Here is a 115,343-nt window from a genome sequence, read left to right as displayed (position 1 = left end):
CCCATCGGATCCTGGAAGACGATCTGCAGGTCGCGGCGGACAGTCCTGATCTCACGTTTGTTCAGGCCCGTCACGCTGTGACCGTCGATCTGGATGTCGCTCCCGTGCTGGGGCGCCAACTCCATGATCTCCAAGAGGGTGGTCGTCTTGCCGCAACCAGACTCCCCGACGATCGCCATCGTCTCCCCTTCGCGAATGTCGAACGAGATGCCGCTGACCGCATAGACCGTCCCGATGCGTCGCTTGAGAACTGCGCCCTTCAACAGCGGGAATTCTTTGACGAGGTTGTCGACCGCCAGCACCGGTTTCCGCTCACCGCGCGGAACCTGTGCCAGATCACTTGCGGCGATCTCGGGGACCGGGAAGATCGGCCGACCTTTGATCGTGCCACCGTCTTCGATCTCGGCGGCACGGACACATGCAACCTGGTGCTCGGAGTCTCGATCATGCCCGCCGCCGTCGTCGTCGTCGTTCGAGGCGTTCAGGACCGCCTCGAGCTGGGGAACATCGTCTCGGCAGGCATCGATCGCGATCGGGCAGCGGTCTGCGAACTGGCACTGGTCGGGCAGGTTGATCAGGATCGGAGGGTTACCTTGGATCGGCACCAGAGGCTGCGCGTCACGTCGATCGGCTCGCGGAATCGCGGCCAGCAGCCCGATCGTGTAAGGCATCCTCGGCTTGGCGAAGACGTCGTAGACCGAGGCGTGCTCGACCGGTCGGCCGGCGTACATCACGACGACGTCATCCGCGACGCTCGCCACCACGCCCATGTCGTGAGTGATCATGATCACTGCAGCACCCGTCTCCTCCTGGGCGCGCTTCAGCACCTGCAGGATCTGGGCCTGAATGGTTACATCGAGAGCCGTCGTCGGCTCGTCGGCGATGATCACCTGCGGGTTGTTCGCGATCGCGATCGCGATCACGACCCGCTGCCGCATGCCGCCGGAGAATTCGTGGGGGAAGGACTTCAAGCGGCTCTCAGGTCGCGGGATCCCCACCAGCCGAAGCAGCTCGACGGCCCGCTCGGCTGCCTGACGTCTGCCCATGGTGCCGTGGATCGTCAGAGCCTCGACCAACTGGTCGCCAATGGTGAATACCGGGGTCAATGTGGACAGCGGATCCTGGAAGACCATCGAGATGTCCTTGCCACGGATCCTCGACATGGCGCGGTCATCCAGCCCGAGCAGTTCACGGCCGCCGAGCCTGATCGATCCGTGCACCGAAGCGGCATCGTCCAGCAGTCCCATGATCGCCAGCGAGGTCACCGACTTACCCGAACCGGACTCGCCGACGATGCCTAGCGTACGACCGGGTTGCAGGTCGAACGAGACTCCGGCAACGGCGTCCACCCGGCCGGCTTCGGACGGGAAACTGACCCGTAGGTCCCGAACTGCCAGCAGCGCATCGGAGTGACCGGACTGCGGCAGGCCGACAATCTTCGTCACGGTCATGCCCGGCCCCCCGCCGCGGAGGTGGGATCGAAGGCATCGCGTAGGCCGTCGGAGACCAATGCCATCGATACCGTCAACAAGGTCAGAGCTGCTGCTGGGAAGTAGAACAGCCAGGGCGCACTCGACACGGTGTCCGCGCCGCTGCCGATCAGGGCCCCCAGCGAGACATCGGGCGGCTTGACACCGAATCCGATGAACGACAGCCCGGTCTCCGACAGCACCGCGCCGACAACTCCCAGAGTGAACTGAATAATGAGCAGCGAGCCGATATTCGGGATTATGTGGCGAACGACGATGCGCAATCCAGATACTCCCATATAGCGCGACGCGCTGACATAATCGCGTTCGCGAATAGACAATGACAACGTCCAGACGACGCGGGCGGGCCAGAACCAATTGACCAGTAACATGATGACGGCGATCACGATCCAGCTCCCACCGGAACGGTTCGAGAAAAGGGCCAGGATCAAGAAGGTCGGAACAACCATGAGGAAGTGGATGACGCCCAGCACCACACGCTCGAAAGAGCCCCCGAAGTACGCTGCCGCGGCACCGACCACCGCAGAAATCACCGTCGTACCGGTCGAGACGATCAGCGCGATGATCAACGAGCGCTGCAAACCGTGAACCGTTTCTGCATACAAGTCGTTTCCAGCATTGTTCGTGCCGAACCAATGATCGGCGGATGGCGCCGCCGAGAGGTTCAGGAAATCGGTCTCCAAATAGCTGTGCTTGGCAGGCAATCCTCCGAAGATCGAAAACAGGACGATCATGACGAAGATGATCAAGCCCGCCACCGCCGGACGGTTCCGCAGAAACCGGCGGGTATAGAGTTCCCGGCGCGACAACCGCTTCCGTCTACTCATCGCCGCCGCGCCGGTCGAGTCCCCTCGCTCCAGCGCACTCGCTGCCAGCTGGTCCCGGACGTCATTGACACTCACCTCAATGCACCCGCACTCTCGGATCCAGGACGACCACGGCGATATCGGCGAGGACTGCGCCGATCGCCGTCATCAGGGCGCCGAAGGCGGCGACCGCGACCACTCCGTTGATGTTCATCTTGTTCAGCGTGTCGATGAAGTACTGGCCCATGCCCTGCCAGTTGAAGATCGTCTCGGTCAGGACCGCGCCGGTGAATAGCCCAGGAATCGAGAAGGCCACCTGGGTGGCGACCGGAATCAACGATGTCCGTAACGCGTGCTTGCGAATCGCTTGCGCCTTGGTCAATCCCTTGGCGCGTGCCATTCGTACATAGTCGGCGGATATGGTGTCCAACAGCAACGATCGTTGCAGCATCTGGGTACCTGCGTAACTGATGATCACCAGTGAGATCGTCGGCAGGGTCAAATGCTGCAGCAGGTCGACGATCTTGCCGAACCCGTGGGCATCGGCCGACGACGAACCGGTCACGTAGAACATTCGGATGCCGACCTTCTGGTTGAACCCGATTGCGGCCAGCACGATCGCCAGCGACATCACCACGACCGGGATGTTCAAGGTGATGATCGAGGTCGCCTGGACGATGCGGTCCGACACCTTGTACTGCCGGGATGCGCTGTAGATACCCAGGCTGATGCCGATGATCGTGTAGAGCACAAATGCACCCAGCAGCAACTCGGCGCTCACCCCGATCCGGAAGGCGATTTCGCCATTCACCGGATCGCCAGTAGGGCTGTTTCCCCAGTCCCAGTGCAGAACGATGTCCTTCGCCCACGTCCACCACCGCAGGAAGATGCTCTCGTGACTATTCAGGTTGTTCGCCTGCAGCAAAGTGTCGACTTGCTGCTCTGTCAGCGGTGGCCGCCGACCGACGAACAGTGTGCGCGGATCAAGAAACGCATTGGCCAAGAAGTATGTGATGTTGGTTGCCACGACAACCATCAGTAACCAACCGCCAATTCGGCGAGCCAAGTATTTAACCACTTAGGCAACTCCCATAGGGCATCGCTGTCTGCCTTCACTGCCGAACAGCGGTGAGTCGTTAGCGGCAGCTGAATTACTCGGCTTGCGAACTGGACCGGTCACCCAGCGCCGCTGGCTTCTCTCTCAGGACTTACGGATGCTGTAGCTTGGTGGCTCGTGCCCGGCCAGGTGCCGGACAAAGTAGTCCCACCGGCGCCTGATCACGTACGGCTCCGAACCGCAGGCGTGAGACCGGTTCGGCAGGATCAGCAGGTCGAAGTCCTTGTCCGCGGCTATCAACGCGTCGGCCAGCGACAGCGTCGAGGCGACCGGCACGTTCTCATCGGCCTCACCGTGAATCAACAGCAACTTGCCCTGCAGCCTGCCGGCGAGCGTCCGGTTGGCCTGCTCGATGTAGTGATCGCCGACAGGCCAGCCCTGGTAGCGCTCGATCCACCAGGCCTTGTCGGTCCGGTGATCATGGTTGCCGGCACCCGACACACAGACTTTGTAGAACTCCGGATGTGCCAGGATCGCGTGCGTCGAGGCGTACCCACCAGCCGAGTGCCCGAAGATTCCGACCCGATCGAGATCAAGATTCGGGTACCGGACCTTCAGGTCCCGCATCGCGCTGATGTGATCCGGCAGGCCGGCATCGCCGAGGTTGCGATAGGAGACGTCACGGAATTCCTTCGACCGGTACGGCATGCCCAAACCGTCGATCAGCACGACGACAAACCCGAGTTCAGCGATCGCCTGTGCTGTCCAGATCCGCGCCGCTTCGGTCAGCCCAACCGGAGCCTGGTTCATCTGCGGCCCGCCGTAGACCGAATCGATCACCGGATAACTCTTGTCCGGGTCGAAGTTGGTCGGTCGGACGATCACGCCGTACACCCGGGTCCTGCCGTCCCGGGAAGGAGCCGAGAAGCGTTCCGGGAACTGCCAACCGGACTCGGTCAGCGCAGAAAGGTCCACTTCAGCGATGACGCCGACGCTCTCCCCCGAGGAACGGACCAGCTCTGCCACCGGAGCCCTGTCGACCTTCGACCACGTACTGATGAAGTAGCCACCGTCCGGCGCGAAGCTGACCTCGTGGCTGCCATCCTGCGGGGTCAGCAACTCCGGTCCAGCTGACGACCCGTCCAGCCGTACCCGATACAACCGCCGGAGGTACGGATCCTCACTCACGTCCTTGCCCACTGCAGTGAAGTAGGCGTATCCCTCGCCGACATGCAGTACATCCGCGACCGCCCACTCGCCCGAGGTCAGTTGATCAAGCAGCGTCCCGGTTGAGGTGCGGTATGTGTACAGATGGCCCCAGCCGTCACGCTGCGAGTACCAGAGCGTCAGGTCCTGATCGTCAATGGTCCGGTGGTTCACCGGACCCGACGTCGACAGGTTGGAGTCGACCGGCGTCTCCGCCTCCTCGTCCACGATGACACGACTTGAACCGTCGGCACCGATCTCATACAGGGTCGCATGCCGATCGCCGCGGAACAGGCGCAACAGGTAAAGCGACGACCCGTCCTGCCGCCACCACATACTGCGCGAACTGCTGTCAGGACCGGGGATCGGGCTGCCGTAGTAGTAGAGCTCCAGCGGTGCGATATCAACCGGAGTGATGTCGCCAGATGCGAGGTCGATGATGACCAAAGTCGCCGTCGGCAGCGGATCATCGCCCGGCAACGGATAGAAGTACTCCACCGCTTCTGGTCGAATGCTGCCAGATCGCGGCGTCGACAGGCTCATGGTGATGGTCCCGGCACCCGCGGTGTCGACCCGATGGGTCAGTAGCCGGCTGCTATCCGGCGACCAAAGGACTTTGGTGTCCTTCCACGGCTGCCCGGCTCCGGGCAGGCCGGCGGCACGCAGCGGCGACGGCAGAACTGCGCCGTAGAACGATGCCTCCTTGCCGCCGCGGGTCAGACGGCGCTCGATGCCTGTCGCCACCTCGCGGACCCACAAGTCGTGGTCACGATTGAAGGCGATCTTGGTGCCGTCCGGGGAACGTACCCCGAATTGATCTTCCTCATTGAACTGCCGCAGGTCGCTGCCGTCCCAGCGCCACCGGGCATCGTTGAAATCGAACTCAAGATCATCGGCTCCCCGGTAGTCGATCCGCGTCGGTTTGAGGCGACTGGGATCAACCTTTTCGCCGGTTGCTTCGACCAGCGCAGCAGCCAGGCCTTCATGGTCGAACGCATCCCGGTGTTCGGTGCTGGCCGACGCAACGGCGATGCGGTAACGCCAGCCCTCCTGCGTACTCAGCTTGAACCGATACCGGGCTGAGCCCGGCATCCATGCGATCTCGGTGACCTCTCCAGGTACCCGAGTCTCCATCTGCCAAGGAAGGAACGATTCCGCCCGGGCGTAGTCCTCGACGCTGTAGATGACGTCCTCCTGGTGCAACTCAGGCGGTCTTGGCCATGGCCTCCGTTGGACACGTCGTGCGGCGTGAAGTCGACCTTGCGATCGCCATTGCTGCACACCGCGCGGCTTAGATCGTGCCACTGTAATGTGATATTGCACTAGAGACAATGGATTCTGGCTCCGCCTTTTCGGGCCAGGGGGCTGCCCCCGCCTCAATCCGAACCGACGACCTCGACCCACCGGGTGACCGCAGCCCTAGCCGCTCGGCTGGTGGTGGACGCTTTCGAGGACGACTCCCAGCGATGATCGCCGCCCTCCCCCGACGCGTCGGCATCCTCGGCCCCCGGCTTCCAGGACCACGACTTCCGCAGTGGGGCGACTCCACCCGAGCGCCGCGACGGAGCCACTGCACCTGGGGGACGACCATCGTCCGTGGGGAGGAAACGTCTGCTGGAAGACACAAAGACCATCAGCCACGCCGCATCGAACTCGAGTACTACACCCGGGAGAGCTTCGACCGACTCTGGAGAAGTACTACGCCCACCTGGAGTCGCCAGGCGTGGCAACCGATCCCGACGGCGCTCGCCGTAGCCGAGGCGATCAGTGACCCGTCATTCTCTCGTCTGGCCCCTCCGGGTGCCCAGCGGTACGACATCGTTCGCCGCGTCAGATGAGGGCGGCCAGCCACCCCGGCAGGAATGCGATCGGTACGTCGACCTCGATCGCGCACGCGCGGCCGTCAACGCCCGAACCAGGACCCGCGAGGTAGCTGCGGAGGCCCGGATCGGGTGCGCGGCCTTGCCTGCGAACTCGGGGTCGGCGAGGAAGCCGCGCACCCGCCGGTCATCGATACTCCTCCGCCGCGACAAGGGCGGCCGGGCAGCCAGGTCGCAATGCGAGTGCAGCGTGTTCATACGAAAGGTGTGTCGGCCTCGTCCCGCGGCTGTTGCCCGGCCCTGACGTCACGCTGTTCCGGGCCGATGACCGCGTCTTTGAGGCGATGGTCGACGGCTGGCGCCCGCAGATGCTCGCTCGTCGGCTGGCGGTGGACACGATCGAGACCCGGACGAGAGTGGCCGAGCGGTTCCAGTTGGTCAGCGGGGGCTACCCCCTGGTCCTGGAGTCCGGTCGACATCGAGGATTTACCTCGCCGAGCTGCGGTCGCGCGAGCGGCCGCCGCCGAGTCGTACCCACCACGCGTTCAGTCTTCGCAGTCGGGTCGCCGTCCCGGCCCGGGGCGTTCTTGTTCGACCGTTCCGGTCGGCGTAACCACGGGGCAGTCGCACGCGAGCGTAGCGAGCGCAACGCCGCGGCAGCTGCAGGTCGCCGGCGGAGCCGGCTGGCTCGGCGAGCCGGAAAGGATGCCCCGGGCGATAGGCCCGTGGGTGGGTGGGCTTCTCACTTACCTGATTCGCATGTCGGAGATGGCTCGGGCTATTACCAGGCGTTGGACTTCGGAGGTGCCTCGAAGACGGTGTAGATCTGTTCTCCCGATGTCTCCAACTGACGCCGACAGGCGAAATTGACCTGTGACCTGCAGCTTCCTTTCTCGACAACGCTCGAAAGTTGCCGAGGTCTGCCGACGTCTCACGGAGCTGTGACGGAACAGGTTATTGCTTAGGGCAACTATGGAGCCGGCTTCCTGGCTTGTGTTGGCGACGACGTCGAGGGCGCGGTGCCTGCCAGCAGGTCTCCCTGCACGCCCGTGAGACCTCGCGGTTGCGGCCGTTCGGGAGACCCGGAGTTCCTGTGCACCGCAGCCTCACCGTCGGCCCGGAAGACGACGATCCGCACACTCCCGGACGGCCGCCGGACGCGGATTTCCTGACAGACTATGCGGATGCAGGATCCGGTTCAGCGGAGGAGGAGAGCGCCGCGACGGCTTCGAGATACTTCGCGACATCATCACGCGTCACCGCAGAGGCTGGGCTGGACGCTACCTGGACGAATATCTCCAACAGCGCTGGACTAGCGAACTCTCCCGAATCTTCCTAGAGATCCATCGGACCATCGCAGTCAAGGGGAAGCCTCCGACCTTCAAACAGTTCGCACGCTTCGCTGCCACAGCCGCCACGCACTGGTTCGGCGGAGATCTCGCCGGACTCTCCACCGCCATCGGAGAGAAGGCACCCCCGAGCTCGCAACGGGTCCGCCTGTTCTCGATGCCGACACACGAGCTCATCGATGCCGTCTACGTCGCATTAGGAGGCGAGCCATACGAGGAGAACCTGAGGATCACCGACTTTCCGAAGGCCGACGGCTACCGACAAAGATCTCGCCTCGCGACCGCCAGCGTGAGGTACCTGCAGCTCATGGAGGCTCTCGGCAGACCGCCCGAGCAGACCGAATTTGGAGCCAAACGCTACGAGTGGGAATGGGCTGGCGATCTGGACGGAGGATGGCCCGAATACAAGAGGGCGGTCGAAGGCACACTGAACGGCGCATCCCTCTCACACGGTGCCTGACTGCGGGACTCCCGATGCTTTCAGTATCGCGCTAGCCATACGGTTCCAGGCTGCGTGGCGACGCCTTGACAAGGCTCCACGGGTGGGTGGCGCTGCAGCCAGCAGAGGTGGTGCTGCGGGACGTTGAGGGGCTCCTACGCTGCCAAAGAATGACACCGAGCGGGGTTCCGATCGATAGCTATGATGCTGCCCACATCGAGGCCGTGAAGCCGCGGCCATATGAGCTGCGGGTGGGGAGAGGTCGACGGTATGCCGCACAGGGTGGAGCTTCTCTTCAAGCACATCGGTGCTCGGACGTGCGACAAGTTGATCTGGACGCCGGCGACCAAGGGATTAGAAGTCCGGGTTTCGATGGAGTTAGCGGGTCCTGGAGCTTACGAGCTGGCTGCGACCCGCGGTTGAACCAGGCGCTGAACTCCTCCGCGAGATGGGCGAGGCGCTCAATGATCCACTCGTAGTTCACCGCGGCAGGGTATGGCCATCCGAGCAGTGAAGTTATCGGCGTGCCGAGGTGGGCCGCGTCCTCGCTCTCCAAGACGTTGCGTCGGCGTGGCGACGAGGAGAGGAGACGTGAGCAAAGAGTGGCTCTAGTCCTCTGCTTCTAGCTCGTCGGGTGATGACTCCTGCTCGACGTGGCTGACGGTCAAGCCGAGACTGAGTCGGTCCTTGCCGACGACGTTTTCGAGGATGTCGTAGAGGTCGGGGCGGAGGAGCAGGTGGGCTCCATGGATGGCGGGTTCGAGTGGACTGTAGCTGCCGTCGTGGACTAGGAAGCCGCGCCATTGCCGGCCGACGAGCGCCGGGCCGTTGTCGTCGATCAGGACGTGCCGTAGTGCCGGTGTCTCGGGGCGGAGCCCGAGGAGCGCGATGACGTCGAGCCTGGGCACAAGCGCGAACGGCTGCAGCCCAGCGCCGCGGTCTCGGGCGGGGGCACCTCGCTGCCCTCCATAGTCGATGAGGGCGGCGACCGGACCTGGGGCCGTCTCAAGGGCAGTTTGGGCGTGTTCGGCGTCAAGTCCCGGCACCAAGCCGTCGGAGGTGACAGCCCAGGCATTCGGTGGTGCGCAGGACAACGGCGTGCTGTTGGGGGGTGGTGGGCCGTCGCAGGTTTCGAGTCCCGCCACGCGTCCGCTGTAGGCACCTGCGCTCTACGTAGCGAGCCGCCAGCTCGAGACGCAGGAACACGCAGAGCTCATCAAGTTGATTGTCGACGAATGATCCCTGGGTAGCACAACCTCACGGACGCCGACGTCAAAACCCCTGACAAGCAGGTCGTCCACGTCGCAGCGAAGGTTGTTGCATACGGCGACGATGACCCTCGGTGAGATGAAGACCAGCTAGGCCGCAGGGCCTACCTGGGCAGCTCCGACTAGAGGACTGCGCCCGCCTGGATGACAGTGCGGTCGCCGGCGGTCCAGAGCGGGGACGGGTCGTGGAGCGGGTTGCCGTCGAGGATGAGGAGGTCGGCGACGCAGCCCTCACGGACCCGGCCGAGGTCCGGGCGGCCGAGAAGGTCAGCGTTGACAGAGGTGGCGGAGCGGAGGGCAGTTGCCGGGCCGTCGACTTCGATCTGCAGGCGCAGCCCGTTGAGTTGCTCGTCCTCCAGAACACCCATCAGGTCAGTGCCGAAGCCGACCCGGACGCCGGCCGCACGGGCAAGCTCGACGGCGGTGCGGCCGGCTTCCAGGACCTCGCGGTTCTTCTCCCGGGACACCGGCGCCATCCCGAGCTCGGCGCCCCGGCGGTCCATTGCGTCGTACGCCGCGAGCGTCGGCACGAGGAACGCACCGGCCGCGGCCATGGCCTCGGCGGTCTCGGCGTCGAGCAGGTTCCCGTGCTCAATGCTGCGGACCCCGTTGTCGATCGCGTGCCGGATCGCCTCCGCGGAATATGCGTGCGCGACGACGTAGCTCCCGCGGCGGGTCGCCTCGTCGGTGACGGCCCGGATCTCGTCAGCGGAGTACTGCGGGATGCGGATCGGATCGGTCAACGAGACGACGCCACCGGACGCCATGATCTTGATCGCGTGCGCGCCGCGGCGGAACCGGTCGCGGACGGCTCGCCGGAGCGGATCGACGCCGTCGACCACCTCGACCGAGTGCGACGAACAACCGCAGAGATCGCTGTCTGCAGCCCGTACATCACCGTGGCCACCGGTTTGGCTGAGCGCCGGCCCGGTCCAGAGATACCGGGGCGAAGGCAACAATCCCTCGGCGATCGCCCGCGCGAGTCCAGCATCTCCCCCGCTCGGGTCCCGCACGGTCGTGAACCCCCGCGCCAGCGCTCCGGCCAGCCGCCGGGCGGCAACCAGCGCCACGTAACTGAGCGGAGCGGACTCCAGCTTCAGCAGGTCCAAGTCGATGCCGTAGGCGTGACAGTGGGCATCGATCAAGCCGGGAAGGACCGTGCGGCCACGGGCATCGAGCACCCGGTCGGCTGGTTCGGATGTCCCTCCGACGGCCGCAATCCGGTCGTCCACGACGTGCACCGATCCTTCGATCAGCTCGTCCGAGACGCCGTCGAAGATGGTGGCGTTGATGATCGACAGAGAATTGCTCATGCCGCATCCTTCCGCAGCCGGGCGGTAGCGGCCTCGTCGATCTCGAACGTCGACGAGTCGACCACGACACCGTACTCCCGCTCAGCCGCTCCCACCGACACGAACCCGTTGCGTACGTCGGTCGCCACCCGCCCGGGATCACGCTTGAGCGGATCACCGTAGCCCCCTCCGCCGCCGGTGTTGTTCACCAGCACCTCGCCGGCCTCGAGCCGGTTGTAGCTGCCGCCCTGCACCACTTCGCGATCGGTACCGGGGTTGAGGATGATGTGGTTGTTGTCGCCTTCGTGCCCGCCGTCGATCGCCCACGGCTTGGTCTTCGTCTTGTAAACAAGGCAGATCCCGGTCGCCGGAGCGGTGAATCGGTAGGCACGCCCGACTCCTACTCCCCCGCGGTGCCGACCGGCTCCGCCCGTGTCCGGCCGGTAACCGTAGGACTCGATGAACATCGGGGACTTCGTCTCCAGCACCTCGACCGGGTTGCTCCGGCAGCCAGGCTCGGTCAGATGCATGATGCCGTCCGCGCCGTCATCACCGGCGTGCCCGCCGAAGCCGACCGCCTCGTTGGTTGCCTCCAGCCACTGTTCGCCGTTGCGCGGGTTGATCCCGAGCCCCATCATCGAGCAGACGTCACCACCCGAGCACGCCGGAACCCGATCCGGCATCCCCTGCGCCAACGCCTTCAAGACCACTTCGCCACCGAGCAACCCGGTCCAGAGCGTGAAGGTCGGCATCGGCGGCACGGCATGCACCACCGAGCCGGGTTCGGTGACGATCCGCAGCGGCCGGAAGTTGCCTGCGACAACTGGCGTGTCCGGCGTGGTGACCGCCTTGAACACCAGACTGCAGAACGCCGCTGTCTGGCCGACCGGCAGATTGATCGGGCCACGGACATCGCGATCGGTGCCGGTCCAGTCGATGACCATCTCTTCATCGGTGACGGTCACGGTGACATTGAGCTTCACCATCCGGTCGAGGTCCACACCGTCGGAGTCGACGAAGTCGTACGCGGTCCACGTCCCCTTCGTCAGCTTCGCCAGCGCGATCCGGGCCAGCCGTTCGCCGTGGTCGTTGATCGCATCCATCGCACCGGTCAGCGCCGGTACACCATACTTCGCCGCGATCGCCTGCGTGCGACGTACCCCGGTCACACACGCGGACACCTGGGCCTGCAGATCGCCGATCGTCCGTTCCGGCAGGCGGCTGTTGAAGCGGATCACGTTGAAGATGTCCTCGTTGGCCTCACCCTCGCGATACAGCTTGGTGGCCGGGAAGAACAGGCCCTCCTGGTACATGTCCGTCGAGTCGAGGACGTACCCGGGGTCCTTCTGCTTCAGGTCGAGCACGTGCACGCGACACGAGGCGAATCCGATCAGCTCACCGCCGACGTGGATGGGCGCGAAGACCAGCGGGTCGAGCGTGTGCGCGGACGACCAGTACGGGTAGTTCAGCAGGAACACGTCACCGGGCAGCATCGCGTCCACACCCACAAACTCTTTCGCCGCCTTGATGCCGTGATCGTTGCCGCGCGTGAACACCGCGATGCCCGGAGCGTCGGCCACCACGTCGCCCGCCGCGTCGTGGATGCCGATGCCGTAGTCGTGGATCTCGTAGACGACAGTGTTGTACGCCGTCCGGCACAGGTTGCGGGCCATCTCCTCGGCAGCGGCCAGCAGACCGTGCCGGATGACCTCGATGGTGATCGAGTCGTTCATCAGACTCCTTCGACAGTGATGATCAGCTCGCCGTGATCGCCGACCCAGAGCAGGTCGCCGGCGTGGATCACGGTGGTCGCGGTGTGCTCGGCGATGACGGCCGGGCCGGCCAGCTCATCACCGGCGAGCAGGTCCTCGCGCGAGTACAGCGCGTACGACTCCTGCGGACGCTCCGCGGACACGTACACGGATCTGGTTGCGTTCGGCAACGGTTCCCCGGAGGTACGGCGAGGCAGCCGGGGCAGCGTCGGTTTCGCGACCATGCCGGTGGCCCGCATCCGGAGTGTGGTGATCTCGATCGGATCGGTCATCGTGTGGCCGTACTGCCGCTCGTGCAGCTCAGCGAACGCTCGCTCGACGGAACCCACCCGGCCGTCCTCCGGCACCGGCACGGTCACACTGTGTTCCTGTCCCGAATAGCGGACGTCGACGCTGCGAACCAGCACCTGTGCCGCGGGCTCGACCCCGTCCGCGGCCAAGGCGGACGCAGCCTCCTCGGCCATCGCGTCGTACGCCGCGGCCAGCCGGGTCTCGTCCAGATCGGCGAGTGGCATCACCGAGGTCTGCGCGAAGTCGTGCTGAACATCGGCGAACAACATCCCGAAAGCCGAGAACGCACCCTGGCCCGGCGGCACGATCACCGTCGGGATCGACAATTCACGCGCGACATCGACCGCCACCAGTCCGCCGCCCCCTCCGAACGACAGCAGCGCGAAGTCCTTCGGATCCCGGCCGACCTCGACGGTGATCGCCCGTACGGCGCCGGTGATCTTCGCCGTCGAGATGCGGATGATGCCGCGGGCCAGCGCGGCCGGGCTGAGCTCGAGCTGGCCGGCGAGCGGTTTCAGTGCCGCCCTGGCGAGCGCGTCGTCGAGCACGAGCCGGCCGCCCAGCGGCGTGGCCGCCCCGAGATAGCCGACGATCAGTGCCGCGTCGGTGAACGTCGGCGCAGTCCCGCCGCGACCGTACGACGCCGGACCGGGATCCGCACCGGCGCTCTGCGGACCTACCTGCAGGACCCCCGCATCATCGAGCCAGGCAATCGAGCCACCACCCGCGCCGATGGTGTGGATGTAGAGCGAGGGCGTGTTGATCGGCAACTGCTCGAACTCGGCGCCCTGATGCAGCACGGGTTCGCCGTCGATCACCAGCGACGCGTCCAGGCTGGTCCCGCCCATGTCGATGGTGATCAGGTTCGGCTCGCCGATCAGCGTGCTGAATGCGCTCGCACCGATCACCCCGCCGGCCGGTCCGGACAGGATCAGGCTGACCGGCTGTTCCCGGGCCACGCTCGCGGTCATCGCGCCGCCACCGGACCGAGTCATCAGGAACCGGCCCTCGAACCCGCCGCCCCGCAGTTCACCTTCCAGCCGCTCGAGATAGCGCCGCACGATCGGCTTCACATACGCGTCAAGGACCGCCGTACTGGTCCGTTCGTACTCGCGGTACTCGCGGGACAGCTCGTGCGACAACGTCACCGCGACGTCAGGAGCCACCTCGGCCAGGATCCCCCGCATCCGCAGCTCGTGCGCCGGGTTGGCGTAGGCGTGCAGGAAGGCAACCGCCACCGAGTCGTAGCCGCGCTCTGCGATCGTGGCGGCGACCGCTCGCGCCGCGTCGACGTCGAGCGGCCGATGGACCGATCCGTCGAACAGGCTGCGTTCGGGCACTTCGAAGGTGTCGTAGCGCTCCAGCAGCGCGGGCGGCGGGCGGTAGGTGATGTCGTAGTTGGTCCGGCGATCGGTTCGGCCGAGCAGGTAGACGTCCCGGAAGCCAGCTGTGCCTATCACGGCGGTCCGTGCACCGGTGCGAGTCAGCAGGGCGTTCAGGCCAAGCGTCGTACCGTGGGTGAACATCGCCACCTCCGGCAGCGCGGTCCGCGTGGTACCGAACGCGTTCAGCACGGCATCGGTGGGCTGGGCCGGCGTCGTTGGCACCTTGTCGAACCGGATCTCACCGGTGGCCGGCAGCAGTTCGACGACATCGGTGAACGTACCGCCGACGTCGATGGCGACACGGCTGGTGCTGGTCATGGGTTTGGCCTTTCGACTCATCCGCGGGGCGCGGGCACGTCGCATCGGGATCGCCGCAGGCACAGCGGAGATCCGGGTACGGCGGTTGAGGCGGCTGACGCACAGCGCCCGGTGTCCCTTCCGGGCGACGGTCAGCCGGGTGATCCTCGCCGGTTGGCACGGCGGAGGACACGAACGTGACATAGCCGAATTCGCAGTGTCAACCGGTCCCCTTGCCCGGATCCGGCGGCAAACGCCCGCGTGCACAGCGGTCACGCGGGCCGATGTGCTCGGCGCACATCGGCGTACCGGCGGCCGACGACAGCATTTGCCCACTCGACCACCCCGGACCCACCGGAGGCCCAGATGATCCGCAGTGTGCTCACTCTCCGTGCCGCCGACACCGGCGCGCTCGAAGATCTCTACACCGAGCACGGGATTCTGGCACGCGCCCGGCGGTTCCCTGGATGCCGGGACGCGTTGCTGCTGCGATCCGTCGACGGCGGCCCGGCCACCCACCTGGTCATCGCTGACTGGGACACGGCCGCGGACTACCAGCACTGGGTCGAGGATCCCTGGCGCGTTGCCCTGTCCCGGCAACTCGCCGCCGTACTCGACACCACATCGGGCGAGCCGATCGTTGGCGCACTCTTCGAGCTCGTACCAGACCAATCCCCCGCTGAATCCCCTGTGAGTTCCGCCCCCATCACGCCCGAGGAGCACCCGTGATACGAGCTGCCCGACTCGCGGCGGTCGGTGTGACCGTCGCACTCGCGATGAGCATCGCGGCCTGCAGCAAACCCGCGACCAGCACCGCCGGCGGAACCCCGACCTCGGTCGCCGCGGACAAACAGCTGAAGATCGGATTCTTCGGCTTCGCCAAAGCCAACTCGTTCGCCCAGGCGGCCTGGGCGGGCGTCCAGTCGTACGCCGAGAAGAACAACGCAACGGCCACCTTCCTGGACTCCAACTTCGACGGCCCGACCCAGGTCAACCAACTGCAGGACGCGGTCACCTCCAAGCGGTACGACGTCGTGATCGTGCAGGCCAACGACGGGGTCGCGATGGTCAACCCGATCAAGCAGGCAATCGCCGCCGGCATTGTCGTCGTGGTCGAGTTCACCCCGGTCGGCGGCAAGTTCGACACCGCCGAACCCCAGGTCCCCGGCACGATCAACATCATCGACCCACCAACGGTCAACGGTGTGGGCCTGGCCAAGCTCGGCCTGGAAGCCTGCAAGACGGTGGCGAGCGGCGCCTGCAAAGTCGCCTATCTGCAGGGCTTTGCGAACTACCCACTCGACACCGCGCGGACCGACGCGGCCGTCAACGCTCTCAAGTCCGGCGGTGCAACCGTCGTCTCCAACTTCGTCGGCGGATACACCCCGGACACCGGCCGGGCCGCCATGCAGAACCTGTTGCAGTCCCACCCGGACGTCAACGTCGTGATCGGCTCGTCGCAGGCACTCGAAGGCGCCACACCGCTTGCCAAGGGCAAGAAAATCGGGTTCGTCGGCAACGGCGGCTCAACGCAGGCCTTCGGGTTCGTCAACGACGGCACCTGGTACGGCGTGTACGACGTACCGGAGAAGTCCGAAGGGACCAAGGCCGCGGAACTGGGACTCGCCAAGGCAAGAGGCAAGGACGTGCCCGCCTCGACCGTCGCCTGCACCACGCTGACGACCTTCGAGTGCCTCGGCACGAAGGAAACGCTGAAAGGCCTCACCGCCGACTACTCGGATTGAGTCATGAGCACAACAGCGCCCAGCATCTCGGTTCGTGGCGTCGGGAAGAGCTACAGCGGTGTCACCGTCCTGCGCGATGTCGACCTCGACATCGCGCCGGGCGAGGTGCACGGCCTGGTCGGCGAGAACGGCGCCGGGAAGAGCACGCTGCTCAAGATCCTCGGTGGAGTGGTCCGGGCCGACCACGGCACGCTCAGCTTCGACGGCGAGCAGGTGACGTTCGCGCGGCCACGGGACGCGATCGCCCAGGGCGTCAGCCTGATCTCCCAGGAGGGCGCGCTCGTTCCGGCGCTGACCGTGCTCGAGAACGTCTTCCTGGGTCGCTGGGCGCAGACCGCCGGCGTCCGCCGCGCCGGGCACGACCGGAAGCGGTTCGACGAACTGATCGAGCTGACCGGCTTCGAGGTGGACCCACGCGCACGGGTCGACCTGCTGCCGACCGGCGTACAGCAGCAGGTCGAGATCCTGCGGTCCCTGGCCCGCGGCGCGCGCGTGCTCGCGATGGACGAGCCGACCGCCGTACTCAGCGAGCACGAGAAGGACAACCTGATCGCGCTCATCCGCCGCCTCGCCGACAGCGGTACGACGATCCTGCTCGTCTCACACTTCCTCGACGAGGTCCTCGCGGTCGCCGACCGGATCACCGTGCTGCGCGACGGGGCGCTGGTCACGACCGACGACGCCGCCACCCAGACGCCGCGAACCCTGGTCCGGCAAATGGTCGGTCGCGAGATCGACATGCTGTACAGCACGCCGGACCCGATCCCGGACGACGCTCCAACGGTGCTCTCAGCCCGCGGTCTGCGGCGCGGTCCGGTGCAGGGCGTCGATCTCGAGGTACGAGCCGGAGAGATCCTCGGCCTCGCCGGTCTGGTCGGCAGTGGACGCTCCGAGACGCTGCGGTTGCTCTTCGGCGCGGACCACGCCACCGAGGGCACTGTCGACGTCGACGGCGCCACACTCACCCGGCTGTCACCGCGGCGGGCGATGGCCGCAGGCATCGCGTTCGTGCCGGAGTCACGCAAGGAACAGGGCCTGGTGATGGCACGCTCTGTCAGCGAGAACGTCGCGCTGTCATCGTTGCCCCGTCGCCGCGTCGGTCCCGTCGTACGACGCTCCGCCGAGCGAACCGCGGTCGACACCGTGTCGCGCCTGGTCGACATCCGCGCGGCGGCCAAGGACGCGCCGGTCGAAACGCTGTCAGGTGGCAATCAGCAGAAGGCGCTGTTCGCCAAGTGGCTGCTGTGCTCGCCCCGCATCCTGCTCGTCGACGAGCCCACCCGCGGGGTGGACATCGCCGCGAAGAGCCATATCCATCACCTGATCACCGAACTGGCCCGGGACGGCATGGCCGTCGTGTGCGTCTCGTCGGAGATCGAGGAGCTGCTCGCCCTCTCCCACCGGGTCCTCGTCCTCCGGCACGGGCGCCCGGTCGGCGAGTTCCCGCGCGGGACGGCCAAGGAGGTCGTCATCGCCGCCGCATTCGGAGACGAAGGAGAGCCGACGTGACCGTCGACGCAGCCACCCCCGCCGAACCGCCCGCCCAGTTGCCCCCTGCCACAGGGTCCACCGGGTCGCGGCGGGCGGTCCGGTTCCGCGATTACGGCATCCTGGTCGCACTGATCGCGATCGTGATCGCGTTGTCGCTCAGCACCGACACCTTCCTCACCAGATCGAACATGATCAACCTGCTCGACCAGTGCACGGTGGTCGGGCTGCTGGCTGCCGGCGCGACGGTGTGCATCCTGAGCGGGGTGTTCGACCTGACCGCGAGCGCCACGCTCGCGGTGTCGGCGATCGTCGGTGTCGAGATCATGCGGGTGACCAACGTTCCCGTCGGCTTCGGCGCGGCCGTGGTGGCCGGCGCGTTGCTCGGATTCGTGACCGGGATGATCGTCGTCCGCAGCGGGATCAACTCGTTCATCGCGACGCTGGCGACCAGCATCATCTACCGCGGCGTGGCCGTCGTGGTGACCGCGGGTGCGATCGTCTATCCACTCGGCTCCCAGACCGAGAACTTCGGCGCCCTGACCTGGCCGTCGCTGTTCGGGCTGACGTCGGCCACCGTCATGTTCGTGATCGTCGTGGTGGCGATCGGTCTGCTGATCTCGACGACCACGTTCGGTCGCCGGGTGTACGCCGTCGGCGGCAACCTGGAGGCCGCCCAGCTGTCCGGCATCCGGGTCGGGTCGATCCATGTCGCGGCGTACGTCATCAGTGGCGTCTGCTCGGCGCTGGCAGGGCTGATCCTCGCGTCCCGCGCGGGCTCGGCCCAGTCGACGATGGCCACCGGCGCGGAGCTGACCGCGATCGCGGCGGCGGTGATCGGCGGCACCAGCATCCTCGGCGGCGAGGGCGCGATCTGGCGCGGCGTGGTCGGAGCGTTCCTGCTGACCCTGATCGGCAACGGGTTCAACCTGCTCGGCTGGGACACCATCTACCAGCAGGTGCTGCAGGGCTGCCTGATCCTGTTCGCCGTCACGACGGATCGCTGGCTCCGCAGACGGTCCCGGTAGCGCCCGACCAGCGGCTGTACTCTGTGCTCGTGTCTCGCACTGGCGAGTTCGCACACGTCGGCGTGAGCCTGCACCCGGAGCGCTCGTACGCGGTCGTGGTGCATGGCGCGGCCGTTCTCCCGGTCGAGCCGGCTCGGGCCGACCTCGACGGGACGATCGCTTCCGCCGTCCGGACAGCCATCGGTGAGTTCCCGGACGGGCCGTTCGCGGTGACCGTCGACCTCGCTCCGATGTTGCTCGACGCCATCACCCGTGCAGACAGCGCATTGCCCCGGGTTGCGGTGATCCGCGTCGTACCGCGGCCCGCCACGGACCCCGCGCTGGCACGGTCTCCGGCCGCGCTGGTCGAGCGCCGGGTCGCGCGACGGTTCACAGTTGCCGGCGGCCACGACCTGCTCGGCAACGAACTCTGTCCGCTGGACCACGGACGACTCGACGAGGTCTGCGCCGAGCTCGACGCCGGCTCGATCCGGCATGTGGCGATCGTTGCCGCCGGCTCCCAAGCGCGGCCTGGCCACGAGCGCGGAGTCGCCGACGCGATCCAGACCGCGATGCCGGGGGCCCGGATCTCGGCCGCGAGCGAGTACGGCGGCCACGGGCTCGTCGCGCGGGAAGCAACCGTTGTGCTCGACTGCGCACTCTCCGGCGTCGCCGAGCAGCTGGTCGACCGGTGCGAGCGGGTGCTGAGTCGGCTACCCGGTGAGTTCCAGCTGCGAGTGGCCCGCGGCGACGGCGGCTACACCACCGCGTCGCGGATCCGGACCATGCCAGTGGTTGCCTTCGGCGCGACCGACGCGCTGGAGGTCTGCGGTGCGGCCTATCTCGAAGGGCTGGCCGATTGCCGGGTCCTGCTGTCCCGTGACGGAGCACAGGTGGCCGGCGAGGTCCGGCACGGCCTGGCCCAGGTGAGCCTGGCCGAGTCCGCGGGCATCGGCACCGAACTCGTCGTACCGACCGCGGTGCTGACGCCGGAACGGGACGTCACCCCGAGCGGAGTCCCCGGCCGGATGCCCGACGTGCCTGTTGTCCGGGCCCGTCATGCGCCGGAGCTGCTGGCCTGCGTCGGCGCGGCCGTCAGTTCCCCGACTTCCTGGCTGGACGAGGTGGCCTTCATCGAGTCCGCCGACGAGCTCAGGTCGGTACGCCGCGACGCGGAGGAGCGCGCGACCGCCTTCGTCACGGCCAACGGCGCCGCGCCCGGTACGGCGTTCTTCGCCGAGGTCTCGACTGTCGCCGTGCCGTACAGCCCAGCCGGAACAGTCCGCATCCGCGTTCGTGTTGCCGGTACGCCGGACATCGGCCTGACGCAGCCCCTGCTGGAAACGCCATGAGTGGTGCAGCCACCTGGATCAGCGCGGCGGACGTGCCGGCGTTGTACGAGGGCGCCAAGTTCTACGCGCCGGCTGTCGGGGATGCCGGCCGGTCCTCGTTGACGTCGTGGTTGACCGGGCTGCTCGAACGCGAAGGACCGGTGGCGCTGCATCGTGTGGAGACGATGGCCCCGGAGACGCCGTGCGTGTCGTTGTGTGTTCTCGGGTCCGGGTCGGCGCTGGCCGACCTGCCTCCGGCCGGTGACGAGTTCGTGGCCGCGATCCGCCAGATCGAGCAGTTGCAAGGCGTCCGCTTCGGCGCCGTCTATCCGCTCGCCGCAGCCACGGTCAGCGCTCTGGTCCCGGTGGCTGCCGCGGCCCAGCTCGGCGTACCACTGCTGGACGCCGACGGCATGGGGCGTGCGTTCGCGCTCATCCATCACACCGCGATGTACCTGGCCGGAATCTCGCCGACGCCGCTCGTCGCCTTCGGACCGACAGGCGACAGCGTGCTGGTGGACGCGCGGACAGGAGCTCGTGCGGACCGACTGCTCCGGGCCAGTCTCGACACCCTGGGTGGCTGGGCAGCCCTGGCCTCGTACCCGACCACGGCCGGCGCGCTGCGTCGCGGCGCCCTGCCCGGGACGATCTCCCGGATCGCCAATGTCGGCCGGGTCCTGCTGCAACAAACCGACCCGGATCTGCTGATCAGCCGGCTCGCCGCGATCACCGGCTGCCGAAGGCTGGGCCGGGGACGAATCTCCGAGCTCGAGCAGCTGAGCCGGCCCAGCGACGGCAGCATCCCGGCACACCCGTCCAGCGTCGTGATCGACGAGACCGACGGTCAGCGGCGACAGCTGCGTATCGAGCTCCGCAGCGAGATCGTTGCCGTCTTCGCCAACGGCGAGCTGATCGCGGGTGCTCCCGACCTGCTGTGTCTGGTCGATGCCACCCGTGGCACGCTGGCGACCCTCGACAACCTCGAACGCGGCGACCTGGTCGACGTACTGGTGACCCCGGGCGACGCGGTCTGGTACTCCGACGAAGGCATGGCGATGGTCGGCCTGAGCTTCCATGGCATCCCGCTCGACCATCCCCGGCGACTGCGAGGAGAACCGTGAGCCAACGCCCCTCGACGTTACCGATCACTCTGGGCGGCCTCGTCCGCATCCAGCCGCTGGCGAGAGCGAGCCGGTTGCACTTCGCCGACCCGTTGCGACAGGTCGAGCAGGTCGTGCTGGCGCAGACGTTCGAACGGCTGCGGCGGTGCGCTCCGCACGTTCTCGTCGTACTGCACGACACGGCCGCCGCCGGTGGCTGGTCGTTGGCAGCCGCGCTGCATCTGGCCTGGGAGCGCAATGTCTCGGCGGTAGTGGTGTCTGGCGCCGTCGCCGGGTCGGCCGGCGCCGCCCTGGCCGAGCGACTGAACATGACGCTGCTGGCCATCGACTCCGATCCGGTCGATGTCGCACTACAGCTGGCCGGTCAGGTCAGCGCGCCGGCGGCCGCCCGCGCGCTGGGGCAGGCCTTGTGTGCGGAACGACTCGCCGAGCAGACTCACGTCCGCGGCGTTCTCGGTGTCCTCAACAGCGAGCTGCAGAACGCACCAGTCGCCCTGGTGATCGGCGAGACCGCCGTGGCCGGCCGGGTCGCCGCATTGCAGGACAAGACGAATGCCCGGCGGGTCGAGGTCGAAGTACAAGGACCGGACGAGCAGCCGTGGGCCCGGCTGGTTGCGGCTGTTCCAGTGAACGGCCCGATGGCCGTCGAGCAGGTCGAATCGCTGCTCAGGCTGGCACGTCCTTCTCTGCAGGCAGCGTGGGCTCAGACCAGGCTGGACTCGACCGTTCACTCCGCCCATGAGCAGGCGGCGTTCGGACTGCTGCGACGGCTGGCCGCCGAACCACCACCCGATGCCCCTGCAGGCCCGGTCGAGATCGAGACACCACCCTGGAGCAGCGAGCTGGGCTGGCAGATCGACGGCGTCAACCGAGCGGTGTGGCTGACGCCGCTGCGACCGTCCGGAGCGCCGTCCGAGGAGGTCACCCACTTGGTCCGCGCGGCATGGCAGCGTGGACGTACGCACTGGCCCTTGGTTGTCGACGGCGACAGTTGGATCTCGTGGCACAGCAGTGAGGATGCCGACGACGTCGGACCGCTACGCAGGGCGGTGACGGCGTTCCGTGACTCGGCCGCAGCGCATCGACTGGTGATCGGCGTCGGTCAGGCCCATCCTGGCGTCGCCGGGCTGATGCGTTCGGTCGCCGAGGCGCGTCTGGCGGCATATGTTGCGCGCAAGCAGGGCCCGGCCGGCGTGCAGTGGTTCGACCAGGTCGGCGCGTCCGCTGCACTGGCCTGGTTGCCGACCACCGAGATCGCACAGGTCGCCGACCTGTGCCTCGCCGAGCTGATGGACGCCCGCGACCGGATGGCGCTCGTGCAGACCGTGCTGGCCGTGCTGGACTGCGGTGGCTCGCTGAGCCAGGCTTCCCAGCGCCTCGGCGTACACCGGAACACTGTGCTGGCAAGACTGACCCGGGCCCGGCAGCTCGGGCTCGCGTACGACGAACCCGAGCAGCGGCTGGCCCTGCACGTACTGTGTTACGCGCTGGCGTCGCTCTGGACGCAGTCCGGCACCGACGAGTAGAGCTTCTAGATTCCGTAACGGGTCATCGCCGCCTCGGCACTGATGTTGCCGTCGCTGACGTCGGCCCGTACGTCGTCGGCCGATCGCTCGACCGGGTCGCCGTACCCACCGCCGCCACCGGTCGAGCAGCGGACCACGTCACCCGCCTTCAGGTCGAGACCGTTCACCTTCAGCAGACGCCGTTCATCCGGACGACCGGGGTTGACGACGACCTCGGGGCCGACCGCATCCTCACCGCCGAACAGTCCCCAGGCCGGCTGCCGCGAACGCTCGAACCACAGCGACACCGACAGATCCGTCTGCGCCTCGTACTCACGGATCACCCCGTTGCCACCACGCCATCGCCCGGCGCCGCCGGAGTCCTCACGGATCCGATACTCCGTGATTCGCCATGGGTACCGCGTCTCGTGGACCTCGATCGGGATGTCCTTCAGCGATCCGTTGACGTTGTTGATCAACGCGCTCTCGCCGTCCGATCCTTGCCAGGCACCCCAGCCGCCGACTGTGGCCTCCAGGCTGACGAACTCGCGGCCGACCCGAGGATCGACTCCGGCCGTCAGGATGATCATCGAGTCGCCGTGGCTCGCTCCGGCCACACTATCCGGCAACGCCGGTGCCAGCGCCCGGGCGACCATGTCGATCAGCAGTCCTAGGTGGGAGAAGTACCACTGGCAGGCCGCCGGAGAACGGGCCCCGAGCACCGATCCTTCCCGCACCTGGGTCGTCATCGAGCGGAACGAACCGCCGTTGCCCGGCAGATCGGGACTGACCAGCAACTTGTAGCCCACCCGCAATGCCGACACCGCCTGGGCGACACCGCAGTTGACCGGTCCAACAGTCTGGTCGGCCGACTCGGTCACGTCGAGGTCGATCGTGTCCCCCGACACCGTGATCCGGAGCCTGATCGGGATCGGTGTGTTCAGATCGATGCCATCGTTGTCGAGCACACCCTCGGCGTCGTACACCCCGTCGGGGATGGCCTCGATCACCGCGCGTTCGAGCAGCTCGGTCTGCCGGAAGATCTCGTCCCGCGCGGCCTCGACCGTATCGAGGCCGAACCTGCGAACGATCTCCTGCAGCCGCTTCTCCCCCATCGTGATGCAGGCGATCATCGCGTTCATGTCGCCGGTGGTGGGATACGGGAATCGGACGTTGGTGCCGATCGTGTCGATGACGCCGTGCACCGGCTCACCACCGTCGACCAGCTTCTGCGGACCGAGCCGCAGCCCCTCCTGGAAGATCGTCACCGAGTCCATCGAGCCACCCGGATCCTTCGAGCCGACGTCGATCCAGTGCGCCCGCGACGCGGTGAAGCCGATCAGCGTGCCGTCGTCGAACACTGGGCCGAAGATCGTCACGTCGTTCAGATGGGTGCCACCCAGGTAGCTGTCGTTGAGGATCCAGACGTCGCCGGGTTGCCAGACCTCACGCCCGAAGCGCTCCTCGGTGGCCAGCGTGCAGGTCTCCAGATTGCCAAGGAAGATCGGCAGGCCCGCCGACTGACCGAGCACTTGGTGATCGGCATCCAGCAACGCGACCACGCAGTCGCCGCATTCGTAGATGATCGGGGTGTACGCCGAGCGGATCAGTGTGGCGTTCATGTCGTCGGCCGCGGAGGTGAGCGCGTTGCGGATGATCTCGACCGTCACCGGGTCGATGTCGACGCGGTCCAGAGTGGTTGTCACTTGGTGTCCTTCCGCCGGATGAGCAGGGAGCCGATGTCGTCGACGCCGACGGTGTGGTCCGGCGGTACGACGGTGGTCGCGGTGTCCTCGACGACGATCGCGGGACCGGCGAATGTGTGGCCGACGTACAGGTCGTCACGGCGTACGACGACCGACTCGTGTGGCTCACCGTCGAACACCACGGTGCAGAGCTGATGCGGAAACTCCGCGGACGTTGCGGCCGGCCACGGCTGCGGAGCTGGGCGCGCCACCTGGCCGATCGCGGCGGTGCGCAAGGTGACCAGCTCGATCGGAGCGCCGAGGTTGGCGTGTCCGTACCGGGCCTCGTGCAGAGCGGCGAACCGTTCCGCCAGCGTCGTCAGGAAGCCCGGCCGGGACGGTTCTTCCGCGTCGGTCAGCGGGACAGTCAGCGTGTATTCCTGCGCCTCGTAGCGGACGTCGACGGAATGGTTCGCCGTACGCTGGTCCTCGGCGACGCCCTCACTGGACAGCGAGTCGACCCCTGTCTTCTCCATCCGAGCCAGGGTGGCCGCCATGTCCGCGCCGTCCAGATCCTCGTCCAGGAAGAAGTACGGCTCGGTGTAGTCCTGCCGGATCTGCGTCTGCAGCATGCCCCAGGCCGAGAAGGCGCCCGGGAACCGTGGCACCACAGTCTCGGCGATACCCAGCTCGCGGGCCAGGAACGCCGCGTGCATCGGTCCCGCACCGCCGAAGGCGACCAGCGCCGAATCGCGCGGTTCGATGCCTCGGGCAACGGTGATCGTCCGGATCGCCTGCGCCATCTTGGCGTTGGCGATATCGCAGATGCCTTCGGCCATCGCCGTCGTGGTGAGCCCGAATTGCTCGGCGAGACCTTCGACGGCGTCCGCGGCCAGCGTGGTGTCGAGGGTCAGCTGACCGCCGGCGAACCCGTCCGGGTCGATCCGGCCGAGGACCAGGTTGGCATCGGTCACCGTCGGCTCGTCGCCGCCCCGGCCGTAACAGGCCGGTCCAGGTCGCGCACCGGCCGAACGCGGCCCGACCCTGAGACCCCCCGCCTCGACCCAGGCGACCGAGCCACCGCCGGCGCCGACGGTGTGGATGTTGACGACGCTCATCAGCATCGGCAGCCCTTCGAGCTGCGCCTCGGCAGAGACGTCCGGCTCGCCGTCGACGATCAGCGACACGTCGAACGACGTACCGCCCATGTCGATCCCGATGAGATTCGGACGCCCGGTGTGGCCGGACAGCTCCGCGCACGCGATCGCTCCACCGACCGGGCCGGAAAGCAACGTCTGCAGCGGCCGGCGGCGCGCCGAATCCGCGGTGAGGATGCCACCCGAGGACTGCATCACATGCAGCGGTACGGCGACGCCGCGATCGGTCAGGCGCTGCTCAAGGTCGACCAGATACCGCCGTACGATCGGGCCGGTGTAGGCGTCGACGACCGCCGACGAGGTTCGCTCGTACTCGCGCCACTCCTTGGCTGCTTCATGCGACAGCGACACCGTGACATCCGCACCCAGCTCATCGAGCAGGATCTCGCGAGTGCGCAGCTCGTGTGCGGGGTTCTTGTAGCTGAACAGGAACGCGACCGCGATCGCGCCGTACCCGTTGTCGGCCGCCCCCCGGGCCGCCTTGCGCACCGCCTCCTCGTCCAGCGGAGTCAGCTCCGAACCGTCCGCGGCGATCCGCCCGCCGATGCCGACGATGTCGCGGCGCGGGACCAGCGGAACCGGCTTGCGGTAGTGCAGGTCGTACAAGCGCGTCCGCGGCCCGCGGGCGATGTGATAGCTGTCCTCGACGCCGGCGGTCCCGAGCAGCAGCACCGGAACTCCTCGACGCTCGAGAAACGCGTTCAGGCCCTGCGTCGTGCCATGCACCAGGAAGGCGATGTCGGCCGGCCGCTCGACCACCGCGTCGACCCCGACCAGCACTCCCTCACTGAGGTTCCCCGGCGTCGTCGACGCCTTGGACGCCGCGAACACCCCGTCCTGCCGGTCGTACGTGACCACATCCGTGAATGTTCCACCGATGTCCATCGCGACTCGATACCGCCCGCTCATACACACTCCTCCAGCCCGTCGGAACGTGCTCGAACCGTAGGTCGCGCGACCACCACCGCACTGTGCGCCCGGCCCACCCAAACCACCCCAACGAGTGCCACGCGCACGATCGCCCCACTACCCGACCCGGCCACCACCGCTTTCACGGGGGATGGAGTTGCGCATAGCCTCGGCAACCACCGTCTGACCCGTCAGCGGTTCACCCGGCCTCTCGTCCACATCTAACTCGACCTCACCTCCAACGCCGAGGCCCTGCGCACCGCAGCCATCGCGGTGGAGGCCGAAGCCGATTAGATCGAGGTCTGGACCCCACTCGTGCTCGCCGAGGGTTCCATGCAGTACGCGCGCTGCGCGAGGAATTCCCGGACCATCTGCTGATCGCCGACCGGAGACCATGGACGGCACCTATCTCGAAGCGGAGATGATGGGCGATGCTGGCGCGGACGCTGTCATCGTCATGGGCCGCGCTCACGACGCCACCATCGAACGGCTCGGCACCGAGTTCGGGATGCTCGTGATGGGGTGACGACGCCGCCGTCTCGGTACCGGAACGGGCCGTCGGCGGCCTGAGCATCGAGCAAGCCATCAGCTGCCCTGCCCTAGTGCCTCGCTCGTCGTCTTCGGCGCGCCTTGCGATCGACGGCCAGGCATTCAGCGCGGCCGGCGGCGACCTGCTGAGCGTTCTCAGCGAGGCCGGCCGCGCACAGTTGTGCCGGTGATCATGTGGTCGGCGACGCGCAACGCGTTGGCGAAGATGGTGAGCACCGGGTTGACGCCACCGTTGGTGACGTGCAGCCCGCCGTCGGCAACGCGCACGTTGGAGTGACCCCAGACCCGGCCGAAGGGATCGGTGACCGAGGCCGCCGGAGAGTCACCCATCCGAGTCGTACCGGCCTGATGCTGGCCTCCGCTCGGCCCGGACGGCCGGGGTGCAGCCATCGGGACCACGGTGGTGGCTCCGGATGCCATCAGCCACTCGGCGGACCGATCGGACAGGAATGCCTGGCCGCGATGGTCCTCTGGATGCAGGTCGCCACTCAGCCGCACCACCGGGATACCGAACCTGTCCCCGACAGCTGGATCGACGCGGACCCGCGCCGAAGCCGTGGTGACCTCCTGGATCGGACCCATCACACGCATCATCCGTGGAGCCAGCGTGCGCATGCCGTGTTTGGCGGCAAGCCCGTGCAGGCCGATCAGCCCGGCTCCCGACAGATAGCGGAACGTGTTCGCGGGCGTGGGCACGAACTCCTTGGCGAGGATGCCGCCACCGATGACGAACTCGTTGTCATGCCGAAATCCGGCTATCGCCACCGAAGGTCCGGGGCCGATCAGATCCTCGATGGGATCGTCGAAGATGCCCAAGGCACCGCCGTACGAGTGCCCTTGCAGGTACCGCCCGACCTGGTCAGTGGTGTTGCCGAGCCCGGACGGCTCTCGGTCGTGCGCGGAGTTCAGCAACAGCCGGGCCGACTCGATCGCTCCAGCGGCCAGCACGAACTCGCTCGCGGCGACATCGCGCGTCCACTGCCGACAGTGACGCTCTCCGACGAGCGACACGCTCTCGACCCGGCCCGCCCTGCCGACGACCAGACGCCGGGCCCACGTCTCGGTCAGCAGGTGGCAGCGGCCGGTCGCCAGCGCGCGCACGAGCATCGTGTTCTGACTGCCGTTCTTCGCGTCGACCGGACACGCGAAACCGACGCACATCGAGCACTGCCGGCAGGCAGGCCGGCCGAGGTAGGCCGTCGAATTGACCAGGAGAGGAACGGTCACCGTGTCCCAGCCGAGCTCGGCGGCGCCGGCGACGAGTGTCTCGTGTGCCGGGCCGGTGGGCAGCGGCGGCATCGGCAGTGGTCGCCTGCGGACGCCCGCGTAAGGGCTGTTGTCAATGCCGCCGCTGACACCGACCTCCCATTCGGCCTGTTCGTAGTACGGCTCCAGTTCGTCGTAGCCGAACGGCCAGTCCGCCAGAGCACTCGACTTCGGAACGCCGTAGTGCGAGGCCATCGCGAAGTCGAGGGGGCCGAAGCGCCAGGCCTGCGCACCGTACACACGAGTGCCCCCGCCGACGGTGAACGCGTTGTTGCTCCATTGCGGATCCGAGGGGCGCAGCACGACCGAGCCGGTGCCGTCGTCGAATACACGCGGGTGACCGTCTGCCGCCGGCCCGCTGTGAGCGGTCAGGCCCCAGTTCATCCGAGGACTCCGTAGATGGTCACCGGAGAGGTCCGGCGTCTGCGGCCAGCCGCCGGCCTCGACGAGGAGCACGGATCGGCCGGCCTCGGCCAGGTGGCAAGCGACAGTACTGCCGCCCGCGCCAGATCCGATGACGACCACGTCATAGCGATCCTCCACCGCATCCGGTGTGATGAGGCGGCGGGGAGCCGGCGTGTGCGGTGGTGGCCAGCCTGGCGGTCCAGTGCGCCAGCCGAGCATCGACCACGACGCCTGGCGGTGGTTGCCCCCGTTGCCGTCGTCGGCGAAGTAGCCGCCCCAGATCAGCTGCGCCAGCCAGACATAGTCGGAGTCGTCTGTCAGCCGATCGAGCACCGCGGTCCGCGCCGAGGGGTCGATGTCACCGAAGACACCGCCGTACGAGGCGAGTGCCTCGTCATCGACCAACCGCAGCACTCTGTCGATACGCAGGATCCAGTCCGGCCGCTCGCCGAGCACGGCACGGACGAAGTCCTCACCACCGGCGTCGGCGGCGGAGGGGTACTCGTCGCTGGGAACGATGGCGTCGAGCAGCACCCGAAGCTGGACGGCGCTGGTCTCGGACAATCGACCTGACACGCATTCACCGACCGCGGATCGAGAGCCGGAGTGTGCAGATTTCGAAGGGTTGTAACGCCAGACGGACGCCATTGTCCGTGGTGTCGACCTTGGCGATGGGCCGCTCGAGCAGGTCGACCAGGTGCGCCGCCTCCAGCGGAAAGCTGCTGCGCACATCGGTCTGAGCCTGGCCACCGAGCGACTCATAGATCCGCACGACGAGATCGCCCGAGCGATCGTCCGCGAATTTGACCGCCTCCACCACGATGGCCGGATTGTCCACTATCACCAGTGGTTCAAAAGCACCTACCGCGTCGACCAGCCGCAACGGCAGGGTGAGCGCGTACCCTTCGGCCACCGCGTCCGCGACGCTCGCGCCGGGGACCACGGCGTACACGAACCGGTGGACGCCCTGGTCTGCGGTGGGGTCAGGGTTGCGCGTGGCCCGCAACAGGGTCAATCGTACGGTCGTCGTGGTGGCTCCACTCTCGCGGCCGCTGCGCTCGATGTCGTGGCCGTACGTCGACCCGGTGACCACCGCGATGCCGTATCCGGCCTCGTCGAGGTGCACCCACCGGTGCGCATACAGCTCGAAGCGGGCAGCATCCCAACTGGTATTGGTGTGGATCTGTCGGCGCAGATGACCGAACTGAATCTCCGCAGACTCTTCGGTGGCGTGCAGCCGGAGGGGAAGGGCAATCTTGAGCACCTTCTCTGCTTCGTGCCAGTCGACCTCGGTCGCTACCTCGAGGCGGCGGCTTCCGGCGCGCAGCACGAGCGTCTGGATCACTGTCGACGTGCCGAACGATCGCCGCGCCTGAAGTGCCCCGAGCAACGGTCCCTCGTCGAGGATCTCGACGGCGTCGGCCTTGACGAGGTCGACATGACTGTGCCGATAGTGCCCATCGAGGTTCCAGGCGTCCCAGCTCGCGGGATGGTCCGGGTGCACCTGCAGCAGATTGGCGGCACCGCCCGCGGCGATGGTCTCCCGCGAGTTCAGGTGATCGTAGATCGACGTGATCAGCCCGTTCTCGTCGACGGACACGCGGATCAGGCCGTTGTCGAGGACCAGGTCGTCGACGGTCACCGGCATCAGGTCCGCGGGTGCGCCGGATGTCGTGGTGCCGGCACCGAGTGCGGGCGCCACCGCCCAGGTTGCGCTCCGGCCATCAGATAATTCCTGCCTCGTCCCCGCGCCGGCCGCCGCCTCGGGCAGCACCGCGATGACCTCTGCCCGCTCGTGCGGCGCGGCATTGAGCAGGTTGCGACCGGTGCCGGCCAGCTGCAACGCAGTGGCCGCTTCCGCGATGATGCTCTCCAGCTCAGTCTGTACCTTCTCGTATGCCGCACGCGCCTCTCGATGCACCCACGCGATCGAGGTGCCCGGCAGGATGTCGTGGAACTGGTGCAGCAGAACGGTCTTCCACAACTGATCAAGCTGGTCGTACGGATAGGAGAAGGTGCCGTTGGCAGCGGCTGTCGCCGCCCACAGCTCCGCCTCACGGAGGAGACGCTCGCACAACTGGTTGCCGGCCTTCATCGTCGCCTGCGTGGTGTAGGTCCCCCGGTGCAACTCGAGGTAGAGCTCACCCGACCACACCGGGGCGTCGGGGTACTCGTCCATCGCCTTGTCGAAGAAGTTGCCGGCCGATTCGACCGCGACGCTGGGCGATCCTTCCAGACTGCGCAGCCGTCGTGCCTTTTCCAGCATCTCCCGTGTCGGGCCACCACCGCCGTCGCCGTATCCGAACATGGCCAAAGACCTGGTGGCGACGCCCTTCTCCGCGTACGTGCTCGCCGCATGAGCCAGCTCGCCCGCGGTGAGCGCCGAGGCGTAGGTGTCGATCGGCGGGTGGTGGGTGAAGACCCGGGTCCCATCGATCCCTTCCCACCAGAAGGTGTTGTGCGGGAACTTGTTCGTGTCGTTCCATCTGAGCTTCAGCAGCAAGCACCAGCGCGCGCCGGCAAGTTTGGCCAGCTGCGGAAGCGCAGCGGTGTATCCGAAGGAATCAGGCAGCCAGATGCCGTCCGTCTCGACACCGAACTCGTCGGCGAAGAACCTCGCACCATGGACGAGTTGTCTCGCGAGCGCCTCACCGCCGGGGAGATAGGTGTCGGACTCTACCCACATGCCACCGACCGGCTCCCAGGCGCCAGAGCGAACCGCGGACTTGATCCGGGCATACAGCTCCGGCTGGCTCGCCTTGATCCACGCGTACTGCTGGGCCTGTGAACAGGCAAACCTCAGTTCCGGATAGTCGCGCGCGAGGTCCACGACGTTGGAAAAGGTGCGGCTGCACTTCCGGATGGTCTCCCGCAGAGGCCACATCCAGGCCGTGTCGATATGTGCGTGGCCGACGGCGGAGATCCGGTGGGCGCTTGCGTGAGCCGGGCGCGCGAGGACCTCGGCGAGTTCCTGCCGCGCTCGGCCCGCCGAAGCCGGGATGTCCTGCATGTCAAGGACGTCCAGCATCCGCTCCAGCGCACGGAGGATCTCGTGCCGGCGTGCGTCATGGATAGGCAACTCGCGCATCAGTTCCCACAGCACCTCGGCATCGAGGTTCAGGTGCCAGACGTCCTCGTCCAGCACTGCGAGGTCGGCTCGGGCCAGGCGGTACAGCGGTTCGTTGTCCGAGGTCAGTACGTCGCCCCTCGGGCTTCCGATTCCGCTCATCGCCGACAGCCAGGGATTGGCCGCCGCCTCGACGTAGAGCAGCACCTCCTCCGTGCCCGTGGCCGGTGCGGCGATGGGGACATGGCTCGTCCGGGGTGCAAGCCCCTTGACGGGTCGACCGCCGGCGTCGTACACCAATCCCTCCGCCTGCCGTCCCGGCTCGGGGTGGGTGAAGCCGAGATCGATGACCGCCTCGACACGCCGCCCTGACCAGCTCTGCGGGACCCGTCCGCGGACCCGGAACCACGTGCTTGCCCATGCCGGTCCCCACATCGAGCCCACAGCGAAGGGGCTGTAGCTTGCCGCCAGCGCGTCGGCGACCGGGACGGGCTCACCCGAGGGTTGCCAGAAGTCGACTTGCAGGCCGAGCGAGTGGGTGTAGATGCCCGGCCGCAGCCGATGGATGAGCACCTGTTCCACGCGGTCCTCGACGACTGAGCGGTTCTCATGCACGGTGTTGCCCTCCGGTGTTGGTCGGCTGCCGGTCACGGCACCGACCAGGGCAGCCGGTTTCACCGCGGCCGCCCTGGTCGTACCCACCGGCGCAGGGGATCGCCGACGTCTGTGCGGTCACGCTTACGGATAGACGGTGGGGTTGTAATACCGGATTTCGATCTTGGGGACGGTTGACGGCCCGTTGGGGTTCGCCGCGACCAACTCGATCCGGTTCGGCCGGCCGTAGTCGATCTTGCTGGTGATGTTCACCAGCAGCGTGTCGCCCACCTTGGTGGCCGGATACAGGTCACCGATGAAGGTCCCGTTGATCAGGATCCCGTTGATGGACGCACCGGTGCGGTGGATGTAGACGACCGCCTGGGATCCCTTGTGGGCGGGATCGATCGTCACGTCGCGGGCGGCGTAAGAGCCCGTGAAGGTGCCCGGCAGGGTGGCCTCGCCGCCGTCGTGGATGCTGTCCAGTCCGGTGACCGTCCAGGTGCCGGTCAGATCCTGGCGGGCGTCAGGTTCCGGGATGCGGTAGGCCCAGGCGCTGGCGGTCACACCAGTGCCCACGGTCGCGCCCTTGATCTCCAAGGCGATGACATGCTCACCCGGGGGCAGCAGCGTGTTCGCCGGCACCCCGGCCAGCCCGCCGCTACTGAAGTCGTTGAGCATGACTCCGTCCAGGTAGATCCGCCCGGAGTCATGGAAGATCGTGTTCTCCCGGTCCATCCACAGCCACAGCTGGATCTCGCCGGTGGACCAGCCTGCCGGGATCGTGAATCGTTTGCGCATCACCGCGTGGCGCACGTCAGGGTGGTTCGGGAGGGTGAAGATGCCGAGGTCGTGCCGCTCCCATCCGGAATCATCCGCATCCGCGGCGACCAGCGCCGCGATCTGTTCCGGTGTCGAGTTGTCCACAGGCAAGAAGGCCCAGTCGTTGGTGATGTCCACGGCGTTGCGCTGCAGTTGTGCCTTGGTCGGCAACACATTCGGCTCTGGCTCGGTCGTTCCGGCCCACCAGTCCCGTTGGACCGTGAGCCACTCCAGCGGCGACGCGGCTACGTCCGCGCGCGCACTGACGAACATCCTGGTCTCGTGCGCGCCAAGGGTGATGCCATACACCCCGGGAATGCCGGACTTCTTGGTCACCGCAGTGGTCGCGGAGGAGTTCAGCTCGCTCAACACAGTCGGCGCGGCGGGCGTGGTGAACACGAGGTCTGTGGTGACCGGGTCGGCGGTGTCGTTGTACAGGACCCAGAAATCGTGCAGGCCGGTGTTCGAGATGTAGTGCCGGAAGATTGCGTTCGCCGCCCGCGCGGGCACCCGGGCCACCTTCAGGTAGTCCATCACCTGGCCCAGGAACGTGGTGGTGTCAGGAGCGGGGTTGCGGTCCATGATCTCTTCGAAGTGGCAGCCCAGGTGGATGATCTGACCCTGGCCCAGCTTGCGCATCCCGGCCGCCACCGTGCCGTCGTCCTCCCACAGCAGCAGATCCTGGGCGTCAGGAGCGATCCGGCGCAGCCTCAGTCCACTGCCCTGTGCACCGGCGAGCCAGTTCGTGTCGGTGAACACCTGCTGGCCGGGGGCCGCCCGGAGCGGATGCTTCGCGTCCGCGGAGAAGGACTGCTGGCCGAGAGCCGGCGGGTGGACGGTATAGGTGTCCATGCCCTCGACCTGGTATCCGGTCAGCCGATTGATCGGCCAGGCATTCGCATCCGTGCTGGTGTGCCGCCCCGTCTGCATGTAGGTGACAAAGGTGCCACCGTTGCGAACCCACGCCTCGATCTGGTCGACCAGTTCCTCGTCCATGAACGGTGAGTTGGCGTCGACGATGACCCGGTACTTGTCCACCGTGCCGTCGCCGAAATCCAGGTAACTGACTCCGTCGCGCGGGCAGACCGGCAAGAGGGCGAAGCCGCTGTTGCTGGCGTAGTAGCCGCCGGGAAGCCAGGTGTTGGGTTCCGGGTTCCACGGGAAGCCGCCGTGTCCGACAAAGCGCAAGTCGTAGAGAACGGCGACCTCGGCCGCCGGTACGTGATACTTGCCGATGGCCTCGTACATGGCTTTGTTGGCCTGGAAGGTCTCCAGTACGTCGGGCCTGGACATGATCTCCTGCTGATTCTGGAAGTAGTGCACCCCGTTCAGCCCCTCGGTGAGCCAGCGACCCCAGAACGACTTGAACTGATCAGCGTTCGGCGCACCGTTACCCGGCTCGGCCGTGGACGGCCGCCCCGCGCTCCGGGCCAGCAAGGTGTGGAACTCGGCCCAGAACCCCGCCATGTAGCCGGTGTTGTGGAAGTTCGCTCCGTACGCGGCCGCGACCTGCTTCAGCAGATCCGCGTAGGGATCCGGCGACATCAAGATCACCGGCCGCTCCGGATCCTCCTGCCGGATCATCTCCACCCCACGCCGCACCGCCTGCTGCCGTGTCCACCGGCTCCAGTCCTGGAAGTCGACCCACTGCGCGTTGCGCAGCGGACCCAGACTCGGGTACTGGACCGGCTCGTCCCCGGTCAGGTAGCACCGGTAGCCGAGGAACCCGTTCGGCAGGGTCACAGTGATCAGGTTCGGCCCGGCGGTCAGCAGGTCGGTCACCTCTACTCCTCCGAAATGCTGGAGGATCGTCGCTGGGACCCCGGCTGTGTGGTGACCGTTCACCGACACGGCGAGCGGGGCGTTGGCGACGTTGTTGTTCAGGTCGAAAAGGTAGAGCCAGACCCTCGGATGCTTGGTCAGCCAGTCCGTGCCCACCTCGACAGTGCGGCGCGCAAGCATGCTCGCCCGCGCGGTGAATTCCACCCGGTCGCTGCCCGGCATCACGAGGCTGCCCCAGGAGCTGTCGTCGAATCCCGGCTGATCCCAACCGTCCGGAGGCGCAGCAGCGCCCGGATACGACACCCGCCACGAACCCCCGATGTCCAGCGCGTCCGGTCCCCAACCCAGGAAGCTCGCCACTTCCGGCACGTGCACGTCGTCCCAGGACCTGATCCTGCCCGGATCGGCGTACCACGCCTTTCCCAGCGCGGACAACGACGAATAGCGGTCCTTCAGGAAGGTGCGGAACGTGGCGTCGGCGACTGGACCGAAGTCGGTCAGCAGCACCGACCCCGGGGCGCCGCCCAGCTCTCCGTGCGGCTCCAGCCAACCCACCACGTTGTCCGACGGCGCGTACGTACGGACCGTCTCCTGCAGCAGGCCCAGCTCCGCGTCCAGGGCTGTGGTCGCGCTGTAGGACGTCTGGCCCACCGCGTAGGTGTAGTTCGCGGCCGTCCCGGTCCAGCCGGAGTACTGCGGCATCTTGGCGTTCATCTGCTCGCGGTACCGGTTCGTCATCCACATGCCCTCGTACAGCTGAGGGTTGAGGTGGACCGGCGTCCCGCGTTTGGTGAACTCCTCCATCGCCCAGGCCCAGTCCTGCACTCGCGCCATGCCCTCGGCCGTGTTCAGCATCAATTCCTGGTCCCACAGGACTGCGCCGGCGCCGTTCTGGTCGATGAAGTCGAAATCCAGCCGGTAGTCGTACGGCTTGCTCTTGTCCCAGCCGAGCGGCTGGGCGAACGGCTGGAAGTAGAGCAGGAGACCGTACTTGTCGTAGCGATCCAGGTACATCGGAACCGTCGTTCGGGCCGCAAAGTCCGACGTCCTCGAACCCTTCGGTATGCCCCGAGCCGCCTGCGACCGGAAGGCATCCCGACCGTTCGCGGCGATCACGACAACGGAGTCGTCCGCGATGACTGCGGCGACTACCCCGGCCGAGGTCTCGTACGCCGGGATTCGCAACCCGCCGACGGCGACCGTGGTTGGGACCACTCCCGGCAGCAGGACAAGATCAGACAGGTACTTGGCATGAACCAGCTCGGCCGCGTTCGCGCTGGCACATTGGATCCGCAGCAGCGAGATGCCGGCGGCCAGGCGGACCGAGTCGGCCGACAACGTCCCGAACCCGCGCAGTGCCTTCGCCGGTAGGTGCATTGTGGCTTGCCCGCCGGTCGCCGACGCGGCGACCGCCGCGGCCTTGCCACCGGGCAGCGAAGAACTCACACCGGCGGCCGCCACTCCAGCAGCCCCGATCAACAGACTCCGACGCGACAACTCCATCATCAATTCCTTCCCAGGACGGGGTGATTCACGGGTAGACGGTTGGGTCGTAGTAGCGGATTTCGACGGTGGGGATAGCGGCCGCCCCGGTCGGACCGGAGCTGAGTAGCTCGATCCGGTTGGTCTGCCCGAAAGCGACCTTGGTGGTGATGTTGACCAGCAGGGTGTCGCCCACCTTGGTCGCCGGGTAGATGTCGCCGATGAACGTCCCGTTGATCATGATTCCGTTCAGGCACGCGCCGGTGCGCTGGACGTAGAGCACGACGGCGGATCCGTTGTGTCCGGCGTCGATCACCACGTCGCGGGCGGCGAGGAAGCCGGTGAACGAGCCCGGCAAGGTGGCCTGGCCGGCGTCGTGGAGGCCGTCCGCGGCGGTAACCGCCCAGGTGCCGGCCATGTCCTGGCGGGCGCTGGGCTCCGGGATGCGGTACGCCCACGCGTTGGCCGTGACGCCGGTCGCCACGCCACTGCCTTCGACCTCCAACGCGATGAGGTGGTTGCCAGGGGCAAGCAGCGTGGTGGCCGGCAGCCCAGCCAGTCCCCCGGCGTTGAAGTCCCGGATCAGCACACCATCCAGATAGATTCGCCCGGTGTCGTGGAACGTCTGGCTTTCCTTGTCGACCAGCAGCCAGAGCTGGAGCTCGCCGGTCGACCAACCGGCCGGCACTGTGAACGTCTTGCGCAGTACGGCGTGGTGCACGTCTGGATGCTCGGGCATGGTCCAGACGCCGAGATCCCGGCGCTCCCACGCAGAGTCGTTCACACCCGGCAGGACCAGCGCCGCAATCTGGGCCGGCGTGGAATTGTCCACCGGCAGGAACGCCCAGTCGTCGGTGAGGTCCACGGTGTTGCGCTGCATTTGTGCCTTGGTCGGCAGCGGATCGGGATCCGGCGCGGTCGTACCGGCCCACCAGTTGCGCTGCAGGGTCAGCCATTCCAACGGCGATTGCGGTACGTCGGTCCGCGGGCTGAGGAAGAGTCGCGTCTCCCACGCGGGCAAGGTGATGCCGTACACGCCGGCAACCCCGTTCTGCACAGTGACCGGAGTCGTCGCTGTCGTGGTGAGCTCGCTCAACACCGTCGGCGGGGCAGCCGTGGTGAACACCAGATCAGTGGTGACCGAATTGGCTGAGTCGTTGTACAGCACCCAAACGTCATGCAGGCCGCTGTTCGAGATGTAATGCCGAAACACCACAGTGGCCGCCCGAGCAGGCACCGGCGCCACGTCGAGGTAATCCATGATTTGGCCGAGCAAAGTGGTCGCGTTCCCGCCGCTCACGTGCCAACCGAGCTGGATGATCCGACCGTTGCCGAGCGGCCGCATCCCCGCGGCCACCGTGCCGTTGTCCCACAGCAGTACATCCTGGGCGTCGCTGGCGACCTTGCCGAGAGACAGACCCCCGCCGCGTTGGTTGGCCAGCCACGAGGTGTCGGGGAGCAGTGTTTGGCCCGGCGCCGCGGAGATCGCATGCGAGGTCAGCGGCTGGTACGACCCGTTCTGGTTGTACGGGTCGATGCTGAGTACGTCGTACCCGGTAAGGCGACTGATCGGCCACGCGTTCATATCGGTGGTGGTGTGGCGCCCGGTCTGGATATAGGTGACGAAGGTGCCCCCGGCACGCACCCATGCCTCGATCTGGTCGACCAGGGCGTCATCCATGAACGGAGTGTTCGAATCGACGATGATCCGGTACTTGTCGACTGTGCCGTCGGCGAAGTCCAGCTCGGTGACTGCGTCCCGCGGGCACCGCGCCATCAGATAGCTGGCTGCGTTGGTCTTCCAGTAGCCGCCGGGAACCCACACGTCGGCGTCCGGCGTCCACGGCCAGGTGCCGTTGCCGTTGACCCGGAAGCCGTTGAGTACAGCGACCTCGGCCTCGGGCACGTGGTACTTCCCGATGCTCTCGTACAGCGCCCGGTTGTTCTGGAACACCTGCAGGACATCGGGCTTGGACATGATGTCTTGCTGGGACGCGAAGTAGTGCACCCCGTTGAGCCCTTCGGTGAGCCATCGGCCCCAGAACGACTTGAACTGATCAGCGTTCGGCGCACCGTTGCCGGGCTCGGCAGTGGACGGCCGCCCCGCACTCCGGGCCAGCAACGTGTGCAACTCGGCCCAGAACCCCGCCATGTAGCCGGTGTTGTGGAAGTTCCCGCCGTACTGCGCCGTCACCTGTTTGAGCAGGTCCGCATACGGATCCGGAGACATCAGATTCACCGGACGGTCAGCATCCTCCTGACGAATCATCTCCACTCCACGCCGCACCGCCTGCTGACGCGTCCACCGGCTCCAGTCCTGGAAATCGACCCACTGCGCATTGCGCTGCGGGCCCAGGGCGGGGTACTGCACCGGCTCAGCTCCGGACAGGTAAACCCGGTATCCGATGAAACCGTTCGGCAGCGTGACCGCGAGAAGGTTGGATCCGGCCTGGATCAGGTCGGTCACCTCGATGGCACCCCAGTGCTGGCCGCCCATGATCGCCGCGCCCGGGATGCCTGCGGTCGCGTGCCCGTTGACGGTCGCCGGGATCAACACCTGGTTGTTGAGGTCGAACAGGTACAGCCACACTCGTGGGTGGGCGGCCAGCCACGCCGCGCTCACCTCGACCGTACGGCGAGCAAGCATGCTCGCCCGCGCCATGAACTCGATCCGGTCATTACCGGGCATCACCAAAGTGCCCCAAGAACTCTCGTCGAACCCCGGCTGGTCCCAACCCGACGGCGGCGCAGCAGTGCCCGGATACAGCACCCGCCAGGCACCGGCAACATCAACCGCCTGTGCATCCCAGCCCAGGAACGACGCGACCTCCGGGACGTGGACATCGGTCCACGCCGCGACGGCGCCCGCGTTGCCGTACCAGGCCTGCCCCAGCGCCGCCGTCGTGGCGTAACGGCCCTGCAGGAACGTACGGAACGAGGCATCCGCCACCGGCCCGTACTCCACCAGGAGCACCGAACCCGCACCGCCGCCGACTTCACCATGCGGCTCCAGCCAGCCCACCACGTTGTCTGCCGGCGCGAACTCGCGGACCGTCTCCTGCAGGACACCCAGTTCGGCGTCCATCCCCGTGGTCGCGCTGTACGACGTCTCTCCGACCGCGTAGGTGTAATTCGCGGGATTCCCGTGGAAACCGGAGTACTGCGGCATCTTCTGCATCGTCTGGTCCCGATACCGGTTCGCCAGCCACATGCCGTCGGCGAACTGGGTGTTCAGATGCACCGGAATACCGCGGGCGTCGCACTCGTTCATCACCCACTTCCAGTCGGGCACCCGGGCCAGGCCCTCACCGAAGTTGAGCTGCTGCTCGTTGTCCCACAGGGCGATGCCCAGACCGTTCTGCTCGGCGAAGTCGAAATCGAGCGAGTAGTCGTACGGCTGGGTCCGGTCCCAGCCTGGTGGCAACGCGAACGGCACGAAGTACACCAGGAACCCGTTGCGGTCGAAGCGGTCCAGGTACATCGGGACCGTTGCCTGGGGCACGAAGTCTGCGGTCGTGGTGCCGGCCGGGATGGCCGGCCCGGCCGACGCGGTGAACGCCGCGTCGCTGTCGAAGGCCAGCACTGACACCGCATCGTCATCGATCAGCGCCGCGACCACACCGGCCGGGGTCTCGTGCACGGGGACCGACAGTCCGTTGACGGTCAGCGTCGCCGGGGCCACACCGGGCAACCGGGTCAGATCGGACAGGTACTTCGCATGGGTAAGCTTCGCCAGACTCGCATTCTGGCACTGGATCCGCAGCAGCGAGCCGTTCGCACCGAGTCCGGTCAGCTCGCCGGACACCGACCCGAAGCCGCGCAATCCCTTCGCCGGCAGGCTGACGGGGGTGACCGTGACCTGCCCGGAAACCGCCTGGGCGCGTCCCGGCGAGAACGACGAGCCGGCCACGGCGACCGCAGCTCCGGTCGCCACGGTCAAGAAGCCTCGGCGTGACAGTTCCATGATCAAGCTCCTCTCCGGCACGGTGGCGTGCGCGGGCAGGTTCGGATCGCCGAGCGTCGCTGGCGACGTCGGCTCGTGGTAGCAGGGTCAGTCGAAGAAGTCCTTGTCCTGTTCGGTCAGGTACCGCCGGGCTTCGCCGACGTTGAAGTCGATGCCGAGCCCTGGCGTGTCCCAGACGGTGATGAAACCGTCCTTGACGATCGGGTCGGGCAGCCCGGTGACGATGTCGTACCACCAACTCGGGCGGCCGACGGGATACTCGAAGGCGAGATAGTTGTCCGGCAGCGTGGCGCAGACCTGCACCAGCGCGGCGAGACCGATCAACCCGTCCAGCGTGCCATGCGGTGCGATCAGTACGCCGTACACGTCCGCGAGCTCGGCAACCCACTTGAGTTCGGCGAGGCCACCAACGTCGAGAGGGTCCGGGCCGATGACCCGAACGGCGTTGGTGGAGAGCAACTCCACGAAGTTCTGCCGGAGGTAGATCTGCTCACCGGTGTGGATGGGCGTGGTGGTGGAGGCGGTGAGCTCGCGATACTGGCGAGGGTTGATGTAAGGGGTGTAGTCGCCGGTAAGGAGGTCCTCGAGCCAGAGGAGATTGAACGGCTCGACGGCCCGGGCGAACTTGATGGCGTCGGGCAGCGTCCAGCCTGGACCGCAGTCCAACGCGAGGCCGATCCCGTCGCCGAGGAGTTCCTTGAGCTCTGCCACCTTGTCGACAGAGTCCTTGAGTGCCCATTCGGTCAGCGGTCCACGAGTGGTGTACGCCCACCCGTCCCGGGGCTCGGAGTACGTGAAGCCCGGGACCCTCGCCATCCCACCATGAAAGGCCGAGCCGCCTTTGATCATGGTGAATCCTTCCGGACCCGCCTTCAGGTTGGCGATCGACTCGGCCAAGGTATCGCCGGGATACACGACCCCACCGTTGTAGACGCGGACCCGATCGCGGACCTTGCCGCCGAGCAGACGGTGGACCGGAAGTCCGGCGGCCTTGCCGGCCAGGTCCCACAGCGCCACCTCGACCGCGCTGACCGCCTTTCCCCACGGCTTGAAGGCGCCGAGCCGCCGGATCTTCAGCATCGTCCGCTCGACCTCGGTCGGGTTCTCCCCGATCAGGTACTGCGCCAACTGCGCGAACATCGGCCGGACGAACTCCCGGGTGCGCTCGACGGCGCCGTACCCGTCAAGCCCTTCGTCCGTGGTCAACCGCACGATCAACGTCTCGCCGAGTACGGCGGTCTTGACATCTGTGATCTTCACCGGTCCACCCCCAGGTGGCCGGTACGCCAGGAATACTCGGGAACGAAATTCAGGACCTCGCGCGCCCGATCCGTCGACCACGCACTGGCCGTGCCCTCGATCGGTCTGCGGAGCTCGGTGTCCGGATGGAAGCGCGCCAGCAACTCCTCTGTCGGCAGGTCCGACAGGCTGTCGGTGGCGCAGATGTTGAGAGCGTGAAAGCCGTCGGTCACACCCAGCGCGAGCTCGCAGGCACGCGCGGCATCGTTGACCTCGGTATAGCACCACAGGTCACGCGACATGGTCGGCTCTCCCAACGCTGCGAGGCGGGCGGCGGCGGCGCGCACCTCGTCCAACTCGGCAAGCCAGTGGAAACGCAAGGCGACGATGTTCATGCCGTAGCCGTCCACAAAGGCGCGCGCCGTGGCTTCATCTACCACCTTGGACAGACTGTAGGAGTCCTGCGGGGTGAGGGGATGATCCTCGTCGACCGGCGCATAGACCGGCGAGAAGGGGCGCTTGGCGAACGTCGTACCGTACGCGCAGACGCTCGATGAGATGACCGCGTGCCCGACGCCCTCGGCCGCCGCGGCGGCCAGGACGTTGTACGTCGCGGACGTGTTGACAGCGAACTGGTCGGTGTCCGACGGGCCGCCGTACTTCGCCACGTGGATCACCGCGTCGCATCCCACGATCGCCGCACGGACCGCGTCAGCGTCCGTCAGGTCGGCGATGACCGAGGTCACTCCGGCGGCGACGCCGGCCGTCGGGGCGACGCGGTCCACGGCGACCACCTCGGCGCCGGCCTTGACGAACCGGGCGGTGACAACCGTCCCGAGCTTCCCCGCGGCGCCGGTCACCAGCAGGCGCCGCGGAATCCGGGAGCTTCGTTGCGTTGTCGAGGTCACTTGTGCGGCTTTCCGCCGGCGGTCTGCTCATAGAGGTCGTTGGCGGCCTTCTCCAGCTTCGAGCCGCCCTGGGCATTCCACTGGCTGACGAAGTCCTCGAAGGAGGACAGCGGAGACGCTCCGGTGATGATCTGGCTGAATGCCTTGATCTTCAGGCTCTGCAGCGCGGCCATGTACTCGCCGGAGCCCGGCACCGTCATCGGATTCTGGAAGACGTCCGCGTGTCCGTACTTGCCGTAGGTCTGCACGAGAACCCGGTCCGACAGCTTCGGCAGCGCGAGCTGGGTCGCGATGTCCCAGTTCGGCGCACCGATGAAGGGGGTGCCGTAGTTGTTGAAGCCGTCAGCCTGACGAGCCACCGGATCGACGTACTTGCCGATCCACTGCCAGCCGCCCGCCAGACCCTTGGTTGCGTCGGTGAGCTTGTACATCGTGCCCTCGGTGCCGATGGCAAGCTTCGTGGCCAGCTGGTTGTCACTCCAGATGGTGTCCCAGATCTTCAGCACCTCACGGAGCTTTCCCTTGTCCTTCGCCGCCTGCGGGCCGAAGGTGACCGGCCAGCCCGCGGTACCGTAGGTCCAGGAGCCGCGGCCGCCCGGGCCAAGCGGCGGCAGGCCGAAGGCGATCGTGCCTTTCGGGTTCGTCTGCCGGACCGCGTACAGGCGCCCGGACTGGTTCGTCGGGTCAATGTCGACGGGGCCGCCGTAGTCCCACATGGCGACCTTTCCGGCGACGAACTTCGGCGACGGATCGGGGCCCATGCACTCAGGGTCGATGTACCCCTGCTTGTACCACGACGCCAGCAGCTCCAAGGCCTGCTTCGTCTCGGGACGAACGGCCGCGTTGGCCACCTTGCCATCGAAGAGCTGCCACTGCATCGGGAGCACGCCGTAGGCTCCGAAGATGGTCATGAACGCCGAGGCGTAACTCTGACCGTTGGTGCTCATGCCGTACACGCCGGTCTTCTTCAGCGCAGCGAAGGCGCTCTCGTACTGCTCCAGAGTGTCGGGTACGCCGCTGACGCCGGCCTTCTCGAGCAGATCGGTACGCCACTCGGAAAAGGAGCTGAGCGCCGAATTGGGTTGGCCGATGCCCGGGAAGCCGTAGTTCTTCCCGTTGTACAGGCAGGTGGTCCAGGCCGCCGGCACGTGCTGATCGATCCCAGCGGCGTACTTCGGCATGGACTGGCGAATCTCGTCGACAGAGACCTCGGCGAACGCGCCCTGCTGAGCGAACTTCTGCAGCATGTCCGGTCCGTTGATCGCCATCGCGTCCGGAATCTTGCCCTGGGCAAGGTTCGCCTGGAACTTGGTCGTGTAGTCGGCCATCGAGAGCGCGTAGACAGTTGCGAACTTGATGTCGAAGGTCTTCTGCATCAGGTCGACCGCATACGCGTCCGGGCTCAGCATTGACGGCTGATAGTAGTAGTCGAGCGCCGAGTTGCCGGCGGCGTTGCCGGAATCGCCCGACTTACTGGAGCAGCCCGCCGAGCCCAACAGGGCCAGGCCGGCCACGCCGGCACCGGCACGCAGGAATCCGCGTCGGCCGATCTGGGCGGGAGTGTGATTGTTCATGAGATGCCTCTTCGTGGACTAAGGGACTCAACCCTTGACAGAGCCGAGCAGAATGCCGCGGGCGAAGTACTTCTGCAGGAAGGGATACAGAACGATGATGGGCAGGGTCGCGATCATGACCGCGGCCGCACTCAGTGACTGCGTCGTCGATGCCGAGTCGAGGAAACCCGGGTTGGTTCCGCTCAGAATCGGATTCGCCTGCGTGACAACCGTGTTGCGGATGAACATCTGTAGGACCTGTTTGTGCGGGTCGTTGATGTAGAGCAACGCATCGAACCAGGCGTTCCAATTGGCCAGCGCGGTCCAGAGCCCGACGACGGCGAGCACCGGCTTCGACAGCGGCAGCACGATGGTGAACAGGATGCGCATCTCCGAGGCGCCGTCGGTCCGGGCGGCGTCGATGAGTTCGGCCGGGATCGCCTGGAAGAAGTTGCGCATCAAGATGACGTTCATCGCCCCGACCGCCCCGGGAAGGATGAGCGACCAGCGACTGTCGAGCAGCCCGAGGTTCTTGACCAGCAGGAACAACGGAATGAAACCGCCGGAGAACAACAACGAGAAGAGCAGCAGGAAGTTCAGCACCCGGCGGTGCGGGAACGTCCGCTGGGCCAGTGGATAGGCCATCATCGCGGTCAGGACGAGCGTGATGGCTGTGGCCGCGGCCGTCCGGACGATGGTGTTCAGGTAGGCGTGCAGGATGCCGGAGGACGACAGCACCGCGTGCCAGGCGGCGACTGTCGGGTGCATCGGCAGGATGTGCAGGCCGGGTTGCTGGGTGTCGCCGGCACTGGACAGCGAGATGGTGAGTTCGAACAGGAACGGGTACAACGTCGCGATCGCCAGCACCGACAAGACGGCGACCACCAGCACGTCGGCGACCCATTCCCCGGTCGACCGGCGCCGCCCGCGCCGCGGCACCGGCGCAGGGCGACCGGTGCCGACGCCGTCTCCGCCGGGGTCGGCGGCGATCTTGGTCGCAGTGTTCAGCGCCATGTGTGTGCGGCCTCCTTACCAAAGGCTCTGATCGGGTTCGAGACGGCGCACGACCCGGTTGCCGATATAGACCATCAGCAGTCCGAGGACGGACTGGAAGAGCGAGGCCGCCATGCCCTGGGAGAAGTCGTACGACATGACATGGCGGAGCACATAGGTGTCCAGGATGTCCGCGCTGTCCTGAGTGATCGGAGTCATCAGGTTGTAGATCTGATCGAAACCGACAGCGAGGAAGTGGGCGATCTGCAGCAGGAACATGATGGAGACGGTCGGCGCGATGCCGGGCAACGACACATGCCGGATCCGTTGCAGGCGTGACGCGCCGTCGACGCGGGCGGCCTCGTAAAGTTCGGGGTCGACACCGGCAAGTGCGGCGATGTAGATGATCGCGCCCCAGCCGATGCCGGCCCAGATCGCAGAGAAGACGTAGATCACGTAGAACTTGCCCGGCTGATACATCCAGGACTGACTCGGCAGCCCGAAAACGTGCAGGACGGCGTTGACGGCGCCGAGCTGGCCAAAGAACTGGAACAGGATCCCGGCGAGCACCACCCAGGAGATGAAGTGCGGCAGGTACGAGATTGTCTGCACCACGCGGACGAACCACTTCCACCGGCACTCGCTGAGGATGAGCGCCAAGATGATCGGCGCCGGGAACAGCACGACGATGTTCAGGCCGGCGAAGATGGCGGTGTTGCGCAAGGCATGCAGGAACTCCGGTCCGGAGAACAGTCCGGTGAAGTTCGCCATCCCCACCCAGGGGGAGCCGCCGATTCCCCGGATCACGCTGTAGTCCTTGAACGCGATCAGGATCCCGTACAACGGGCCGTAGGCGAACAGCGCGAACACCGCGAAACCCGGCAGAAACATCGCGATGAGGTAGCGATGACGCCAGTACGACCGGGCCATCCTCTCCAGCCGCCCACCGTCGAACCGCGACCGCACCGTGGTCGTCGCCGTCGGCATGCTCGGCCGCATGGCTCCTCCGATCTGGGCTCCGGGATACGTATGGGAGATACAAGACTCTCGGAAGAGGTATACCAGCACCCGTTTCGGGTGTCCAGATCTAGCCAACTCCAAGCCGAGTTGAGGCCGTTATGCAAGTAGGGCGAGGGATAGTAGATCCAGCGATCCTGACTGCGGTATGCTGCGACCATGGCGTTGCTTGAGCATGCCCCGAGCCGAGGTACCCGTGCGGCCGCTCTGGATCGAATCCGGGCGTCCCTCGAGTCACTGTCACCGTCCGAACGCCGTGTCGCGGAACGCGTGCTGGCCGAACCAGCGCAAGTGATCGCGTTGGCCATCAGCGAGTTCGCCGCGTTGTGTGGCGTTGCCCAGCCCACCGTCTCACGCTTCTCGCGTAGTGTCGGATTCTCCAGCTATGTCGCACTGCGGCTGGGAGTCGCCGCGGACTTCGCGGCCGATGTCACCACACCTGGCGCACCGCCGGCCGATGGATTCGCCGAACTGGCGGGCGGCCTGCGCAGTGATGCGACCGCATCCGAGGCCGCCAAGGCCGTGCGGAGCGCCACTCGCGTGGAGATCTGGGCCTCGCCGGTCTTCGCGGCGGCCGGGGAACTGCTGGCTACCAAGCTGGCCGGGCTCGATGTCGCCGCGAGCGCCACGGTCGCGCCGGAGTACTGCGCCGAACGCGCCGCCGCACTTCCGGCGGGCGCGGTGGTGATCCTGCTCGCCGCCACCGGCGACGAGGATGTCTGGCTGGCCCCAATCGCTGCGGCGCGGGCGGCGCGGGCGCGGATCGCGTACGTCGCCTTTCGTTCGGCGGGCCGGCTGCTCAAGCTCGCCGACATGTTCATGCCGCTGCCGGACACCGCCGCCGCGGCGCTGACCGGGCCGCTGTTCGCGGAGGTCTTCGCCGAGCTGGTGCGGGACATCTCGTACTACGCAGGCCCGCCCGGGCCGGCCTCGCCGTGGCGGCCCTGGCCGGACACGAAGGAGGTCTTGCTGCCGACGAGCGGTCTGCCGATACCAGCGCTCTTGCTCAGTCAGCCGACTCCCCCGAAGAAGCGATCGCTGGTGATCTTCTATTCGCGCATCGGAGCCCGCAAGGAGCAGCTCGCGCCACCACGTGAGGCGGCCGACTACGTGTCCCCGCATTTCATCGCCGCGCTCCTCAATGCCGGCCACGACGTGTTGTTGCCGGATGCACCTGGACACGGCGAGCGCAAGCACGTCTGGGAAGACACCGACGAGCTCTTCCGGGCCGGGATGCAGGACCAGGGCCCGGACTATCTCGAACAGATCTCCACCGAGACGCCCGATCTCATCGACGCCGCGCTCGCGTTGGGGGTCGTGTCTTCGCCCGCGCAGATCGCGGTGGCCGGTCAGTCGGGGGGTGGCATGCAGACGCTGCTGAAGCTCGCAGCCGACCCCCGGATCGGCGCCGGCGTAGCCGTGATGCCGATCTGCGACATCACCCTGCTGAGCCAGTTCGCCGATCTGGAGTCCTCTCGCCGGCTGATCTCGGGCAGCCCAAGTCCACGGATGGGTAACCAGCTGGCACCGCGCCCACTGCTGCTCATCGGTGGCGGTCAGGACACCGTCGCCCCGGCGAGTCATATCGAGGCCTTCCACGACGGCATCGCCCCTGCGTACCGGCGGGCCGGAGCGTCGCAGAATCTCGAGTACCTGGGTCTCGACGATGTAGAGCACCGGTTCGACGGCCGCCAGGTCGACGCGATGCTCGAGTGGCTGGACCGGCACCTTCGCCGGCCGGCACCCGCGAGCAAGCCACGCCGCCGCAAGCCGGCGAAGGCCCGCGCGACCGAATGATTCATCGGCGCCACGACGTCCAATGCCGGCGCTCCGGTTCCGGGTAGGTGAGGGTGGGCATGTCTTGTTCGATCCACGGATCGACCTCGTCGTAGCCCATCTCGTAACTCTGGGTCGCACGGCGGAACACTTCATCCGGCCGGGGATCCCCATCGATGACGCCACCCGGCGAGGTGTCCTGGACAGGACTCGGCCGGCTCTCCCCGTTGCCGTTGACCGCGGTGACCCGGTACGCAGCCTGGCCCACCGTGTCCTCGTCCAGGTACTGCCGCTCCACCCCGATCGCGACAGGAGTGAACTCGGCCTCGCCGGAGAGCCTCCGATAGAGGCGGTACTCGTGTGCACCCAAGATCTCGCCCCAGCCGGCCAGGATCCCGCCATCCGTCCGGCTCAGGAGTAGTCCGTCCGGACAGGGCGGCACCTCAGCGGTGACGTACACCGGGTACGGCCGCGAGGGAGGCCCGTCGGCACGTTCACCGGCGGCCGTCACCCGCACGTGTACCTTCGTGCCGTCCGCCTGGCCGGACACGTCCCATCGGGAGTCACGAACGTCCGGTGACGCAACCACCCATGTCCGCCCTCCGTCAGAACTGAGCTCGACCCGATACCCGGTGGCGCCCGCGATCGGTGTCCACACGGTGGTGAATCCGCCCGAACGGTTCTCGGTCCGCGCCACTGTGCAGCGTTCGGGAGTTGGCGGACCGGCACACCACTGCCAGCGGTGCCGGCCGGCCGGGAGGAGCACCCGCAGACCGTCACCGGTGTCTGCGCCGGACAGCATCTGACCGTCCAGGTAGAAACTGAGCCCGGCGGCGCTGGCCGGCCCCCGGAGGACGACCGTGCTTGGCTGCAGCGCACTGACCGCTCCGTGGAGATCTCCGTCGGTGCTGACGCTGATCGCCACGGTGCCGTCGGTGACGGCGGAGAATCCTGGAACGCCGACGTGGGTACCCGCGAACAACGCAGCCTCGTAGTGGTTGCCGGCGTGGCGACGCACGATGCCGGCGGTGCCCTCGAACGTCACACCGTGCTCATCGTGATACTGCCGCGGCGTGGCGGCGCAGAACACCAGATCCTCGCGGTCCCGCGCCAGCACCACACAGCCGTACGGCGTCGCGGTGGCCTCGACGTCATCGAGATGACTGACCACCGTGAGAAAGTTGCCGATACCGTCGTAGTAGCGGCCGTTGGTCGGCCGCCAGGGGTGATCGGCATTGTCGCGGCCATCAGGGTTCGGCTCCGGCGGAACGGGTGCCGGTGTGGCGCCGGGCATGACTTGGACGATCGACGGGAACGGATCCTCCTCGTCGACGAACCACGAGAATCGGCCCCGCACCCCGCCCTGGACCTGGTCGAAGAGCACGATGTAGTCGGCGCCAGAGAGCAGTACGCTGCGCGAGGTGTAGTCGGGCGCAGCTGAACGCCCGGCGTGTACCCGGGCGAACTGGGCGAAGCCCAGGTCGTGGAGAGGCTCGGTCAGATCGTTCATGCCGACACTGCGGTACGGCCCCAGCTCCCGATAACCACCGGGCTTCAGAACCCCGAAGTTCGAGCACCGCTCCACGTCGCCGCGGATCAGGTCGCCCACATCCTCGACGTTGTTGGAGCTGTACCGGCGACCGGCCGCGTAGTAATACACGACGCCGTTGCCGCCCTGGGCGGCGCGACCCCATCGGTAGTTAGGGCCGGCGTCAAGCTGCTGCAGATAAACGGTGACCTCGTCGGGTGTACCGACAGCTGCCCGCAGCACGAACCCGTAGCCGGTGAACTTCGCCGATTCGAGCTCCGGGTCGGTGCCCGCGTTGTCGAACCAGTCGCCGGATTGGAGCTGGCTCCACGTGTCGTAACTGGTCGGCCGGCGCGGTTCACGCTCCTCGGTACCCGGCGGGGCCGCCCACAGCAGATACTCCGCGAGCAGCGGATCGTAATTCGCCAGTTCCTGGCCGAGCACCCGGAGCGAGCGGGCCGGTTTCCGCCCGTGGGCGTGCGCACCCTGCGGGGGCAGGGTCCGCACGCCTCCGTACCGGCTCATCGGCGCAGAGAGCGTGTTGAGCAGCCAGTAGCCAAGCGCCGAGGTCTCCGGCCGGGCCAGCCGGTTGCGTCCGTCGAATAGCCGGCGAAGCAGATGCCCGAACTGCACCAGCAGGTCGACCGGTCCCCACACATAACAGGCCAGATTTTCTGTCCATCGGCCGCCCTGGGCCTGCCAGCCCGGCACATCCGGTCGGACGTGGTATTTGAGATTCAGTGCGATGGCTCGCTCGAAATGGTCGGCCATCCGCTGTGCGTCGGGGTGGTTCGGAAAGAGGACGGGCAGCGCCGCCACCACCGCGAGAACGTCGGTGAGGAAGTTCGGGTGGCCCGCCAGCATCCTGCGGACGGGCATCAGCGTTTCGTCCTCGAACACGTAGCTGAGGAACTGCAATGCCGCGCCGAGATCGCGCCGCTCGGCTTCAGGCATGCCGCCGGCGGTTTCGTCGAAGAGCGGGACCAGCAGCTTCGAGACCTCGCGCGAGCCGACCGGCGTCGGGCCATGGTTGGCACGCGGACTACCGTCAGGGATGGAGTTGAGGGTGTCTGCGTCCCGGGCGATCAGGTCGCGCAGCAACTCCCGCCGGTCCGTCGACAGCTCGTGGTACGCGGTGTCGAAGAATCGGGGGTAAGTGGAGGCCGGCTCGACATGGTCCAGAGCCCAGTCCTTCACCTTGTTCAGTGGAAGCCAACCGTTCCAGCGATACAGCGTGTCGATGTGAGTGAGCGGTATTCCGGTACGCGTCACGGTCCCCACGTCCTGAGCGTGCGGATAAGTGGCGACAGCGAAGGCACGGGTGCCGGCCGCCAGCGGAAACCGCCAGCGCAGGCGTCCACCGTCGAAAGCGAACCGGCCGGCAACTGTGGCCGACGAGCCCCAGATGGCCCATTCGCCGTCGTCCCACCGGTCGTGATCGGTGATAAACACCCCGAGCGACACGTCCTGCGGCTCTGCCCAGAATGCCGCCGCCGGTAGTCTCCACCAGCTCAGCCAACTGTGATAAGGCATCAGCTCGATGGGCAGGGCGCCGCCCGGACCCAGGTCCTTGCCGACCGGCTCCCAGGCGAAATCGCCGTACCCGGTGCCGTCCGCTTCGATCGGGCCATCCGGCCGGTTGGCGCAGTACCGATGGGTCCAGCCGATCGCGTCCCAGTCGAACTCCAGCGCGACGTCGTCCTTCGGCCCGAAACCGTCGATGCGTTCGTCGAGCTCGACGAACTCCAGGCCGGCCGTCAGCCGAACCGACAGCTGATAGCGGCGACCGTCGTCGAAGCGGAAATCCATGGCGTACTCGACGAAGACCGGACCCTGGTGGACCTGGCGTACGTCCACTCGGATCGGTGTGCCCACCGCGGTGAGCCGAGCACAACCGAGCCACTGGCTGGGATTGCCGATTCGCAGCAGCGGTGCGTCGGCGGACGGGCCGCCAGATGCGGGCAACGCGACCCTGATCCGTCCGTTGTCGAGGACCGTCTCGTCCCCCTGCGGATGGACGCGAGGGCCGCTCGCAGGTGCCGTATCGGTCGCTGTGCCACGCTCCAGCCGAAAGGTACGTGTGGCACCAGCGGGCAAGTCGGAGAGCAGATGCACCGTTGCGCTGGCCGACTCCGTTCCCGCTCCCAGCACCTCGGTGAGCTGGACCGGCACCGGTCTGCCGTCGTACGACGCGACCAGGCCGGCGCCCAAGTCCCAGCCAGCACCGAATTCGACCGGCACCGCGACTCGAGAGACAGGCCAGGAGAAGCGCGGGTGACGCAGTTCGTCGGACAGGACGACCTCGATGACCTGGGGATCTCTGCGAACTCGGACGGTCACCTCGGCGCCTCTTCGGTTGCGGCGTGTTCGACTGCGACAGCCGTGCCTGACTCATGGGAGTCGATTGCCGCCTGAGCAATGGCGAGCGCCTCCCGCACGTCGTTGCCGCCGGCCATGGCCGTGCGGCCCGCGGTGAACTCGGCGAGGTCGCGACCTGCCCGCCACGCCCGGACGAGATCGCGAAAGTCGGTGAGCTCCGCGACGTAAGCGTCATGGAAGATTTCGATGTTGCGCTGCGCGGCACCGGCGGTCGATCCGTGTGCGCCGTACCAGCGAGTGTCGGGCTGCGGCGCACCCCCGGCCGTCACCATCCCGTCGGGACCGAAGACCTCCAGCCGCACGTCGTAGCCATAGCTGGTCTGCAGGCTCGCCTCCGCCGTAGCAAGCGCACCGTTGTCGTAACGAATGGTGACCAGGGCTGTGTCCAGGAAGCCTGTACTGGCGTAGTCGGGCCGGATCAATGCGTCGGCGACCGTACGAACGTCGATGGCCACCGATCCACTGTTGAACCAGTTGAGCATGTCGAAGTCGTGGATGAGCGTCTCGATGAAGATGGCGTTGCGCTTGATCGTCTCGGGGACGAGCGGTGCGGGGTCGCGCGTGAGCGAGCGCAACAGGTGCGGCGTACCCACAGCGTTCTGACAGACCAGTTGGTGCGCACGGGAGAACCCGGCGGAATACCGCCGGTTGAAGCCGATCTGCAGCGGTGTTTCCGCCCTTGCCACCTCAGCGAGCCCGGCGTCGAGGTCAGGCAGGTTCAGCCCGGCCGGCTTCTCGCAGAAGATCGCCTGGCCGGCCGCGCTCGCCTGTTTCATCTGGACCGGATGAAACCGTGGCGGCGACGCGATGATGACCGCATCGACAGCTGGATCGGAGAAGACAGTGGCGGCGTCCGCCGTCACCTTCCTGACCCCTAGCCTGCGCGCCAGGGCTGTCGTGGCCGCCTCGTCGGGGTCGGCGATGGCCTCGAGGACGAGGCCGGGGACTTTCTCGGCGACTGTCGTCGCGTGGAAGCGCCCCATCCAGCCGACTCCGACGACCCCGACGTGAATGTTCGGGTGCGGATGGACCTCCACCGCTACGTAGCTCATATCGCCGCCGCCCGGCCCGGCACGAGCCCGGCGCTCCGTTGGGCGAAAACCTCGACACTCATCTCAGGTCCCATCTCCGCGGATGACGGTAGCATCTAGGATTCATCGTTATGGAATGTCACATACCTTGGCAAGAGTCACCGGCGTCGCTCGTCGTACAGCACCGGGTTCCGCGGAGTGTCCGGGATCTGCCCGACCTCGGCACCGGGCATCCACTGGCGGTCGCTGGCCTGGTGGCTGTTCACCGGCTCGGCGACCCGGATGTCCGCGTCCATGTAGATGATCGTCAACACCCGGCGGGGAAGCGTACCGAGGTTCGGGCCCGCATGATGGAAGGTCCAGCCGCGGTGGAAGCTGGCGTCGCCCAGCGCGAACGGTTCGACGACATCCTCGAACTGCTGCTCCGCGACGGCCTGTTTGAGTTTGGCCTCCGACTCGTCGCTGATCTGCAGGTCACGGCCGTAGGAGAAATTGTGACTGCCGCGGGCAAAGCCCAGCGGGCCCATCTCCAGAGGCGTCTCCTGCAGCGGCAACCAGATCGTGCAGACGCGGTCACTGGACAGCGGCCAGTAGTACTGGTCAGCGTGCCAAGGGGTGATACCGCTGCTGGGCTCTTTGTAGAGCGCCTGATCGTGATAGAGGCGGACGGCGTGCACTCCCAGCAGCCGCGCGGCGATGCCGGCGAGTCGCTGGGAGTACACGAGCTCCCGGACTGTCGCGTGGTGCTCCCAGAGGTTCGTCACCTGCACGAAAGCTTTCCCGTACGCATTGCGTTTCTCGAGCGGGAGGTGCTGCGTGTTCAGCCGGATGACCTCGTTGGTGACGGTTGGCTCGAAATGCTCGATGATCTCCGGCGAAAGCACATCCGGCAGATGCACGAAGCCGTCGTGCGCGAAGTCGGCGGCGGCGGTCTCGGCCAGCGGATACGGTCGATCGAGCTCCGTGGAGATTGTCGTGGCGGGAGTGCTCATCAGGCTTCGCTCCTCGAACAGAAGGGCTGGGATCGGCTTCAACCCTTCCACCGGGGTCATCCCGCGGCCACGCAGCCGTTGCCCAGAACTGATACGCAAATGACCCCTGGTCCTTCCGGGCGATTCAGGGGCCCGAGGTGAAGCCACGCCACGAAATGCCGGGCACGCCCGACGGCACCACGTTCAAGTGGTTCATCCGGCGCCAGGCGGCCCTCGACTTCTCCTGGCACTTCCACCAGGAGTACGAACTGACTCTCATCACGAAGGGCGCTGGTACGCGCTACGTGGGTACCAGCGTCCAGCCCTACCAGCCCGGCGATCTGGTCCTGCTCGGGCCAGATCTGCCGCACACCTTCGCGTCCGAACCAGACCCGGAGTGCCCGGCCGAGGCTACCGTCGCGCAGTTCCGCGAGGACTTCCTCGGCCCGGGATTCTTCGCCCTGCCCCAGTTCAGCGACATCGCCGCACTGCTTGCCTCGGCCACACGCGGTGTGTTGTTCAGCCCGGCTCCTGCACGGGTCCAGGACGTCCTCGCGGAACTGCCGACGCTCGACAGCCCGGCTGCTCAGACGATCTGCGTGCTCGAAGCTCTCCAGTTGGTCTCGTGCTCAGCAGAGCGGCAGGCGATCAGTGGCCCGGGCTACACAGCCGGCCCCGATACAGCCCTGCGCAGCCGCATCGACAAGATCTGCGGTTATCTGCGACAGGAACACACCCGCCAGGTCGGGCTGGCGGAGGTCGCGGGTCTGGTCCACATGGCTCCGACGTCGTTCAGCCGATTCTTCCGTCGGGCCATGGGCCTGACTCTCACGGACTACATCAGCCAACTACGGGTGGACACCGCCTGCCAGTTACTGATCACCACCGAGCTCCCGATTACGGAGGTGGCGACTCGAAGCGGTTACGCCAACCTGTCGAACTTCAATCGCCGATTCCGCGAGCTGAAACACCTGACTCCGCGCGACTATCGACGGGCGCACCGTGCCGGCATCGAGTGACATGGTCAGGGTCCCCGGACCGTCGGATCCCACGTCGGATCGACCGGATCGAACGTCGACAGGAGCTCGACAGTCGACCGGCTCGCCGCGGAGTCCTCGATCGCCGACATGATCTTCAGGACGTGCTCGGCGAGGTCGGCCGCCGCGCGGTGCCGACGTTGGTCGCCGATCGCCTGGACCACGTCGACCACGCCGATCCCCCGGCCGGCGGTGGTGCCGACCGCCGGTACCTCCTCCGGCTCACCGGCACCTGGCCGATGCACGAATGACGATCCGCCGAATCCGTTCGAGTCCGGCGCGACGAGCGTGCCCCCGGTCCCGGTCATCTCGACGATCCCAGTACGGCGCAGTGTCGAATCGAAGCTGAACACCGTCGACGTCGACGAGATCAGATTGGCCAGATACTGATCGCTGGCACCGCCACAGCCGACGACGGCCAGCCCGCCCGGACGGCTGGTCATGCGGTGACGTTCCGATCCGCCAGGCCGTTGTCGAACAGCCAGTCGGCGCTGTCGACGAGGGCGGACAGCACATCCGTCGCGCAGGCATCCAACTCGACGATGTGCCACTCTGCCGATGGGCAGGCGGCGATGATGTCGGCGACCGGAAGTGTTCCCGCGCCGAGGGCGGTCATCGGCGCGACCGAGTCGCGCGCCGGGCCGTCCTTCAGATGCAGCAACCGCACCCGATCGCCCAACCGGTCGAGCAGCGTCGGTACATCCTGTCCGCCGACAGCCGCCCAGTAGGTGTCGATCTCAAGAATCATTCCGGCCGGAAGCTCGTCGGCGAAGATCTCCAGTGCGGTACGGCCCTCCAGCTCGGCCAGCTCGAACTGGTGGTTGTGGTAGCCGAAGCGGATGCCTTCGTCGGCGAGCCGTCGACTCAGCTCGCCGAGCTCGCGCGCGTAACCGCGAACTGCGTCGACGTCGGTCCACACGTCGCGGTTGCCGATGGACTGGATGACCGTGTCCGTGCCGAGGGCGCGCGCGGTGGCGACGGCCTCGGCGAATCCTTCGGCCGGCTTGGCGTGGATGCTGCTGACGGTCAGGCCGGCCGCGTCGAGTTCGGCGCGGAGCTGCTCGGCCGGAACGCTGTCGTCCCGGGGCTGTTCGACCGCGCCGTACCCCGCGGCGGCCAGCGCGGCGAACCTGGCGGTGCGATCGGCGGGGTAGTCGCGGAGGGTGTAGAGCTGGGCGCCCAGGGGATTGGTGGTGGGCATGGTGTCTCCGATCGATGGATTCCACCCGGCAGGGATCCGGGTGATGGGGGGTCGGTGGTCAGGCAGCGGGCCGGGTCGCGGCGAGCCAGGCCTGCGCGAGCAAGGCGTGGCCGGCCACGGTCGGGTGCACACCGTCGCCCGCCCAGGCCTTCGGTTCACTGTCGGCGCTGGCGGCAGCGAGCAGGCCGTCCGCCGGAAGGAGCGTCGCGTCGAACTCGGCGGCCAACTGACGGACGCTGATCAGTTTCGGATCGAGGTCGTCGCGCCACGCCCAGATCTCGGGCCGGACCGGGACGAGGAACGGCTCGATGACGATGACCTTCGCGCCCAGTTCCGCAGTACGGCTCAGGATGCTCCGGTAGTTGCTGGTGAACTGCTCGAGCGACGTCACGTCGTCGCTGTCGTAGCGTCGGAGGACGTCGTTGACCCCGACCAGGATCGACACGACGTCGGGCTCGAGGGACACGCAGTCGTCCTCCCAGCGTTCGAGCAGATCGCCGGTGCGGTTGCCGCCGATGCCCCGGTTGTAGAAGTGCAGGTTGTGGCTGCGGTTGGTCGCGGCGAACCAGCCCGCGGCCATTGCCGCATACCCGGAACCGAGCGAGTCGGGGTAGTCGCGGTTGCGGCCCGCGTCGGTGATGCTGTCGCCGATGAACAGCACGGTCGTGTCCCGGCGGAGCGGAATCGTCATGGACAGGCCTTTCGGGTGATCTCGGTCGCCTCGATCGCGACCCTGGTCGGGTGCAGTTCGTCCCTCGTCGACAGCGGCATCGCAGCGCCGGTGACGAGGTAGTTGAGATAGGCGTCGAAGTAGAGGTCGCGGTGCGGCTCGCGCGGCACGCCCGGGTCGTCGTCGATCGGGCCAAGATCGTCCGCACCGACGACCAGCCGGGTCCTCGCGCCGCCGGCCGACACCGCGACGAGCCCGGCGGTGCCAAAGATCCGCAGCTCGTCGTTGCCCCATACCCCGGTCCCCTGTGGGTTGAGGTAGTTGAGAGCGGCGGTCGCGACACCGCCGGACGCCAACGTGAAGTTGAGCGTGGCCGCTGTGGTGAACCGGCCGGACGCCCCGAGTTCACGGCCGCCGAGCCGTGCGCGGCTGCCGGCCACGGTCACGATGCTCTCGCCGGCTACGTGCTCGATGAGGCGGATGGCGTGAATACCGGCCGAGCCGATGAGCCCTCCGTCCACTGCGTCGTCGAGCGGCCGTCCGGAGTGGTACGGGTACGACTTCTGGACCATCACCTGGACGACGGTGCCGATCCGGCCGGACGCCACCAGTTTGCGAACGGTCGCGTACGGCGGCTGGAACGCGGTGCCGGCCATCTCCCGGAACGGCATACCCGTTGTTGCCGCCGTCGCGGTGATCCGGTCGAGCTCGTCCTCGGTGAGGGCGGCCGGCTTCTCGGCGTACACCGCCCGACCGGCGCGCAGACAGGCGATGGCGTCACGCGCCTGGTCCACACGTCGAGGTGAGCACAGCGAGACGAGCTGGACCCGACGGTCGGCAAGCAGCTCGGCCAAGGTCGCGTACGAGCGGATGTCCGGATCGGCCTGCCAGCCGTCCGGCAGCGGCTTCTGGTCGAACCGCGCGACGGCGACCAACCGTGCGTTCGGGTAGCGGTCGCCGCAGAGATCGAGCTGGTGTCCGTTGTGGCCGTACAGGCCCACACCGATGGGTGGGATCACTACTGCTCCGACCCGATTGGCCGCACCACTTCGACCGCGCCCGAACGCTCCGCCCGGCCGGCCGCCTCGAGGACGGCAACGCCGGCGACGATCCGGCGAGTTTCGTCAGCGGAGATCACCGCACCCGACCGGACCGACGAGACGAACTCGGCCAGGTCGTAACCACCGTCGGGGATGTCCGGCACCGAGCAGGTCTCAACGGGTTGGCCCTGCTTTACCAGGATCAAGTCGACCATCCCCGGCTGCTCGGCGCGGGCTCGGCTGACCGTGCCGCGCTCGTAGTGCACCGTGAGCTCGTTGCCGTACGCCAGCCCGTCGTCGACACAGAAGGAGGCGAACACGGTCGCGAGCGCTCCGCCTTGAAACGTCAGCGCCAGTTGAGCGTTGTCCGCCGTCGGCCGCCCGGTGCGGACACGGCTGCTCAGCACCTGCACTCGCTTCGCCGGCCCCATCAGCCGCACCAGATCGTTGACCAGGTACACCCCGAGGCGGGTGATCGGCGCGGCCGGGCAGAGCAGCGGATCGTCGTACCAACTGCCATCCGGCGCCTCCTGGTACGACGCCCACACGGCAGCCTGGGCACCGATCGGCCGACCGAGGTCGTGCTGCGCGCGCCATTGGTCGACGAGTGCGAGCTCGGTCGTCGGGGACGAACTCGGCGAGTTCAAGCGGACCACCACGGCGCGATCCCGGGCCTCGTCGAGGACTGCACGCGCCCGGTCCGGATCGATCTCGAAAGGCTTGGTGGTGACGACGGGTTTGCCGGCGCGGACGATCCGGGACAGCAGGGCGGCGCGGCCCACCGGTGAGGTGAACAGGCCAACGGCGGCGACATCCGGATCCGCCAGGATCTCGTCGAGATCGGCGTAGTGGCGCAGCCCTTGGTCGGCTGCGACAGCAGCGGCCAGATCTTGATCGAGATCACACACCCCGACCAGGTCGATCCGTGGCGAGCCGCCCAGCGTCTGCAGCATGGTCCGACCGAAGCGCAGGCCGACAACCACCATGCGAACTGTCCGTCCGGGCGCGGCCGGATGTCGGTTGATCACGCGCATAGGATAGCGCATCCGCGCTGACTGAATGTCAAATACATCGGCCCGGATGCCTTGGTACCGAGCCAGGGCCTACTGATTGCTAGATTGAGAAGACCAGCACCGCATCCAGCGGCCCCCGACCCGACAAGGACCGCATGTCCGACACGTCGCAGGCCCGAACGGGTGGTGCCACACCCCGCATGGCGCCGAGCGGACTCTACGGCCGGGTGCTCGATGACCTGGGCCGGGAGATCGTGAACGGCGATCTGCCGGCCGGCAGCATCGTGATGGCCGATGCGCTGGGCGCCCGGTTCGAGGTGTCTCGATCCGTGATGCGGGAGTGCTTGCGTGCGTTGGGCTCGATGGGCCTGGTCGAAGGGCGTCCGCATGTCGGCACCCGTGTACTGCCCTTCGCCAGTTGGGACTTGCTGAACCCACAGGTCGTCAAGTGGCGGGCACAGAGCGGCCAGTACGTCGATCAGATGCGACAGCTGCTCGAGCTTCGCCTGGGCGTCGAGCAGGCTGCGGCCCGCTTGGCCGCCGACCGCATCCCGGAGCAGGACGCGGCAGAGATTCGCGCGGCCGCGCTCCGGATGAGGGATGCCCTCGAAGCCGACGACAGCCGCGAGTACTTCGCAGCGGACGAACGCTTCCACCAGCTGCTGCTCAACGGCACCGGCAACCCGGTCATCGCCCAACTGTCAGGTACCGTCGGCGCGGCCTTGCAGGTCAGAAGGCACGACATGCGGCCGGGCATGCACGACATGACCCGACGTTCGGTCGAGCGTCACCTGCAACTCGCCGAGGCGCTCGGGCGGCGGGATGCCGGCGCGGCCCAAGACGCCGCCGCCGCGCTCGTCGAGGAGACCTTGCAGGAGTTCGAAGCGCTGCAGTCGGCCGGGCGCGACAACCCACCGGACCTCAAGAGGTCATCGAGATGACGCTCTTGATATTCGAGCCCGCCTCCATCGCCTCGAACCCGGTTCGCCACTCCTGCAAGGGATAGACGCCGCCCAGCACCGCACCCGGATCGAGGCGGCCGGTGGAGAACAGCTGCAGCAGCCGCTCCCAGGTCGACCAGGTGTGCGAGAACGAGCCGTGCAGCGTCACTGCTTTCGCAACCAGTGGATCAAGGCTGAAGTCCAACGGCTGCGGACCCCAGCCGATCTTCACGATCGATCCCAACGGCCGGACCATGTCCAGCGCCGATCGCAGGGCACTACTGACGCCGGTCGCATCAACGACGAGGTCCGCGCCCAGTCCGTCGCCGTACGAGCGCACGACCGCGGCGGGATCTTCGACCGTCACGTCCACGGTCCTCACCGCGCCCAGAGCCTGTGCCTTCTCCAGCCGCAGGGCGTCGACAGGCGTGCCGAGGACGATCACGGCGCCGGCTCCGCGGAGCCGCGCGACCTGCAGCGACAGGGCTCCGATCGCGCCGATTCCTTGAACGACAACGAGGTCGCCCGGCGTCACCGTCGCTCGCTCGACCAACGCGTTGTAGGCGACTGCGAACGGTTCGGTGAGAGCGGCCTGCTCGAACGACACGTTGTCCGGGATGCGGTGCAGCACCCGAGGTTCGGCCAGCAGGAGTTCGGCGAAGGCGCCGTCCCGGGTGGCGCCATAGCCCTCCCGGTCCGGACACAGGTTGTACCGGCCGGTCCGGCACAAGGCGCACTCGCCACAGATCGATGCCGCGGTCTCGCAGACCACCCGGTCGCCGATCCTCCAACCGCTGACATCGGCAGCCACGTCGACGATTACACCGGCCATCTCATGGCCGAGTACGACCGGCTCCCGCGTCGGCCAACTGTGCGTGTCACGCCACATGTGCAGGTCTGAGCCGCAGACGCCTACCGCTCTCGCCTCGACGAGCACATGTCCTGCCACGAGCTCGGGGGCCGGCAGTTCGCGCACCTCGACAGCCCCGTCGCGACCGGCGTACTTCACCAGGCCTTTCATACGCCCGCAGCCCTTCGCGCCGCTGCGTGAGCGGCCACATGGACCCGGGTCGATCCGTCGAAGTACTTCTGCCTCGCTTCGTGCAGGAACTCGACCGACAGGCGCATTTCTTCCATGCCGTTCACTCCATCCTCGATGCTGATCCAGCCGTCGTAACCGGCCGCCCGGAGCGTCCGGAAGATTCTTGGGTAGTCGTTCAGCCCGCGGCCGATGATGCCGTGCTCGAGCAGTGGCGAGTATCCCAGCGTGCCGTCACTGCTCCGCAGATCGTCCAACGACGCGTCACCGGTCAACCGGCGGTCGGATGCCTGCATCGTGACCACCCGGTCGACAACCCGGTCCAGAAACTCCGCCGAGTCGTCGCCTGCGACGATCGCGTTGGACGGGTCGTACTGCACCCCGAAATGGGCCCGGTCGTCGATCCGGGCCAGGAGGTCCATGAAGACGTCCGTCCGCTGGGCGAACTCCGGATACTCCCATGTGCCGTCCTTGTAATGGTTCTCCAGTGCGAGCGTGACGTCGAGCTCACGCGCCAGCGGCAGCAGGGATTCGATCGCGCTCGCCGCCCACTCCAGTCCCTGCTCCCTGGCCACACCGGGATGCCGCTGACCGGACAGGACACGGGTGCTCGCCCCGGCGCCGCCGAGCCTCGCGGTGATCCGGATCATGTCGGCCTCGGCGTCGACCTCCTCGGCCCGCCGGCCGGCATCGGGGTGGGTGAAGTCCGGGGAGGCGCACAGCATCGGCATCGCGAAACCCGCCGAGGCCAGGTGCTCACCCACCCGGTCGACGAAGTCGTCGGTCGTCTGCCAGAACATTCCCGAGTACAGCTCGAGACCGTCGACGGGCAGCGCCCGCGCCTTCTCGATCCAGTCGTGCACCGACATCGTCCGGTGCACGGCAATCGCCTCCAGGTCGCCCTTGGGGAACACGCTGATCTTCACGACCACCTCTTCCGTCGGCTCTAGGCAGCAATAAGTATGACGTATAGGATTAATACAGCGCCAGACTCTGCCGCGCCGGAACTCGAGAGAAGGGCCGAACTCCATGTCGATCGAAGCCGCTGCGCTGGAGTCGTGGACGACCGCCGTCCTCCGGGCGTGGGGGTACGGCGCGGACGACGGCCGCTTTCTCGCCCGCACCCTGGTCGACGCGAACCTGCGGGGCACCGATTCCCACGGCGTCATTCGGCTGCCCGCCTACGAGCGGAGGATCGCGGCCGGTCTGGTGCAGCCGGATGCGGCGCCGGTGCTGTCCAGTACCGGATCGGTGGTGACCGTCGACGCCAACGGCGCCGCGGGGCAGATCGCTGCCCGGAAGGCTGCCGAGGCGGCTCTGACGCTCAGCAGGTCCAGTGGAGTCGCCGTCGCCACCGTGCGTGGCAGCACCCACTTCGGCACCGCCGGCTTCTACGCCCGCTGGCTGGCCGCACACCACGCCGTCGGCATCGTCGCGTCCAACTCGGAACCGATCGTCGTCCCGTACGGCGGACGCGAGGTACTGCTCGGGACCAACCCGATCGCCTTCGCCGCTCCGACCGGCGACACACCTGTCAGCGTCGACATGGCCACGAGTACCAGCGCGATGGGCAGGGTGATGGTCGCCCAGGCCGCCGGCTCGGCCGTCCCGGACACCTGGGGCGTGGACCGGCACGGACGGCCGACCACCGACGCTGCGGCCGTCGAAGCCCTCCTTCCGCTCGGCGGGCCGAAAGGGTACGGGCTCGGGCTCGCCATCGAGATCCTCGCCGGCCTGCTGAGCGGCGCCGCGGTCTCCCACGAACTGGGCAACATGTACACGGACTTCACCAGACCGCAGAACATCGGGCACTGGTTGCTGGCGATCGACATCGCCCGCTTCACGCCGTACAGCTCGTTCGTGGAACGCATGCGGGCCTTGGTCGATGCGGTACACGCCACAGCGCCGGCTCCGGGCTTCGACAGCGTACTCGTGCCGGGCGAACCGGAGGAGCACACCAGCGAACAGCGTCTGCGTGACGGAATTCCACTCGCGGACGCCACCGTGGACGAACTGCACCTGCTGGGCGCCCGTCACGGCGTCCCCTTCCCGGACACGCGATCGTCCTGATCGACCGCCCTTGCCGAATGGAGCAACACATGTCCTCGTCCATCCGCGATCTGTCCCGCGAGCGCATCCACCGCCCGATCGTCCAGATCTCGCTCGACCTCACCTCCAGGACCGAGGCCCTGCGAACCGCCGCCACCGCCGTCGAAGCCGGAGCCGACTGGATCGAGGTCGGTACTCCGCTCGTGCTGGCCGAGGGCCTGCACGCGGTGCGCGCGCTGCGCAAGGAGTTTCCGTCCCATCCGCTGATCGTCGATCTCAAGACGATGGACGGCGGTTACCTCGAGGCAGAGATGATGGGCGATGCCGGTGCCGACGCGGTCATCGTGATGGGCCGGGCCCACGACGCCACCATCGAGCGGGTGTGCGTGGCGGGTGCCGATTTCGATCTGCTGGTGATGGGCGACGACCTCGGGGCCGACGACCGGGTGGCCGAGGCGGTACGCCTCGAACAGCTCGGTGTCGGAATGGTGATCCACCACATCGGCTTCGACCACCGCGCGAAGCACGCCGGACTGTCACCGCTGACCGACCTACCGGACATCGTGTCCGCCATATCGGTGCCGGTCCAGGCGGTCGGCGGCCTGAGCATCGACCAGGCCATCAGCTGCCCGGCCATCGGCGCACCGGTCGTCGTTTTCGGCGCACCCCTCGCCATCGACGATCAGGCATTCAGTACGGCCGGCGGCGATCTGCTGAGAGTGCTCAGCGAGGCCTGCCGCCGCGTCCACGCGGCTGAGATCCGTTACCCCGAGGCCAGCCGCGGCAGGTCACACTCGTGAACCCCGGCCGTCGCACGACTTCAACCCGACCACTTCGTGCGCCCAGCCTGCGCCGAACACGATCGTCGCGCCCTTCAGGCACGGTGGTGGCGATCCGAGTTCGACGAAGACGCTGGTCAGTGTCCGCAAGAGGTCCTCAATACCTATGCCACCTTGCGCGACCCGTCTCCGCCGCGCCGCCTACGCCCGGGCCAGACCGGACAACGCAGCCAAGACGCCTGCCCGCGGCCTGCAGTCCCGAAACACGGCCCGCCTCAAACGCCTCAGCGCCATCAGCTCGAGGAAACAGCCTGCCGGACGTTGTACGCCGAGTCCTTCGGCGACCTGTTGAGCCGCGAAACGACCCTCGTCCGCCGACCCGGCGCTGCACCGCGAAGACCCGTCGGGCAGACCGGCGAGGTACCGCTACGTCTGTGGCTGCGTCGGAAGCGGATCGCTTGACGTTGTCGACAGCCTGTTAAGCCGGTTCCTGGAGACTGCCCACTTCTTGGGACACCTGCGCGGCCCGCTCCTTCACCGGACCGGCAGCCTCCATCGCCTTGTCCTTGGTGTCCTAGGCAAGCTCGCATTTCCCGCGTCGACGCAGGCAGCGCCGCGGCGACCACCCATCCCGCCGCGAAGGCGATCACGCCGGCTGCCAGCGGCATACTCCGGGTGCCCGCCGGGCACGTGGATGGAGTGCCCACTGATGCGCGCCCGATAAAGCCGCCGCACCTCAGGATCACGCAACCGCACCGCGGCGAACTGCCTGAGTCCCGGAAACCGTGTCCAGAGCACGGTGTCGAGACATCCCTCCAACTCGTCGTCCGGGACCGCCTCTGCCGAGTGATCACGTAGGCCGCCGAGTCGAACACCACCATGCTGACCTCGGGCCGCTCGGCAGTGCTCCGCGAGTGGCGTGATTCAAGCGACGACACCCGGTAGACGACCGAGTGGCCATCCGGCGCGAAGTACACCTGCCCCCGCGGACGACCGTCCAGATTCACGCTCCCGAGAACCATGTATCGATTGCCGTCGATCAAGGACTTAGCCAGCGCGTCGGGTCTCATCCCGGAAGCTAGCTGCCAATCGCCTGAACTTCGACACTCCCGACACTCGACAGTCGACCACCCAAGGAATTGACGAAGGGGAGTCTCCAAGAACCATGTCGCGGCCCTCGGGGGAGACGAGCTCATCGGATCATGTCTCAGGGCACATAGGCGTGACGGCCGATCGCCTCCCCCGGCACACCTCTTTACGCACCTCAATCAGCGCGAGAGGATGGCGAGCGATGAGAACCGCCCGGCACGACGCCATCCCCAAATCCCTTGCTAGTAAGAGGTTATGCTCATCATCCACAAACGGTGATCAACCTCAGCTGGAAATCAGCGGTTACGGGGTTCGGCCGACAGGATCCGAGTCGAGCTCGATGCGTGTGGTTAAGGTGCGTGTCGCTCCTCGAACACTGAAACACTCGCTTCACCCAACCACGCGGCACTCCGGTGCCGCTTCGTTCGTTTCGGGGCAAGTTGCCGGTGCCAACGACATCAGGAGGGCCGATCCGAAACACCTCATTCTATGCACCAGCAACGGCGAAGCCCGCCGAGAGTTCTGCATCCTCGTCCGAGCCTGAGCCACTGGCGGCGCCCCGGCACGACAGTGTACTTCGACTAGATGCTCCGTTGGCGCTGGCGACCTGGCTTGCGACCATCAGGCGCTCAGCGCCCGTTAGCGGCGGCTGGTGCAGCTCTGGAAGCTCGTTATGGTGCCCGGACAAGAGGACGACGCCAATGCCAACGGAGATCGCTGACAGGTGTGCTGCTGTATGGACTTATGCCGCACGACCCAAATCTCCATCGACTCGAGTGAGCCGATGGCGCCTTGGCGCATGGCAGTGAAGAGGCTCGCTGCGCAGGACTTGGCAGAGTGCCGGCGTGGAGAGAAAGTCCACAACCCGGACAAGTTCGTGCAAGGCGTGGACATGCGGGATCCGCATCTCAGCGCGGCGATTCATAACCGATGTAATTGATCGGCATTCAATCATTTGAACCGGGCCAGATCGCCCACGGTCTGCTTCGCGCTGCCCGAGCTGGCATGACAGGCGCTGCGTCAATGCATTCACGTTATCCATCGAGGCAAACTCTGGCGGTGGGCTCCAGCCAGTGGTGTCATCGAGGAATGGTCCCCGATGAGCAATCCTCCGGTAACCGTGGGACGAAGCCGAAGGTCGCGTGCGAGATCCCTCAGTACGTGTGCGATGAGTTGCAGTGGTACAGCACGGCGGCGCTGGTCGCCCGCAACGGTAACTACACGTTGGAAATCATTGCCATTGGCGCAGCGGCGGCAGTGCCCGTCGCCACCGCGGCTGGTTGGGCTCCCTGGCTGGCAGCAACTCTCGGCGCCCTCGCGGCGGTTGCCGGCGGGGCGCGCCACATCTTCGGATGGCAACGCACCGGACCGCCACGAGCCCGGACTCTGGCACACATCAAGACCGAGGTCGCGCTCTTCAACGTCAAGAGCTTGAGTTGTGCCGAGCTTGTCGAGGACGTCGCAGACCTGGTCGAGTGGGAGGTCGCCGAATTCGACCGTACGGCCCACAGATCACCCGCACGCGCGCGCACCGCCGCGGCCTCAGCGCAACGGGATGTAGGACCAGATGCCAAGGCTTAGGTTCGTCACGGAGCAGTTCGCGCCGAATCAGCCGCGCTGGGACGAGCGTATTCGTAGTCCTGTGTTCAGGCTGCACAAATCGTCTGGAAGCTGACTCCGCACGCAACTCCTACAGCAAGGCAATCTGCCATTGCGACATCTTTCCTTGCGTCGCGCACAAACTGATCGACGAGCGGGGACTGCGGCTACTCGTTCGCTTGCTTGTACGTCGCGATCGGAAGGGTCGACGGATTTTCCCAACTCCGCTCGATCGCCAGCAACTTTCACGCAGTTGGTTCCGGACGAGGACTATTTCCCTGTGCGGATGTCGAGCTGGATCGCAACTTCCGGATGTGTTCAGGTATCGAGCAAGGTGAGGAGCAGCCTGGGGCGCCGGCTGGGGGACCTTGGCTCCTGATCGGAGACGGCGAGATCATCTGAGAGGGAGAACCACCATGACGAGCCTGTCGAACGAATTCGTCGAAGAACGAGCCACGTGCTCGACGCCTGTGGATGAAGCATTTGATGTTCGCCGGGTCTGCACGCCTGCCGGTCTTGGAGCTTGCGATGGGGCTTTCCGGGTGACAGCCCGGTGACGCCCAAAATCTAGTCTGCTGACACGTAGACAGGGGGGTTCCTGTGACTGCTTACGTATCTCCAAGGGGGCTGGCGCCGGTTCGGGAGGGCGCCGGCGCGCTCGGTGCCCTGGTTCACGACTCCAACGGTGGAACACAGCTGTGTCTGCTCGGCGGGCCGTTCGTTGTCAGGGGCAACCGCCGTCTAGGTGTGCCGGAGGGAAGTAAGCGGTTGCTCGCGTTCATCGCGCTGCACGACGGAAGGGTCGACCGGCGGCTCACCGCGGGAACTTTGTGGCCCCTCGGCGACGACGATCGTGCCGCCGGCAACCTGCGTTCGTCGCTGTGGCGCCTGAAGGGCGCCGGGATCGACGTACTGCGCGCCGACAAATGTGCGCTGTGGCTCGACCCGGCGATCTCGGTGGACATCAGCACCATCGACAACTGGGCGCAGCGGGTGATCGAGGGCCACGCCTCAGCCGACGAGCTGCGACTCCCGCGCTGGGGCGGAGATGCGCTGGACCTGCTGCCGGGATGGTACGACGACTGGGTCATCTTCGAGCGGGAACGACTTCGCCAGCGAGTGCTGCATGCGTTCGAGGCACTGAGTCGCCAGCTCGTCCAAACCCGAAGGTACGCGCATGCCATCGAGGTGGCACTCGAGGCCGTCCGGGTCGAGCCGTTGCGGCAGAGCGCCCATCGAACGCTGGTCGAGGCTCATCTGGCCGAAGGCAACCTCGTCGAGGCCCGCAGGATCCATCTCGAGTACTGGCGCCTAGTCCGGCGTGAACTCGGAGTCGACCCGGACCCGAACCTCGCCGCGCTGGTCGGACTGGCGAAGGCCCAGGCTCCGTCGGCCGGTCCGTAGACCGGCCCTCCGCACGAGTGGGCCGTGCGGCCACGGCCCACCGTCCTAGCGATGCTCGACCATCCGATCATCGGCTCAGGGCACGTCGTCGACCGAGTCGCCGTGATGCTGACCGCAACCGCAGTCGGGTTCATGGGTGCCCGGATCCGACGGTGTCGTGGGCTTGCATTTCTCGTACTCACACAGAATGTCCTCGACGATGTCCTTGCGCTTGCGCTCACACTCAGCCTTCCGTGCACGGTCCTCGCAGTCGAGCCTGGCCTTACGGCCCTCGAGCTCGATGACGGCCTGCCAGGCGGCGTAGCTGCACTGCATCGCGCGGCAGAGGCAATCGACGTACGCGTTCACCGAGGTGAAACCACCGAAGAGACGGTCACCCTCAAGGCCGAGCCGAACCACCAGATACTTCGCGTAGAGCCGGACCAGCACGTCCTTGTCAGCCGCCTTGCCGACCTGGTCGACGAGATCTCCGACGTCTTTCTTCAGCGTTGTGATCTCGGCCGGGATGGTGTCAAGAAGCTTGATGAGATTCGCGAAGCAGGCCTGATTGGTTGCGGCCGCCTGACGGTACTGATCGATCAGGCCGGCCAGGCTGCTCGTGGTCTCGCTATCGGTTGCCTCGGTCGGGTACGAGCAGTCGCCGACACAGCAACCACCGGTCGTACCGCTGCAGTCCTTGATTGCCTGGTACACCTTGTTGTAGGAGTCGCGAAGGCACTTGCGATCCTCAATGCTGAGTTTGCACAGTGCCTGCTTGACGGTCTCGAGGTCCTGCTTCGCCTTCTCCACATCCGCCTTCGCGTCAGCGCGCGCCTTCGCATAGGCGGCCCGGGCCGACTCGAACTTCTCCTGGTACTTGTCGAGGGCCTTTGCCGACTCCTCCGCGACCTCGGCCTGTCGCTTGTACATCTCGGTGCTGCAGGCGAGCCCACCCGGGTCGCACCCGGCACAGTTACCGGTGGTCTGCGGTGTGTCGGTCTCGGTACCCATCGTCTCCTCCTTCGTCGACCTCTCCGGCGAGTCTGACGATGGGTTGTCACGGGGCCGTCGCCCTTGCATAGCACCGTCCGCGACGCGGTGGTGACGGGCGCCTCCGAGCATGGCTTCCATGGCCGGCTACAAGGCGCTGGCCGCGCTGGGCCGCAGCGTGGTCGAGATTCTCAACTTCGGGTTCCGCAGCGAGCGTCCGGCGCCGCTGCGGTGTCCGACCGCCGTGCTCGCGGGCACCGCGGACTTCGATCAGGTCAACAGCAGTCCGTCCGCTGTGATCAGGTTCCCGGCGGTCTCCCTTTACTGCTACCGGATCAGCGTCGATCGGGAGACCAGGCCAGGATGGTCAGCAGTTGCGGCTGGCGACGGGATCCCACGGGTGCCGCTACGCATGCATCTGATGATCTCGGCGTGGGACCAGGTCGTCGAGAACGAACTGGAGTGGCTGGGGCTGACGGCCCGGATTCTCGAGGCGAACAGCCTGCTCACCGGGCCGCGGCTCGATCCCTCCGGTGACTGGGACCCCGGCGACATGGTCCAGGTGGTACCGGACGAGCTCGCACTCGACTCGATGAGCGAGGCATTCCAGGCGTTGACCACCGACTATCGCCTCTGCCTGCCGTACGTAGCGCGCGTCATCGTCATCGATGCCGGCGCCACGCCGACGGCCGAGCGGGTCACCACGATCGGAAATCAGGTCGATGCGATCGGCAGGCAGCCCTCGTGACCGTCCATCAAGGCATCGACCCTCCGCTGGGTACGGTCGGGACCTCGCTGGGCCGCACCGAGGTCGCTCACCGCTTGGCGCTCGCCATCGTTCCTGTCGATGCCGTCACGCGACGTGCGGCGCCACCAGGTGTCCGGGTCGGCCGTGAAACGACACGCTCTTTGGTGCGCCGACCGAACATCGATCCGCAGCGGCTCGCCATCCCGGTGCGCGCCTCAGCGGCGTACATCCTGCTGCACGACCCGACGATTCCGCCTCAACCGTCACCACTGCCGAACGACCCGTCACCTGTTCGTCCGCCGGAAATAGCGCTCCGACTGACCGACCCGGCAGGTCGCTTCGTACCGCGCCGCTTCACCGTGCCCATCTGGACCCTCGGCGAGATCCGTAGACCGGACGCGGAACCACCAAGTGGTCCGGTCATCCCGGCGATGAGCCGAAGCATCCGCCCGTGGCTGATGCCCGGGGCGGCGTACGGCGTACCAGGAGGTGCGACCGGCATCCGGACGCGCGTCCTGCGCGAGGGCGAACCGGCGCGGTGGGCTCGCGTCGAGCTGTTCGACGCTGCCGGGAACCGGCTGGGCTGGGGACACTGTGACGAACACGGGCAGGTCCTCGTCCTGCTCGACAGGCTGGGCAGCGGCATACCGTCCGCACCGGTCGACATTGCAATCCGGATCCACGTGCCCTCGGGCGACGAACAGACAGTCGGCAACACCGCAACCGACCCGTTGTGGGACCTCGTGCGGGAGCCACTCCCCCGCGAGCCCCTGCCGCCGCCACCTCCGGTCCAGGACGACGTCACGATCGGCGTCGCGGTACCGGACGGCTACCTGACATCCGCGCAGGACGTCGTACGCCCCGTCGTCCCAGGCCGGATCACCGCCCTCGCCGACGTCATCTTCACCCCGTAATCGAGACCCAGGAGGTCGACCATGCCCGAGTACCTGACTCCCGGCGTCTACGTCGAAGAGACCAGCTTCAGATCGCGTTCGATCGAGGGTGTCCCGACGAGTACGTTCGGCATGGTCGGAGTGACGCAGTACGGTCCGGTCCGGCATCCCGCCAACGACATCCGGATGGCCACCGGCCCGGTACTCGTCACGAGTCTTACTGAGTACGAGCGAATCTTCGGCGGCCTGCGGGTCGGCCTGGACCCCTGCCAGCTCGCTCTCGCGGCCCGCGCATTCTTCGGCAATGGCGGGCGGCGCCTGTACGTGCAGCGCGTTCTCCACGCGACCGAGGACGGGGTCGGAGCAGGACCGGTGGGTGACTTCGCACGCCTCGGCATCCCGTCGGGTGCCAACCCACCCGTTCTGGAGTGGTGCGCGCGCTGGCCAGGATCCGTCGGGGCGAACATCAAGGTCGTCGTGAAGTTCAGGCGCTCGAAGAACATCCAGGTCGGTACCCAACTGCGGGGCGTTCTGCCCGGAGCCGCCGTCGAGACTGCTGCCCTGGATGGCGCGGGCCAGGCACCGACGATCCCTGACGACCAGGCCCCGGGCACCTTGCTGATCGTTGAACGACAGAACGGGGTCCTTGGCTACGGCGACGGCCAGGGTGGGTTCAACCAACCTACTGCAGGCCAGGCGGCCTTCCACATCACGACTGACGTCGAGGTTCATCTCGGCGACCGACTGGACGTCTACACCGGGCTCGAGCTCGGCTCCGAGCACAGGCGATTCATCGGCGGTGTGCTGCAGGCCGTCGACCCCGCGGACGATACCTCGCTGGTCTGGCTCCGCACACCACCCGGCCAACCCGAGCCCGACGCCACAGCCATGCTCGCCGCGATGCTGGCCGCCGACGACGGCGCTTACCTGACCGGTGGATCCGACGGTAGCCAACCTGGTGCGACCGAACTCGAGGGCAAACCTGCCGATCCGGACGGACTGGCGCCGGCGACCGGTCTCGCCGCGCTGGGCGAGATCGACGACATCGCCATCGTCGCGATGCCCGACTCGACCAACTTGAGCGACCTCGACAGTGCGAAGACTGCCGTCGACGCGCTGATCCGTCATTGCGAGCAGCAGCGGTACCGGATCGCCATCGTCGACCCGCCTGACGAGAGCTCGATCTCCGAGGTCCGCGCGTTCCGCTCCAAATTCGACAGTAAGTACGCCGCGCTGTACTACCCGTGGTTGCGTATCATCGATCCGACGGGGCCGCAGGACCCGTCCATGCCACCGACTACATTGGACATCCCGCCGTCAGGTGCCGTGGCTGGAATCTATGCGCGGTCCGATATCGAGCGCGGGGTGCACAAGGCTCCTGCCAACGAGGTGGTACTGGGCATCACCCGCTTCGTAACCAACGTGACGTATGCGCGCCAGAGCGTGCTCAACCCTGAGGGCATCAACGCGCTCAGGTTCTTCGAGGGGCGCGCGAACCGGGTCTGGGGGGCACGGACGATTTCGTCCGACCCGGAGTGGAAGTACGTCAATGTCCGCAGGCTCTTCATCTACCTCGAGCACTCGATCGACAAGTCCACGCAGTGGGCGGTGTTCGAGCCGAACAACGAACGACTCTGGGGCTCGATCCGCCAGACGATCGAGGACTTCCTGATCACGGTGTGGCAGACCGGAGCGCTGATGGGCACCCGTCCGGAGGAGGCGTTCTTCGTGCGCTGCGACCGCACGACGATGACGCAGAACGATCTGGACAACGGCCGGATGATCTGCCTGATCGGCGTCGCTCCGACGTATCCCGCAGAGTTCGTCATCTTCCGCATTGGTCAGTGGACCGCCGATTCGCGGCGCAGCTAACCCGGCACCGTGAGACTCGAGACTGGAGGGTGAGATGGCATTGCGAGACAACCCGTACGGCGCCTTCAACTTCATGGTGAAGCTCGGCGACACCGGCGGCGAGGACCAGATCTCCGGAGGCTTCTCGGACTTCTCCGGCGCGGAGGTCGAAGTGAAGTTCTCCGAGTACCGCAACGGTAACGACAAGCAGAACCACGTCCGCAAGATCCCGAACGTCCACACGACGAACGACGTCACGCTCAAGCGCGGCATTATCGGCGACCTCAGACTGTTCGAGTGGATCAAGGCGACGCGGGAGGGCACGTACGATCCTCGGACCGTCACCGTAACCTTGCTCGACGAGGCTCGGACACCGGTGTGTCAGTGGGTACTGCGGACGACACAGCCGAAGAAGTGGACCGGCCCCACGCTGTCGGCCAAGGGCGGTACCGACGCCGTCGCCACGGAAGCGCTCGTCCTGACGCTCCAGCAGATCGAATTCATCTCGCTATGAGAATGACCGGCCTCGAACTCGGAGCGCCCGGGGTCTACTTGGGCGAGGCGCAGTCGTCACCCGGGTTCGCTGCCGTGCGGCTCGACGTCGCCGGCTTCGTCGGGGTTGCCGCACGCGGGCCGATCGACGTACCGACGCCGGTGACCTCGTGGTCGGAGTACCAATGGATGTTCGGCGACATCGGCCAGTCGCCGGGCGGACTCGGAACTGCCGTCCACGCGTTCTTCGCGCAGGGCGGCGCACGGGCTTTGGTCCTCCGGGTCTCACCCCTGCCGCGGGCATCCGGGGCAGGGGTTGACGATGCCGTGGCCGTGCATCGACTGACGTTGTCCGGACCTGACCAACGCACCGCGCCCGTCGAACTGCTGCTGGATGCTGCCAACGAAGGAGCCTGGGGCAACGACCTGGCTGTGACCTGCACCCTCGTCGCCACGTCCCGGTTCACCGCTGGAGGAGGCGGCCGGCAGCTAACGAGGCCCGCCGGGCTGGCCTTGGCGCCGGGGACCCTTCTGCGTGTCTGGCTCGACGAAGGACGACATCCCACGTTCCGTTGGGTCGAGTCGAGCGCGGTCCGTGAAGACGGTCGCGGCGGCCGGGCCACGGTCGTAGTGCTCCACGACGACCTCACCGGCGTGCCGGACCTCGGCGTCGGCGAGCCATGGGTGCAGAGTCTCGACGTCGACGTCATCACCGCCAGCATGAGCATCACCGACCCTGCCGCCGATGTCCGCCGGCAGGAGCGCTTCGACGGCCTCGGGCTGAGCCTCCGTCATCCGCGTGCGATGCGAGTCGTGCTCAGCAACGAATCCTTGCTGGTGCGGCCGCACGGGCCTTGGCCGGAGCGAATTGTTCCGCCCGACGCCCGACTCGGCGCGGCCCGGTCCGAGCTCGCCGTCCGGGCTGTCGACCGCTTCGACCGGATCGGTCCAGGTAGTTTCTTCGGTGATGTCGCGCCGGAGCTCCTTCCGGTTGGCGGCGGCGCCGACGACCTCGAGCTCTACGGCGTCGACAGGATGAGTGTCGAGCCCGAGATCGCGTTGCTGAGCGCGCCGGACCTGTTGTGGGACACGGTCGTCACACCGGCGGAGGTCGAATCGAGCCGGTTGCCGACGTACCCGGATTTCCGGACCTGCGAGGGGATGGAGGAGCCGATCAAGTACGAGCCCGTCGAGCCCGCGGCCGTCCTGCTGGAAGGCGGCGGCAGCAGCCTGGACACGGCGATGGTTCGTCAACGGCGCGTGGTGGCGCTGGCCGAACGACAGCAGCGGTTCGTCGCCTTGCTCGACGTCCCCGACGGGCTGGCGTACCGGGATCTCGCGCGATGGCGGGCTGCCTTCGACAGCAGCTACGCCGCGGCGTACCACCCGTGGCTTGCCACGATCGCCGAGGACCGACGCGGCCGGCACCTGCGACGGCTAGCACCTTCCGCCGCGGCGGCGGGGATCACGGCTGCCCGCGAACGCCGGCTCGGGCTCCCCTGGGGCCCCGCCGCCGAAATCGCCATCGACGCGGTGCGGGTCGCCCGTGATCTCAGCGATGCGGAGCACGATCGACTGCACACGCTGGGAATCAACGTCTTTCGTGCCGAACGGGACGGATTCCTGCTGACTGCCGCGCGTACGCTCAGCATGAATCCGGATCTCCGGCAGCTCAGTGTCAGACGGCTGATGACGATGCTGCGGCTGGCGCTTGAGCGGCACGGACAGTGGCTCGCGTTCGAACCCAACACGCCGGCGCTGCGACATGACCTGACGCAGGCGGTGACGCTACTGCTCAGAGATCTCTACCGCGACGGGGCCTTCGCGGGGGCGACCGAGCAGGAATCGTTCTGGGTGCACTGTGACGACGCCCTCAACCCACCCTGGTTGCAGCAGCAGGGTCGACTGGTCGCCGAGGTCGGCGTGTCACCGTCCTCACCGCTGGAGTTCCTCGTCATACGGCTGAGTAGAGACGCGGCCGGCACCATTGGTGTGGAGGTCTGAGCTGTGTCCGAGCAACAGGTCGAGCTGGTCCAGGCGTTTCGCTTCCAGATCGCCCTGTCGAGAAGCCTCCCTGGCCGCACGCTAGCAGCACCGCCGCAGCTCGACGCAAAGGCGGCCGGTTCGGCCGCTGCACCGCCCGCACCCGTCACCGGAGGTTCCCGAGCCGGTTCCACGACAGCGCCGCCCGCGGCCGGCGGGCCGACGTCGGGGCCGGATGACCGCCTCGGCGACGGCGGGTTCCAGGAATGTGCCGGGCTCACTCTCGATGCCGACGTCCACGAGGTGCTCGAAGGCGGTTCCAACGACACGTCGGTACGCCGCGTGGGACGCGTGAAGCATGCGCCGATCGTGCTCAAGCGCGGAATGCTCGTCCCGGTCGGCGGCGGGTACGCCGACGCCGCCATCTGGAGCTGGATGACCGCGATGGTGGCCGGCCAGGTGCCGCTGCCGCGGTACGACGGGCGGATCGCGGTGTACGACCCGACGTTCCAGCGTGTTGTCGCGCGGTGGACCTTCGTACGCGCTCTACCGGTGAAGGTCGTCGGACCCACTCTCCAAGCAGTGACCGGAGCTGTCGCGGTGGAGGAGCTGCACCTCTCGCATGAAGGACTACGTCTGGAGGAGGCACCATGACCGCGGAGCTCGTCCGGGCAACCCTGCAACGCCTCACCCGGGTACCGGCCGGAAAGAAGGACGCACCCGCCCTGGTCCGCCCCGACGGGGACGCGATCTCGGTGCAGCTGAACCCTGCGACGCTCAAGATCACTCGCCGGAACAACGTAGACCGAGGGGGCGTCACCACCGGTACGCAGAAGGCGCAGCACCCGGCACAGGAGCATGCGACCCTCGCCTTCGATCTCGAGTTCGACACCAGCGAACAGGGCGCGAACGGTGAGCATGTCGACGTCCGGCAGTGGACTGCCCTGGTACGGCAGTTCGTGGAGCCGCCCAAGCAGAAGCCCACAGATGCCTCGCCGGCGGTCCGCTTCACCTGGGGGCGGCTGATCTTCAACGGCATCGTCGACCAAGTCACCGAGGACCTCGACTACTTCGCCCCGGACGGAACCGCACTGCATGCCAAGGTCAGTCTGAGCATCTCGGAGCAGGACTTCACCTTCGAGCGCATGGAATCCGGCAACGGCAGGCGTGACCAGGCGGCCGCGAAGGAACCGGAGCAGCTCAACGGCGCGGCACCCGGGCAGACCGGTACGCGCGATCCGCAGAATGTGGTTCAGGCCCACGAGGGGGAAAGCGCCCAGCAACTGCTGGCCCGGCTCGGGCGCGACCCGTCCACCTGGCGCGCCGCGATGTCAGGTCTCGAGAGCCCGCTCGGCCTCGCCGCGGGAGCTCCCGTAACCATCGGGCCCGAGAACGCGTCCGGGCTCAACGGGGCCGTGGGCTCGGCCGCCGAGCAGTTCGCCGCTGCCCCCACAGCCGCGACACCAGACGCCTTGGCGGCTGCCCTCGGTGACCCGTCCCCGGGCCGGGTCGATCCGCGCACCGCTGGCTTCGCTCTGGCGGCTGCCGGCGGTCTCGCACGGGCGGAGCAGATCGTCCGTGCGCAGACCATTGACGCCGACATACAGAACACTGCCGCCGGATTCGCCGTACCATCCGGAGCTTTCGCGACTGCAGCTCCCCTGGACGCCCCGATCGACCCGCGGCAGCTGACCTACGGCAGGGCCGTCCCTTTGCAACGCCGTGCCTATCCGGCGACAGCCTCGCAGGCCAGCCTCGGCGGGTCATCGGCGATCAGCGCCCGAGCCCGGTCCACCGAGCTCGATGTCGGTCCCGGGGCGCCACCCTGGCAACGGCTTCCGAACACCGCCTGGCCCGACCAGGACTGCGAGCAACGCGGCCGTGACGCACGCACGCCGATACTGCGGTGGAGGCCAGGAGGTGGTGCGTCATGACGCCGGTCTACGTACGCGAGCTGCGGACCGAGATCAGTGCGAGCACGCCGGCGCCCCGCGTCGAACCGGACCGGCGCGATCCTGCTGCGTTGGCCGAGGAGACCCTGCTCCGCGCTGCTCGCGCCGAGTGGCTGGCGGCCCGGGTTGCCGCGGAGGACTTCGATGACTGAGCGGCCGGTCCAGGTCCAGGCTCCGGTGTTCACTGTCGACGGAACACTCGTCCACACCTTGGGCAGAGACTGCCTACGGCTCGAGATCCGCGAAGGCCTCGCCGGACTGCGCACTCTCGAAGCCCAGTTCCTCGCGGTCGGCGCCGGCGACGACGGTCCCCCTGCACGGCTACGGCACCTGGACGGCTCGACCGTCGACTTCGGCCGATCCATCAAGGTTGCCATCGGCCCCGATTCCGGACAGCGATTCGCCTTCGACGGGTCCATCTCGGCGCTGGAGCTCGAGATCGGCGACGGCGAACCGCAGCGCGTCGCGGTCCTCGCCGAGGACGCGCTGATGCGGCTGCGCATGACACGACGGCTGCGTTCCTGGTCCGAGATCACCGACGCCGAGCTGGCCTCGAACATCGCCCGGGAGCACGGGCTCGATGCAGACGTGCAAGCCGACGGGCCACGCTATGACGTGGTGCAGCAGCTCAACCAGAGCGATCTCGCGTTCCTCCGCGATCGCGCCCGGCTGATCCAGGCCGAGCTGTGGTGCACCGGATCCACGCTTCACTTCCGCTCTCGTTCGACCCGGCAGGCCACGGCCGTGACCCTCAGCAAGGGCGCTCAGTTGCTCAGCGCCCGCTTCACCGCCGACCTCTCGGCACAGCGCAGCGAGGTGGTGGTCAGCGGGTACGACGCGACGCAGCGCTCGGTCATCAGCGAGCGCGCGGACAAGGATGTGGTCGAGGCCGAGGCGATCCCCGGCCGATCCGGCGCCGCAATCGTGACCGCGGCACTGGGCACGTCGGTCACTGCCCGGGTGCGGGAGGTCCCGTTGACATCTGAGGAGGCGTCTGCGTGGGCCAGGGCGGAGATGCTCCGGCGTGGACGAGCCTTTGTCACCGCAACCGGAGTCACCAACGGCACTCCTGACCTCGTCGTCGGCTCACGCCTGACCCTGCGGCTGGTCGGAGAGCCCTTCGAGGGTGAGGGGTACTACGTCACCTCGGTCTGCCATCGGTTCGATCTAGTCAAAGGACTCCGTACCGAGTTCACGGCGCAGCGGGCCACCCTCAACGAGGTGGCCTGATGGACCTTCCGCAGCCTCGCGACGGCGCCGCACCTGCGTATCACGGCGTCTACCCCGCATTGGTCACCGACCTGGTCGACCCGAAATCACTCGGCAGGATTCAGGTTTCGTACCCATGGCTCGGGAACGACGGCGTGGACGTCCGTGCCTGGGCCACGCTGTGCACGCCGTACGCGGACGACGACCAGGGGCTGCTCGTGCTTCCGGAAGTCGGCAGCCAGGTCACAGTCGCCTTCGAGGCCGGCAACCTCCGCAGGCCCTACATCCTCGGTGCGACCTGGAACGGGAAGGAGTCGCTGCCGTACGATCCCGAGCGTCTCAACAACATCCGGGTACTGCGATCGCGGGCGGACAGCCGGCTGGAGTTCGACGACACCGCCGGGGCGGCGAAGGTCCGGATCACGATGGCCAACGGCCATGCGGTCGTGCTCGACGCGGCTGCTCAGGAGATCACGATCACCCACGCGACCGGGTGCAGGATCAAGCTGACCGCCACCGACGTCGAGGTCGACGCCAACGTGACGGTGAAGATCACCTCCCCGATGGTCCAGGTGGATGCCGCCGTGTCGAGTTTCAGCGGCATCGTGAAATGCGGCATGCTGGTCGCGGAGCAGATGGTTACCTCGCCTGCCTACAGCCCGGGCGCCGGGAACATCTGGTGACGCCATGTCGACGCTGACACAGCCGGCTGCTGTCACCGCCCTACCTCTGGCCGGTCATCATCCGCTGGCCCTGCGGACTCCGTGGTACCAATGCGAACGACTGCGGATCGATCGTTTCGACCCCGTCGCGGTCAAGCCGACCATCCAGATGTACGACACCGCCGACCTCGTACAACGGATGATCGCGGATCCACGCGACTCCCTTGTCTTCGGAGCGGAAGACGAATGGACCGTCACGGTGTCGCGACCGTTGTCCGAGCAGAAGGCCGGCACCGGCCGGATGCGGTTCGCATCCCACAGCTTCGTACGCATGGGCACGCGCAAGCTCTTCCAGCCCAGCCACGATCGCTTCTACGCCGTGGTCGTCGAGGTCTTCTGCGACCACGACGGCCTCCCCCGCCCGAACCCGGCGGACGAGTTCACCATGGCGTTCGCCGTACGCCGTCAGACCACGTCGACCCGACTGACCGAGCGTCAGGTACGGCGAATGGCACGAGACGTGCTGCGCAGCAGAACCGTCGCGCACGCACCGGTCCCCGAACTGTCGCCGGCCGTTCTGCTCCCACCGGGCAAGCAGGCGTGGATGACCAACCGTCTCGGCGGGCAGGGGTGGGTCGACGTCGATCGCGACGGCCGTCCGCTGCCTGATCGGCCGATCACCGCGGCAGAGCGACTCGACCTCGAGGACGCGCTCGCAGAGGTGTTGGTGCCGATGTGGCGCATCCCGACGAGTTCCGCGTTGTGCGACGCCGCGCGGACGAGATCGCTCTGGTTCGGCGTCGTACCGACGTACTCCGGAGATCACGGGACTGCGTTCGATCACGCGATCCCTGTTCGCGGCACGGTCGGACAGCCTCGGTACGACGACCTCGCCACCTACGAGATCGTCTGCCGAGCCCTCCGGCCCGCTCCAGAACCGTGCCCGCCGGATATTTATTGGAGCGCTCCGTCCGAGCCCTATCGGCTTGCTGCGTTCTTCGACCCTGAGGGCACCAAGAACCACAAGGTGTCGATCTCGATGCCCGACTTCCGGGCACTGGCGGCTCGAGCCGGTCAGCCGTCCACCGGCGGCGTCGCGATCACCTCGCCACCGGCGTCGCAGCTCTCGTTCGACCCGGACAACGGCTCGCCCAGCGGGGGAACTGTCGGTGGAACTGTGGCGCAGACCTGTACCTTCGCGCTCGAACTGTTCGCGATCGTCGGATTCTTCGTCTTCAGTCTCTTCCTCCCCGTCGTCGTCCTCGTGTTCCAGCTGTGGTGGCTGCTCCTGCTGAAGGTTTGTCTGCCGCCCAGTGCGCAGGCGATGAATGTGCTGCGCGACCACTTCGACACCGACGGCGGGACTCTGGCCACTCTCGCAACCGCCAAGGACGGCACGAAGACAGCTGCCGCCCGTGACACGTTGGACTCCCTTCTCGGCTTCCGCGGAACTGCGCGGATTGCGCGTCCGGAGTCGCGCTTCGAGCCGGCCAACGCCCGCACCCTGATCGATGCTCTCGGCCCACAGGAAGATGACGCGAAGGCACTTGTGTCTGAATCCAAGCCGCCCGATCCGCTGTGCTCAGATCCGGATGGCAGAAGGTGAACTTCGCACCGCCCGTCCGCGAGCAGCGGTCGGCTCGCGTCCCATCGACGGCTCCGGCTCCGACACCGCGATCGACGGCTCCGCCGGCTCCCGGCGCTCTTGCAACCGCGTCCGCGCTCGCACCCGCGGCCAGACCGGCACCAACCCCGGCGCTGTTGCCTGCAGGGGCGCCGCCGCACGAGTTGGCGCTGGTCGGCGGGTCTCCCATCGAGGCGCCGGCGAACGTTGTCGACTACGTCAAGGCGCGCGACGGGGCTCCGGTTCGCGTGCGGCTCGGCACGATGGCGGCCGGGACGATCACTGTGCACGCAACTTCCAAGGGACTGCGAACCGAGGAGACGCAGTCGGTGCCTCTCCTGCATCCGATGCTCGCGCCGCTGCGCTCGGCGGGTGTCGAACCTGTGTTGGCGATCGATGTCGGTTCACAGGGGGTCAGCGGCTACGTGTCAGTTCGCGTCGGCGGCCACCTGCTCAAGCCCGGCGGGATATCTCGCGAGCTCGGCAAGCACGCTGCGCTGCTCGGCCTGCAAGGCCTCGACTCGTTGTCCCTGCCGATCGCCAAGAACCAGCTGGACGGCACGATCCTCGGTCTCGAGTTCAAGAACCTCAGCTTCAAGATCGGCGGCTTCCTCAGTGGCAGTGGCTCGTTGGGCCTGCACAACGAGATCGTGACCTTCGACGCCACGGCGACCGGAACGGTGCCGGGTCTGGTCACGATCACCGTGCCGATCAAACGCGGCGCAGACGGGTCACTGTCCGGGAAGGTGAACGTCGCCCTGTCGGTCAAGGGCTTCAGCGGAGAGGTCGAAGCGTCGTACGCGAACGGCGTCGTGGACGTGATCGGGACAGTGCGTTACATGAACGAGAAGTTCGACGGGAGTGTGACGATCGCGGCGACCGACAAGCAGAACGCCAAGGCCTTGTCGACCGCGCACACACCGGCTGAGGTCAAGACCACCGCACCCGCGGCCGAGGGAACCAAGCCGCATGAAGGCGCCGCTCCGGCGCCGGCTGCAGCTACGCCGGCCGCGGCCGGCGCCGGGCCGGCTCCAGGTGCGGCCGTCGCCGCGAAGCCCGGACCGCGCGTGCTCGTCGGCTGGGGCACCGTGAACGTCCGGCTCGCTGAGTGGCTGACCGGCGAGGCGAGCGTTCTCGTGGATGCTGACGGTGATGTGACGATCGTCGGCAAGATCACCCCGAAGCTGACGAAGCCGCTGTTCGAGCAGCGGGACAACAAGTACCAGCTCGCCAAGGTGGAGGTGCGGGCGGTGTACGGCGTACCGGTTGTCGGCAACGTCTTCGTGTTCGCGAACATCGGACTGGAGGCCTTGGCGAAGCTGGGACCGGCGACGTTGACGAACATGGAGATGACCGGGACCTGGTCGACCAAACCGACTGTGCTGCAGAGCTTCGGCCTGACGGGCACGCTGAACATCTCGGCGTTCGCCGGGCTGCGGCTCGTAGCAGAGGGCGGGGCCGGGCTCGAGATTCTTGACCACGACATCAAGATCGGTGTGGCACTCGGCGCACTCGCCGGCGTCCGGGGCTATGTCGATGCCACGCCGCGGATCGGCTACCGCGAGGTCGCCGACCCGCAGGCCGGCAAGAAGGGCGAGTTCTTCCTCGGCGGTCACCTCGACATCGCAGCGCAGCCGTTCCTGCAGCTGGGCGGCGGTCTCTTCGTCGACCTGGACAGTCCATGGTGGTCTCCCGCCCCCGACAAGCGCTGGACCTGGCCGCTGGGTCAGCTGGAGTACCCACTGCCTGGCGAGTTCGGCATCGGAGCCGATGTCGAACACGTCCTCGGCTCCGGCAAGATCCCCGAGATCAAGTTCAGCAAGGTCGACTTCAACGCCGACCGCTTCCTGACGGACCTCGTCAGCGACCACGTCCCACCCAAGAAGTCCACCGACGCCCAGAAGAAAGGCACCTGGAGCGAATCCACCTCCAGAACCGCCGCCGCCCCTCCCCAACTCAGCCCCGGCACCGCCAAGCCTCCCGCCACGGCCTCCAAGCCCGGCGGCCCCAGCGGCAAGACTCCCGCCGACCACGCCCAAACCCCCAAAGCAGAGAACGACGCCAAGACCAAGCAGGCCATGCAGGTCTACCTCGCGGAAATGAAGGCGGCAAAGGCGCACCCCGAGGACGACACCGAGATGGCCGCCACCCTCCGCAAACTGAAAGCCGCCGGCTTCACCACCGCCGAAGCCACCCACGAAGGCCCCAACTGGCACATCAGAGCAACCGTCAACCCAACAGCAGAAACACGTGTTCCGGCCGCGACCACCTCCGGCCCGCTTGCAGCCAAGTACTTCGCAGATCAACCGAAGAAGGAGCCCAACGTCAACAAGGGTGACATGATCACGAGCGGCTCCGCGCCGGCGGGGCAGCACAAAGTGTTCGACGTGCGTCAGGAGAAGAAGGACTTCGGCGGATCATCGGGGTCGGTGTGGGTCGTCGTGCTCGAGAGCCAGACGAAGTCTGGGCGGCGCATGTTCGATGCATACCAGCATGGGAAGCCGAACTTCGTCGTGGTCGTTCCCTCACTATTCACACACCGGGACCGCCAACCGAAGACTTCGCAGTCCGAGGACCGAGGGACCTACATCTCCTTCGAAGTCGGCGTGTCCGACTACCTCGAGCCCAAACAGGATCCTGCAGGATGGGCCGAGCTCGGCTACGCTAAAGCCGCCATCTGGGATCGAGCTCACCTTCTGAGCGGATGGCTGGATGGGCCAGGTGAGAGATGGAACTTGGTCTCAACACCGCACCAGGTGAACTCTGCGATGTCGAGCAGATATGAGCAGCGCCTCAAGGCCGCGGCAAGGTCGGGTGGTCGATTCCATTTCGAGGCGCACGTGAAGTATCACGCCACGGACGACCAGCAGATCATGAAGAAGCTGGTCAATCCCAAGTACAACCCGACCAACTACCCCGAACACATCACAGTCTCGGTGAAGGCACTCTCCCCAGTTCCGAAGGGTCTCGAGGATCCCTCCGGGCCCTACTCCTTCGGCCCGATCGATCTGCCGAAGGCAGCCGAGCTGGACGGATACAACGCCTGACACGCGTGGGTGACGGTTGGTGTGGAGGATCGGGGTATGGGGTTCGGTGAGGTGGTTGGGGGGGCTCGGTCGCCGGTTGACGGGTGGCTGGGGGTGGGGGTGCGGGCGCCGTTGCGGCCGGTCGAGGGGCGGCTCGGGTGGGTCGACGGGATGGATCTGGTGCGGCAGTCGATCGAGACCATTCTTGACACCGAGCCGAGCGAGCGGCTCATGCTTCCGGGCTTCGGGTGCGGATTGCGCCGTTATCTGATGGCGCCGAACACGGTCTCTACGCGCGCGGCGATCCAGCACGATGTCGAAGCAGCGCTGACGACCTGGGAGCCGAGGATCAGCCTGGTCGAGGTGTCGGTCACCCCCGGCGAGCAACCAACCCTGGTGTGGATCGGCATCTCGTACGTCCGCTCCGCGGATCTGCGTGCTGACAACCTCGTCTACCCGTTCTACCTCCAGTAGCGCAGCGACGGCACAGCCATGACCATCACGGGACCTACCCTCGATGATCGCACCTACGAGCAACTGCGCGAGGAACTGATCCGCCGGATCCCGGTCTACACGCCCGAGTGGACCAACCACAACGAAAGCGACCCCGGGATCGCCCTCGTCGAATTGTTCGCGTCACTGGGCGAGTCGCTGCTGTACCGATTCAACCAGATCCCGGACACCACCAAGATCGCCTTCCTCAACCTCCTCGGCGTCCGGCCGCGGCCGCCGCAGCTGGCCGGTACGTTGCTCGTGGCAACGACAGATCGTCCTGCGGGAGTACAGGTTCTGCGCGGCACTCGCGCGACCGCCGGAGCGGTGGAGTACGAGACCGTCAACGAACTCCGCGCCTGGCCGCTGCGGGCAACAGCCGCGGGGAAGCTGTGCGTACCGACCGACATCGACCTTGACGAGCGTGAACGGCTCCGCGAACGCCGGCGACGCGAAGACGCGGATCTCCGTCAGCGCGCGGCGCTGCGGCGCCCTGCTGCTGACGTCTCGAATCCCACCTGCTTCTACCGTACGCAGGTCCTGCCGGACGATCCGACTACTACGGAGCCTGCGCTCGACGTGAGCCGGACCGCCGACCGATCTCTCTGGCTCGCGCTGGTCGCGGACCACCCGTTCGACGCCTCACAGTTGAGTGGCCAGACTCTCTTCATCGGGGTCGCGTTCGACGAGAAACTGCCTCGGCCGTTCGATCTCGACTCGGTAGAGGCCAGGCCGGGAAAGAAATGGATCAGCGACGAACTGACGACGGATCCGCCGGAGACGCGCTGGGAACTGTGGAGCGGCCCCGATGCGCCGGCGCAGCAGACGATGTTGTCGTTGACCGTGGTGAACGACAGCACTCGCGGGATGACGACCACCGGCGTGGTCGAAGTCGAACTGCCGCAGGACTTCCCGCTGCAGAGCAAGGGTGCTGTCCCGCTGGGAGATTACTATTCGCCGCCACCGATGGACGATCCCAAGGTTGCCGCCAACATCATCGGGTGGCTACGAGTACAGCGACCGCGCTCCGAGAACGACGGCATCCACGGGGTCCGCTGGGTCGGTCTCAACGCCGTACAGGTCGAGCAGGCCGTCACCGCCCGGCCTGAGCTCCTCGGGGTCGGAAGTTCGGAGCCAGGTCAGACCTTCCAGCTCACAAAGGCTCCTGTGCTGTCCGGCACCGTCAGGCTCGATGTGGAGGAGAACGGCGACTGGAGGCAGTGGACCGAGGTCGAGACGCTTGCGACCAGCCGCGAAGACGACGCGCACTTCAGCGTGGAGGCCCAGACGGGACTTGTCCGTTTCGGGATGCGCAGCAGGGTGCCGCAGCTGGGACAACGCGTCCGCGTTGTCAGCTACAGGTACGGCGGCGGTGCCGCAGGCAACGTACCGCGTGGTGCAATCAACGCGTTGACCGGCGTAGCCTCGGTCACGGTCACCAACGTCCTGCCGGCCCGCGGCGGCGCGGACTCGGTGACGCTGGCCGCTGCGCTCTCGGACATCCCTGGACGCGTTCACCGACGAGACCGAGCTGTGGTGGCCGAGGACTTCGGCTCGCTCGCCTGCGAAGTGAGTGGGGTCAGTCGCGCTGACACGCTGTCGCTGTTCCACCCCGACACCCCGACCGTGCGTCGGGCGGGAGCAGTTAGTGTCGTCATTTTCCCGGACGAGGATCTCCGCAGCCCGGAGGCACCGCTCCCCGACTCCGACCTCCTTCGTCGCGTCGCGACCTACCTCGATCCCCGACGTCTGGTCACGACCGAGCTCTACGTCATCCCCCCGACCTACCGAGAGATCGCCGTGGCGGTCGGGATCAGGGTCAGGGAGGGCTACCAGGTCGACGCGGTCCGTCGGTGGGTGGAACTCCTGCTGCGCCAGTATCTCGCGCCGGTGCCGCCTTTCGGCCCGTCCGGCCGCGGGTGGCCACTCGGCCGGGCCGTACGGCGGGCCGAGCTCGAGGCAATCGCCGTACAGGTCGACGGGGTCGACTCCGTCGAGGGCGACCTTCAGCTCGCTCGGCGACTCGGCTCGGCGTGGGACGTGCAGCAAACGGTGGAGCTCAGTCGTTGGGAGATACCTCAACTGTCGACCATGACCGTGGTGCGCGGTACGCCGCTACCGGTCGGCACCGGTTACACGCCGCCACCCGATCCGGGCAAGGATCCAGTGCTGGTTCCCCTGCCACCGGAGGTGTGTCGATGACGATGACAACGCTTCCCGCAGGGTTGACCGGGAGCCTCAGCCGGCTCTCGGAACCGGATCAGTGGCTACGCTGCCACCACAATGGCACGAGCCTGCTCGATGACGGCCACGGGTTCGAACTCGCCTGGACAGTCCCTTCAGAGGCCAACGACGACAACCCGCCCGCAGCACCCGCGGGGCTGGCCATCGACCGCTGGGGGCGCGCCTATCGAAGCGAACCGGCGCTCGGCAAGGTCGTGGTTCTGCCACACGCTGTCCTCGAGCCACCTGCCGATGGCACGGCTCATCCCGGAGCCCTCGAGCGGCCACGTGGGCTCGCCATCGATCAGGCCCAACGGTTGTACGTCGCGGAGCCGGGACGTGCGAGAGTCCTGGTCGTCGACCTGTGGTCGCAGCGACTCCTCCGTGCCGTTCCGACTCCTGGTTCGAGCGGCGGCGTCGTGAGGCGCCCGGTCGATGTGGCGACAGCGGACTTCGGCGTCCTCGCACTGCTTGACGGCCCACCGTCGCTCGTTGCGATTCGCGGCCGGCGCGGACCCATACCTGCAGGAATACTGACGCCTCCGCCCGGAGCGGGCGGACTCCGGCCGTCCCGACTGGTGTGCCATCCCACGGCCGGCGTCCTCGTGCTCTGGACCTCGCCGGAGGGACCCGAGGCCGTCATCTGCACGCCCGAGGGCCGGCGCCCATTATCGGTGCCGGGAGCAACTGATCTCGAGGTGAACGACCGCCAGATCCTCGTCGTAGCGGTCGGACCCGGTCGGCCGCTCCTCGCGTGGCGCGACGACTCCGGCAGTTGGATCGGCATCGAGCCGCAGGCCGCGCCCGGGTACGACGGAGCCGCGCTCGGCGTCGACCTCGACGGAGGCGTCGTCTACACCATCGCAGGAGGCATGGCCCGCATGGCGGGAAGTGCCGCGGTCTACCAGTCGTCCGGCCGGCTGCTGACCTACCGGCTGGACTCCGGCAGGTACCGAGCACAATGGGGTCGAGTCTTCATCGACGCCTGCATCCCACCAGGTACTGCACTCCGCCTCGCCGCGGTGACCACCGACGTCGACGAGGTCATCGACTCGTTGCCGCCGCGCGCGCCGGATCATGAATCCCGATCTGTGCCGTACGCCGAACTCACACCACCGCTGCCGCCGGCCGAGCTCATTCGTGATGTCTCCGACGAGACAACCCAGCCGCTGTACCACCGGACGGCAGGCCGGGAGCGTCCGTGGGAGCAGATCCCGAGTGATGACGGCTACGAGACGTACGAAGCGCCGGTCAACGCCCCGCCAGGACGGTACCTGTGGCTTGTCATCGACCTCGACGGCAGTGCCAAGGCGTCTCCGCGAGTACGGGAGGTCCGCGTGGAGAAGTCCGGCCATCGCCTCGCGACACAGCTGCCCCGTGGCTGGTCTCGGGACGAATCCGACGCAGCCTTCCTCCAGCGGTTCCTCGCACCCTCCGAGGGCATGCTTCGCGACCTCGATGCCCGCGCAGAGCAACGAAGCTATCTGCTCGACCCGCTCACGGCTCCCGTTGAGGCCCTCGACTGGCTGGCGGGGTTCCTCGGCATGGTGCTCGACCGGCGCTGGCCCCTGTCGTCCCGGCGTGAGCTCGTCGCACAGGTCTACGACCTGTACCGCCTGCGCGGAACGAGAGCCGCGCTGGAACAGATCCTCACGCTTTACCTGCGCCGCGACGTGGCGATCGTGGAGAACTGGCGGCTTCGCGGGTTGGGTGGTTCGGTTCTCGGCCCTCCTACAACGGGGCCGCGCCCACCGTTCATCGCGAGCGCCGGCCGGGCAGTGGAGCCGCTCGGCTCTTTCAGCGTCGGCGGCCCGCTTCCAGGTGCGAACGACGTACTGGGCGACGATGACGCGATCGCCCACCGCTTCACCGTCATCCTGCCGACGCCGGTCGATCGTGACGAGCGAGCGGTGCTGACCTCGATCATCGAGGCTCAGAAGCCGGCACACACCCGAGCCGATGTGTGCGAGTTCGGCGCCGGAATGCGCATCGGCCGCTTCCGCACCGGGCTGACCTCGTTCGTGGCTGTGGATTCGGGCTGGGTGCCGGAGATCGCCGGCCAGGTGTTCCTCGGTGCCAACGGGATCGTCGGTGTGCCCGACCGGGCGGCACAGATCGAGAACACGGCCATCGGGCGGGTGAGGATCGGATGAGCCACGGACACGACCTCAGCATCGACCTGCTGTCGACCACGCTCGTCGGAGTCGACCGCACAGCGGACGCACACCGACGGCTCGGTGCCACCGCGCAGGCTGTCGTCGACGACCTGCCAAGAGCCCTCGCTCGTACGCCGCTGCCATCCGGACTGTGGTTCATCCGGGAACTGGATCTTGCGCTCGGGTGCGGGGAGCTCAGCCGCCTCCCCGAGCTCGTGCCGCAATGGGCCCAGGCCATCGTCGACGTTCTGTCGCAATCGATCAGCACCGATCCACGGTGGATTCACTTCGAGAGCGACGTAGATCTGCTGGCAACCTTCGTGGTGAGCACGGTTGCCGATCGCAACGATGATGACTGGATGTGGGTGCAGGCCGGGCTGGTCGATTCCCCGGCGTACGCGGTAGATTCCGCGGTCCGCATCCCGGTCGCACTGTCCCGGCGGCCCCACGCGGTGCTTCCAGGTCTGATCCAGGCCGTCGCGAGATGCGGAGTACCCGGCATCGATCGCGCCCTGGGCGTGGAGGGCTGGACCGCCCTCGCCATTGTCATTGGGGCCACCTACGGTGTTTCGGCTGCGGCGCTTGATGGCGGAACCGTCGTGCCGAGCGACGCCGCGGCGCAACGCTCCAGCGCAGCACCGACTGCGACACAGCGAGCCCGGATGGATCGTGTCGTGATGGACCGACCGGAAGCCGACCGGACAGAAGCGGAGCAGCCGGCGTCGGATCGGGCGGCGGATCCGGGGCGCGCCGGATCGTACGGGGAGGTAGATCGGACGGTAGCAGACTGGACGGAACGAGATCAGGCCGTGGCGGATCGGGCTGTGGTGCTTGTTGGAAGGTCCAGCCTGGCCGTGTCGTTCCTGAAATCGCGGCTCCGCCCCGACCTCGCCGTCGCAACGGCGTGGGCGTGGTTGATCGTCTACGAGGTCGAACCTGCGCTCGCCTCCGCACCGTCAGGTCAACCGACAGTCGCCGAGATCGCCCGCCAGCTCCTCGAACGACTCGCTACGGACGAGATCGTCCTCGCCCCGACACATCGCGATCCGCACAACACGATTGCTCCAGAGGAGATACCAGACTCGCGCCCGGCGAGTGCCGCCGCCATAACGGATCGCGGCGACAGTGACTCGTCCGACCGCTCAGCGGAGCAGAGCCGGTGGGCAGGACTTCTGTTCCTTCTCGCGACCTCTGCACATGCAGGACTTCCGGGCTGCGTACGCGACGACCCCGCGCTCTCACAGCGAGGCGTCCAGTGGACGCTCTGGCAAGTCGGACAACTGCTTACGAGAGCCGCCGGCGACGAGCCCGCAGTGCTGGCGCTCGCCGGCTTGTCCAGGACCGACGTTGCGAAGCTTCTCGACGGAGTTCCGGCGACTGACGCCGAGCAACGCCGCGTTGCCTTGCTCGCCGCCCGTTGGCGGCGGATCACCGTAGCTCGCCTGCAGGCAGCAGCCTGTGGCACGGACGATCTCCCGAGCCCAGCCCCGGCACGTCTGTTGGACTGGTTGATCCACCGCGGCGGACACATCGTCGCCACACCGGGGTGGGTCGAGGTGGTTCTTCCTGGCATGTCGGTGGAGCTGGCGATCCGCAGCGCCGGCCTGGACCTCGACCCGGGGTTCGTTCCTTGGCTCGGAACGGTGGTGACGTTCCGCTATGAGTGAGCTCGACGCGGCCATCCACCTGCTCGTGGAGCGCTTGTCCGACCATGTCCGTACGGTCGTGGCGCCCGAGGCGCAGCGCTGTGCCGATTGGCTCCGTGAATGGACCGAACTACACCCGCGCGGCGGTCCCACCACGCACATAGGCGGCCTCGAGCGCCTTCGCGACGTGCTCGACCTGGTACCCGCCGAGCTGGAGCTGATCACACTCGCGGGAATGCCGGACGACGACAGCGGCTTCGCCTCGGTGTTCCGGGTGCTGCACCCCAGGGCCGTGGGGCGGCCGACCGTTGGCCTGGGGCTCCGGTTGCTTGGTCCGACCTACGGCGAACGTGCGGTTCTCGCCCTCCTGCACGAAGGCTCCGCGATCGCCACAAGGGCGCTCGAGATCACCGGAGATGACGCATTCACCGAGCGTTCTCTGACCCTGCTCGATGGCCTGTGGCCGACACTTCGCGGGTTGCAGACCGGCGCGGCAGCCAACTATCCGGATATCGACGGTCTCCTGCCCGGACTGGAGGACTGGCTTGAGGAGCCGCTCGTCGCCGACGCGGTGACAGCTCTGCAGCATCCCGCCAGGACGGTGATCCTGATCCTGGCTCAGGACGAGACAGTTGCCCTCGGGCGCTGCGCGGCGCTCGCTTCGGCTGCCGGCGCTCCCCCGTTGGTACAGCGCTGCGCACCCGACGACTCACTCGCGCTTGCCAGGCTCTCTGTCCTTGCCGCCGCACGCGGGCACCTGCCGATCGCTGTCGCATTCCAGCCGGAGGCACTGACCGGGCCTGCACGCGGGCTGAACCCGACACTGGTCACCGGCCCGCTCATCATCGCCGCTCCGGCTGGGTCGGTGGCCTTGATCGGACCGGATCCTGTCATCGGTATCACGGTCGCTCCGGTTTCGCCGGCTGATCAGCGCCGGGCATGGCACTCGATCTTGCCCGATCAGCCCGAGGCAGCTGCGGATCTAGCTGCGCGGCACTCCCTCGACCCGACGACAACCGCACAGCTGGCCGTCGATCTCGGCCGACGGCCGGACAGAACGGACGTCGCAGGGATCCAGGCAGCTGTCACCGAGTCCATCCGGGCCCGTGCCAGCTCGGCGCTGCCGGCCGGTGCCCGGCTCACCACACCAGATGCCGGCTGGGATCGCCTGGTCCTCCCCTACGGTCAGACCGACGTTCTGGACGAGGCGGTCTCGCGGCTCGAACACCAGCAGATTGTCCTCGAGGACTGGGATTTGGGGCAGGTCGCGCGAGCCTGTCGTGGGGTCCGGCTGCTCTTCAGCGGCCCGCCGGGTACCGGCAAGAGTCTGGCCACGGAGGTCGTGGCGACCGCGATCGGCACCGACCTGCTCGTCGTCGACGTCGCCAACATAGTGTCGAAATGGCTGGGTGAGACCGAGAAGAACCTAGGTGCGATCTTCGACGTCGCCGAGCGCACTCAGGCCGTGCTGTTCCTCGACGAGGCCGACGCCCTGTTCGGCAGCCGAACAAAGGTCAGCGACGCGCACGACCGGTACGCCAACCTCGAAACGGCATACCTGCTGCAACGCGTCGAACGATTCAACGGCCTGGTCGTTCTGGCGACCAACCTGCGCCAGAACATCGATCCTGCGTTCAGCCGGCGGATGGACTACATCGTCGAGTTCGAGCTGCCCGACACACCGAGCCGGCTGAGGCTCTGGGAAATCCATCTGCCGGCTGAGATCCGGGCTCCAGGAGTCGATCTGGACGAACTCGCCTGGCGTCACGCCGTACCCGGCGGCTGGATCCGCAACGCCGCGATCGGGGCCGCCTACCTGGCCGCCCGCGAAGGCGGTGCCGTCACCTACGGCCAACTGCTCACCGCGCTGCGGCGCGAGTATGCCAAGGACAGCCGCTCGATGCCCGAGGATCCGCCGCGGTCGAGGCTGGCGGCCGGATCTCTCCCGCGTCCGGACCGCAGAGCGATCCGTGCCCTCGCGGCCGCACCCAAGGAGTCGACATGACCACTGCCCCGCACGCATCGACGCTCGCCGACGACGACCGCGAGGACATCGAGTTGCCGCTGTGGCCGTTCCAGGACCTCAGGGTGGCGTCCGGGATGCTGCTCGGCACCGAGGACTTTCACGTGATGCTGGGCAACCCGCGCGGGAAGATGCGGCTGCACCAGGCCTGGCTCCACGGCTCCGGGGTCGTCTGGGGCCTGCCGGTCACCTGCGACAAGATGATCATCGACGTAGGGCCGGGTCTGGCAATCGACGGTCGCGGACACGAGCTCAGGATCGAGGCGCGGCAATGCCGCGATCTCGGACTCTGGGCGAATGAATGGCTCAAGGCGCATCGTGCCGCGAGCGGCCCCGGAGGCTGCGGCTGTAGCACCCCGACTCCGGATCTGCAGGATCCCGACGATGACGGCTGCGGCACACACACGCATAACGCCCGCGTGTACGTCGTGCTTCAGGCCGAGTTCTGTCTTGACCGCATGGTGCCGGCGCTCGCTGACCCCTGCGACACGACGCGGGAGCACAACGAGGCCTCGCGGGTTCTGGAGACTGCTCGCCTGGACCTCGTCGAGACGGTCGGCGACGAGTGGCTGCCCTACCCCCGCCTGCGTGCCCTCTTCGGTTTGGAGCCGGGCAGCAAGCATGCCGAGCCGAACGGTGTAGTGGCACTGGCAGCGGAGCGGATCGCCAACGCAGAACCGGACCAGCGGGCGAAGGTGCTGCTCGACGAGGCGCGCTGCCTCGCCGCGGCTGACGTCACCGAGCTCGAGCCGCCGACGGAACCAGGTTCCACGCATCCGGACCTGTTCCCGACCGAACCGGCCGCCGCCCCCGTGATTCTGGCCCGGCTCGACCTGAAGGTGGCGGACGACGGCTGCATCGAGCTCGCAGCGCCGATCGACATCTGTGAGCGCCGGGCGATCCTGCCGAGCAGGACGATCCAGGAGCTGCTCTGCGGGGACGCCTTCGGAGCGGGATCCGCGGCCGCCGCACGTGGTCCGCGCCTCGAAGACAATCCGACCTGGACGTCGGACCTGAAGGAATTCAGCTTCCGCTTGACCAAGCCGGCGGTGCCCGGGTCGGAGGAAAGTGCCGTCGAGGTGAGCTCGTTGTCCCGTCGCGGTCTGGGCTGGGCACGTGAGGAGACCCGCCGGATCTGGCTCGATGACGACGGCAGGACCGTGCATGTGCAACTCGAGCACGCGCCGTCGTACGCCACCGTGCGAGTCATCATCCGTGGAACCGGACGTACTCCGCTGTACGGCAGGGCACCTCATGTTCCCTTCGCCGGCCGCACCGGGGTACCGCCAGGGTTGCCGGGCGACGGCCGGGACGCCGTCGTCACCGTGGAATTCAACTCGCTCGAGCCCGACGACGTCGAGAAGGAGGATGACGAGATATGACCACAACACCAGCGATCTCCGCATCCGAGACCAAGCCCTCGTCCGCGACGCCCGGCGCCTTCGATCGGCTGACTGCTTTCGACGGCCTGTTCCTGCGGGCCGAACACATCAACCTCATCGAGAGCTACGCAACCGATGTGGCCTTCGCTGTCGGTGCCTCGACCGGTCCGGGGGTGGTACACGGGTTCGACGTCAGCCTGCACGGTTACGAGCTGAGAGTCTCGGCGGGCCTGGCCCTGATGGCAGATGGGCGTCCGCTTCGGACCACCGCGGTACTGACAGCCCGCGTCGACGACTTGGACGTCAAGGCAGGGCGCTACTTCGAGGTCGGATTGCGGTCGGGCTCGTGGCCTCATGGCGACGAGGCCGTCCAGGGCCTGCTGTGCGACGAGCCGTGCGGGTGCGACGGCGGCACACGGCGTACTGCGCGCACGTACGACGGCCCGTACCTGGTGATCCGGCCGGTCGATACCGAGAGCGGACTTGCCGAGCAGGTTACCGCTCACCGTTCCTGGCTGGCCTCACGACGGTTCCGCCAGGAGGAAGACGAAGCCAGGCGCTGGCCGGCAACCGACCCTCGCCTGCCGGAGCAGTGGCCGCCGAACTTCGGCGAGCGAGCGCGCGACACTCTTCCGCTCGCGGTACTGCTTCCGCCACTGGCGGACTTCGACTGGCAGGTCGACCAGTGGACCGTCCGGCGCGACAAAGGAGCGCCACCGCCCGAGCACCACTGGCAGTGGCGACTGGGGATGCGTCCACGGCAGGTGTTCATTGCGCAGGTTCTGCAGTTCCAGGTCCAGCTCAACGAGGGCGAACCGGCAGCCGCGGCTGCATCTCGGGCGACCAGTCTGCGCGGCGAGCTTCAGAAAGCGGTCGAATCGATCCGCGAAGCCGAACGTCAACAATCAGGGGAACAACGGGAGCAGGCGCTCGACGAACTGGACCGACGGATCAGCGGATTCGAGCAAGAGTTGTCCACGCTGCTGGAGGCACCCCACGACCGGGCCTTCGCTGAAGCACCACCTGGACCGCAGCTCGTCGAGCTTCCCCCGGCGGGATTCGTCCCTCGCGGGGGCGCGACGCTCGAGACCGTCGCCGCAGCTGTCGAGACCTATCTCGCCTGTCCGCGCTTCGTCCGCAACGTCTGCACCTGCGAGCCCGGCGACATCGGCGCCCTGTTCGCCGCCGCACAGCACCGCGACCGGACGCGTACTCCGCGGTCGACGGCCTACGGCAACGAGACCGGCGTCATTGATGTCTTCGTGGCGCTGCGCAACGGCGAGCCGTCGTACGACTGGGTGCTCTTCACTCGCGCCGAACAAGTGGAATGTCCACAGCCGACCCCGCCGGAACCCGCGCTGGACCTGGTGACCGTCCAGGCAGAGTTCGACATCGAGTCGATCCGGGAGCTCGGCGTCCTCACTTACCCCGCTCAAGCCTGGCAGGTACCGGAGGACGCTGCACTCGTCTTCCCCCTCGTTCGCGACCTCCTCACCCAGCGGACCTTGCAGAGCGTGCGGGCCTCCGTCAGGTCGGACGACCGTCGGCCGCTCGGCTACCTTCGGGCATCTCTCCTCGTCGGCCCGTTCTTCGACAACGCTGCATCCAGCCTGCCGCCGGTCGAGACGAGCGTCGCGTCCGACCAGCAGGAGACCATCACCGTCGTTCTGGGGGACCCGATACTCAATCTCGCCCAGACAGAGACCGATCTTCCGGCCGAAGCCGCAGACGCGGGAGACGCCGAAACGGCCCGAATGACCGTGCCCGTCTCGAAGGCCTCACCTCGCAAGTCATCGAGGGCCACAGCGGATCCCGCGGCTGGCAGAACCTCGACAGCCAGGAAGGGGAAAACCAGAAAAGCGAGCGCCGATGAGTGACAACGCCGACTCGCAGAAGCATGAACCAGGTCAGCGTCGCACGACGGGTGTCTGCGTAGTTCGCTCGGAGGCCTTCGACCATGGACGGCTCTACTCGATTACGGAGAGCCTCGATGTGATGCAGGCCTCCGCTCAACGGAGACATCGATCCGCAGACGTCGACGAGGTCCTGCGCATCGTAGCCCGATTCCTCAGCGACTCCTCCACATAACCATTCAAAGGAGAATCAGATGGTGAATGACCAGCATCTCACCAGATTGTTCAGGACCAAGGGGGTTCAGCAGCGACTCGAGTCTGGCGAACTCCTGTATGAGCAAGGCAGCGAACCCCAAACCGTCTATTACATCTCCGACGGACGGCTGGCTCTCCACAGAGCGGGCGAGGACGGATCATCAATACTGATTGCCGAGAAGTTGTCCGGCGATATTGTCGGTGAATCTTCGGCACTCGATGGCGGTTTGCGAACGGTCTCGGCAAGCGCGACTCAAAGCTCGGAAATTATGGGTATGCCGTCAGAAGAGTTCCGCCAGGAACTTCTCGCTGACGCCGGTCTGTGCTTTGAGGTTGCCGTCGGACTTGCCCGAGTTCTACGTTCGGCAACCTAGGCGATCATCTGCGCCTAGGCTTCCGTCTCGCGCAGGACACCGTGTGGCCAGGAGATCAGCACCTCGCGGCCCACTGAGCGCGCATAGGAAACGGCGTCGGCGGTGCCGCCTGGTCCACGAGCGGGCTCGCCGTCCCAAACCGCGAACAGGGTGTCGCAGTGATCGACGATGAAGCGGCCAGCCGCGTCGTACGCCTCGTCCGTGGACTGCAGGAAGTCGAGCACAGTCACTTCATCGGCTTGCGACAGCAAGTCTAAGTACCGAGCCTGATCCCGTGGCGCGAACGTCGTTTCGAAGTCCGCAGCCGGAATGATTGCATGCAGCGCGCCTCCGAGCTCCAGGGTCAGCTCGGCGAACAGTTGATCAGCACCAATTGCCAGGCTGCTCAGGCCAAGGACGGGGGCAGGCAAGCTACGAAGCAGCTGCCGGAGATCCCGCCGCGCCTGCGTCTCTGCAGTCGAAGGAAGTCCCCGATGGCCAGTCACGCCGACTTTGGTCACAGGTTTCCTTTCGAAGCTATGTGGCGACAACTGGCGTCTGGTGATGTCATGAAACTGCGCTGACCTCGCTGTCGGGACAAGACCCGCCGCGCAGCAGGGTCGTCAGTCGCGGCATCACCGGGGAGGACCCCTTGACGGTACCAATGAGCAGCTCCGCACGGACGATGACCGACGACGACCTGCCGGGACTTCACGACGCCGGGGACAGGGCGTCCCTGGAAGGACAGCGCTACTTCGTCGTCGCCAGCGGGATCAAGCTCGGGCTGGCCGCCGTCTCGGCTGTCATCAGCGCCTTCTCTGGTCCGCGCGGTCTCGCCCTCGCCGTCGCCGGCCTCTTCCTCGGCGTACTGTGCGCAGAAGCCTGGCTCTGGGCGAGGAAACCCGAACGACGGTGGTACGACGGTCGCGCGTTCGCGGAGTCGGCGAAGACGATGGCCTGGCGTTTCGCGGTCGGGGCAGCGCCGTACCCCAAGGCCGATGCCTCGGCCGAGGACCGCTATCTCGCCGACCTTCATCGCCTTCTGGACGACGGCCCCAAGACCGACATCTATCCGTCGGACAAACCACCGATCAGTACTGCGATGGCACAGGTCAGAGGGCTTGATCTGCAGGACCGCCGACGTGTGTACCTGCGCGACCGTATCGACGTCCAGCTGAACTGGTACCGCACGAGGGCCCTGATCAGCCGCAAGCGATCGAATCAATGGCGTACGGCGCTGATCGCGGCCGAAGGTCTCGGGGTGTTCTTCGCGTTCGGGCGAGCGAGCGACCTGATCCCGATCGATGCCGGCGGCATCATCGCGGCCTTCGTCGGCGCCGGCGCGGCCTGGCTCGGCATCCGGCAGCACGAGAACCTGCAACGCGCCTACACCTACGCCAGTCAGGAACTGTCCATCGCCCGGAATGCGCTCGAACGGTGCACGAGTGACACCGAGTGGCCCCAACTCGTCGCCGACTCCGAGGAAGCCATCAGCCGCGAACACACCATGTGGCGAGCCTCCCGCTCCTCCAGCTAGCCCCGCGATTGTCGGCGGGTCAGGAGACGCAGGTCGACGGGCGCTCGGATGCCAGCAGGACTTTGCAGGCGGTGCGGACGAGCCCGGACGGCGAGAGGTCCCAGGCGATGACACGCCCAACAGTGTCGCGAGTGATGAAGCGGTCGGCACCGGTCGCGGCCCATTCGAATCGAGTTCCGTCAGGAGCCGGGATCGCCAGGCCGACCGGCGTAGCGGTTGTCCGGTCCCACAGCTGGATCGAACGATCCTGGCTCGCGGTCGCCAACCAGCTCTGACCGTCACCGGCGAACAGGCCGAGGCCTATCACTGCGTCCTCATGTGACGCCACTTTCGTGGGCTCGACCGGGTCCGACTCGGACAGCCTCCAAGCGAGTGCCTGACGATCGTCGGCGCCTGAGTACAGCACCCGGCCGGAGTCGTCGTACGCGAGACTCGCGACCTCCCTGCCGTCGTGCCCGGCGCCGAGGGTGCGGACGGCATCGCTCCGTAGCGACCAGGTTCCAACGACCCCGTGGACCGTGCCCCAGGCGACCGATCCGTCCGGCAAAGATTGCAGGACCCGAATCCCGTCGCCCGCCCTAGCCTGAACCCGCCGCTCGACCTGATCGCCGTGCACCAGCGCGAGCTCTCCGGCCGCCGTGCCGACGGCCAACCGATCCCCGACCCACTCCAAGCTTAGGATCTTCGCGGTCGACACCTGGATCTCCCGACCAGGTACGAGATCCTGGTCGAGGGTCAGAACGGAACCGCGCGAGGTTGCCACCGCCAGCTGTCCGGCGCTGCCCGCCGCGACCGCGGCCGGCCCGTCGTCGACCGGATGCCCAGACTTCGGCGAACCCGAACGCGGTCGGACGGTGACCGTCCAATCGTCCTCGTCCACGGTCACCAACTGACCGTCCTGGCCGACGTCCGCGAGCTGTGTCTGCGACGCTACCGGCACGCCCAGCAACGGAACCGCGCCCGGACCGTCCCAGATGACGACCTCGCCGTCGTACGCCACCGAGACGAGCCGGGACGACGTACCAGCGATACTCCTAACCGCGGATCGGTGCGAGCCGAACAACGCGAGCAGATTGTCGGTCCGCTGATCCAGCAACGCGATCGAGCCGTCCTGATGGCCGATCGCGAGCACGCCGTCATTCAGGAACGCCGCAGTGGTGGCCTGTCCTGGCGTCTTGACCGGTCTGCTCGTCGCCGGTCCCGCCGTACGGATCGACTCGACGAGTCCTTGTGACGACACCGTCGTCACCGCGCCGCCATCCGCAGACATGGTGACGCCTACCAGCTGCGAGCTGCTGGTTTCGAACACTTTCACCGCATGGGACCGTACGTCGAACACAGTCGCCTCGCCGGTCTGGTCGACGGCAGCCAGACTGAGTCCGTCGTCCGAGATCGCCAGGTCCGCAGGAACTCTCTTGGTCGTCCAGGACGCGGTCGATCGGCCGCTCCGGTCGAGCACGCTGATCCGCGGAGTCAGATCAGCCACCCCGATGTGGTCGCCGACCGCATCGACGGCAACGATCCCCAACCAGGGCTGCGACTCAGCCGGCACAAGCTTGGTCCGGTCGCCCTCCAGCATCACCAGCCGCTCGTCGTTCACCATGGCAACGACCGACCTGTTCTTGCTGGCAGCAACGGCGTCCCCCTGGCCGGCTCCGGATACGATGGCCTGCCGCTCGGCCGTCCGCTCGTCGACCCGCTCGACGCCTCCCCCAGAGGCCAGCACCAGCCCTTCCCCGTCCGTCCAAGCCGCGTCGGTGATGTGTGAATCGCGCCCAGCCAGGTATTGACGGGCTCCCGGCTGATCGGTGAGCACCTGCAGAAGCGCCGAGTAGGTCGCCGAATCGGGCGAACGCCGTACCGCTCCGAGTGCTTCCGTCAGGGCCGCATCGCGACGAGAGCCGGACAGACTCACCGCGCGGGCGGCCTGCTCGAGGGCGGCGATCTGCGTGTTCTGCCGACGCAGGACGACGACTCCGACCGAGGCAACGAGTGCGACCACGATGCCGACGGCTGCCAGCACACTCCATCGCCTCCGCTGGATCCGCAATCGCGTCGCCCGTTCCCGCGCCGCGGCGGTCTCGTCCCGCGCCCGCTCGCACGCCGCCAGATAGCGCACAGTCTTCTCGTCGACTTCGCGGTTCCTGAACCGGGCCAGCGCATCATCCAGCCGCTGGCCGGTCAGCAGGGTCCACTCCCCTTCGCCGCGGCGCGCCTCCCGTCGAACATCGTTCTCCAGGACCAGTTGAGCGTGCTCGTCCTTGATTGCTTTGGCGAGACTCTGCCATGACGTCATCAGTGCGTCGTGGGTCAGCGCGACGGTGGGAGCGTCGCCGGTCGCGTCCCGAATCGTCACCAGTCGTTGCTCGGCGAACGCATCGATGACGTCCCGCTGCGTCCCGGTGAACGAGTCGAGTCGACGCGCCACCGAGATCGGCTCCGCGGACTCGTCCACCACCGAGACGAAGGTCAGGATAGTCGCCGCGGCGTCGTCCTCCGATACGCGCGGAAGCCGTTGCAGCGCGGTCCGGGTGACGCCCTCGAGGATGGTCATCACCCCACCGACGTACTGGTAGTCCTGGATTCGCAGCGCATCACTGCGCGACCGGTGCTCCCACATCTTCGCCAGCGTGATCGCGAGCAACGGCAAGGCATCGCCGGACGGCGTCTCGTCGACCAGCCGGGCGACCACCTCGGTCTCGACCGTCACGCCGGCCCTGGCCGCCGGCTCGGTGACCACGTCGAACAGTTGTCTGCGATTCATCCCCACCAACAGGTTCTTTGCCACCAGGCGATCCGCGATCGGAGTGGTGAGGTTCGTGTCGACGGTCTTGGTCACCATGATCACGTGCAGGCTACGCAACCTGGCCAGCGCGGCGGCAAGGTCGTCGAGTGCCGGGATCCCTTGTTCGGTGCGCTCCGGATCCGCCAGCAGGCGTTCGGCCTGATCGAGCACCAGGAGCGGAGCTCGGACCTCCTCCTCGGAGGCCTCGGGAGTGGCGGCCGTTGGTAGACCGTCCATCGCGTGGGCGAGGTCGCTCCGGAAGTTCGGTCCGGGCTCGAGGACGCCGAGGACCAACCACTCGGGCCGGCGGCCGAGCCGCGGCAGCAGCCCGGCCTTCACAAGCGACGATTTGCCGGTGCCCGACGCGCCCGCGAGTAGCACGACGGAACCCCCACGGCGGGTCGGGTTCAGCGAGCTCTCCAGATCACGGATGTCCTGGTCGCGACCGAAGAACACCGCCGCCCGATCGGCCTCGAACGAGTCCAGCCCGGGGTACGGTGGCTCGTCGACGTCCCACTTGAACCCCGCGTCGGGTTCGTAGCCGGACCGCCGGAGTGCGGCCAGCACCTCCTTGTGACGCTGCTCGGTCTCGGGCCGGAACCGCAACTGATGCAAGCTTCCGAGCGCGGTGAATGGCTCGAGGTCGTCGATCGGGACCACGAGCACCGGCCGGTTCCGGAAGCGGGCAATCCCGATCTCCCGATGACACCACGCCGAGTCCGCGGACACCGCCGAGTACACGAACACCACGACGTCCGCCACCGCGAGCTGGCGATGCAACTGCATCTCCCAATCCCGCATCGGCAGCAGGCTCGTGACATCGAGAAACACGTTCTCGTACCCGGCATCCGCGAGCGCCTTCCCGAATGCCTCGGCCTCCGCCTGGTCGCGGGCCACATTCGAGTGACTGATGAAGACGGCACTCATCAGAGCGACACGGCGAGGGTCTTGCGGATGTTGTACTCACCTAGAAGCTGAAGAGTTCCGGCTACCCCGGCGTGCACGGTCAGCGTGCAGTGCCCGCTATCGGTATCGCGCTTGAGGTCCGCCGCAGTCGACGAGACTTTGAATGTGCGGGTGCGGTTGCTGTCCTCCCGATCAAAAACAGACACTCCGCAGCCCGACACGTCCAGGCCGTAATAACCATCAAGGCTGGAATCCGGATAGGTCATGCGAACCTTGACCTCGAACGGTACATCCGCTTCGACCGTATCGGTGCTGCTCGATACCGCGAACGAGAGCACCGACTCGACGATCCGTGTCTTCAGGACGAGGCGTGCCGGCAACCACCGGGCAGTTCCGGCCACGTCCACTTGCACCCTGCACATTCCCAGTGACGACGTGTTCATCACCGCGACCGCTGCAATCATCGAGCCCTTGATCGCACATTGATTTGTCGTGAGGCTCCGGGCGGTCCATTGACCGTCGGATGACGTACGAATCCCGTGCGGTCGGTACGCGAAACTATTCCGCGTTTCTCCCTTCAGGGCCCAGCTGATTTTGGGAGTGCCTTTCACGATTCGCACCGAGCGGTTCACCGAGGTGCCGTCCGCGGTCGCCGAGACGACGCAGGTTCCCGCCGCCAGCGGGCGGATCCGCTTCGACTCGGCCCGACACACGCCGGCCGGACTCGCCGTCACCGTTACCGGTTTACCGGCCGAGTGCCTCGCGACGATCGAGAATGCACCATCGGGCAGCACCGACTGTGCCGGTACCTTCAACTCCAGCACTCCGGTCGGGCCGGAAGCCGTCGCGGTCGTACCCGTTCCCATGCCTGTCGTTCCTGCCTGCCCCGTTCCGGGACCTCTCGTTTCCGACGTATTCGCCCCCGGCCGCCCGGACGAGCTCGTCATACTGGGCGTCGTCGCCGCAGGGCCCGCGCCGGGAGAAGTCGTACCGCCCCCTGGCGCGGTCGGACTCGGGCTCCCGCCGAGCCACGCCGGCCCGGAGCTCGCCGATTCATCGTCGCTTGCCGGCGCTTGGGAAGCGTGATCCGAACCACCACACGCCACCAACACAACGGTCGCGGCAACCACCGCCGCCAGTACCGCCGGCCGACGCTTTCCCCAATGCACACCCCTGTTCCACATGGTTCCCCCTAGTGCTCAATCACCAGACTGCACCTGTTTCCCATCCTTTGTCCCACACATTTCTGTGCCCAATTTCGGGCGAAGTAGGAAAAATTCTGACGTGATTCACCGAACGGCTCAAGCAAAGGCTTGAAAGATGGTGTTCGGAGTGCTGGCGAGTGATGATCGAATATGGGCCGCCGGTCCGTTTTATGGCGGATCATCGTCGAGGTCGCCGGGGGGGTGATCACCATGAATGCTGGACAGCCAGAGAAACAACCACCGGCAGCGCTGGTTCCGACACTGCTGGCGATCGCGGGCTCCGTGACGGGAACCCTCGTCACCATGGCACTGGACAAGTCGCCGGGCCTGAAACTCCTCGGAGCCGCCCTCGGCGCGGCCATTCCACCACTGATCGCTGCGTTCGGCTCGTTCTCCCGACTCCAACTGGTCGGCGGGCTGGGGGTCGCCGGCCTCGCGCTGCTCGTGACCTACTTGGCATTCGTCGTACCGGAGACGGCCCTCGGGAAAGAGACAACCTTCCCGGTGCCCGGGCCTCAGCCGACACAGACTGTCACGCCGCCCGATCCCACCACCCGGAGACCGAATCCAACCGAGCTTTGCGAGGGGCAATTGTGCATCGGTGTGACACCGAAGGAGCTCCACTGCACGGAGGACCACTGCGACGCTGCGGTCGAGGTCATAAGCGGCGGGAAGACTACTCTGCGAATCGGCGACATCGAGTTCAAGGGCGACATCGCGGAACGCTTCTCGCAGACTGGTGACTGCCGGAAGCACGTACTGCACCGGCTCGAGACGTGCCAGATCACGGTTCACGTGGCACCCGGCGAAGGCGGGACCGCGCAGATGCGGATCCACCAGAATCTCAAGGCGCCGGCATCGGCCGTTCGGCTCGAGGCCGACACCTGGACGACCACGCCCGAGCCCACAGATACGCCCGACCCGACCGTCCTCGGGCTGCTGCCTGACTTCACGTTGTCAACGGCGTTGAACTGCACTGTTGTTCCGAAGGGTCAGTCGAGCACGATCGACAGTCTCACTGTGTTCGTGCCCGTCCTGAACAGGGGGCCTGGCGGGCACAACCGACTGGTCCCGTTCCGACTTCGCAGCAACACCGGTCTCAGCGACAGCGGCGAGACCGCCTTCAACGCACCTGATGCCACTCGCATCGCGAGTACGGCGATGCAGGTCGAGCTTTCGTCGGGCGACTACGGGCGGTCGCACGTTTTCACGGTGACTGTAGATCCGAACAACGAGATCGCCGAGGCCGACGAGTCCAACAATCTTTTGCGTCTCAGGGTGTCGCTGCCGAGCCGTCCGCAGCAAATCCAAGACGTACCCTGCCCCGTGCTGTAGAACGACAGCCCGACCGGACCCCGTCAGCCGGGGCGGTGCGCAGCGACGGCCATTGTCACCGCCGCCATGATCACCAGCGAGAACTCGATCTCGCCCAACGACCTCTGCTGGTGCTCACATAAGCCCGCCCAACAAGGATTTCTAGTTGCTGTTGGCGCCCAAGCGCCCAGACTCAGCAGCTATGGAGTTCGATCCACGGCGCAGGCATCGAACTCCAGTCGTGTGGTTAAGGTGCGTGTCCCCCCTCGGACACCAACTCACCTAACTGGTCGCCCATCGAGTCGGCCTCGACGTCGGCAGTCTGGTCGATGTGGTGATACCTCGACGAGAGACCTGGCGCTCTGTGCAGCTGGTTCAGCTCCTCCGGAGTGGCTGAGTCCAAAGCCGCGTCGAGACGGCGCGCACGCTCGGTCAGAGCATCGGTTGCTGGTGATCATGCGGGAGTGTCGTCTCGCGCCGGCTTAGTCGCGCCGGAGGCTCGCATCAAGGAGGTACAAGCCGGTCCAGCGGCGCTTCGGAGGTTGCGTTTGAGGCGCAGTTGGGCGATCAGGCTGATGAGCGCGAGGATGATGGCAATCCCCGTGTACAAGGAGACGGCTGGGATCTCGCCTAGAGGGCGGGTGAGTTCACCTTCGATGACGATGGGCACTCCGAACGCTAGGTAGGAGACGAGGTAGATTCCGCCGACGACTCCCGCGCGCTGATGAGTCGCCGCGAGCGGAAAGATGAGGCGCAGGGCCGCGGTGAAGGATGCGCCGAAGCCGACACCGGCGATGGCCTGTCCGATGATCATGGTGGCCAGGCTTCCGGCGTACACACCGCTGATGATGCCGATGGCCCCGATGACGGACGCGTAGATTCCGATGGTCATCGCATGCCGAGAGTCGACGCGCGAACACCAGTCCGATGACGGCCGAGGTTGCCGGTGCTATGAACCCGGCCAGGCCGTTGAGCAGGCCGCTGTTCAGATGGAAGACGCTGCGAACCATGCTAGGTGCGAGCCCGCCTGACAAGCCTGCAAGCATCCAGACCGCGGCTACGACAGGCGCTGCCGCGGCGAATTCCTTTCGGGTGACGGGCGGGAAGGTGATGCGAGGCAGTAGCGAGGGGAGCGCACCGGGTGCGCGGGTCACGGTCTCGGGAGAGAGTGCGACGACGACAGCCCCGAGGATCGTGATGATCGTGAGGGCGACGAAGATGATGGTGTTCGCGGCGCTCGTGACCTGGATCGCCAAGCCGGCCAGCAAGGAACCGAGACCGAGCCCCCCGGTCAGACCGACGCTGCCGAGGATCGTCCCCAGTTTCTTCCGGTTGGGCGGAGCAAGTTCGACGAGCGTCGCGGTGAAGGCAGTGGTCGCCGCGCCGCCGGCCAGGCCCTGTAGGATCCGGCCGGCGATCACGCACCCGACGTCCGTGGCGACGAGGAACACGAGGTTCGACAGGATCTGAATGAGCAGGGCACCGATCAGCACCGGGCGCCGGCCGACGTGGTCGGACAATGACCCGACCGTCAGGACCGCGGCGAGGAAGCCGATCGCGTAGACCGCGAAGGCCAGCGTGAGGAGCGACGGGGGAAAGTTCCACTGCTCCCTGTAGACCACGAGCAACGGCGTCAGCGCACCTGCCGTCAGATACAGACTCGTGAAGGTGATCGCCGCACCCGCCAGAGCCAAATCTGCGGGCAGGATTGGCCGGCGCCACGCAGCGGGCGCCCCGGTGGAGAGCTGGATTGGAGACATGAAAGCTCCTTGCGCGATCGCCAGGGCGGTCAGTCGGTGCGTCATCTGGGCGCCGAAGGGCCGAACAGGTCGTGGGCGTCAACTCGGAGGATGCTGGTGGTGAGTAGGCGAAGCTCGCCTGCGGCCGAGCAGTGAGTGCACAGGTACAGGTCGCAGTGTTCTTGGGTGAGGTCGCTGATCCGCGAGAACACCCACTTGAAGCGAGCCCGGGTGCCAGGTCCGCACCGCGCGCAGGTCTCGCCGAAGTCGAAGGTGCGGTCACCGGGGCTCGGCGCGATCCATGCTGTGTGCCGGCGGTGTGCGAGTAGCGCCGCGGGGATGTGCGGATCGGCGGTCATTGTGAGGCCCTTTCTGTGATGCCGGACGCGTCGGCGCTCCCGGTGCGAGTCGTGTCGGTTACCCACACTGGGCGGGAGGGTGCGCCCCGGGCACCCGCGTAGTGCCGGGTCAACGCCCGGGTCGCCAACACCCAGGCCCCACTGGGATCTCAGACCCGGGGGTGGCCGGTGTATTCACGGGCGCGCGACTTCCTGTCCGGCTCCGACGGTTGGATTCAAGGACCCGCCCCTGTCGACCGCCGAGATGAGGCACTCATGAAATACGCAGCACAGCAACGGACCTCCGGGGTGCCGCCGAGCGCACGGATCGAGACGCTGGAGAGCCTTCGTGAGCACCTCCAATGGGCGATCGAACTGGAGCACGCCACCCTGCCGCCGTACCTCTGCGCGCTCTACTCGCTCGACCCGAAGCGGAACGCCGATGCTGTTCAAGTGGTGAGCAGCGTCTTCGTCGAGGAGATGATCCACCTCGCACTGGCCGCGAACCTCCTCAACGCCATCGGCGGGAAACCCTGCCTGGACAAGCCCGAGATGCTGCCCGGCTACCCGCAGCGCCTACCCCACGGCGACCGCTCGCTGGAGATCTCATTGGTTCCCTTCGGACCGGAGGCACTCGAGATGTTCCTCCGCCTCGAGCAGCCCGCACCGTGCGGTGCACCGCCAGAGGGCGACGACTACGAGACGATCGGGCAGTTCTACGACGCGATCGAACAGGGCCTGCACCGTATCTGTGCCCGACTCGGCGAGCAGGAGCTCTTCTCCGGTGACCCGGCGCGCCAGGTCACGGCAGACCACTTCAGCCACACCGCCGGCCGCCTGCCCCAGGTCGAGAATCTCGACACTGCTCTCGTGGCGCTGACGGAGATCGTCGAGCAGGGCGAGGGCACGCCCCGCGGCGAGGTGTGGGATGGCGACCAGGACATCTTCCATCCCGACCGGGACGAGGTCGCGCACTACTACCGCTTCGTGGAACTCAAGTTGGGCCGGCGCCACCGATGCGGCGACACTCCGAAATCCGGGCCCACCGGTGAGGCTTTCCCGGTGGACTACGGCGGCGCGCACCCGATGCGCCGCAACCCGCGACTGGCCGACCACCCGCTCGACAGCCCGATCCGAATCGCCCAGGCAGAGTTCAACGACACATACTGCGCATTGCTCCAGTCGCTGGATCAGGCGTTCAACGGCAGCCCGCAACTGCTCGGGGCAGCTGTTGGCTCCATGTACCAACTCAGAGCACAGGCCGTGAGCCTGATGGAGATGCCCGACGGAGACGGCCGAACAGCCGGCCCGACCTTCGAGTACGTCGAACCCGGCCTCCGCCGATGAGCCACGCCGGGCGAGGCCGCCTTACGCGTTGAGGAGTGTGCCGGATAGTTCACGGCGGGAGCCGATCCCGAGCTTGGCGAACACCTTGCCGAGATGCCACTCGACGGTGCGTGGGCTGAGGAACAGCTCAGCTCCGATCTCGGGGTTCGTGCGCCCCTCAGCCGCCAGTCGAGCGATCTGAGCCTCTTGCGCCGTAAGACTTTCCCGAGCCCCGACGGATCGCGGGTGGAGTGTCTCACCGGTGGCGACCAGCTCGCGACGGGCCCGTTCGGCGAAGGCCTCCGCTCCCATCTCGGTGAGCAGTTCGTACGCCGACCTCAGGCGACTGCGGGCATCGCGGCGACGGTTCTCCCGTCGCAACCACTCGCCGTACAGCAGTTGTGCACGCGCGTGCTCGACGCGCATGCGAGTCCGGCCGAGTCGCTCGACCGCCTCGACGTAGTAGCCCTCGGCTGCGTCGCCCTGGCTCACCTGTGCGTGAGATCGGGCCTCGATTCCCAGAGCCCAGTCCGTGCCGCTGGCCGTCGTTCTCCGAATCAGCAACTCCAGCGCATCCCCAGCACGGTCGGGATGGTCGCTTCGCGCGGCGGCCGCGACGAGCTCCACCAGCGACCAGGTGGAGAAGCCGAGCTCGTCGGGGAACCCAGCCCCTTGCTCTGCTGCTGCCATCGCTTCCTGGTAGTGCCCCAAAGCGTTGTGGAGAACGGCCGATGAGTAGTCGACGATGGTGAGTCCCATGCCCTCACCGCGCGCTCTGGCCTCCGCAGAGATGGATCGAACAAGTCCGGAGACGATGTCCGGCCGGCCCTGCCACGCCGCGAGCGCCAGAGCGCCGTAGGGCGGCAGGTGATTGCCCATGACCTCATTGATCGTTGAGAACTCGTCGACGAGCGCACCCGCCTCCGCGAACTCGCCTGCGAAGAAATGCAGGCCCATGCGACTGCTGAGTGCGATCGGCAGCACCGCGAGAGCGCCGGCATGCCGCGCGAGGCGGAGGTGGCGTGCGCACAACACCTCCCAGCTCTCGTCGTCCCACACGTCATGGGCGGCATGAGTGGCCAGCCATAGCCAGCGAAGCTCATCGGCGACCGACACCTCGTCGGTTCGCCAAGCACTCAATGCACGCTGCACTCGCGGGACGCCTTCCGAGTACCCGTCGGTCATCAGCAACGCCATACCGTCCAGCAACAAGCCGGCTGGACGCTCGGTCGATGGAGATACCGCACGGGCTGCCTGGGCGACATCGCGAACGCCCACATCTCCTGCCAGACGTCCGACCATCAGCCCCGCCGCCAACGCGTCGAGGTAAATGTCGCGGGCCGCACCTTCGTCCGACGCTTCCATCCGCTGAGCGGCTGACAGCAGCAAGGGCGGCGCGTCGCGGCCACGGCTGGAGAAGAACGCGATCTGCGCCCGGAGAACCTCCACCTCTGCGCGAGTCGGCCCATCGGGCGGCGCAGCCTCGACGTCCGCCAGAAGCGCAAGTGCCTCGTCCGATGACCCGGATTGATGCCAGGCTCTCGCGGCAGCCAGGATGCGGGCTGGACGTCGAGTAGGGTCGTCGGTCAGTTCGATGGCACGTTCGAGGAATGCCGCCTGTGCCGCCAGACCTCCTCGGGCCTGCGCCCGATCTGCCGACCTCTCCAATTCGACGGCGACCTCCTCGTCGGGGCCGCTTGCCGCGTGCGCCCGGTGCCACGCCCGACGGTCGGGATCGAGCTCCGGGTCGGTCTCCTCTGCCAGCGCGAGGTGCACGGCTCGCCAGTCGGTCATCGCTGCAGCCCGAGCAACGGCAGATCGCACCAGCGGATGCCGGAACCGAACCCGCGCACTCAGCTCGATCAGGCCCGCTCGCACCGCCGGCGCCGAGGCCGAGAGGTCGACATCGAGCCGCTGCACGGCTCGTGCCAGCATGCTGAGGTCCCCGACGGGTTCGAGAGCGGCCGCAAGCAAGAACAGGCGCGTCGGACCGGGCAGTGCCGCCAAGCGCTCCGAGAAGCCCTGCTCCAAGTGAGTCTCCAACGGAACGGCGTCCGCCAGGCCGAACCCGAAACTGAGCTCGGCTGTCGAAAGACCGCGAGGAAGCTCCAGTAGCGCCAACGGGTTGCCGTGGGTCTCGGCCACGATCGCCTCGCGCACCTGACGGCCGACCTCGCCCGTCAGGACGGTGTCGAGCAGCGCATGAGCATCGGCGTCCCTCAGCCCTCGAACCTCCATCGTCGGTTGCCCGGCCAATTCACTGTCCTCGTGCCCGCTCCGCATCGCGAAGACCAGTGCGACCGGATCGACCAGCTGTCGACGTGCCACGAACGCGAGTGTCTGGGCGGAGATGGGGTCGAGCCACTGCGCGTCATCGATCACACACACCAACGGCTGCTCCTCCGCCACGTCCGCGAGCAGGCTCAGAACGGCCAGTCCGACCAGGAATCGGTCCGGCGGTGACCCGATGTGCATGCCGAAGGCAGTGGACAGTGCATCGCGCTGCGGCCCGGCAAGGCGATCCAGGTGATCCAGCATCGGCGCACACAACTGGTGCAAGGCGGAGAAGGGCAACTCCACTTCGGCCTCGACGCCCGCCGTTCGTGCCAGCCGGCAGTTCGGCCGAAGCCCACTCGCCAGGTAGTCCAGCAGAGCTGTCTTGCCGACGCCTGCCTCGCCCCGCAGCACCAGCACCTGGCTCGCGCCGGCGCGCACTTTGCCCACGAGGGCGTCGAGGGTCGCGCACTCGCTCTGCCTGCCGCGGAGCTCTGGGGGCAGCCGGTGTGACGTCACGTCGACAACCGGGAACCGGGAACCGGAGGAACCACATGTTGCCGTACCCATCGAGCCTCCAGGTGAGGTCGACGTCTGCCCAGGCTGCCTCGATGACTCACGTCATCGTTTCGGGAACACGCACAGGATCGGGCGGGAGCCTCCGCCGGATTGTCTCACACGAGCCGCACAACAGCTGGTGGCACGAACGCTCCACCACTCCCGGAGTGGAACAGGCGCGGGTCGGACGTGGCACGCTGGTCGGGTGACCATTGACCGGTACGAGCTCGTGGGGATCTTCGGTGGCGCTGTCGATGCCGGCGTCGCCTCGCTGTTCGTGGGCGCCGGCTTGTCCGCGGCGGCCGGACTGCCGTCCTGGAGGGGCCTCCTCGGCCCGCTCGCCGCCGAGATCGGCCTGGCGGGTGAGTTCGCGGATCTCCCACTGCTCGCCGAGTACTACGAACAGAACGGTCCCGGTCGGCGGCCGGCGTTGGAGACTCACCTGCGCAACGTGCTGTCGCCGTACCGGACACCGGCGGAGAGTCATCGCCTGATCGCGAAGCTCCCGATCGACGAGATCTGGACAACCAACTTCGACTCGCTCCTGGAAGCAGCAGCTCCTGATGCCAGCGTCGCCGCACACGACAATGACGCACTCGACATCGGCACCGGACGCCGGACGATCATCAAGATGCACGGCAGCCTCAGTCTCGGCACCCCGTCGGTCTGGAACGCCCCGCCCGTGATCACCCGCAGCGACTTCGAGCAGTACGAGGACACCCACCCCCGGATGTGGGCACTCCTCCGAGCGTCCTACCTCACCCGCACCATGCTCTTCCTCGGCTTCAGCTTCGCTGACCCCAACATCGACGTCCTGCTGCGACTCGCCCGCCGATACGGCACCACAGCTGCTGACCGACACCTCACAGCTCTGCGTCGACCGGCCGACCCCAAGAGCATCCAACTCCACGAGCTGCGGGTCCGCGACCTGGAGAACAGCGGTGTGCACGTCTGCGAGATCAGCGACTTCAGCGAACTCACCCCGATGCTGCACGCAATCACCACCCGGACCCGGCCCGAACGCTTGTTCATCAGCGGGAGTGGCGACAACGCACAGCTGAAACCGTGGTACGACAAGCTCGCCGTCGCGCTCACCGCTCGTCCTCCGTCATGGCAGCTCGCCACGCTCGGCGGACCGGCGGGATGGGGTGTCACGAGCCGGCTCGCCGAGCTCCTTCGAGCCAATGGCCACTACTCGCCTGACCGCTTCCGCATCTACTTCCGCAAGAATCCCGGAGAGCAGACGCCACCGATGGACACGCATTTCGGCACGGCGATCTTCACTGACCTCGAGCGGGAAGAACTCGTCGGCAACGTCCTCGACAACTGCCGCGCACTACTGGTCATCTGCGGCGGAAGCGGCACCAGCGAGGAGGTGCGACTGGCTCTCGAGCACGGCGTGAGCGTCATCCCCCTGGCCTCCAGCGGCGCGACCGCACGCGCCGTTTGGGACAGCTCGTCCAGCCCTCCGGACCTCGGTGGCCGCCCGTGCGATCCCCAGGTCTGGCAGAACCTGGCTGACCCCGATCCGGATGTAGCCGTGATGGCCGCGATCACCGCGATCGACCAGGCGATGTGCCGCCCGAGAACCTAGACCTTCGGCGTTCGCGCACGACCTCGAGCGCATGTTCTGGCACGGGTGGGTGCAGGACCAGGACTGCGACGACCGGGGTCATGACGACAGCAGTGACCGCGAAGGGAACCGGAAGTATCGGGTCGAGCAGGATCAGGACGACTGCCAGCGGGATCGCTGCGTTGACGACGCGGTCGGCGGCGCCACACAGAGCGATCCACCAGATGCCGAGGACAAAGATCGCGATCGGAACAGTGACGGTGAAGGAGGCGGCCACGTCCCCGAGTTTGCTGCGGTGGGTCAAAACGCCGATCTCGACTTCGATGCCTGCCGACAAGGCGCCGGCTGCGGCGAAGACGAAGTAGTGAACGTAGCCGTAGCGCGGAGAGCTGCCGAAGGCGCTGATGGCTCGGTGATGTGGTGGCCAGAAGTACATCCACCACCGGGCTGCGGTGACGACGAGGGTGAGGACCGCGATCGAGTCGGTGTCGTCATCACTCAGGTCGGTGGCGCCAGGTCGCAAACAGTGCGTCCGGCTCCCCGTCGGAAAGTACGCCGCCGTAGAAGGTCTGCTCCGAGACCTGGAATGCATAGGGCTCCAGATCTTTGGAGAAGACCTCGACCACGTGCGTCGGGTCCATGCCGATCACGTCCGTGGTGCGCGGATTCGGCGTCGACATGACAACCCCGATGAGTGCCTTCTCCTGCATGCGCTCGATCAGGTCGCGCCAGTTGGACAGGTGCTCGATGATCTCCAGGGCGACGAAGAAATGAGCCTCCCGTGGCGGCGTCCAGTCATTCAGATTCACGCCATCGATGCCGCCGTCCACGGGGATGTACCGGCCTCGCCACCCGTACTCCGCGCGCAGGCAGTAGTCCAGCTCGGTCATGCCCGCGCCGACGTCGACGAGGGTCATGTCATTGTTCAGGCCGCTCGCCGTCAGCCAGTCCGCGGCAGCGCGGTACCGGACGGCACGGAACTCGTACTTGCCGGTGCGATCGCCCAGATAGGAGTCGCAGGACTGGATGGTGGGGGTCCAGGTCATCAGCGCGCCACCCCTCTCGATCAACAGGTCTCGGGATTTCGATCAGTGCCTCTGTTCCAGGCAGTTCAACTCTCGGCGCCGAGCAGATGGGCGCGCGCCTGTGAGTACCCCAGCCACCCCCTGGTCCGAATTCCCGGGGCCTGCGGTGGACCGCAGCGAGTGAATCGGGACAACCCGGGACCGGGTGACGTCCCGGCGGGCGACCCGGGCATCGACCCGGGACTACGCGGGCGCCGTGGGCCTGCCCTGACAACCAGAGTGGCGGCATCGCTACACCAACGGACTCACCGCACTAGGAGGACTCCATGCAGTCTCATCCCACAACCACTCCCCGACGCCGTCGCCGAAGAATCGCTGCGCTCGGGGCCGCCGTAGTCGCCGTCCTGACGGCCGGCGTGTCACTCACGGTGCCGGCCGAGGCGCACACCACCAAGCCGACGATCGTACTCGTCCACGGCGCGTGGGCCGACAGCACGAGCTGGGACACGGTCACCCGGGAGCTCAAGGACGACGGCTACCGCACCGTGACCCCCAAGCTCGGCCTCAACAGCGTCGCCGAGGACGTCGCGATCGTCCGTACGGCGCTGAACAAGATCTCGGGGAGAAAGGTGCTTGTATCGCACTCGTACGGCGGCATCGTCACCGCCGGTGCCTCGCACGGCCGCACGGACATCTCCGCGTTCGTCTACGCGGCGGCCCTGGTACCTGACGAGGGCGACTCGATCGCCAGCCTCGGCGCCGATTTCATCCCGTCCGAGGCTTTCGGGCACCTGGTCTTCACCGGCGAGCCCTTCGCTTCGCCGGCGTTCATCGACCCGGCCTTCTTCCACCAGTACTTCGCTCAGGACCTCAGCAAGCGACAGGCAGCCGTATTGAACGCCGCCCAGCGGCCGCTCAATTTCTCGATCGTCGGAACACCCTCCGGCCCCGTCGGCTGGCACAACGTCCCGTCCTGGTACGCCGTGTCCGGTCAGGACCGCATGATCGACCCGGCCGAAGAACGCTCGATGGCGGCACACGTCGGCGCCACCGTCGTCGAATTCCCCACCGCCAGTCACGTCGGCGGAATCACCCGGCTGGCATCACGGTTCGCCGCACTCATCGAACACGCGGTGAACTCAAACCGAGTGAGGTGACCCCGAGCTCCGCGCCACCTCAGCCGAGCAGCTCACTGGCCAGGCCTGTTCTCAGGCCGGGCCAGCGAGTGCGTGGACGGGGAAGGCGCAGACCTCCGATGGGTTCACCGGTCCAACAGGGCGATTAGGTCTTGGCGGACCTGGTTCATGCTGTCGTCGCCGGTTGCCTCGACGATGAGACGGAGCAACGATTCGATGTTGGCGGGGCCGCCGAATACCGCGTCGTGGTCGGCTATGGCCTGCTTGATGAACGAGTGTCCGACCCGGCTGCGGACGAGTGTGCTGCCGTGCTCGGTGATCTTCCCGGCGACAGCTTTGCCGGCGATGACGTTGTAGACGAGCGCGAAGCCGGGGTGCTCGGCGAGTTCCGCGCGGCGATGAGGCTGATGACCTGGTTGGGAGACACGGTGTCACCAGCGGGTTGGCCTCGTGACGGGAAAAGGTGCCATCGAGATCGAAGTAGAGCGGCACGATGTCAAGGGTGGGATCGTCGAGCACGACGGGGCGGCGTATCCAGCCATTCCGTTGCCGGCATCGATGACGATCTTCAACCGGCGGCTGCCGGCGAGGCTGGGGAGGTACTTGGCGTACGAGGGCAACAGGTCCCCGGACTGCGAGTTCCGGCCGGTCCGTCGTGCGTCGCCAGACCGGTCCCCAGCAGGGTCCTCACTTCGGTCAGGTCGGTGTGGCGGGTCCTGCCAGCGGGTGTTGGTCGCCGGGTCGTTCATATTGCTCGCGAGGTCCAGTACGCGGCGGTCATGAGGACTGGTCCAGTCTGGCAACGCCGATCTTGGAGTCGGCCATGCCGTAGAACACGTAGCGCACGCCGTCGACCTGCTCGATGGCGGTCGGGAACACCACATCGGATGCGTCGAGCAGCAGTGCCCGGGCCGCGCAGACAACCTTCTGCGTTGTCGGGTCGAAGCCCTGCGGCTGCTTCCCGGTCACGCCGTGGTGGATCATCAGCCGGTGGCTCCGCAGATGCACCAGGTTGCGTACGTCGTCCTCCACCAGCGAGACCGCCACGAACGACACCCAGATCCGCGGCCTGTCATCGGTGACCCCGGCCGGCACATGCACGCCCTCCCCCTCGCGGAACCAGCTCAGGTCCGACATCGGCCGATGCAGCATCGCGTACGACGGCTCGCCGTCCGGCTGTCCCAATCGTTCCCAGTTCCGCAGGTCCGACAAGACCGCGAGAGCGGGTTTCGGCCCGAGTGACCCGTACGCCACGTACGTCATCACGTGTCTGCCCAGCGATGAGATCCAGGCGACCCGTGGATCCTCGACGCCGGCATTGTGCAGGCCGCGCTCCCAGCCCTCGTCCGGAGCGAGCGCGATCCCCTCGCGGGAAACACCGGTCGGCACACCGTCAATGACCTCGACCTTCGCCAACCCGACCCGAGGTACGTTGCCGGAGGCAACGAGCCGGGGCAGCAGATAGAGGATGCCCGGATGGTCAGCCCTCGATCCCCGACTCGATGCCCTGGGAGATGAAGCGCCGCTGGAAGACTGTGAACAGGCCCACAGCTGGAGCGGCCAGTACGCAGGCCCCGGCCAGAACTGCGCCGATCGGGTTCGCCGCGCGCGCCGACACGGTGGTCAGGTAGTTCGACAGGGACACCGCGAGCGGCTGCAGATCCTGCTGCTTGGTGATCAGGAACGGCCACAGGAACTCGTTCCACGGACCGATGAAGGTGATCAGCACTCCGGTCAGGAGGGCAGGTTTGACCAACGGGAGGGCGACCCGCCACAGGATGTTCAACTCGCCTGCGCCGTCGATCCGGGCCGCGTCGAACAGCTCCTGCGGCAGCTGCAGGAAGTACTGGCGGAAGACGAACACCGCCGTGGAGTTGATCGTGAACGGCGCGATCATACCGAAGTAGGAGTCGGCCAACCCGTAGCTGCGCACGATCACCACGTACAGCGGGATGGTCAACAGCTGGAACGGGACCACCTGGACCAGCAGCATCAGGCCGAACACAGCACCTCGGCCGCGGAACTGCAGCCGGGCCAGTGCGTAGCCCGCGAATACGCCGAAGACGAGCGTCCCCAGGATGACCCCGCCGGTAAAGATTCCCGAGTTGAGCAGGGACCTGCCCAGGTTGATCGCGGCGTCGATCTCGGCATAGTTCCTGCCGGTCAGGTTCCCCGGCGACGGGAAAGCACCCTGGACGCCGGGGTCCGGTTCGGCCTGCAGACTGCCG

The 115,343-nt window shown here is 67.0% G+C and carries 82 protein-coding genes and 1 pseudogene (2 of these 83 only partly in view); 41 read left to right on the top strand and 42 right to left on the bottom strand.

All coding sequences use genetic code 11. The features are described 5' to 3' along the window. From EV645_RS32520 to EV645_RS32505, 4 genes are all read right to left on the bottom strand, one after another. Positions 1 to 1,451, bottom strand: the 5' portion of a protein-coding gene (locus EV645_RS32520) for a dipeptide ABC transporter ATP-binding protein (RefSeq protein WP_130447857.1). It extends 679 nt beyond the left edge of the window; 1,451 of the gene's 2,130 nt are visible here — the first part of the coding sequence; it begins with the start codon at positions 1,449 to 1,451; its stop codon lies off the left edge, out of view. Next, on the bottom strand, positions 1,448 to 2,392 hold the full coding sequence (locus EV645_RS32515) for an ABC transporter permease (protein ID WP_242000794.1): 945 nt from the start codon (positions 2,390 to 2,392) through the stop codon (positions 1,448 to 1,450). The genes EV645_RS32520 and EV645_RS32515 overlap by 4 nt, the downstream gene beginning before the upstream one ends. Before the next feature lies 1 nt (position 2,393). Further along, positions 2,394 to 3,332 (bottom strand): ABC transporter permease, encoded by a 939-nt coding sequence (locus tag EV645_RS32510; RefSeq protein WP_242000793.1) that lies wholly within the window; start codon positions 3,330 to 3,332, stop codon positions 2,394 to 2,396. A 165-nt stretch (positions 3,333 to 3,497) separates the two neighbouring features. After that, positions 3,498 to 5,882 carry a S9 family peptidase gene (locus tag EV645_RS32505; RefSeq protein WP_130447855.1) on the bottom strand — a complete coding sequence of 795 codons (2,385 nt, stop codon included), beginning with the start codon at positions 5,880 to 5,882 and terminating at the stop codon, positions 3,498 to 3,500. Positions 5,883 to 7,885: 2,003 nt separating this feature from the next. On the opposite strand from EV645_RS32505, the gene EV645_RS32500 reads away from it, so the two are divergent. Then, a complete protein-coding gene (locus EV645_RS32500) occupies positions 7,886 to 8,188 on the top strand; it encodes a hypothetical protein (protein WP_130447854.1) in 303 nt (100 codons plus the stop codon). Between the two features lie 587 nt (positions 8,189 to 8,775). Here EV645_RS32500 and EV645_RS32495 read toward each other — a convergent pair. The 4 genes from EV645_RS32495 to EV645_RS32480 form a co-directional block, all read right to left on the bottom strand. Further along, the gene (locus EV645_RS32495) at positions 8,776 to 9,075 is read right to left on the bottom strand and encodes a hypothetical protein (RefSeq protein ID WP_130447853.1); all 300 of its coding nucleotides are present in this window, start codon (positions 9,073 to 9,075) and stop codon (positions 8,776 to 8,778) included. A 482-nt stretch (positions 9,076 to 9,557) separates the two neighbouring features. Then, positions 9,558 to 10,748, bottom strand: coding sequence for a metal-dependent hydrolase family protein (locus tag EV645_RS32490; RefSeq protein WP_130447852.1), 1,191 nt, complete (start codon positions 10,746 to 10,748; stop codon positions 9,558 to 9,560). Further along, positions 10,745 to 12,460 (bottom strand): hydantoinase B/oxoprolinase family protein, encoded by a 1,716-nt coding sequence (locus EV645_RS32485; RefSeq protein ID WP_130447851.1) that lies wholly within the window; start codon positions 12,458 to 12,460, stop codon positions 10,745 to 10,747. Before EV645_RS32485 ends, EV645_RS32490 begins: the two co-directional genes overlap by 4 nt. Beyond that, entirely contained in the window at positions 12,460 to 14,493 is a 2,034-nt protein-coding gene (locus tag EV645_RS32480; RefSeq protein WP_130447850.1) for a hydantoinase/oxoprolinase family protein, read from the bottom strand. The genes EV645_RS32485 and EV645_RS32480 overlap by 1 nt, the downstream gene beginning before the upstream one ends. Positions 14,494 to 14,838: 345 nt before the next feature. Here EV645_RS32480 and EV645_RS32475 point away from each other — a divergent pair, with 345 nt between their 5' ends. Genes EV645_RS32475 through EV645_RS32445 form a run of 7 tightly spaced genes read left to right on the top strand, consistent with a single transcriptional unit; the run spans position 14,839 to position 22,690 of the window. Next, positions 14,839 to 15,201 carry an antibiotic biosynthesis monooxygenase family protein gene (locus tag EV645_RS32475; RefSeq protein ID WP_130447849.1) on the top strand — a complete coding sequence of 121 codons (363 nt, stop codon included), beginning with the start codon at positions 14,839 to 14,841 and terminating at the stop codon, positions 15,199 to 15,201. Beyond that, on the top strand, positions 15,198 to 16,217 hold the full coding sequence (locus tag EV645_RS32470) for a sugar ABC transporter substrate-binding protein (protein ID WP_198681999.1): 1,020 nt from the start codon (positions 15,198 to 15,200) through the stop codon (positions 16,215 to 16,217). The genes EV645_RS32475 and EV645_RS32470 overlap by 4 nt, the downstream gene beginning before the upstream one ends. 3 nt (positions 16,218 to 16,220) lie before the next feature. Continuing rightward, a complete protein-coding gene (locus EV645_RS32465) occupies positions 16,221 to 17,726 on the top strand; it encodes a sugar ABC transporter ATP-binding protein (RefSeq protein WP_130447848.1) in 1,506 nt (501 codons plus the stop codon). Beyond that, positions 17,723 to 18,733: an ABC transporter permease gene (locus EV645_RS32460; protein ID WP_242000792.1), complete on the top strand. Its 1,011-nt coding sequence runs from the start codon at positions 17,723 to 17,725 to the stop codon at positions 18,731 to 18,733. The genes EV645_RS32465 and EV645_RS32460 overlap by 4 nt, the downstream gene beginning before the upstream one ends. Positions 18,734 to 18,762: 29 nt before the next feature. Continuing rightward, positions 18,763 to 20,064, top strand: a complete 1,302-nt coding sequence (locus EV645_RS32455) for a hydantoinase/oxoprolinase family protein (protein WP_130447847.1) — start codon at positions 18,763 to 18,765, stop codon at positions 20,062 to 20,064. After that, positions 20,061 to 21,164, top strand: coding sequence for a DUF917 domain-containing protein (locus EV645_RS32450; protein WP_130447846.1), 1,104 nt, complete (start codon positions 20,061 to 20,063; stop codon positions 21,162 to 21,164). Before EV645_RS32455 ends, EV645_RS32450 begins: the two co-directional genes overlap by 4 nt. Continuing rightward, the gene (locus tag EV645_RS32445; RefSeq protein WP_130447845.1) at positions 21,161 to 22,690 is read left to right on the top strand and encodes a PucR family transcriptional regulator; all 1,530 of its coding nucleotides are present in this window, start codon (positions 21,161 to 21,163) and stop codon (positions 22,688 to 22,690) included. Before EV645_RS32450 ends, EV645_RS32445 begins: the two co-directional genes overlap by 4 nt. A 5-nt stretch (positions 22,691 to 22,695) precedes the next feature. Here EV645_RS32445 and EV645_RS32440 read toward each other — a convergent pair whose 3' ends face one another. Beyond that, on the bottom strand, positions 22,696 to 24,375 hold the full coding sequence (locus tag EV645_RS32440; protein ID WP_242000791.1) for a hydantoinase B/oxoprolinase family protein: 1,680 nt from the start codon (positions 24,373 to 24,375) through the stop codon (positions 22,696 to 22,698). Then, positions 24,372 to 26,420 carry a hydantoinase/oxoprolinase family protein gene (locus EV645_RS32435; protein ID WP_198681998.1) on the bottom strand — a complete coding sequence of 683 codons (2,049 nt, stop codon included), beginning with the start codon at positions 26,418 to 26,420 and terminating at the stop codon, positions 24,372 to 24,374. The genes EV645_RS32440 and EV645_RS32435 overlap by 4 nt, the downstream gene beginning before the upstream one ends. 394 nt (positions 26,421 to 26,814) lie before the next feature. On the opposite strand from EV645_RS32435, the gene EV645_RS43255 reads away from it, so the two are divergent. Continuing rightward, positions 26,815 to 26,946 (top strand): beta/alpha barrel domain-containing protein, encoded by a 132-nt coding sequence (locus tag EV645_RS43255; protein WP_277877123.1) that lies wholly within the window; start codon positions 26,815 to 26,817, stop codon positions 26,944 to 26,946. Between the two features lie 158 nt (positions 26,947 to 27,104). Here the strand turns inward: EV645_RS43255 and EV645_RS32425 are convergent, their stop codons facing one another. The 9 genes from EV645_RS32425 to EV645_RS32385 all read right to left on the bottom strand — a co-directional run bounded on the left by EV645_RS32425 (position 27,105) and on the right by EV645_RS32385 (position 46,031). After that, a complete protein-coding gene (locus tag EV645_RS32425; RefSeq protein WP_242000790.1) occupies positions 27,105 to 29,216 on the bottom strand; it encodes a GMC oxidoreductase in 2,112 nt (703 codons plus the stop codon). Positions 29,217 to 29,220: 4 nt separating this feature from the next. Beyond that, complete coding sequence (locus EV645_RS32420) at positions 29,221 to 32,409, bottom strand: alpha-mannosidase (RefSeq protein WP_242000789.1); 3,189 nt, start codon at positions 32,407 to 32,409, stop codon at positions 29,221 to 29,223. Between the two features lie 36 nt (positions 32,410 to 32,445). Beyond that, a complete protein-coding gene (locus EV645_RS32415) occupies positions 32,446 to 36,408 on the bottom strand; it encodes a beta-galactosidase (protein WP_157997209.1) in 3,963 nt (1,320 codons plus the stop codon). Positions 36,409 to 36,436: 28 nt separating this feature from the next. Next, positions 36,437 to 40,351, bottom strand: a complete 3,915-nt coding sequence (locus EV645_RS32410) for a type 1 glutamine amidotransferase family protein (protein WP_130447841.1) — start codon at positions 40,349 to 40,351, stop codon at positions 36,437 to 36,439. Positions 40,352 to 40,438: 87 nt separating this feature from the next. Then, positions 40,439 to 41,611: a mandelate racemase/muconate lactonizing enzyme family protein gene (locus EV645_RS32405; RefSeq protein WP_130447840.1), complete on the bottom strand. Its 1,173-nt coding sequence runs from the start codon at positions 41,609 to 41,611 to the stop codon at positions 40,439 to 40,441. Then, a complete protein-coding gene (locus EV645_RS32400; RefSeq protein ID WP_130447839.1) occupies positions 41,608 to 42,498 on the bottom strand; it encodes an NAD-dependent epimerase/dehydratase family protein in 891 nt (296 codons plus the stop codon). The genes EV645_RS32405 and EV645_RS32400 overlap by 4 nt, the downstream gene beginning before the upstream one ends. Beyond that, positions 42,495 to 44,072: a type 2 periplasmic-binding domain-containing protein gene (locus tag EV645_RS32395; protein WP_130447838.1), complete on the bottom strand. Its 1,578-nt coding sequence runs from the start codon at positions 44,070 to 44,072 to the stop codon at positions 42,495 to 42,497. Before EV645_RS32395 ends, EV645_RS32400 begins: the two co-directional genes overlap by 4 nt. Before the next feature lie 27 nt (positions 44,073 to 44,099). Beyond that, positions 44,100 to 45,065 carry a carbohydrate ABC transporter permease gene (locus EV645_RS32390; RefSeq protein ID WP_130447837.1) on the bottom strand — a complete coding sequence of 322 codons (966 nt, stop codon included), beginning with the start codon at positions 45,063 to 45,065 and terminating at the stop codon, positions 44,100 to 44,102. Positions 45,066 to 45,080: 15 nt separating this feature from the next. Continuing rightward, positions 45,081 to 46,031 (bottom strand): ABC transporter permease, encoded by a 951-nt coding sequence (locus EV645_RS32385; RefSeq protein WP_198681997.1) that lies wholly within the window; start codon positions 46,029 to 46,031, stop codon positions 45,081 to 45,083. A gap of 189 nt (positions 46,032 to 46,220) precedes the next feature. Here EV645_RS32385 and EV645_RS32380 point away from each other — a divergent pair, with 189 nt between their 5' ends. Next, positions 46,221 to 47,858 carry a hypothetical protein gene (locus EV645_RS32380; protein WP_130447836.1) on the top strand — a complete coding sequence of 546 codons (1,638 nt, stop codon included), beginning with the start codon at positions 46,221 to 46,223 and terminating at the stop codon, positions 47,856 to 47,858. A 1-nt stretch (position 47,859) separates the two neighbouring features. Here the strand turns inward: EV645_RS32380 and EV645_RS32375 are convergent, their stop codons facing one another. From EV645_RS32375 to EV645_RS32365, 3 genes are all read right to left on the bottom strand, one after another. Next, the gene (locus EV645_RS32375; RefSeq protein WP_130447835.1) at positions 47,860 to 51,705 is read right to left on the bottom strand and encodes a fibronectin type III domain-containing protein; all 3,846 of its coding nucleotides are present in this window, start codon (positions 51,703 to 51,705) and stop codon (positions 47,860 to 47,862) included. Further along, positions 51,702 to 52,796, bottom strand: coding sequence for a Gfo/Idh/MocA family oxidoreductase (locus EV645_RS32370; RefSeq protein ID WP_130447834.1), 1,095 nt, complete (start codon positions 52,794 to 52,796; stop codon positions 51,702 to 51,704). The genes EV645_RS32375 and EV645_RS32370 overlap by 4 nt, the downstream gene beginning before the upstream one ends. A 137-nt stretch (positions 52,797 to 52,933) precedes the next feature. After that, the gene (locus tag EV645_RS32365; RefSeq protein WP_130447833.1) at positions 52,934 to 53,767 is read right to left on the bottom strand and encodes a phytanoyl-CoA dioxygenase family protein; all 834 of its coding nucleotides are present in this window, start codon (positions 53,765 to 53,767) and stop codon (positions 52,934 to 52,936) included. A 137-nt stretch (positions 53,768 to 53,904) separates the two neighbouring features. Between EV645_RS32365 and EV645_RS32360 the strand changes: the two genes are divergently transcribed. Then, a complete protein-coding gene (locus tag EV645_RS32360; RefSeq protein WP_130447832.1) occupies positions 53,905 to 54,765 on the top strand; it encodes an AraC family transcriptional regulator in 861 nt (286 codons plus the stop codon). Between the two features lie 5 nt (positions 54,766 to 54,770). Here the strand turns inward: EV645_RS32360 and EV645_RS32355 are convergent, their stop codons facing one another. Genes EV645_RS32355 through EV645_RS32335 form a run of 5 tightly spaced genes read right to left on the bottom strand, consistent with a single transcriptional unit; the run spans position 54,771 to position 58,722 of the window. Continuing rightward, a complete protein-coding gene (locus EV645_RS32355; RefSeq protein WP_130447831.1) occupies positions 54,771 to 55,226 on the bottom strand; it encodes a hypothetical protein in 456 nt (151 codons plus the stop codon). After that, positions 55,223 to 55,984, bottom strand: a complete 762-nt coding sequence (locus tag EV645_RS32350) for a sugar phosphate isomerase/epimerase family protein (protein ID WP_130447830.1) — start codon at positions 55,982 to 55,984, stop codon at positions 55,223 to 55,225. Before EV645_RS32350 ends, EV645_RS32355 begins: the two co-directional genes overlap by 4 nt. Positions 55,985 to 56,042: 58 nt before the next feature. Beyond that, positions 56,043 to 56,675 carry an SGNH/GDSL hydrolase family protein gene (locus tag EV645_RS32345; protein WP_130447829.1) on the bottom strand — a complete coding sequence of 211 codons (633 nt, stop codon included), beginning with the start codon at positions 56,673 to 56,675 and terminating at the stop codon, positions 56,043 to 56,045. Beyond that, complete coding sequence (locus EV645_RS32340) at positions 56,672 to 57,673, bottom strand: Gfo/Idh/MocA family protein (protein ID WP_130447828.1); 1,002 nt, start codon at positions 57,671 to 57,673, stop codon at positions 56,672 to 56,674. Before EV645_RS32340 ends, EV645_RS32345 begins: the two co-directional genes overlap by 4 nt. After that, positions 57,673 to 58,722, bottom strand: coding sequence for a Gfo/Idh/MocA family protein (locus EV645_RS32335; protein ID WP_157997208.1), 1,050 nt, complete (start codon positions 58,720 to 58,722; stop codon positions 57,673 to 57,675). The genes EV645_RS32340 and EV645_RS32335 overlap by 1 nt, the downstream gene beginning before the upstream one ends. 185 nt (positions 58,723 to 58,907) lie before the next feature. Between EV645_RS32335 and EV645_RS32330 the strand changes: the two genes are divergently transcribed. Next, positions 58,908 to 59,648 carry a FadR/GntR family transcriptional regulator gene (locus EV645_RS32330; protein WP_198681996.1) on the top strand — a complete coding sequence of 247 codons (741 nt, stop codon included), beginning with the start codon at positions 58,908 to 58,910 and terminating at the stop codon, positions 59,646 to 59,648. Here the strand turns inward: EV645_RS32330 and EV645_RS32325 are convergent. Both EV645_RS32325 and EV645_RS32320 read right to left on the bottom strand, forming a co-directional pair. Next, positions 59,629 to 60,669, bottom strand: coding sequence for a zinc-dependent alcohol dehydrogenase (locus EV645_RS32325; RefSeq protein ID WP_130447825.1), 1,041 nt, complete (start codon positions 60,667 to 60,669; stop codon positions 59,629 to 59,631). The genes EV645_RS32330 and EV645_RS32325 overlap by 20 nt on opposite strands. Further along, positions 60,666 to 61,613, bottom strand: a complete 948-nt coding sequence (locus tag EV645_RS32320; RefSeq protein ID WP_198681995.1) for a sugar phosphate isomerase/epimerase family protein — start codon at positions 61,611 to 61,613, stop codon at positions 60,666 to 60,668. The genes EV645_RS32325 and EV645_RS32320 overlap by 4 nt, the downstream gene beginning before the upstream one ends. Positions 61,614 to 61,716: 103 nt before the next feature. Between EV645_RS32320 and EV645_RS32315 the strand changes: the two genes are divergently transcribed. The 4 genes from EV645_RS32315 (at position 61,717) to EV645_RS32290 (ending at position 67,607) form a co-directional block, all read left to right on the top strand. After that, positions 61,717 to 62,757 carry an Ldh family oxidoreductase gene (locus EV645_RS32315; RefSeq protein ID WP_130447823.1) on the top strand — a complete coding sequence of 347 codons (1,041 nt, stop codon included), beginning with the start codon at positions 61,717 to 61,719 and terminating at the stop codon, positions 62,755 to 62,757. A 29-nt stretch (positions 62,758 to 62,786) separates the two neighbouring features. Next, entirely contained in the window at positions 62,787 to 63,536 is a 750-nt protein-coding gene (locus tag EV645_RS32310; RefSeq protein WP_130447822.1) for an orotidine 5'-phosphate decarboxylase / HUMPS family protein, read from the top strand. A 2,157-nt stretch (positions 63,537 to 65,693) separates the two neighbouring features. Continuing rightward, positions 65,694 to 66,185 (top strand): SLATT domain-containing protein, encoded by a 492-nt coding sequence (locus tag EV645_RS32295; protein WP_157997206.1) that lies wholly within the window; start codon positions 65,694 to 65,696, stop codon positions 66,183 to 66,185. Between the two features lie 765 nt (positions 66,186 to 66,950). After that, complete coding sequence (locus tag EV645_RS32290; RefSeq protein WP_157997205.1) at positions 66,951 to 67,607, top strand: AfsR/SARP family transcriptional regulator; 657 nt, start codon at positions 66,951 to 66,953, stop codon at positions 67,605 to 67,607. 75 nt (positions 67,608 to 67,682) lie between these two features. Here EV645_RS32290 and EV645_RS32285 read toward each other — a convergent pair whose 3' ends face one another. Next, positions 67,683 to 68,597 carry a hypothetical protein gene (locus tag EV645_RS32285; protein WP_130447818.1) on the bottom strand — a complete coding sequence of 305 codons (915 nt, stop codon included), beginning with the start codon at positions 68,595 to 68,597 and terminating at the stop codon, positions 67,683 to 67,685. 118 nt (positions 68,598 to 68,715) lie between these two features. Here EV645_RS32285 and EV645_RS32280 point away from each other — a divergent pair, with 118 nt between their 5' ends. The 20 genes from EV645_RS32280 to EV645_RS32190 all read left to right on the top strand — a co-directional run bounded on the left by EV645_RS32280 (position 68,716) and on the right by EV645_RS32190 (position 95,420). Next, a complete protein-coding gene (locus EV645_RS32280) occupies positions 68,716 to 69,324 on the top strand; it encodes a Pvc16 family protein (RefSeq protein ID WP_157997204.1) in 609 nt (202 codons plus the stop codon). Then, positions 69,321 to 70,238 carry a hypothetical protein gene (locus tag EV645_RS32275; RefSeq protein WP_130447816.1) on the top strand — a complete coding sequence of 306 codons (918 nt, stop codon included), beginning with the start codon at positions 69,321 to 69,323 and terminating at the stop codon, positions 70,236 to 70,238. The genes EV645_RS32280 and EV645_RS32275 overlap by 4 nt, the downstream gene beginning before the upstream one ends. Before the next feature lie 21 nt (positions 70,239 to 70,259). Continuing rightward, the gene (locus EV645_RS32270) at positions 70,260 to 72,089 is read left to right on the top strand and encodes a phage tail sheath family protein (protein ID WP_130447815.1); all 1,830 of its coding nucleotides are present in this window, start codon (positions 70,260 to 70,262) and stop codon (positions 72,087 to 72,089) included. A gap of 34 nt (positions 72,090 to 72,123) precedes the next feature. After that, positions 72,124 to 72,582: a phage tail protein gene (locus EV645_RS32265; RefSeq protein ID WP_130447814.1), complete on the top strand. Its 459-nt coding sequence runs from the start codon at positions 72,124 to 72,126 to the stop codon at positions 72,580 to 72,582. 2 nt (positions 72,583 to 72,584) lie between these two features. Then, positions 72,585 to 74,564, top strand: a complete 1,980-nt coding sequence (locus EV645_RS32260; RefSeq protein ID WP_157997203.1) for a phage tail sheath C-terminal domain-containing protein — start codon at positions 72,585 to 72,587, stop codon at positions 74,562 to 74,564. 3 nt (positions 74,565 to 74,567) lie between these two features. Continuing rightward, positions 74,568 to 75,197: a phage tail protein gene (locus tag EV645_RS32255; protein WP_130447812.1), complete on the top strand. Its 630-nt coding sequence runs from the start codon at positions 74,568 to 74,570 to the stop codon at positions 75,195 to 75,197. Beyond that, positions 75,194 to 76,477, top strand: a complete 1,284-nt coding sequence (locus EV645_RS32250) for a CIS tube protein (protein WP_130447811.1) — start codon at positions 75,194 to 75,196, stop codon at positions 76,475 to 76,477. Before EV645_RS32255 ends, EV645_RS32250 begins: the two co-directional genes overlap by 4 nt. Further along, positions 76,474 to 76,647: a hypothetical protein gene (locus tag EV645_RS41985; RefSeq protein ID WP_157997202.1), complete on the top strand. Its 174-nt coding sequence runs from the start codon at positions 76,474 to 76,476 to the stop codon at positions 76,645 to 76,647. Before EV645_RS32250 ends, EV645_RS41985 begins: the two co-directional genes overlap by 4 nt. Then, on the top strand, positions 76,640 to 77,725 hold the full coding sequence (locus tag EV645_RS32245; RefSeq protein ID WP_130447810.1) for a phage late control D family protein: 1,086 nt from the start codon (positions 76,640 to 76,642) through the stop codon (positions 77,723 to 77,725). Before EV645_RS41985 ends, EV645_RS32245 begins: the two co-directional genes overlap by 8 nt. Then, entirely contained in the window at positions 77,725 to 78,387 is a 663-nt protein-coding gene (locus EV645_RS32240; protein WP_130447809.1) for a phage baseplate assembly protein V, read from the top strand. The genes EV645_RS32245 and EV645_RS32240 overlap by 1 nt, the downstream gene beginning before the upstream one ends. Before the next feature lie 4 nt (positions 78,388 to 78,391). Beyond that, the gene (locus EV645_RS32235) at positions 78,392 to 79,972 is read left to right on the top strand and encodes a hypothetical protein (protein WP_130447808.1); all 1,581 of its coding nucleotides are present in this window, start codon (positions 78,392 to 78,394) and stop codon (positions 79,970 to 79,972) included. Beyond that, a complete protein-coding gene (locus EV645_RS32230) occupies positions 79,969 to 83,037 on the top strand; it encodes a hypothetical protein (protein ID WP_130447807.1) in 3,069 nt (1,022 codons plus the stop codon). Before EV645_RS32235 ends, EV645_RS32230 begins: the two co-directional genes overlap by 4 nt. Positions 83,038 to 83,130: 93 nt before the next feature. Then, entirely contained in the window at positions 83,131 to 83,490 is a 360-nt protein-coding gene (locus EV645_RS32225; RefSeq protein WP_198681994.1) for a GPW/gp25 family protein, read from the top strand. Positions 83,491 to 83,508: 18 nt separating this feature from the next. Further along, on the top strand, positions 83,509 to 85,710 hold the full coding sequence (locus EV645_RS32220; RefSeq protein WP_130447805.1) for a putative baseplate assembly protein: 2,202 nt from the start codon (positions 83,509 to 83,511) through the stop codon (positions 85,708 to 85,710). Beyond that, positions 85,707 to 87,884, top strand: a complete 2,178-nt coding sequence (locus EV645_RS32215; RefSeq protein WP_130447804.1) for a phage tail protein — start codon at positions 85,707 to 85,709, stop codon at positions 87,882 to 87,884. Before EV645_RS32220 ends, EV645_RS32215 begins: the two co-directional genes overlap by 4 nt. Continuing rightward, positions 87,881 to 89,554 (top strand): hypothetical protein, encoded by a 1,674-nt coding sequence (locus EV645_RS32210; protein WP_130447803.1) that lies wholly within the window; start codon positions 87,881 to 87,883, stop codon positions 89,552 to 89,554. The genes EV645_RS32215 and EV645_RS32210 overlap by 4 nt, the downstream gene beginning before the upstream one ends. Continuing rightward, complete coding sequence (locus EV645_RS32205) at positions 89,547 to 91,538, top strand: ATP-binding protein (RefSeq protein ID WP_130447802.1); 1,992 nt, start codon at positions 89,547 to 89,549, stop codon at positions 91,536 to 91,538. Before EV645_RS32210 ends, EV645_RS32205 begins: the two co-directional genes overlap by 8 nt. Then, positions 91,535 to 92,938: a hypothetical protein gene (locus tag EV645_RS32200; protein ID WP_130447801.1), complete on the top strand. Its 1,404-nt coding sequence runs from the start codon at positions 91,535 to 91,537 to the stop codon at positions 92,936 to 92,938. Before EV645_RS32205 ends, EV645_RS32200 begins: the two co-directional genes overlap by 4 nt. Further along, a complete protein-coding gene (locus EV645_RS32195) occupies positions 92,935 to 94,815 on the top strand; it encodes a hypothetical protein (protein WP_130447800.1) in 1,881 nt (626 codons plus the stop codon). The genes EV645_RS32200 and EV645_RS32195 overlap by 4 nt, the downstream gene beginning before the upstream one ends. Positions 94,816 to 95,045: 230 nt before the next feature. Beyond that, a complete protein-coding gene (locus EV645_RS32190) occupies positions 95,046 to 95,420 on the top strand; it encodes a Crp/Fnr family transcriptional regulator (protein WP_130447799.1) in 375 nt (124 codons plus the stop codon). 14 nt (positions 95,421 to 95,434) lie between these two features. Here EV645_RS32190 and EV645_RS32185 read toward each other — a convergent pair whose 3' ends face one another. Beyond that, positions 95,435 to 95,920: an LOG family protein gene (locus tag EV645_RS32185; protein ID WP_130447798.1), complete on the bottom strand. Its 486-nt coding sequence runs from the start codon at positions 95,918 to 95,920 to the stop codon at positions 95,435 to 95,437. A 143-nt stretch (positions 95,921 to 96,063) separates the two neighbouring features. Between EV645_RS32185 and EV645_RS32180 the strand changes: the two genes are divergently transcribed. After that, entirely contained in the window at positions 96,064 to 96,936 is an 873-nt protein-coding gene (locus tag EV645_RS32180) for a DUF4231 domain-containing protein (RefSeq protein ID WP_130447797.1), read from the top strand. A 19-nt stretch (positions 96,937 to 96,955) separates the two neighbouring features. Here EV645_RS32180 and EV645_RS32175 read toward each other — a convergent pair whose 3' ends face one another. Continuing rightward, the gene (locus EV645_RS32175) at positions 96,956 to 100,648 is read right to left on the bottom strand and encodes an nSTAND1 domain-containing NTPase (RefSeq protein ID WP_130447796.1); all 3,693 of its coding nucleotides are present in this window, start codon (positions 100,646 to 100,648) and stop codon (positions 96,956 to 96,958) included. Next, positions 100,648 to 101,493, bottom strand: coding sequence for a hypothetical protein (locus tag EV645_RS32170; RefSeq protein ID WP_130447795.1), 846 nt, complete (start codon positions 101,491 to 101,493; stop codon positions 100,648 to 100,650). Before EV645_RS32170 ends, EV645_RS32175 begins: the two co-directional genes overlap by 1 nt. A 489-nt stretch (positions 101,494 to 101,982) precedes the next feature. Here EV645_RS32170 and EV645_RS32165 point away from each other — a divergent pair, with 489 nt between their 5' ends. Continuing rightward, complete coding sequence (locus EV645_RS32165; RefSeq protein ID WP_130447794.1) at positions 101,983 to 103,167, top strand: hypothetical protein; 1,185 nt, start codon at positions 101,983 to 101,985, stop codon at positions 103,165 to 103,167. 433 nt (positions 103,168 to 103,600) lie between these two features. Here EV645_RS32165 and EV645_RS42955 read toward each other — a convergent pair whose 3' ends face one another. The 3 genes and pseudogenes from EV645_RS42955 to EV645_RS32155 all read right to left on the bottom strand — a co-directional run bounded on the left by EV645_RS42955 (position 103,601) and on the right by EV645_RS32155 (position 105,244). Continuing rightward, positions 103,601 to 104,038 carry a PucC family protein gene (locus EV645_RS42955; protein WP_242000788.1) on the bottom strand — a complete coding sequence of 146 codons (438 nt, stop codon included), beginning with the start codon at positions 104,036 to 104,038 and terminating at the stop codon, positions 103,601 to 103,603. Positions 104,039 to 104,111: 73 nt separating this feature from the next. Beyond that, positions 104,112 to 104,906, bottom strand: a pseudogene (locus tag EV645_RS43460) (MFS transporter); the annotation flags it as partial. 41 nt (positions 104,907 to 104,947) lie between these two features. Further along, positions 104,948 to 105,244, bottom strand: a complete 297-nt coding sequence (locus EV645_RS32155; protein ID WP_130447793.1) for a hypothetical protein — start codon at positions 105,242 to 105,244, stop codon at positions 104,948 to 104,950. A 255-nt stretch (positions 105,245 to 105,499) separates the two neighbouring features. Here EV645_RS32155 and EV645_RS32150 point away from each other — a divergent pair, with 255 nt between their 5' ends. Then, positions 105,500 to 106,570 (top strand): ferritin-like domain-containing protein, encoded by a 1,071-nt coding sequence (locus tag EV645_RS32150; protein WP_130447792.1) that lies wholly within the window; start codon positions 105,500 to 105,502, stop codon positions 106,568 to 106,570. A 21-nt stretch (positions 106,571 to 106,591) separates the two neighbouring features. On the opposite strand, the gene EV645_RS32145 is transcribed toward EV645_RS32150, so the two are convergent. Continuing rightward, positions 106,592 to 109,393 (bottom strand): helix-turn-helix transcriptional regulator, encoded by a 2,802-nt coding sequence (locus tag EV645_RS32145; protein WP_130447791.1) that lies wholly within the window; start codon positions 109,391 to 109,393, stop codon positions 106,592 to 106,594. Positions 109,394 to 109,586: 193 nt separating this feature from the next. On the opposite strand from EV645_RS32145, the gene EV645_RS32140 reads away from it, so the two are divergent. Continuing rightward, complete coding sequence (locus tag EV645_RS32140) at positions 109,587 to 110,975, top strand: SIR2 family protein (RefSeq protein WP_130447790.1); 1,389 nt, start codon at positions 109,587 to 109,589, stop codon at positions 110,973 to 110,975. On the opposite strand, the gene EV645_RS32135 is transcribed toward EV645_RS32140, so the two are convergent. Together EV645_RS32135 and EV645_RS32130 are read right to left on the bottom strand one after the other, a co-directional pair. After that, complete coding sequence (locus EV645_RS32135; protein WP_198681992.1) at positions 110,935 to 111,477, bottom strand: low temperature requirement protein A; 543 nt, start codon at positions 111,475 to 111,477, stop codon at positions 110,935 to 110,937. The two genes, EV645_RS32140 and EV645_RS32135, sit on opposite strands and share 41 nt — an antisense overlap. Beyond that, positions 111,449 to 112,000, bottom strand: a complete 552-nt coding sequence (locus EV645_RS32130; protein ID WP_130447788.1) for a hypothetical protein — start codon at positions 111,998 to 112,000, stop codon at positions 111,449 to 111,451. The genes EV645_RS32135 and EV645_RS32130 overlap by 29 nt, the downstream gene beginning before the upstream one ends. A gap of 305 nt (positions 112,001 to 112,305) precedes the next feature. Between EV645_RS32130 and EV645_RS32125 the strand changes: the two genes are divergently transcribed. Next, a complete protein-coding gene (locus tag EV645_RS32125) occupies positions 112,306 to 113,136 on the top strand; it encodes an alpha/beta hydrolase (RefSeq protein WP_130447787.1) in 831 nt (276 codons plus the stop codon). A gap of 104 nt (positions 113,137 to 113,240) precedes the next feature. On the opposite strand, the gene EV645_RS43455 is transcribed toward EV645_RS32125, so the two are convergent. The 3 genes from EV645_RS43455 to EV645_RS32110 all read right to left on the bottom strand — a co-directional run. Next, positions 113,241 to 113,435: a hypothetical protein gene (locus EV645_RS43455; RefSeq protein ID WP_422386656.1), complete on the bottom strand. Its 195-nt coding sequence runs from the start codon at positions 113,433 to 113,435 to the stop codon at positions 113,241 to 113,243. 457 nt (positions 113,436 to 113,892) lie between these two features. Continuing rightward, a complete protein-coding gene (locus tag EV645_RS32115; protein ID WP_242000786.1) occupies positions 113,893 to 114,504 on the bottom strand; it encodes a glycoside hydrolase family protein in 612 nt (203 codons plus the stop codon). Between the two features lie 91 nt (positions 114,505 to 114,595). After that, positions 114,596 to 115,343 carry the 3' portion of a carbohydrate ABC transporter permease gene (locus tag EV645_RS32110; protein WP_130447786.1) on the bottom strand. Its footprint extends 77 nt past the window's final position, so only the last 748 of its 825 coding nucleotides appear in the window; the start codon falls outside the window, past its right edge; its stop codon occupies positions 114,596 to 114,598.

This window comes from Kribbella rubisoli (assembly GCF_004217145.1).
Lineage (GTDB): Bacteria > Actinomycetota > Actinomycetes > Propionibacteriales > Kribbellaceae > Kribbella > Kribbella rubisoli.
Note: the sequence above shows the minus strand (reverse complement) of the source record. Positions and strands in the feature narration are given on the sequence as shown.

Coding starts and splice junctions, on each gene's coding strand:
- EV645_RS32145 (WP_130447791.1), bottom strand. CDS start 109,393: ATGGGTACGGCAACATGTGGTTCCTCCGGTTCCCGGTTCCCGGTTGTC.
- EV645_RS32215 (WP_130447804.1), top strand. CDS start 85,707: ATGACGATGACAACGCTTCCCGCAGGGTTGACCGGGAGCCTCAGCCGG.
- EV645_RS32310 (WP_130447822.1), top strand. CDS start 62,787: ATGTCCTCGTCCATCCGCGATCTGTCCCGCGAGCGCATCCACCGCCCG.
- EV645_RS32385 (WP_198681997.1), bottom strand. CDS start 46,031: ATGCCGACGGCGACGACCACGGTGCGGTCGCGGTTCGACGGTGGGCGG.
- EV645_RS32260 (WP_157997203.1), top strand. CDS start 72,585: ATGACCGGCCTCGAACTCGGAGCGCCCGGGGTCTACTTGGGCGAGGCG.
- EV645_RS32350 (WP_130447830.1), bottom strand. CDS start 55,984: ATGCCCACCACCAATCCCCTGGGCGCCCAGCTCTACACCCTCCGCGAC.
- EV645_RS32180 (WP_130447797.1), top strand. CDS start 96,064: ATGAGCAGCTCCGCACGGACGATGACCGACGACGACCTGCCGGGACTT.
- EV645_RS32490 (WP_130447852.1), bottom strand. CDS start 10,748: ATGAGCAATTCTCTGTCGATCATCAACGCCACCATCTTCGACGGCGTC.
- EV645_RS32380 (WP_130447836.1), top strand. CDS start 46,221: ATGGCGTTGCTTGAGCATGCCCCGAGCCGAGGTACCCGTGCGGCCGCT.
- EV645_RS32165 (WP_130447794.1), top strand. CDS start 101,983: ATGGGCCGCCGGTCCGTTTTATGGCGGATCATCGTCGAGGTCGCCGGG.
- EV645_RS32245 (WP_130447810.1), top strand. CDS start 76,640: ATGACTGAGCGGCCGGTCCAGGTCCAGGCTCCGGTGTTCACTGTCGAC.
- EV645_RS32500 (WP_130447854.1), top strand. CDS start 7,886: ATGCCGACACACGAGCTCATCGATGCCGTCTACGTCGCATTAGGAGGC.
- EV645_RS32435 (WP_198681998.1), bottom strand. CDS start 26,420: ATGAGCGGGCGGTATCGAGTCGCGATGGACATCGGTGGAACATTCACG.
- EV645_RS32355 (WP_130447831.1), bottom strand. CDS start 55,226: ATGACCAGCCGTCCGGGCGGGCTGGCCGTCGTCGGCTGTGGCGGTGCC.
- EV645_RS32510 (WP_242000793.1), bottom strand. CDS start 3,332: ATGGTTGTCGTGGCAACCAACATCACATACTTCTTGGCCAATGCGTTT.
- EV645_RS32285 (WP_130447818.1), bottom strand. CDS start 68,597: ATGGGTACCGAGACCGACACACCGCAGACCACCGGTAACTGTGCCGGG.
- EV645_RS32190 (WP_130447799.1), top strand. CDS start 95,046: ATGGTGAATGACCAGCATCTCACCAGATTGTTCAGGACCAAGGGGGTT.
- EV645_RS32175 (WP_130447796.1), bottom strand. CDS start 100,648: ATGAGTGCCGTCTTCATCAGTCACTCGAATGTGGCCCGCGACCAGGCG.
- EV645_RS32200 (WP_130447801.1), top strand. CDS start 91,535: ATGACCACTGCCCCGCACGCATCGACGCTCGCCGACGACGACCGCGAG.
- EV645_RS32155 (WP_130447793.1), bottom strand. CDS start 105,244: ATGACCGCCGATCCGCACATCCCCGCGGCGCTACTCGCACACCGCCGG.
- EV645_RS42955 (WP_242000788.1), bottom strand. CDS start 104,038: ATGACCATCGGAATCTACGCGTCCGTCATCGGGGCCATCGGCATCATC.
- EV645_RS32480 (WP_130447850.1), bottom strand. CDS start 14,493: ATGACCAGCACCAGCCGTGTCGCCATCGACGTCGGCGGTACGTTCACC.
- EV645_RS32415 (WP_157997209.1), bottom strand. CDS start 36,408: ATGGAGTTGTCGCGTCGGAGTCTGTTGATCGGGGCTGCTGGAGTGGCG.
- EV645_RS32450 (WP_130447846.1), top strand. CDS start 20,061: ATGAGTGGTGCAGCCACCTGGATCAGCGCGGCGGACGTGCCGGCGTTG.
- EV645_RS32265 (WP_130447814.1), top strand. CDS start 72,124: ATGGCATTGCGAGACAACCCGTACGGCGCCTTCAACTTCATGGTGAAG.
- EV645_RS32125 (WP_130447787.1), top strand. CDS start 112,306: ATGCAGTCTCATCCCACAACCACTCCCCGACGCCGTCGCCGAAGAATC.
- EV645_RS32395 (WP_130447838.1), bottom strand. CDS start 44,072: ATGAACAATCACACTCCCGCCCAGATCGGCCGACGCGGATTCCTGCGT.
- EV645_RS32170 (WP_130447795.1), bottom strand. CDS start 101,493: ATGGGAACGGGTACGACCGCGACGGCTTCCGGCCCGACCGGAGTGCTG.
- EV645_RS32240 (WP_130447809.1), top strand. CDS start 77,725: ATGGACCTTCCGCAGCCTCGCGACGGCGCCGCACCTGCGTATCACGGC.
- EV645_RS32280 (WP_157997204.1), top strand. CDS start 68,716: ATGGCCGGCTACAAGGCGCTGGCCGCGCTGGGCCGCAGCGTGGTCGAG.
- EV645_RS32365 (WP_130447833.1), bottom strand. CDS start 53,767: ATGAGCACTCCCGCCACGACAATCTCCACGGAGCTCGATCGACCGTAT.
- EV645_RS32130 (WP_130447788.1), bottom strand. CDS start 112,000: ATGACCTGGACCCCCACCATCCAGTCCTGCGACTCCTATCTGGGCGAT.
- EV645_RS32250 (WP_130447811.1), top strand. CDS start 75,194: ATGACCGCGGAGCTCGTCCGGGCAACCCTGCAACGCCTCACCCGGGTA.
- EV645_RS32315 (WP_130447823.1), top strand. CDS start 61,717: ATGTCGATCGAAGCCGCTGCGCTGGAGTCGTGGACGACCGCCGTCCTC.
- EV645_RS32235 (WP_130447808.1), top strand. CDS start 78,392: ATGTCGACGCTGACACAGCCGGCTGCTGTCACCGCCCTACCTCTGGCC.
- EV645_RS32370 (WP_130447834.1), bottom strand. CDS start 52,796: ATGAGCTACGTAGCGGTGGAGGTCCATCCGCACCCGAACATTCACGTC.
- EV645_RS32475 (WP_130447849.1), top strand. CDS start 14,839: ATGATCCGCAGTGTGCTCACTCTCCGTGCCGCCGACACCGGCGCGCTC.
- EV645_RS32330 (WP_198681996.1), top strand. CDS start 58,908: ATGGCGCCGAGCGGACTCTACGGCCGGGTGCTCGATGACCTGGGCCGG.
- EV645_RS32270 (WP_130447815.1), top strand. CDS start 70,260: ATGCCCGAGTACCTGACTCCCGGCGTCTACGTCGAAGAGACCAGCTTC.
- EV645_RS32410 (WP_130447841.1), bottom strand. CDS start 40,351: ATGGAACTGTCACGCCGAGGCTTCTTGACCGTGGCGACCGGAGCTGCG.
- EV645_RS32205 (WP_130447802.1), top strand. CDS start 89,547: ATGAGTGAGCTCGACGCGGCCATCCACCTGCTCGTGGAGCGCTTGTCC.
- EV645_RS32210 (WP_130447803.1), top strand. CDS start 87,881: ATGAGCCACGGACACGACCTCAGCATCGACCTGCTGTCGACCACGCTC.
- EV645_RS32485 (WP_130447851.1), bottom strand. CDS start 12,460: ATGAACGACTCGATCACCATCGAGGTCATCCGGCACGGTCTGCTGGCC.
- EV645_RS41985 (WP_157997202.1), top strand. CDS start 76,474: ATGACGCCGGTCTACGTACGCGAGCTGCGGACCGAGATCAGTGCGAGC.
- EV645_RS32325 (WP_130447825.1), bottom strand. CDS start 60,669: ATGAAAGGCCTGGTGAAGTACGCCGGTCGCGACGGGGCTGTCGAGGTG.
- EV645_RS43255 (WP_277877123.1), top strand. CDS start 26,815: ATGGACGGCACCTATCTCGAAGCGGAGATGATGGGCGATGCTGGCGCG.
- EV645_RS32390 (WP_130447837.1), bottom strand. CDS start 45,065: ATGGCGCTGAACACTGCGACCAAGATCGCCGCCGACCCCGGCGGAGAC.
- EV645_RS32295 (WP_157997206.1), top strand. CDS start 65,694: ATGGTCCCCGATGAGCAATCCTCCGGTAACCGTGGGACGAAGCCGAAG.
- EV645_RS32195 (WP_130447800.1), top strand. CDS start 92,935: ATGACCACAACACCAGCGATCTCCGCATCCGAGACCAAGCCCTCGTCC.
- EV645_RS32345 (WP_130447829.1), bottom strand. CDS start 56,675: ATGACGATTCCGCTCCGCCGGGACACGACCGTGCTGTTCATCGGCGAC.
- EV645_RS32465 (WP_130447848.1), top strand. CDS start 16,221: ATGAGCACAACAGCGCCCAGCATCTCGGTTCGTGGCGTCGGGAAGAGC.
- EV645_RS32150 (WP_130447792.1), top strand. CDS start 105,500: ATGAAATACGCAGCACAGCAACGGACCTCCGGGGTGCCGCCGAGCGCA.
- EV645_RS32220 (WP_130447805.1), top strand. CDS start 83,509: ATGACCATCACGGGACCTACCCTCGATGATCGCACCTACGAGCAACTG.